Here is a 113,393-nt window from a genome sequence, read left to right on the forward strand (position 1 = left end):
ATTATCAGACAGGCCTTAGTCCGGTCGAGGGGACTTCTCCGGCGTACGGGTACGAACCGGCGCATCCGTGGTACGAGAGGCACATGCGTGTCTCGTGCTTCGTCCCGCGCGCGGTGCGCCAGGGCGCGCTTACGACGCTGCTGGTGCTCACCGCGGTCTTCGCCATGGTGCTGGGGGTGGGCGGCGGGTTCGGTGCGGTCTCGGCGCCCGAGGGACGCCCTGTCTCCGCCGCCGAGAGTGGCAACGGGGCAGGGGCGGAGGGCCAGCCGTCGGACGCCGCCGTCAGTGAGGTGCGGCCGGCCGGCGAGAGCGCCAGGGGGAGCGCCAAGGGGCGTAGCCGGAAGGGGCACGCGGCAGGCCCGGTGGTCCCGTACCGGAGTACGCGCACGCCAGACCCGTCCCCGCCCGAGCGGCCCGTGCCGCATCCGGCGACGGCACTCGGATCTTCGACCGTCCGGTGCGTGGTTCTGCGCTGCTGAGGGTGGCTTCGGCCAAGCGCTCAACCACCCTCCACCGTAAGGAAGTCCGGCATGCCCATCGACCCGTACGCCGCAGTGAACGCCATGATCCGCGCCGAGGTAGCCCGCTCCTCCGACGAGCACGACTACGACCACGAGCAGCACGACTGCCAGCAGAGCAAGGGCGGCGAATGCCGCACCACAGGCGATGACCAGGCGGCTGCTCAACGCCCCTGATAGCTTCTACATGGTTGTAGAGGTAGACCAGCCGGCACCGACACAGACGGAGTTGAAGTTCTCATGGCCCTGTGGGATCGCATCAAGGAATCCGCCCAGACGATGCAAACCCAGCTGGAGGCGAAGAAGAACGACCTGAAGAGCGGCTCGTTCCGCGACGCGAGCATGGCGATGTGCGCACTCGTCGCCGCCGCCGACGGCTCCATCGACCCGGCCGAGCGCCAGCGGGTGGCCCAGCTCATCGCCACCAACGAGGTATTGAAGAACTTCCCCGCCGACGACCTCCAGCGTCGCTTCGACGACTACCTGAACAAGCTCACCACCGACTTCGCCTTCGGCAAGGTGAGCGTGCTCCAGGAGGTCGCCAAGGCGAAGAAGAAGCCCGCCGAGGCCCGCGCCGTCATCCAGATCGGCATCGTCATCGGCGGCGCCGACGGCGATTTCGACAAGGACGAGCAGGCCCTCGTACGGGAGGCGTGCTTCACGCTCGACCTGCCGCCGCACGAGTTCGACCTTTAGCACCGAGGGCAGCGAGCGACGCATCACCGGAGGCGGCGGCACACGGCCGGAAGGCCGGGTGCCGCCGCCTCCGCATAGCCGCGCATACCTGCCGAATGGCCCCGGCCCGCGTACAGAGTGGGGTAATGACCAGGCAAAGAAGCCGGTCGTATTGTGCACTTTCGGCCTGCCGTGCCCGGGAGTCCGCGATGCCCACGGCGGCCGGGCGGACCGGGAGGCAGATCATGGGTACGCGTCGACCGGCTCGCGCGAGCACTCGATGCACCCGCGAGGGGCACGAAACCGGACACTCCACGACCAGCGAATGGTGTGGCTGGTGTCGGAGCCCCTTCGGTGACCTGACTCTCCAAGCCGCTGCGGAGAAGCCGGATGTTCCGAGTCGGCACGGCTCTGTACACATGGACTTCACGCCATGGAGAGCGCCTCGGGGTTATTCAACTCCCTTGATTCTGCGTAAAGTTGATACTGCAGGCCTCCGGTGCGGTACGCACATATCGAGAACCGGGGGTCTGCATCTATTGCAGGCCATGCACTGCGCGGCGACCTCAAAATCCTGTGGCATCAGCCTTACCGTGCCGAGATGTCACAAGACCTGGCCACCGACCGAACGGCTGACCCCGCACAGCCGTTGACCACGTCTTGGCAGGCTCGCGCACGTGTCGCTTTGAGGGCTGCCGCTCCTGCCCTGTGCTGGTACGCCGCGGTCCGATTATCCGGGGTGCTGATCCTGGTCGTAGCAGCGTCCATGGCCGGGAAAGACGCGCTTCATCTGCTGGGCAGCCGATGGGACTCCGTGTGGTATCAGCAGATCGCCGAAAGCTGGTACGGCTACGAAGTTCGCCTCCCCGACGGCAGCCTCCACGCCGACCTGGCATTCTTCCCGCTCCTGCCCGCACTTGAGCGTGGCCTGTCCGAAATCCTGCCCATCAGCCTCGGGACTGCCGGCCTGGCAGTTTCCTGGACAGCTTCTCTAGTCGCCGCATGGGGCATTTACGCCGTCGGCGCGCACCTGCACGATCGCCGGACCGGCGTGATCCTCTCAGTGCTGTGGGGGGTGTACCCGACCGCTTTCGTACAGTCGATGGCCTACACCGAAACACTGTTCACCGCCGCGGCGGCATGGCTGCTCTACAGCGTGCTCACCGACCGGTGGATCACCGCTGGAGTACTCGCCACAGCAGCCGGCCTCACACGGCCCTCAGCGGCGGCGCTGATCGCCTCCCTCGGCATCACAGCCGTGATGATCCTGGTACGAGACCTTCGTGGGCGAACGGCCCTCAGCGAGGTGGTGCGTAACCGGCGGCGCATGATCGGGGGCATCGCCGTGGCCCCCCTGGGGTGGCTCGGCTACGTGGTCTTCGTCGGCATCCGCAGGCGGGACCCGCTCGGCTACTTCACCGTCCAGGGCGAGTGGGGCAACCACATCGACGGCGGAGCGGCGCTGGCCCGCTTCATCTGGAAGAACCTCACCGGCCCGGTGCCGCTGGCCGGAGCGGCCCTGGTTGCTGCGCTGGTGCTCCTGGGATGGGTGGTCTGGCTGTGCGTACGGCAGCAACAGCCCGCGCCGGTCCTGGCGTACACCATCGCCCTGGTGGCCCTGTCCCTCATCGGCGCCGGCTACTTCGGATCCCGCCCCCGGCTGATGATGCCCGCCTTCCCCCTCCTGCTCCCCGCCGCCGTCGCCCTCGCCGGCCGGCCCACGGTGCGGGCGCGGTGGGTCCTGGGCACGCTCGCTCTCGCCTCGGGAGCGTACGGAGCGATCACTCTCCTCGGCTCGGGCCCGCCGTAGGGGCGCCCGAGCGCCCTGGTGGCGCCTCAAGGCAGCAGCACCACAGGTGATGTCCACTTCGGCCAGCCTGGTTGTGGCCTTGGCGATGGGCTGAACCTGGGGTTGGCGGTGGGAGGGCTGGGGCTGCAAGGGCCCCACTTCGACCTCCGGGCACACACCGGCCACGGCTCGAAGCGCCTGAAGGTGCGCTCGGTGGTCTTCCACGAAGCGCGCTGACGTGTCAATGCGTGGCAGCGACAGTCGCAACGAGGTCCCGCCACGGAACACGTCGGCGCGGCACTGACGCCGCGGCAGGATGGTCGCTACGGCACCGGGGGCAGTGGGTTTCGTCAGCCAGGGGGCGGAAGGCGTGGTCCGGGCCCGGACCGGCGCAGGTGACCAGCGGCGTCACGGTGCGGGACGGGGGCAGTGCGTCGTACGGGACGCGCGTCTTCAGGGGCGCCGGGGCCGGGAGCTTTGCGGTGAGGCGGTGGCGGAGGAAGCCCACCGCCGACTGGATGCCTCCGGCTGGCAGGCCTGCGGTGAGGGCGCGGCGCAGCTCCGCGGAGGTGATCCCTCGGCGCAGCCATTCCGCGGCGGTCGTGGCGAGGGTGCGGGCCTCGCGGGGGCCGAGGTAGAGGTCTCGGTGCTGGTGGCGCAGCCCGAGCAGTACGCGTTCCGCCTCGAAGAGTTCGGGGGTCGTGTCGGCGTCACCCATTTCGGCCACCTCGACCACCTCGGCGTCTTTGGGTGGAGGGTGGGGAGTGTTCTTTTCTCCCGTCTTACGTTCCGTAGGAGAGCCACCGACCATCGGACGCGTCGGTTCTCCGACGGTCGGAGACTGCGCACTCGGCGGGATCCCGTGCCGGATGCACGACGCCTCCTCGCTCGTGAGGGTGACGTTCGCGAGGAGCTGGTCGGTGAACCAGCGTCCGCCCGAGCCCTGTTCGCGCCAGTGGTGAAAGAACCCGCAGGCCAGAAGCAGCTCTTTGGCTCGCTGATAGGCACGGCCGGTGATGTTCAGCTTGGCCGCGTGCTCGCTGAGGGATTTGGACGCCTCGCTCTGCGGGAGGCCCTGCACGTAGATGAGCAGGAGTTTCGCTTCGGGGGTCAGGCGCGGGTGCCGGACGAGGTCGTTGGAAACCTTCGTGAAGCGGCTGGTGGGCGCGTTAGCATGACGAAGCATCCCAGGGGCTCCTTGTAAGCCTCGATGGTGAAGGCCCTCGGAATGGTGTTGGTAGCACCGCCGGGGGCCGCTCCGCGCGACAAGACGTACGCAGAGAGTGATTGCGCGATCACGGTACCGCACCAACTACGCTCCGTGCGCACAGCTTTGGGGATCGCGGCGATCAGCACCCCGCCGACCGCGGCACACGCCGCTACGCCCGACTCTCACACCGATCACCGCGTCTCGTGATCGGAACGAGACACCCCAAGGGTCCCCATGCCCAGGCATGCAAGTGTCCTCTTCCACACACAAGGCACGCTAAGAACTCCCCAGTCCCGCATGGGCTTCGGCCTGGCCGTTCCCCCGTTCCAGGTGTCCGTTCCGGCTTACCTGGTGAGGCCGCTGCGTCCGCAGGGCCTTGTGTGGCGAACCGGGTTGCGAGGGCGGCTCGGTGGACTTCCCGGGAGCGGAAAACCCCATGAACGATGACGGTGCGAGCAGCGCGCTGCTACTGGTTCTGCTGGTCCTGCTGATCGGCGGGATCACCACCTATGTGGCCTTCATCAACCCCCTGTTGGGGGTGGCGATCGTCGTCGGCGTAGTGGTCGCCGCGTTCGCGTACCAGCTGCTGAAGGGCGGTAAGTAACCCGGACCGAGCAGTCAATGGCCAACGCATTACGCAAAGTTCTTGCGGTCTCCTTCCCCCGATCACGCCCCCAGCGACGGCTTACCCGCTGAGGGCGACCGCCACCAATACGCCCTGAGAGGCGCGAGGGAAGGGATTACCCCCATGGCACAAGGACCCGTAGCGCGTGGCGTGGAGGGCGGCGAACCGTCGCTCCCCATCGCTCACGCGGCGGTGCCCAAGACGCGTGAGCCGGAAAGGGGCACGATCCCGCCCCCGCGCGCGACGGTCGTGAGCGAGGAGGTGAGAGCACAACTCGACGCCGAGCTTCGCGCGCTCAGCAGCCCGATCCGGCAGTGGATCGCGCAGGCCGGATTCGGGCCTCATATGGACGAGATCCATTCGGCCACCCTGGTGCGGATCTTCAAGGCGCGCATCAAGCCCGGTTTCATCTACTCCCAGGGCGACGAGGGGCGGGCGTTCGCCTGGCATGCCACGCGTCTGGAGATCCTGGAGTTCCTGCGACGCAAGGGCAAGGCCAGGGAGATCCCGGTCGACGAGCTTCCCGAACCGCCCGTCGGCCGCGGCGACGATCCGGACACCGAGGCGGTGCTGCTTCGGCGCAGCATCCGGGCGTTCCTCGCCAAGTACTTGCCGGACAAGGAGCGCGAGGTGTACGAGCTGCGCTATCTGCACGATCTCAAGGTCGGCGAGATCGCCGCTCACCTGCAGATCGACCGTAAGACGGTCTCCACGCGCCTGCGAAAGGCCCAGGAGCTCGTGGACGCCGCCAGAGGCGAGTTGGACCTGGAGGGCTAGGCCCCCTCTAGGGATCACGGTGCTGTCCGCCATCGGCGACAAGCACCGTGATCCCGGGAGGGGCCCTCGCCGGGCTCCTGAGAAGGGGAAGGAAGGAATCCGTGTCGGAAGATTACGTGACCCACGATGCCCTCCTCGCGCGTCTGCAGGAGAGCAACAACCGTCTCGCCGAGCAGTACAGGGACGAAACGGATGAGGAGTGGGCGGCCACGATGGACCTCGTCGCTGCGCGCGCCGAGCAGGAAATCGCGGATGAAGCGGATGCGGCGGATGAAGCCGTCCTCGGCGAGGCCGAGTCCGCAGTCGTCTCCACCATCGCCATCCCGAGGACCATGTGGTGCCTCGGACCGCTGCTGATCACCGTGGGAGCCACCATGACCGTGTACCTCATCGACTTCAATCCGGTGCAGACCATGACGGCCGTCGCGGTCATCGCTGTCGCCGCGGTCATCCTGCTCGTTCTCACGGGCTTGGGCACTCCCGCCGGCCGCTGGGGGCTGCATGGGCGGTTGTCCCATGCAGGCAGGGGCGCCGCGGCGACAACTGGAACAGATATCCGGCTGCACCGATGAACCGCCGGCCCCGGGGCGGAATCGGCCATGGAAGGAGAGCGATGGGCAGAACGGCGTAACGCCGCACCACGCGAGGGGCCCGGCATAGGGGGGCCGGGCCCTCCCGCCGTGCGTGCCTCATCGACGCTATTCCGGGGGATGTGCCGGGACGACTACCGGGAGCAACCTCCCTGGGCGTGATCCGTGCGGCGACGTCGTGCCGTTCGAGCGGCAGCTCGCGGATCTCGCGCTCGTCTGCGGCGGCAACTCGCTCATTACGATGGCCATATGGGTGAGGCGAACGCGTACGTACGTTTTCAGGGGACAGTGCGGAGCCCCCGCGGCCACTTCCCCGGGGTCTTCGCGCTCGTCAATAATCTCGCGCGCGAGGGGAAGCTGACCGCCGAGCAGGAGCGGTTCCGGCGGGCGGGCAATGACTGGTACGACGCGGCGTACACCGATCCCAGCACCGTCGATCCGAGCGTCTACGACGACCGCGTCAACCCGGGGGCCGTGGCCTGGTTCAAGCCGACGGCCGTTGGGCTGATCGCTCGCGTGGGCGGGTACCTGGAGATCCTCGCCGCCCACGGCGTCGACTGCCGCCTCCTGCGGTCGGCGGATCCTGGGCGCGTCGTGTACGAGGACGCGCACCAGGTCGTCGTCGTGCCGTACGAGCGGCTCGCTCACTTGCGGTTGTAGAGCCGCATCGTGACCGTACCGAAGGCCAGCAGGAGTGCTGCCGACCAGCCGAGTGACCAGGCGATGTCTGCCGTCGGCCAGTTTCCGGCCATCAATTCGCGGACCGCCGTGGACACATGGGATACCGGGCTGTTGTTGACGAACGCCTGGAGCCAGCCCGGCATCGTCTTCGGGTCGACAAAGACGTTGCTCAGGAAGGTCAGCGGGAAAATCACCATCATGCTGACGCCCATCACCGACTTCTCGGTGCGCAGCAGCAGTCCGAACATCGTCCAGATCCACGAGAACGAGAACGAGAAGACCATCAGCAGTGCCACTCCGGCGAGGATCCCGACCACTCCGCCGTCCGCGCGGTAGCCGATGATCATGCCGACCGACAGCATCACGGCGGACGCGATCAGATAGCGGATCACATCGCCGAGCAGGTAGCCGACCATTGGCGCCGGGCGCCAGATCGGCAGCGTGCGGAAGCGGTCGAAGACGCCTTTGGTGATGTCGTTGTTGACGGCGACGCCCGTGTACATCGTGATCATCACGATGCTCATGGTGAGGATGCCGGGCAGCAGGAACTGGATGTACTCGTCCACCGATCCGGCCAGCGCCCCTCCGAAGAGGTACGCGTACATCAGCACCATCATGATCGGGAACGCAGTCACGTCGAAGAGCTGCTCGGGCACGTGCTTGATCTTGAGCATGGCCCGCCAGCCGAAGGTGAGTGAGGCGGAGAGCGCGCTCGGGCGCGGCGGGCGGTCCTTGTTCAGGAGCAGCGCGGCCAGTTCCTCGGCCTTCGGGGCTTCCAGGGCCAGTTGGTCGAGGCCCTTGCCGTTGTCCCTGTCCTTGTCCGTTGTGGTTACCGTGCTCATGCCGTCACCCCCTCCATGTCCTTGTCGTCCTTGTCCTTCTGATCAGGCCTTTTGTCCGTCAGGGCCAGGAAGACCTCGTCCAGACTGGGCTGGCCCAGCGCGAAGTTGTCCACGGTGATCCCGGACCTGGCGAGCTCGGACAGTGCCCGCGCCGCCTGTTCCGCCGCACCCAGGTCGCTCGCGTGTCCGTTGACCGTGGCGGTCAGGGCCACCGGGTCGGGGTCCAGCTGGACAGTGGCGTTCAGGGAGCGCGTCAGCACCTTCTCGGCCTCCGGCCGCTGTGCGGCATCGCGCAGGCGCAGGTGTACGGAGCCTGAGCCGACCGACGCCTTGAGCTCGCCCTTCGTGCCCTCGGCGATGACCTTGCCGTGGTCGATCACCGCGATACGGGACGCCAAGTGGTCGGCCTCGTCCAGGTATTGCGTGGTCAGCAGCACCGTCGTGCCCTGCGCCACGACCGCCCTGATGATGTCCCACACCTGGTTGCGGCTGCGCGGGTCGAGGCCGGTCGTCGGTTCGTCAAGGAAGAGCAGGTCGGGCGTGTTGAGGATGCTCGCGGCGATGTCGATACGCCGCCTCATGCCGCCGGAGAAGTTCTTGACCTGGCGGTCGGCCGCGTCCGCGAGCCCGAAGGCCTCCAGGAGCTGGGCCGACCTGGCGCGGGCGGCCGGCTTGGAGTGGCCGAGCAGGCGGCCGAGGAGGACCAGGTTCTCCGTACCTGTGAGGTCCTCGTCGACGGACGCGTACTGGCCGGTGAGGCTGACCCTCGACCGTACGGCGTCGGCCTCGCGCACCACGTCCTTGCCGAAGACGTGGGCCTGCCCGCCGTCCGGCCGCAGCAGGGTGGCGAGCATCCGCACGGCGGTCGTCTTGCCCGCGCCGTTCGGTCCGAGCAGGCCGTAGACCGTGCCGGCGGGCACGGCCAGATCTATACCGCCCACGGCCCGGTTCCGGCCGAACACTTTCACCAGGCCCGACGTCTCGATGGCTAGGTCCGGGCCGCGCTGTGCACTCATTCTTCCGCCCCTCCGGGGTCGAGGTTGACCGTCCGAATGTCGGCCGTCCGAGTGTTGACCGTCCCGGACTCCGGAAGTCATCGGTGCTCGGCTGCCCGGTTGCTCAGCTGCCCGGCTGCCCTGCTGCTCGCGTGCCGTGCCCGGTTACTCGCGCGTGTAGAAGATGTAGAAGGTCACGAGCATCATCGCGGCGCCGAGCACAGCCCCCAGGGCCGAAGCCTTGAGGACGCTTGCGTGGCTCAGGCTGATGAGGAAACCCGTCGCGACACCGAAGAGGCTTCCGTAGGCGGCGGCCCGCAGCTCGCGCACCATCCGGGACTGGGTGCGTCCGAGAAGGAAGCACAGTCCCGCCAGGACCACGCCGCAGACCACTCCGAGCAGGATGTTCCCGCCGGTCAGGGGATCGTGGTCGCGGTCGGCGAAGGCCACGTAGATTCCGTACAGCAGACCGAGAGTCACCGGTACGACGCCCTGGACCCGGTGCGCCGACCGGACCGGGGGAGTCGGCTGGGCACGCCTGTGCCGCCGGAACCGCCCGGTCGGCATCGCAGCATGTGAAGACATGACGAGCTCCTTCCGCCGCACGCGCCCCGCCCACCCCACCAGGGCACACCCGTGGGTGGTGTTCGGCAAGTGGATCAAGTGGATCTGGCGCATGAAGTGGAGGAAATGGATCCAGCCGCTGCCCCGTACGGGCGTGCGGCTGAGCCAGGTGCAGCAGCTTCGCTGGCGCCCGCCCCACGCCCGCCGTTCCCTGGGGGGATGCGCAGCTACCTCTCGGCGGCACTGCTCGTCCTCGTGGCGGTCCTCGTCCCGTTGAGCGCGCTCGCCGTCTGGACCGGCCGCGAGGTCGGGAACACCGGCCGTTATGTGCCGACGGTGGCGCCGCTCGCCTCCCACGCGGACGTACGCAGCGCTGTCGCCGACCGGATCACCGCCGAGATCGCGAAGGAGATCGACCTCGGTCCGCTCCAGGACAGCGCCACCGAGCTCCTCGACGAAGCCGTCCTTTCCTTCACGGGTACGCCCGCCTTCCGGAACGCGTGGGACACCGTCAACCGGGCCGCCCACCGGGCCGTACTCCACTCGCTGGAGAACGGCAGCGGCAGCAGCGGCGCGGTGACGCTCGATCTCGCGCCCGTCGCCCAGCAGGTCAAGGGACAGCTGACCGACGACGGCGTCCCGCTCGCCGACCTGATCCCCGTACGGCACACGAAGGTCACGGTGCTGGAGTCCGACAACCTCGGTACCTGGCGCGACGCCTTCCAGCTGCTCCGGGCCGCCGGGACCTGGCTCCCGGCCGCGACCCTGGCGGCGGCGGCCGCCACGCTCCTGGTGGCCGTACGCCGGCTCCGCGCGCTCACCCTCCTCGGCGTGGCGCTGGCCGTCGGTGCGGTCCTGCTCGCCGTCACGGTCGTCGTCGCCCGCAGCCTGGCGCTCGGCGGCCTGCCCCCGGCCATGGACCGCGCGGCGGCCGGTGCGGTCTACGACGCGCTGACCGGCTCGCTGCGTACGACGGCGTGGGTGGTGCTGGCCGTTGGGCTCGGGCTGGTGCCGGTGGTGTCGGCGGGGCTCACGGGGGTGTTCCGGGCGACGACGACGCGACCTCGGCGAGCACCCCGAGGGCGTACGACAGCACCTCTGCCGGCGGGGACGCCAGGCCGACCCTGATCGCGTCCGGGGCAGTGTGCGGGGTTACGGCGAACGCCGAGCCGGGAGTGACCGCGACGCCCCGGGCCGCAGCCGCCGCGACGAAGGTGTCCGTACGCCAGCGGGCGGGCAGCTCCCACCAGCAGTAGTACGCACGGGGGTCGGTGCGGATGCGGAAGCCGCCGAGGTGGCGCCGGACGAGGCGGTGGCGGGCGGCGGCGTCGGCGCGCTTGGCGGCGGCGACCGTGGCGGCCGTGCCGTCGGTGATCCAGCGGGTGGCGGCCTCCAGGTTGAAGCGCCCCGCGGTCCACGCGCCGGAGCGAAGGGCGTCCGCGAGGGCATCGGTGTGCGCAGCCGGGGCGGCGAGGAAGCCGGCGGTCAGGCCGGGGGCCAGGCGCTTGGAGAGGCTGTCGACGAGGACCGTGCGGTGGGGCGCGTGGGCGGCGAGGGGGGCGGGCGCGTCGGGTGCGAGGAACGCCCAGGTGGTGTCCTCGACGGCGCCGATGCCCAAGTCGCCCAGGGCTGCGGCCAGTTCGGCCCTGCGTGCCTCGTCCATCGTCACCGACGTCGGATTGTGCAGGGTCGGCTGTACGTACACGGCGCCGAGCGGCGCGCTCCGGTGGGCGGCGTGCAGCGCGTCGGGGCACAGCCCACCACCGGCGGCGCCCGCGATCGGCACCAGGGTTACGCCGAGCCGCTCCGCCACAGCCTTGACCAGCGGATACGTGAGCGTGTCGACGCCGAGCCGCCCCCCGGGGCGTACGAACGAGGCGATGGCGGCGGCGATGGCCTGCCGCCCGTTGCCCGCGAAGAGCAACTGCCCGGCATCCGGCCGCCAGCCGCCCCGGGCCAGCAGCGATACGGCGGCTTCCCGCGCCTCGGGGGTGCCGTCTGCGGCGGCGGGGCGGGTGGCGGCGCCGAGGACATCGGGGCGCAGGAGGGCGCCGAGTGCGCGGGCCATGAGCTCCGACTGACCTTGCGAGACAGGGTAGTTGAGCTCCAGGTTCACGGAGGGGGCGTCCACCGAGGGGGTGCCGTCCCCGGAGGGGGCGCCGTTCAGGGAGGGGGCGTGCGTCCGTACCTCCTCCGCGAGCGCGTGGCCGGGCGACGGCGGGGCGGCCCGTACGAACGTTCCGCGACCGACCTCGCCCACCGCGAGGCCGCGCCGCACCAGTTCGCCGTACACCCGGATCGCGGTGGAGTTCGCGATCCGGCGACTGCGGGCGAAGGCGCGCTGGGTGGGGAGCCGGTCGCCGGGCCGGAGCCGTCCGGCGGCGATCTCGGCGGCCACTTGATCGGCCACCCGTCGGAAGTCGTCCACCACTGCGCGTGCCACCCCGCTTCCCCACATTGCACCGAGAGCAAAGAGCCTATTGCACCGAGCAGTTGTGCGCATCTAGCCTCCTGAGCATGGCTACGGCACACGTCAACGGCATCACCATCGGCTACACCGACGAGGGAACCGAAACCGGGACCGGAACCGGGACCGGAACCGGGACCGGGACCAGCTCCGGCACCCCCAACCCCCCTCTCGTCCTCATCCACGGCCACCCCTTCGACCGCACCATGTGGGCCCCGCAGATCGCCGCCTTCTCCCCCACCCACCGCGTAATCGCCCCCGACCTGCGCGGCTACGGCGAGACCGACGTGACCCCCGGCATCACCCCGCTCCCGGCCTTCGCCGCCGACATCGCCGCCCTGCTCGACCACCTGGGCATCGAGCGCGCCGTACTCGGCGGCCTCTCCATGGGCGGCCAGATCGTCATGGAGTGCTACAGCCGCTTCCCCGGCCGCATCGCGGGCCTGATCCTGGCCGACACCTTCCCCGCCGCCGAGACGGAAGCCGGAAAGCTGTCGCGCAACGCCGCCGCCGACCGCCTTATCCGGGAGGGCATGAATGGGTACGCCGACGAGGTGCTGGACAAGATGGTCGCCCCGTACAACACCCAGGCATCGGCCCACGTCCACCGCATGATGGCCGCCGCCTCCCCCGAGGGTGCGGCAGCCGCCCTGCGCGGCCGGGCCGAACGCCCCGACTACCGCGGCCTGCTCACCCGCATCACGGTGCCGACGCTGGTCGCGGTGGGCCGCGAGGACACGTACACACCGGTCGCGGACGCGGAAGCGATGCACGCCGCGATCCCCGGATCGACGCTCGCCGTCATCGAGTCGTCGGCCCACCTCCCCAACCTGGAGCGCCCGGCCGACTTCAACACGGCGCTGCGGGCCCACCTCGCCCGCGTCGCCCGCGTCCCCAACGGCACCTGATCACCGCACACACTGACTCGCCACGGCGACAACCAACCGCCGCCCCACGCCGTCTCTGAGGGAAGATGCGGTTCAAGCGCCATGCGCGTCATAGGCGCGTCATTGGCGCCGTGGTCGGCGCGTCATCGGCGCCAAACAGGCTGACGGGGAGGCCGTTCCTTGGGGAGTGCCAGAGTCACGACGGCAGCGACCGGCCCATCCGCGTCGCCCCCGCCCCCGTACGGCCGCCGCCCCGCCTGGCGGCGGTTCCTCGCGTGGGCGGACGGGATCGGCCTCGCCGGCGTCAGCGTCGTTGTCGGCTGCCGCGTCCTCGACGTCGACGGCCGTACGCCGGTCCCCCAGCTCCTCGCGTTTCTGCCCTGGCTGCTCGTCCCGGCCGTCCTGGGCCTCGTCCTCGCCCTCGTCGCCCGCTGGCGCATCGGCATGGCCTGGGCGGCCGTCCTGATCGCCACCACCGGCTGGTACGTCCAGCCGTACGGGCCGGGCACCGCCGAGGCCGAGGGGCACCTGATCGCCCCCGTCCGCGTCCTCACCGCCAACGTCGAATTCGGCGGCGGGACAGCGGACTTGATCGCCGCGATCCGGCGCGAGAAGCCCGATCTGGTCTTCGTCCAGGAGTGCGAGTACGACTGCTCGGCAGCCCTCGGCTCCGAGGTGCCGGACGCCACGTACCCGTACCGGAAAGTCGTCGAAGCGAGCGGCGCCGAGGGGTCCGCCATCCTCAGCAAGTACCCGCTGCGGTCCGCGCCCGGCATCGACGGCACGCTCGCCATGCCGGGCGCCGTCGCGCTGGTGCACGACCGTGCCGTACGCATCCAGCTCACGCACCCCATGCCGCCCGCCCCCGGCCATGTGCCCGACTGGCGCTCCGAGCTGGGCGCGATCCGCGACTACGCCGCCCGGGACAAGGACCGGCCGACGCTCGTCGCGGGCGACTTCAACGCCTCGCAGGACCATGCCGTTTTCCGGCGCATCCTCGACGCGGGCGGTCTGCGGGACACGGCGGCCCTCGGCGGGGCGTTCCGTACGCCGTCCTGGCCCGCCGACATCGACGGGATCGGCGCCCAGATCGACCATGTGCTGGCGTCCGACGACTTCGCCGTACGGTCGGCCCGCTTTCTCACGCTCAGGAACACCGACCACCGGGCGCTGCTCGTCGAGCTGGAGCTGCACAGCGGCTAGAGGTGTGTTGCGCTGGAGTGACGGTGACGGTGGCGGTGGCGACGACGGCGACGGTCCGAAGCGGTGGAGGCGGCCATGGAAGACGCCAACCAGGACATACTCGACAACATCACCGCTCTGGTCGGCGAGGAGCGGGACCTGCGCGAACGCTCCACCCGGCAGATGGGGCTCAGCGACAGCGAGCGCGCCCGGCTGAAGGCCGTGGAGGTCCGGCTGGACCAGTGCTGGGACCTGCTGCGTCAGCGGCGCGCGAAGACGGAGTACGGCGAGGACCCGGGCGAGGCGCGGGTGCGTCCCGCCGACGAGGTCGAGAACTACCAGAGCTGAGCCGACCACGCCTGATCGCAAAATCTTGTCCACAGGCTGTGGAAAACATTTCCCCGGGAGGAACCATGAGCGCCACAACGTGGGACGACACCCCTGTCGCGATGGAAGGCGGCGGCGTGGAACTGCGCTTGAAGGACATCGGCGGAGACATGGCCGTCTCATTCGTGCGGCTGCCCCGGGGCACGGACATGGCACCGGCCCTGCAGGGCCTCCCTGATGACAGCTGCCAGTGTCCTCACTGGGGTTACGTGCTCAAGGGGCGGCTGAGGATGCGAACGAAGGACGGGGAATCGTTCTACTCCGCCGGGGATGCCTACTACTGGTCGCCCGGTCATATCCCGGAAGCGCTCGAAGACGTCGAGTTCGTCGAGTTCTCGCCGATGGAGGAGCTCAATAAGGTCATCGACCACGTCAAGGCACAGATGAGCTGACGAAGCCCCCGGCCCCGGCCCGGCGAACGAGGAACTCCGTCAACAACAGGCCTGCTCACGCCGTCGCCCCCTCACCGATCGCCGACTTGCATTAGAGGTCCGGCTTCGCTCTGTTTAGGGCATGGCTGAGCAGCAGGACCGCAAGGACAGGGCAGGCGGCGGACGTCTGACGCCACCCGAGTGGCTGACGCAAGGGCTGCGCCCGCAGCGCGCGCCCGTGCCCTGGGCCGCCGTCGTACGGGCCGGGATCGCCATGGCCGCGCCGCTCGCCGTCGGATTCGCCGCCGACCGACCGACGTACGGCGCGCTGGTGTCGATGGGCGCCCTGTCCGGCGTCATCGGCGACACCGCCGACGCCTACCGGATGCGCATCTTCAACATCGCCGTCCCGCAGCTCTTCGGCGCGATCGGCGTCACCCTCGGCACGCTCGTGTACGGGCACGGGTGGCTCGCCGTCGGAGTGCTGACCTTCGTCGCGCTCGTGTCCGGGATGATCTCCACGATCGGCGCGGTGGCGTCCGTTTCCGGGCTGCTGCTCCTGCTCCAGGCCGTCGTCGGGGCCGGCCTGCCGATGCCGGACCCGTGGTGGACGGCCCCGCTGCTGTTCACCGTCGGAGGCCTCTTCGTCCTTCTCCTGTCGCTGGTCGCCTGGCCGCTGCGCGCCGGGGTGCCCGAACGGGACGCCGTCGCCGACACCTACCGGGCCGCCGCCGACCTGCTGGAGGCGGCGGGCACGGACGCGTACGACGAGAAGCGCCAGGCCGTGACCCAGGCGCTCAACACGGCGTACGACCTGGTCCTCGCCCGGCGTGCCCGCGAGCACGGCCGCACAAGTCCGCTCGTACGACTGCTCGCGCAGCTCAATGTCGTCATCCCGCTCGTCGAGTCGGCTCCGGCCGCGCATCTGCGCCAGCGTCCGCTGCCGCGCGAAATCCCGGCGGTGGTCAGGGACTTGGCGGATGCCGTCGCTCATGGCCGTACGGGTACGGGTACGGGTACAGCTACGGGTACGGCTGCCGGGCTCGATCTGCCCGAGCCGACGTCCCCATCCGGGCGCGCCGTCGACCACGCGCTGCGCCATGCGGCGGCCGTGGTGCTCGACCCGGACGCCGCGGCCAATGCTGCCGCCGACGCCGACGTCTCCCCACCGGCCTCAGCATCCGTATCCGCCTCTGCGGCCGACATCGACGACCGGCTCGGCCGCCCCGCCGCCCTCGGCGTCCGCGCCCGCCGCGCCACCCGCGCCGTCCTGGTCTCCCACGCCTCCTGGCGCTACGGCCTGCGCCTCGCCCTGTGCATCGGGCTCGCCCAGTCCCTCGTCTCCCTCATCTCCGTGCCCCGCTCCTACTGGGTCGCGCTGACCGTCGTGTTCGTACTGAAGCCGGACTTCGGGTCGGTCTTCTCTCGCGCCGTCCAGCGGGCCTTCGGCACGGCGCTCGGGCTCGTCGTCGCGGCGGCCGTACTGGCGGAGCTGGAGCGCGGCTGGTGGGACGTACCGGTGATGATGGTGCTCGCCGCGCTCATCCCGGCCTTCACGGCGAAGGGTTACGCGTTCCAGACGGCCGCCATCACCCCCGTCATCCTGCTGCTCTCCGACCTCCTGAACCACGAGGGCTTCGGTCTTGTCCTGCCGCGCCTGTACGACAGCCTCATCGGCTGCGGCATCGCGCTGGTCGCCGGGTACCTGCTGTGGCCGGAGAGCTGGAGCACGCGCGTCGGCGACCGGCTGGCGGACACGGTGGCCGATACGGCGGGCTACGTGGAGTGCGCGTTCGGTCCCCCCGACCCCCAGGGCGAACGCCGCCGGCAGCGCCTGCGCCGCCGCCTCTACCGGGACCTGTCGGTCGTACGCTCCGAATTCCAACGCGCCCTGACGGAACCGCCGCCGACGGGAGCGCGGGCGGCGGCGTGGTGGCCGCTGGTGGTCGCAACGGAGCGGATCGTCGACGCTACGACAGCGGCACGGGTGCGCATCAACCACGGCGCGGAGCCGCCGGCCGAGGCCGAGGTGGCTGCGGTGGCGGGGGAGTTGCGCGAACTGGCGGAAGCGGTACGAGCGAGCGCCCCCGCGCCGCCCCGTCCCCCCACCGCGCTGCCCGACCCACCAGAGGGCGTCCTGGCCCCGCTGCGGCAGGAGGTGGCGGCGGCGAGAGCGGTGGCGTCGTCGGCGGCTGTGCGGGTGTGAGGGGGCGGGTGGGGGTGCGGAGGCGGTGCGCGGCGAGGCACGTGCGGGTGCGTGGTGCGGCGGGCTCGCCCCGCGGGGCTGTTCCCCTACCCGCCTAAAACAGCGGCAACTGCCCAGGAAACAGCGCCACTTCATACCCGTCCAGCGTCCGCTGCGACGCCGCCCGCGGTGCCGCGCGCTTCGACCCGGCGCACAGGGTCAGCTCCGTAGACGCCCTGGTGCGCGGATCGTGGCGCACGAACTTGCCCGCCACGACCGCAACCTCACGGCCGCACATCGGGCAAGGACGGCGCGGCGAGATCGATGGCATGCGCTCACTCTGCCACCGTCTCAGCCCGCCCCCGGACCCGGACCCGGCCTCGGCCCCTGCAGCCGCTCCATCTCCCGCCGGTCCCGCTTCGTCGGACGCCCCGCCCCCCGGTCACGCACCGCGACCGGTGCGACGAACTCGCGCGGCGGAGGCGGCGGACTGTTGTCGACGTAGCATTCGGCCGCCGCCGGAGCCCCCACCCGCTTGCGGATGATCCGCGAGACGACCACGATCCGCTCGCGCCCCGCGTGGAACAGCCGCACCTCGTCGCCCGCCTTGAGCGCGTGCGCCGGCTTGACCCGTTCCCCGCCCACCCGCACATGCCCCGCCTTGCAGGCCGCCGCAGCCTGCGCGCGGGTCTTGGTGAGGCGTACGGACCAGATCCAGACGTCGATCCGTACGGTCCCGGACGTCGCCGTCCCCTCGTGTGCTGAAGCCATACCCCCGAGGGTAGAACGTGCCGCCGCTCCACGCCCGCCTTACTATGCGCACGTTCTCCCCGTACGGAGCCACCACCTCCGGGCCGGGAATCGTCTCTGATTGTCGCCAAATGTCGTGCCACACAAGGGGAGTCGGGGGCTCCAATTGTGTGCGGCACACCTCCGGAAGCAGTTGAGAAACAGGCATGAACAACAACTCCGGCAGAGGGCTCCAGCCCAATGTCCTCGGCACCTTCGAAACGATCGTGATGGCCGTGGCGGGCAGCGCCCCCGCCTACTCGCTCGCCGCCACCACCGCCGTTCTCGTCGGCGCCGTCGGCCTGGCCGGCCCGGCCGCCCTCCTCTACTGCGCGATACCCATGCTCGGCATCGTCCTGGCCTTCGGCCGCCTCGGCCGTATCGACGTCAATGCGGGCGCCACGTACTCCTGGGTCGGCCGCACCCTGCACCCCTTCCTCGGCTTCATCAGCGGCTGGGCCCTCGTCGTCGCCGCGACGATCTTCATGGTCGCCGGGTCGCTTCCCGCAGGTCAGATGACGCTTTCCCTCTTCGACCCGGACCTCGCGTCGAACACCGCGCTCGCCACCGCCGCCGGCGCCGGCTGGTTCCTGCTCATGCTCGGCGTCGTGCTCGGCGGCGCCCGGCTCTCCGCCCGCGCCCAGCTGGTCATCTCCGGCGTCGAGCTGGCGATCCTCGTCCTCTTCGCGTTCGGCGCGCTCCTCCACAAGGGCGCGGCGACCACCTTCGACTGGTCCTGGCTCGGCTTCAGCCACTTCGACGGCTTCTCCGGCTTCGCCGCCGGCACCCTGATCGCCGCGTTCTACTACTGGGGCTGGGACGTCACCAGCAACCTCAGCGAAGAGACCCGCAACAGCCGCAGGACCGCCGGACTCGCCTCGCTCGTCGGCGTCGGCATCGTCTTCCTGCTCTTCGTCGTCTTCACGATCGCCGTCAACGTCATCCTCACCAGCAAGCAGATCTCGGCGCACGACACGAACGTGCTGGCCCTCCTCGGCAGTGCGATCTGGCCCGGCGTCGGCGGCAAGCTCATGGTCCTGGCCGTGGTGCTCTCCACCATCGCCACCCTCGAAACCACCCTGCTCCAGGTCACACGCTCACTCTTCGCGATGGGCCGCGACCGCACGATGCCGGCCGCACTCGGCGTCGTACACCGCCGCTGGAACACCCCCTGGGTGGCGATCGCCGTCGTCGGTACGGTCGCGCTCCTCCTCTTCGTCGCCTCGAACGCGCTCGGCTCGACCGAGGAGATCATGGCCGACGCCCTCTCCGCGATCGGCCTCCAGACAACCCTCTATTACGGGCTGGCCGGCCTCGCCGCCGTCGTCGCGTACCGCAAGACGCTGCTGACCTCCGTCAAGGACTTCGTCCTCGGCGGCGCCTGGCCGCTGCTCGGCTCGCTCTTCATGTTCAGCGTCTTCGCCGCCTCCCTCACCGAACTCAACGCGGCGGCCCTCGCGATCGGCCTCGGCGGCCTGGCGGCCGGAATCGTCCCGATGCTCTGGTACTGGCGCCGCGGCAGCGCGTACTACAGCCCCGCCAGACTCGACGCCACCCAGGCCATCCACATCGACGACGCGCACGTCAACTCCAGCTCGGAGCGCAAGGATTACTCCGACGCGGGACTCCCCACCGACTTCTGAACCGACTCGTGAACCGACTCGTGAACCGACTTCTGACCGCACTCTGAGCAGGAGACGCTCCGATGGCCGTACGCCGCCGCTTCTCATCGTCCGGCTCCGAGCCCGACTTCGACCCGGACTTCGGCGACCGCCCGCTGACCGAGGCCCGCCATGACATCGTTATCGGCCGCTGGCAGGGCGTACGCGATCTGCTGCACGCGACGGGCGACAACTGGCCCCTGCGCACGCACCGCCTGCGCCTCCTCTCGCACGTGGCCGCGGGCAGCACGGTGGCGGAGGCCTGGCGGTCCGCCGAGCCGGACAATCCGGACGCGGCGGTGCTGCGGGCCGCGACCGAAGTCGTACGCGTCTTCAACCAGGCCATCGACGCGGGCCGCGGCGCCGGCGTCGACCGCGCCCGCATCGACGTCGCCGTCATGGCCTGCCTGAGTGCGGCGGACGCGCGCCCCGCCGACCCGATGCCGTGGGTGTCGCTGCTGACCGTGGCGCGGCTGTACGGGGACGGGGTGGGCCGGGCCGAACTGCGCGACTGGTGGGAGGAGTTGCGGCGCCGCGACCCGTACAACATCGAGGCCCATGTGCAGCTCCTGCGCTACCACTCGGCGCGCTGGCACGGCACCCACGGCCGTATGTACGACTTCGCCCGCGACGTGGCGGGCGCGGCCCCGGCCGGGTCGCCGCTGCCGGTGCTGGTGCAGATCGCCCGGGTGGAGGAGTACCGGTACGTCGCCGCGGCGGCGCCCGGCCGCCCGGTGCGCGGCTTCGACCAGCACTGGCACCACGAACTCGCGGTGACGGAGGTACGCCGGACGCGGGAGCGCTGGCTGGGCGGCCGCACACCGGGCAGCCCCGTCGCCCCCGAGGAGGTCGGAGAGCTCAACTACCTTGCCCATGCCGCCTGTTACGCGGGTCTGCCGGACGAGGCGCGGGAGGTCTTCACGCTGCTGGGCCGGCGCGCGGCGCGGGTTCCGTGGTCGTACACGGGGGATGCGGCGGAACAGTTCAAGAGGTGGCGCCGGCAGACGGGCGCCACCTCTTGATGACCTACTGAGCGTCAGCCGGGATCAGACGCCGATGTTGCGGCCGTCCTTGCGGTAGACCGCGACGACCGACGGGCGCACGAGCTTGCCCGGTCCGTCCGGCCACGCCGACGCCGGCTTCTCGACGGACGCGCCGTCGATCTCGCCCGGGTGCTGCACCGAGACCAGCACCCGGCGGTCCTGGATGACCGGCCCGCAGGTCTCCGCGCCCTTCGGCACCGTCAGGAACTGCTTCAGCTCACCGCGCCGCTCGCCCCGCGTCGCCACGCCGAACAGGCCGTCGTGCGAGCCGAGCTGGTTGCCGTCCGTCGAGATCCACAGGTTGCCGTGCGGGTCGAAGGCGACATTGTCCGGGCAGGAGATGGGGCTGACCTTCTCCTTGGGGAAGCCCGCGAAGTACGTCGCCGGGTCCTCCGGGTCGCCCGCGACCAGGAAGAGCCGCCAGGCGAAGCCGTCCGAGGCGGGGTCGTCCCAGTGCTCGGCGAGCTCCAGGATCTGGCCGTGCTTGTTGAGGTTGCGCGGATTGGCCTCGTCGACGCCCGCCTTGCCGGGCTTGCCCCGGTCGGTGTTGTTCGTCAGCGCGACGTACACCCGTCCCGTGCGGGGGCTCGGCTCGACGTCCTCGGGGCGGTCCATCTTGGTGGCGCCGACCTTGTCCCCGGCCAGGCGGGTGAAGACGTACACCTCTTCGGCACTCATGCCGGGGACGTGCGAGGTGGTGCCGGTGGCGAGCGGGATCCAGACGCCGCTGCCGTCGAACTCGCCGTCGTTCGGGAGCTTGCCGGTGCCGTCGATCTCGCCGGGGGAGTCGCCGGTGATCTTGGCGACGTACAGCGTGCCCTCGTCGAGGAGGGTCAGGTTGTGCTCGCGGGCGGCCCGCGAGCTGCCCTTCTTCATCCGCTTCGACGAGACGAACTTGTAGAAGTAGTCGAAGCGCTCGTCGTCGCCCATGTAGACGACCGGGCGGCCGTCGGCGGTCAGGCGGGGCTGCGCGGCCTCGTGCTTGAAGCGGCCGAGCCCGGTGTGCTTGCGCGGCACCGAGTCCGGGTCGTACGGGTCGAGCTCGACGACCCAGCCCTGGCGGTGCGGCTCGTTCGGCTCCTGCTTGACGTCGAAGCGCTTGTCGAACAGCTCCCACTTGCGCTCGGTGGCGCCGGTGGCGATGCCGTACCGCTTGTCGGTGGCGCTGGAGCCGTTGGCGAAGTACTGGTTGAAGTTCTCCTCGCCGTGGAGGGTCGTGCCCCACGGGGTGGTGCCGCCGGCGCAGTTGTTGAGCGTGCCGAGGACCTTGGTGCCGGTCGGGTCGGCGGACGTCTTGAGCAGCGCGCTGCCCGCGGCGGGGCCCGTCAGCTTGAACTCGGACGTCGCGGTGAGGCGGCGGTTCAGGTGGTGGCGGGTGACCGGCGTGAGCTTGCCGGACTTGCGCTCCTCCTGGACGACCACGACGGACAGGCCGTGCGCGGCCCAGGCGATCTCGACCTGCTCGCGGGTCGGCTTGGCCGGGTCGTATCCCTTGAACATCAGGATCTCGTCCGTGTACTCGTGGTTGGCGACGAGTACCTGGCGGCCGTGATCGCTGTGCAGCGGGAGCAGGGAGAGGAAGTCGTTGTTGTAGCCGAACTGGCCGGCCTGCGCCTTGGCGGTCTGGTTGTCCGCGTCGAAGGCGGGCGCCCCGCGCAGGATCGGTTCGCCCCAGCGGATGACGATGTTCTGCGCGTAGCCGTCGGGGACGGTCACGGCGTCGGTGGTGTTGGGCGCGACGGCGGCGAAGCGCAGCCCGCGGGCGGCGGTGGAGGTCGCGCCGGCCTGGGGCCTGCTGCGGACGTCGGCTGCGGCGGCCACGGCCTTCGGGGCGCCGGGGCCGGCGACGGCCGCGGTCCCGGCGGCAGCGGCGACGGTCACGACGGCGGCGGCGCGCATCATCGAGCGTCTTGACAGCGCGCCGGCTATGACGTCGCCGGCGTACTCGTTGTCGCTGGTGTTCGGGACCTCCTGGAAGCAGGCGTCTCCGCAGCGGTAACGACAGGTCAGCGCGGAGCGCCCACCCGAGTGCGGCGAGTTGAGCAGCGGCAGCAGATTGCGCACGGACCCCTCCAAAGGTGCTGTACGGGCTGTTTCTCGGCGCGCCCTGCGCCGACATCGTGTCGGAATGTGTACGGGCGAGACGTTAGGGGCGTACGCCCGCGATCCGGCGGACAGTGGGTTAACGCGGGGTGAATGCGCGAGGGCCGAGCGGGAGTTGACCGGCCGGTTAGGCTCCACACCCATGCGCGACGCTGCGAACGACGTGGACCCCCCGGACCCTCTCCCTCCCAACTCCCTCACAGTGGATTTGCGCGGCGTGCCGCTCGACTCACTGGACGACTTCTGGGACGCGGTGGCCGGACCGTGCGGGCTGCCGGAGTGGTTCGGCCGGAATCTGGATGCCTGGTGGGACGTGATCGAGTCGCGTGGCGTCTCGGAAGTGATCGACGCACATGCCATGTTGGTGGTACGCGCTGACGCGGCCGGTATCTTCGCGCCGGGGCGCCCGGAGGGGGCGCATCTGGCATCGGTGTTCGCCGACGCGAGCCGCGCGCGCCTGGAACTGGCGCGGCACGCCTGACCCTCCCGAAGATCAGCGGGAGCGGCCGCTAACCTTACGTGTCCGCCCTGGCCAGGGATCATCCCCCGGGTGCGGACGTGCATCGCACCCAACTCATGCGAAAGGCCTCGCCCATGGGCATTCGGAGCTTGCTGCGCAAGGTGTTCGGACGCGATCGAGCGGAGAGCAACGAGCAGCCGCCGGCACGGGAGACCTCGGCGGCAGCTTCCGTTCCGTCCCAGGCCGAACGTACGCCGGAACCGGCCTCCGCGCCGGAAGCGGAATCTGCGCCGGAACGGACCAAGGAGACGGTGGCTTCGGTCCCGGCTCCGGCCAAGAAGGACGAATCGGCGGCCGACAAGGACTCGCCGGCGCCCGAGAACCCGACTCCCACGGACAAGTCACCGGAGCGGGTGACGAACTCCTCGAAGCCAGGCATCGCATCGGACCTGGTGGCTGCGGCCTTCGACAACCCGACCCCGCCCCGCGCACAGACATCCCCCTCCACCCCGAACGTCCCAGCCCAGTCCACCCCGGCCACCCCACCGCCAACCCCGGTGGTCCCGGCCCAGGCAACCCCGACAAGGGACGACCCCCACCCGGAACCGACCGCGAAGGCAGAACTGGCCGCCGCCGAAGCCGCGCCCGAGACGGACCCGGCAGCCGCCCCAGAAACGGTCGCCGCCGCAGGCGAAGCCGAGCCGAAGGCGGACACCGAGCCCGCAGCAGCCGACAGCGAGCCGGAGGCCAAGGCGGAGCCGGTCGCAGAGGCCGAGCCCCAGCCGGTCGTCGAGACGAAGACCGAGGCGGAGCCGGTCGCCGCCGCAGAGACGGTTGCCACCACCGAGCCGATCGCCGCCGCAGGCGCGGCCGACGCGGAGCTCGTAGCCGCCTCCGTTGAGAAGCCGGAGGCCAAGGCGGAGCCGGTGGCCGAGCCGAAGACCGACACGGAGCCGGTGGCCACCGAGCCGATCGCCGCAGCTGGCGAGGGTGAGGCCGAGGCCGTAGCAACTGCCGACGGCGAGGCGGAGGCCAAGGCTGAGCCGGTCGCAGAGCCCGAGCCCCAGCCGGTCGTCGAGACCAAGGCGGAGGTGGCGCCGGTCGACGCCGCAGGCGAGACGGTCACCAGCGCAGACGACGCCGAGCCGAAGGCCGAGGCCGTAGCCGCCGCCGACAGCGAGTCGGAGGGGCAAGACGAGACCGAGCCGACCCCTGACGTAGAGCCCGAGCCGCTTGCTGCCGAGGCGCCCGCCTTGGCAAAGCCCGTCGCTGCGGCAGAGACCGAGGCCGCTGCCGAGCCGGTAGCCGCCGCAGTAGGCACCGCCGAGCCGGAGGCAGAGGCCGAGCCCGAGCCGGTCACCGCCGCTGCCGTCGCCGAGCCGGAGGCAGACGCCGAGCCCGGGGCCGCTGCCGCGCAAGGTGATGTCCTGGCGCGTGCGCCTCGGCTCGTTGCTCACTACGAGGCCGCCGGGGCCGCCCTCAAGGCCAAGGAGCTGGACGGCGTCCGGGCCGACGTCTACCTCGTGCTCGACCGCTCCGGATCCATGCGGTCGTTCTACAAGGACGGCAGCGCCCAGCACCTCGCCGACCAGACGGTCGCACTCGCCGCGCACCTCACCGAGGACGCCGCCGTGCACGTCGTGTTCTTCTCGACCGACATCGACGGCACCGCCGACGTGAGCCTCACCGACCACGAGGGCCGTATCGACGCCGTCCACGCCGAGCTCGGGCACATGGGGCGTACGAGCTACCACCGTGCCGTCGAGGAAGTCGTCACGCACTACGAGAAGTCCGGCAGCGACAGGCCCGCCCTGGTCGTCTTCCAGACGGACGGTCCTCCCGACGCCAAGCAGCCCGCCAAGCAGGCGCTCGCCGAGGTCGCCGACAAGCCGCTGTTCTGGCAGTTCGTCGCGTTCGGCGAGCACGACGCGAAGGGCTTCGACTTCCTCAGGAAGCTGGACGTCCCCAACGCCGCATTCTTCCACGCGGGACCGGCCCCCCGCGAGGTCGCGGACGACGAGCTGTACGCACAGCTCGTCACCGGTCTGACCAGCTAGCGCAAACGCGCAACGCGCAAACGCACATCAGCCGGTCGGCAGCTTTACAGTGACGGCGGTGCCCCCCTCCGGGCCGGGCACCGCCGTCACTGTCGTCTCGCCTCCCGCCACTCGCCCCTCAGCCCCGCTCACCGCAACGGCGGCCGAGCGCACGGACCCGCGAGACCAGCTCGGGGAACCCGAACGGCTTGCCCAGATAGTCGTCGGCGCCCAGGTCCAGCCCCGCCACCCGGTCCTCCATGGCACTGGCGGCGGTCAGCATCAGGATCCGCGTACGGGAGGACCCTGCGACCAGCTTGCGCGCCACGTCGTCCCCGTGGACGCGCGGCAGATCGCGGTCGAGGACGATCACCTCGTAGTCGTGCAGCGCCAGGTAGGCCAGGGCGGCGTCCCCGCTGTAGACGGTGTCGACAGTGAAACCGGCCCGCCGCAGTCCGGTGGCCACCGCCTCGGCCAGTACCTCTTCGTCCTCGGCAACCAGTACCCGCATCTTCACCGACTCCTCCCAGGATCTGTCCTTGCTACGCGATCACAGGTTTCGCAAAGGTCTCCTCGGGATTTATGCGTGTGAGTGGATCACCCGCGGGCCGTTAGGATTTCGCCCATGGCGGCCACTGGATCCGAGAAGCAGGGGACGAAGGCGTTCTACGTCACGACCCCGATTTACTACGTCAACGACGCTCCTCACCTGGGCCACGCCTACACGACCGTTGCAGGGGACGTGCTCACGCGCTGGCACCGTCAGCGCGGCGAGAAGGTGTGGTACCTCACCGGCACGGACGAGCACGGTCAGAAGATCATGCGCACTGCCGAAGCGAACGGCGTCAGCCCGCAGGAGTGGTGCGACAAGCTCGTCGAGGAGGCCTGGAAGCCCCTCTGGGAGCACCTCAACATCGCGAACGACGACTTCATCCGTACGACGGAGAAGCGGCACACGGACCGTGTGCAGGAGTTCGTGCAGGACCTGTACGACAAGGGCGAGATCTACAAGGGCGGGTACGAAGGCCCGTACTGCGTGGGCTGCGAGGAGTACAAGCTCCCCGGCGATCTGATCGAGGACGAGCAGGGCGTGAAGCTCTGCCCGGTCCACAAGAAGCCGGTGGAGATCCTCAAGGAGGAGAACTACTTCTTCAAGCTCAGCGAGTACGGCCCGAAGCTGCTGGAGTTCTACGAGCAGAACCCCGGCTTCATCCAGCCCGAGTCCGCCCGCAACGAGGTCGTGAACTTCGTCAAGCAGGGCATGCAGGACCTCTCGATCTCGCGCTCCACGTTCGACTGGGGCATCCCGATCCCGTGGGACGAGAAGCACGTCATCTACGTGTGGGTCGACGCGCTCCTCAATTACGCGACGGCCGTCGGCTACAACGAGAACCCGGCGAAGTTCGACGAGACATTCCCCGCCGACGTGCACCTCATCGGCAAGGACATCCTCCGCTTCCACGCGATCATCTGGCCCGCCATGCTGATGGCGCAGGGCCTGCCGGTCCCCGGCCGGGTCGCGGCCAACGGCTGGCTGATGGTCGGCGGCGAGAAGATGTCGAAGTCGAACCTGACCGGCATCAAGCCGCAGGACCTCACGTCCCACTTCGGCGTCGACGCGTACCGCTGGTACTTCCTGCGCGCCATCGCCTTCGGCCAGGACGGCTCCTTCTCGTGGGAGGACTTCACCGCCCGCTACACCTCCGAGCTCGCCAACGACTACGGCAACCTCGCCTCGCGCGTGGCCGCCATGGTCGGCAAGTACTTCGGCGGCGCGCTGCCGGCGGCGACGGCGGCCGGTGACGCGGAGAAGGCGGTCCACGACGGGCTCGCCAAGGCGGTCGCCGAGGCCGACCGGAAGATCGGCGAGGAGCTGGATTACCAGGGCGGCATCCTGGCGGTCTTCGACTTCGTGAAGCAGGTCAACGGCTACATCACGGAGCAGGAGCCGTGGAAGGTCGCCAAGGACGATTCGCCGGAGGGCCAGGCCCGCCTCGCGACGATCCTCTACACGGCCGCCGAGTCGCTGCGCGCCATGGCCGTCCTGCTCAACCCCGTCATGCCGGAGACCTCCCAGAAGCTGTGGGACTCCCTCGGTGCGGAGGCCCCGCTGGGCGCCCTCGCCGACCAGCGGGTCCAGGACGCGGGCACATGGGGGCAGCTCCCGGCGGGCGCGACGGTGACGAAGGGCGCGGTGCTGTTCCCGCGCCTGGAGGAGCCGAAAGCCTGACGTACGGACCTTGACCGTACGGACTACGAAGGGCCGGGACCTGGGCAGGTCCCGGCCCCTTCGTCGTCCGCCCTCGCTCAGATGTCACATACCCCCGTCATATGCGCTTTTTACAGAGTTTCTTGTCACGACCGATTGCGGCAGAGGCGGCTCACGTCATACGGTCAGCCGCCGAGCCTCTTCGCCATCGCACACCCCCCACGCGGATGCGAGGAGACCGGCGTCCCCAAGACGGCTTCCCCCGAGCCGATCGCCCCTCCCCGCCAGGAGCCCCGCAACCGTGCCCTTTGCCGGAAGCATTCCACGCCGCATCATGCAGCTGTCCGCGCTGCTCGCGATGTTCGCGGTATTCACAGCCCAGCTGGTCAGCGCGCTGCTGGCCTGGGTTCCGATGTTCGTCGTCGCCTCCGCCGCAGGCCTCGCACTCGATCTGTATCTGCAGCACAGACGTCCCCTGCTGCTCTCGATCCTGAGCAAGGTCCGCTTCGACGTCACCGTCCGGCAGCTGCTGCGCGACATGCTGATCGTGGTCGGCCTGCTGCGCATCGACGACGTCCACCCGTTGCGTGAGCAAGCCCCGCTGACGAGCGCGCTGCTCTGCGTCTACGGACTGCATTTCGCCTGCCAGGCGGTCGCCGTGCTGGTCCGGCGCACCCGCACGCTGCCTCTCGTCACCCGCAACATCGACGCCTCGGCGCTGCGGCCCTCCGCCGCTCCGCCGCGGATCCTGGCCCGCCGCCCCGGCCACCGGCTGCTGACCTTCTCGGTGCCCGCCACCACGGGCCTGCTGGTCACGGCGGTCACCGGTGAGGTGTACGGCGGCGCTGTCGGCGTCGGTGTCTCCATCGTGCTGATGGCCGCCGGCACCGGCCGTCTGGCCACCTGGCTGCTGCCGAAGAAGCGGCCCGCGAACCAAGAGCAGACCCTGGAGTGGCTGGACGGCTGGCTGGCGGAGTACCGGCCGACCGTGGCCATGTACTTCTCCGGCGGCACCACGTCCGCGTACCAGGCGATCATGTGGCTCTCCACACTGTCCGCGCTGGACGGCAAGCCGCTGATCGTGCTGCGTGAGCGCTTCATGGTGCAGAAGATCCAGGCCACGGACGTGCCGATCATCTGCATCCCCAAGGTCGCGCACATGTTCGCGCTCGAGGACTCGACGCTGCGGATGATGCTGCACCCGGCGAACTCCGGCAAGACGTCGCAGGTCCTGCGCATCCCCTCCATCAAGCACGCCTTCACCAACCACGGCGAGAGCGACAAACTGTCCAGCTGCAACCCGTACGCCAAGGCGTACGACGAGGTCTGGGTGGCCGGCCCGGCGGCGCGCGAGCGCTACCAGCTCGCCGAGATAGGCGTGGCGGACAAGGACGTGGTGGAGGTGGGCCGCCCCCAGCTGGCCCCGATCCGGCCCTGGACGGGCGCCCCCGAAGGCACGTACACGACGGTGCTGTACGCCCCCACCTGGGAGGGCTGGGACGGCAACCCCGGCAACACCTCGGTCGTCCTGGCCGGTGAGAACCTGGTCCGCGCGCTCCTCGACGACGACGGCGTACGGCTGCTCTACAAGCCGCACCCGATGACCGGCTCCGTCGACCCCGAGGCGGGCGCCGCCGACCGGCGCATCCGCGCGATGATCGCCGAGGCCGCCGCCAGGCGCTCGGGCCCCCGCCCCGACCTCGGGGCCACCGCCGAACTCGCCCGCCGCACGGCCGAGCTCGACCGGCTCACCAGCAGCGACTTCCGCACCGGCGCGGACGAGCTGGAGCGGATGATGCTGCAGGGCACGCCCGAGGAGGACCGCGCGGCGGTCGTCGCGGCGGCCACGGAGGCCTGGGAGGCGGCCTACTGGGCGTCGTTCCCCGAGTGGGAGCACCGGATCGTCGTCACCGCGCGCCCCGGCATCTACAGCTGCTTCAACCAGGCCGACCTGCTGATCAGCGATGTGTCGAGCGTCGTCTCGGACTACCTGCACAGCGAGAAGCCGTACGCCGTGGCCAACACCTCCGGCATGCCGGAGGAGGAGTTCCGTGCCGCCTTCCCGACCGTACGGGCCGCCGCCGTCCTCACCCCGGACGCGTCCGGCATCCCGGAGCTCCTGGAGTCCGTACGCCACCCGGAGAAGGACCCGTACAAGCAGGCCCGCGCCGAGCTGAAGGAGCACCTCCTCGGCCCGTCCGATCCGCCCTCCCTGGTCCGCTTCAACGCGGCCGCCCTCGCCCTGTGCGCCAAGGCCGACGACCGCCGCGACCACATGACGCGCCGCCTCCTCCCGGGCATCCCGGGCCAGCGCGCGACCGGGTTCGAGGCCGTCTCCGCGGAGGTGGAGTCGGATCCGAGCGGCTCCGAGGAGCCGGCCGACGCGTAACGGCGCAACGCCAAAGGCCCCCGTACCGCGCGCGGTACGGGGGCCTTCGTTCGAGCACTGCTCGTAACTACTCGCCGGACTTGGCGGCCGGCGGCTTGCGCAGCGAGATGTTCAGCTCCCGCAGACGCGCCTCTTCCAGCACGGTCGGCGCACCCATCATCAGGTCCTGCGCGTTGCCGTTGAGCGGGAAGGCGATCGTCTCGCGGATGTTCGGCTCGTCGGCCAGCAGCATCACGATGCGGTCGATGCCCGGGGCGATGCCGCCGTGCGGCGGGGCGCCGAACTGGAAGGCGCGGAGCATGCCCGCGAACTCGCGCTCGACGGTCTCCTTCGAGTAGCCCGCGATCTCGAACGCCTTGAACATGATCTCGGGCTCGTGGTTCCGGATGGCACCGGAGGACAGCTCGACACCGTTGCAGACGATGTCGTACTGCCAGCCCAGAATGTCCAGCGGGTCCTGGGTCTCAAGGGCCTCCAGGCCGCCCTGCGGCATGGAGAACGGGTTGTGCGAGAAGTCGATCTTCCCGGTGTCCTCGTCCGCCTCGTACATCGGGAAGTCGACGATCCAGCAGAACCGGAAGACGCCCTCCTCGAAGTGACCGGCGCGCTTGGCGGCCTCGACACGGACCGCCGACATGATCTTGGAGACCTCGTCGAACTCGCCCGCGCCGAAGAAGATCGCGTGGCCGGGGGCCAGCGACAGACGCTCGGTGAGGACCTTGACGTTCTCCTCGGTGAGGAACTTGGCGATCGGGCCGGTCAGTTCGCCCTTCTCGCCGACGCGCACCCAGGCCAGGCCCTTCGCGCCGTGCTCGACGGCGTAGTCGCCGAGGCCGTCGAAGAACTTCCGCGACTGGCCCGCCGTGTCCGGCACGGGCAGCGCGCGGACGTGCTTGCCCGCGAAGGCCTTGAACTCCGAGCCCTCGAACACGTCCGAGATGTCGACGAGTTCGAGCTGGGCGCGCAGGTCCGGCTTGTCGTTGCCGTACTTCATGATCGCCTCGCGGAACGGGATCCGCGGGAACGGCGATGTGACGTGGCGGCCGTTGCCGAACTCCTCGAAGAGCTGGGTCATCAGCTTCTCGATCGGCTGGAAGACGTCCTCCTGCTCGACGAAGCTCATCTCCACGTCGAGCTGGTAGAACTCGCCCGGCGAGCGGTCGGCGCGGGCGTCCTCGTCGCGGAAGCACGGCGCGATCTGGAAGTAGCGGTCGAAGCCCGAGATCATCAGCAGCTGCTTGAACTGCTGCGGCGCCTGCGGCAGCGCGTAGAACTTGCCCGGGTTCAGGCGGGACGGCACCACGAAGTCGCGGGCGCCCTCGGGGGACGTCGCCGTCAGGATCGGGGTCGCCATCTCGTTGAAGCCCAGCGCCGTCATCTTGTGCCGGATGGCCGAGATGACGGCCGTACGCAGCATGATGTTGCGGTGCATGCGCTCGCGGCGCAGGTCGAGGAAGCGGTACTCGAGACGCCGCTCCTCGCCCACCCCGTCGTCGGTGTTGATCTGGAACGGCAGCTGCTGCGCGGCTCCCAGCAGCTCGACCGCGGAGACCTCGACCTCGATCTCGCCGGTGGGCAGCTCGGGGTTCACGTTGTCGGCGCCGCGCGAGACGACCTTGCCGTCGACGCGGACGACCGACTCCTTGTTCACCTTGTCGAGGGCCTCGTACGCGGGAGTGCCGGGCCGGGCGACGAGCTGCGTGATGCCGTAGTGATCGCGCAGATCGATGAAGAGGATGCCACCCAGGTCTCGGCGATTGTGCAGCCAGCCGCTCAGCCGGACGTCTGCGGCGACGTCAGAGGCGCGGAGCTCGCCGCAGGTGTGGGACCTGTACCGATGCATCGTCGTTCATCCAGCCTTCGGGATTCGGGGTTGTCACAGCCACCCCAGGTTACCGCCCAGCCGCACACCCTTTTCTTTGCAAGGCCTTCGGAGGCCTTGCAAGTCCCTTCGGAGGCCGGACCGGCCGCGACCTGTAAAGATGAACCAATGCGTACCGAGGAGATCCTGGCCGCCGTCGCGACCGGCCTTTGGCGCTGGGACAACGCATCCGGGATCGTCACCCTCGACGCGGAGGCCGCCCGGCTGCTGGGGCTGCCCGCCGAGCAGACGTGCCTGCCCGAGGCGGCCGTACGCTCCCGTTTTCATCCCGTCGACTGGAACGAGATCAACGGGGTCGTGAATCTCGCGGTCGCGGAAGGCACCCTCGCCGAGGCCAGGCTCCGCATCATGGATGTGGAAGGCCGGCTGCTTAGGACCGTACGCAGCCGCTCCAAGCCGGTCGTCGACGGCAGCGACTACCAGCTGTTCGGCACCATCCAGGAAGTCGCCGAACCCCAGCCCGGCACCGCCGCCCACACACCCATTACCGGCGACTGGCGCCGCTCCCGCGAGGCGTTCCTGCTCGACGCGGGCCGCGCGCTGGCCGAGGCCCGGTCCACCGCCGAGGTACTGCGGGTCGCCGCGTCCCTGTCGATGCCCGGATTCTCGCCGGACAGCCTCGCGGTCTTCGGCTCGTCGGGCGGCCGGATCACGGTCATCGGGCAGCACGGTTACAGCCCCGGAGAAGACCCTCCGTTCGCCGACATGCTGCTGGGTACGGACCATCCGGCGGCCGAGGTCGTACGTACCGGGCGGGCCATCTACCTCCCGTCGCCCGAGGAGTACAGCCGCCGCTACCCCGCGGGCCGCCCCCTCGCCGCGGACACGGAACCCCGCACACCGCGCACCCCCCGCTCGTGGGCCTTCGTCCCGTTGACCGTGGCCGGCAGCACCCTGGGCGCCTGGATGGCGGGCTTCGCGCACCCCGTGGCCTTCACCCCCGACGAGCGCTCCGTCCTGACCACGGTCGCCAGGATGGTCGCGCAGGCCCTCGCGCGGGCCGGAGCCGCCGAGACCGAGCGCGAGCTGTCGCAGGGCCTCCAGCGGTCGATGATGCCGACGCTGGGCCCGGAGATCCCCGGCATGACGGTCGCCGCGCGGTACGTCCCGACCGGTGGCGGGCTCCAGGTCGGCGGCGACTGGTACGACATGATCCCGCTGCCCAGCGGGCGCATCGCGCTGGTCATCGGCGACGTACAGGGGCACGACGTACGGGCGGCCGGGCTGATGGGCCAGCTCCGGATCGCGCTGCGGGCGTACGCCTCCGAGGGGCACCGCCCCGACGCCGTCCTGTCCCGGGCCTCCCGCTTCCTGCACGGGCTGCACGATCTTCCCGGGGCGGACACCTACAGCCCCGGCGACCACTCCAGTCCGCGCTTCGCGACCTGCCTCTACATCGAGGCCGACCCCGCCACCGGCCTCCTCGACATCGCCCGCGCGGGCCACCCCGACCCGGCGGTCCGGATGAGCGACGGGACGGTGCTGGTGCGGCCCACCGCGGGCGGGCTGCCGCTGGGCATCGACCCGGACACGGACTATCCGACGACGCGGCTCATCCTCGAACCCGGCGAGACGATCATGATCTGTACGGACGGGCTCATAGAGACCGGCGGCCATGATCTCGACACCGGATGGGCCAGGCTCCGCAGGATCATGGAGGAGCACTCGGGCGACAACCTGGAGAAGCTCGCCGACGCCCTGGTCGCCGCCGTGCACGGCCCCTCCTCGCACCACACCACCGGCCCCCTCGTGGACCGCCGCGAGGACGACATCGCACTGCTGCTGCTCTGCCGCGAAGGCGCGGGTTGCGGCTGCGGGGCGGGCTCGTCGACGACGCTGCTCGCGCCCGCCCGGCGTACCGCGATGACCGTGGCTCAGGCCGAGCCGGAACGTGTCGCTGTGGCCCGGCAACAGCTGCGGGACCTGCTGCACGACTGGGCGGACGAGGAGCAGGTCGACGCGGGCGTGCTCATGGTCTCCGAGATGGTCACCAACGTCCTGGTCCACACCGACGGCGACGCGCTGCTGGTCGTCGAGGCGACGGGCGAGCCGGGCGAGCGCCTGCTCAGGGTCGAGGTGGCGGACGCCAGCGACGAGCTGCCGCACAGGCGGCGCCCCGGCGAGATGGCGTCCAGCGGGCGCGGCCTGGTGCTGATGGAGATGCTCGCGGACACGTGGGGGGTGGACCCCAGGGGCGACGGCAAGTGCATCTGGTTCGAGCTCTACGAGGCGGGCGCTTCCGGGGGTTTCGCAGACCCTGTGGGTTCCGTAGGCGGCTCCGCGGGCCCGGCTTCGTAGCGCGACCGGATCTCGGCGATCACCCCGAAGGCGGCCGCGGTGGCCGGTACGGCGAGCAGCATGCCGAGAATCCCGGCGACGGACGCCCCCGCCGTGATCGCCAGCATCACCACCGCCGGGTGCATCTGGACCGTACGGCTCTGGATCACAGGCTGGAGGACGTGCCCCTCCAGCACCTGTACGGCGAGGACCACCGCCAGCACCCACACCGCGATCGCGAATCCCCGGTCGGCGAACGCGACGAGGACGGCGACGGCGCCGGAGAGGAACGCGCCGAGGTAGGGGATGTACGCCCCCATGAAGACCAGCGCACCGAGCCCCACCGCGCCGGGCACGCGGAGCACGAGCAGCCCGACGGTGATGCAGACGGCGTCGATGAGCGCGATGAACGTGGTCCCGCGCATGAAGCCCTCGACCGCCCGGTACGCCCGCCGGGCCACCGCCTCGACGGTGTCACCGGCGGAGGGCGGCCCGAGCGAGCGCAGGGCGCCGGCGGCGCGGTCGGAGTCCCGCAAGAAGAAGAAGATCAGCAGCATCGCGAGAACGGCGGTGGCCATGATGCCGCCGACGATGCCGATCCCGGTGATCACGCCGGAGGCGGCGGTTCCGCCGAACTTGGAGACGAGTTCCTTGAGGCTGGACGACATGTCGTCCAGGGAGGTCCCCCGGGCGCCGAGGCGTTCGACGACGTCGGTGGCGGCCTGCTTGACGGAGGCGATGATCTGGTCGCCGCTGTCGATCAGCGCGCGGACGATGATGTATCCGGCCCCGCCGACGGCGGCGACCACGGCGACACAGGTCAGCCCGGCCGCGAGCGACCGCTGGACCTTCATCTTGATGAGGCGGCGGTGGAGGGGGCCGAGGAGCGCGGTGCCGAGGATGGCGATGAGTACGGGCGTTACGGCGGCCTGAAACGTGACGCACAGCGCGACCCCCACGGCGATGACCCCGCTGACGAGCAGCACGACGGCGCACCAGGCGGCGATGCGGCGGGCGAAGTCGGGTAGGAGGGGTGTTCGGGTCGGGGCCACGTCCCCACCCGACCACGCCCACCGGGGCGGGGCCCTTGGTGGGGACCCGCCCGAGTGAGAGTCCGGCCCGTGGGGCGCTTTGGGCGCTTTGAGGACCGCACCCGAAGGGTGTCCGGGGGCCCGGGGGCAGGTCGGGCCCCGCCAGTACGTACACGACGCCGTTGAAGTCCTCACGCCACGGCAGCGTGATCTCGCACCCGGCGCCGGCGTCGCGTGAACCATGGCGATCGGGGTGTGGGTGATGCCGGGACCCTGGTGGCCGTCCAGCTCGCCGGCGATGACACGCAGGAGCGCACCGCCGTCCGGAGACATCAGCAGCTGCATGCGTCGCGGATGTCCTGGCACTTCGGCGCCATCATCTTGCCCTTGGCCGGCAGGTTCACCCACACCTGCATCCGTCGGCATGGAATACCCCGGATGACTACTGCTAGTGTTCGTTCAGTCACGGTAGGCAATCAGCCTCAACGTACATGCAATGAAGGACCGAGGGTTCCATGCGTAAGTTTCAGCAGGCCATGATCGCAGCGGTGGCGGCCGGCGGTCTGACCGCCATCGGCGCCGCCGCCGGTACCGCCCACGCCCACGGCGGCGGCGGGCCGCAGGTGAACGACCTCTACCGCCCCTACCAGGAGTGCAGTCCGCAGACGGTGGCCGCGAGCGACCTCCCGATCGCCGCGCTCGGTCTCGCCGAGACCTTCGACACAACCTGCGGCCAGTACAACAAGGCCTTCACTCACTCTGACTGAGGTCGGCGGCGTAACTCGTGCAGGATGCTTTCCGCGAGCCCCTCGGGGTCACCCCCCGAAGGGGCCCGTTCATGTGTGGCCGCCCGGAGCGCGAGGCTGCTCCTCTGGCCCGCATGCGTTCGCGACGGCTCTGAAATCCGGCGCGTCGATGGCCGGTTGCCGGCATTTCGGATTGGCTTGCCGTAGCCATGAGGAGCCGGTCAATCGCAGATCGCATCCGTTCGTTCAAACCGCTGAAGACGATGCGCACATGCTTCGCACGGTGGACGTCGCAGCAGTCGCCCTCGGCAGCATCGCGTTCCTCGGCACCGGTACCGCCCACGCCGGCGGAGGGCTGGGGACTGCGCTCAGCAGCGAGGGCCCGGCGGGCGCCCGGGCCACATCGACCGGCTCGGGCATGTACTGCGGCAACAGCGCCTTCAGCAGGTCAGCCCTTCACTTCGTAAGCGAAACGGACCCGAACGTCCCGGACATGGGTCGGACGCCGGAGCCCGTCTCTCCGACATCCCCAGGGCCCGGCGCGGCCGGTTCGCAGCGCACGGCGCCCGGGGCACCCCCCACAAAGGAAACGCATCATATGTTCAGTAGGAAGAAGATCGCGGCCGTCTCGGGGCTTCTTGGCAGCCTCGCCGTGACCTGTACCTGCGGCATCCAGGCGTATGCCGCAGGCCCCCAGAGCAACTGCACTGTCGACAATCAGGGCAACACCACCTGCATCCAACGGACCCTCAGCACGCCCGAGGGTGACGGGTTCGTCGTCCGCCAGACGCAGAGCTGTGTGCCGCTGCAGCCCTTGTCGCTGCCCGTCATCGGCCTTGTGAACAAGGGGAAGAAGCGGATCGGGCCCGAGGTGACCTGTGCCCCCAACACGACGGCACCCGACAACAGTGACGACAGTCGGGAGCTGCCTGGCCTGCTGGGCTGAGCCCCGGGCGGAACCTTCCGACCCCTTCCTCACCTTTCAAGCAGCGGATGGCCGGACCGGGACGACCTGGGCCGGTCATCCGCTGCTTTCGCGTCTACGCGAGCGCACGGTCGCGCAGCTCATACGGCCAAAGTCGGGCGGAACGTCAGGCCATCGGTGCGGTCGGCCTGACACCATGTGCGGTCGCCCTGACACCGTGCATTCCGGGACCGCGCATGGCGCGCGTCGGCGGGCAAACGGGTGACGGCCCCTCACCGCCCGTGACTCGGCCCCGGGGAAGCGTCGTTTCAAGGAGAGAACGGTGAGCCCACGATCAGCCGCATTCACCAGCCCCCTCATCCCCCTTCAAGTCCGTGGAGGGGCGGACAGAGGGGTGCCTCGCCATAAGCCGACACGCGCATAGGAGGCCCAAGATCCCAAATGACTACGTTCCGTGTGTATATGCTCACATTAAGTAGTCAAGCCAGGGCGTCAAGCCCAGCTAAGAAAGGGTCAAACTATGCGCAAGTTTCAGCGGGCCGCGATTGTAGCCGCAGCGGTCGCGGGGCTGTCCACCCTCGGCGCCGGCGTCAGCTTCGCCAACGACGGCTACGACGGTGGGGTCACCGCGATTGCTTCCTCGCAGGCCAACGCCGTGGCCAACTCGGGCGGCCCGCACGGTCACCCGCACGGCGGCCCGCACGGGGCTCCGTGGTTCGCTCCGCAGAACGGTGTCAGCTTCACGCCGGAGGACGGTCACGGCGGGCCGCACGGTCACGGTGGTCCGGAAGGCCACTAAAGAAGCGCCGAGGGCTCGATGCGCACGTTTCAGCGGGCTGCGGTCGTAGCCGCAGCGGTCGCGGGGCGGGTGGCTCCGTACTTCACGCCACAGTGGGCCCCGTAGGCCGTTTCGCAGGTGGTCGCGCCGCAGCCCGCACCCTGGTCGGCCCAGCAATCGGTCGCCTCGCGGACCATCGCGTCGCACATCGCCTCGAAGCGCCACAACAGGCGCATCAACATCCGTCACCGTATACACCGTATGCAATTCGCACGATCTGAACCTCCATGTCCTGGATCAGCTCGGGCTGCTCAACGGTGTGCTGGACAACACCCTCAACGGCAAGGCAGCCCGGACGCGCAGCAAACCCACCAGGGTGCGCGCCCGGGCTGCATCAATTGCCGTCGCCGGACGCAGCTGAAGACGCGTCAGGCGCTGGGTCCCGTAGTTCGAACTTCTCCAAGGCTCGGGCGCACGCCGACCAACGGCACAGGCGCCCGGGCCTCGATTGCAAAGGAACGCAGCACATGTTCAGTCGGCAGAAGATCGCAACCGTCTCGGGGCTCCTCGGAAGTCTCGCCGTAATCTACGTCGGCGCCACGCCGGCGTTCGCCGGTGAACGCCCGGGCGATTGCAAGACCTCCGCCGTGGGTGAAACCACCTGCATCCGCAAGAGCGAGATCGTCCACACCGACAAGCACGGCAGGTATGTCGTCAAGCAGACGCAGGAATGCTCGACGACCTTCCGGCCGAACTTGCCGGGGCCCAAGGACAACGCGCTGAACACGGGGTCCAAGAAGGTCGGGCCGGTAATGGACTGCTCCAACAACGCGCCGCTGCCCAAGGGCTTCAAGCGGCCTCACTTCGAGTTCTGAGAAGCGATCGGCGAATGCCGGACCGGGATCCGCTCCCGGTCCGGCATTTCGACTTTCTGGGGTGCGTTCGACCGGAACTGTCCCGTACCTCGACGGTATGGGACAGTGCTTTCCGGCAACATAAAAGCCTCGGTGCCCCGGCCTGTGGCCGGGGCACCGAGGAAGGTTCTAACTCACTTACCGTCACGCGCCCTAGAAGGCGCTGTTGTTGCAGCCCATGGTCGAGCCCATGTGGGTCTGCTGTGCGCCGGCGTTGCCCTCGCCGTTCAGCAGGTTGCCGCCCAGGCCGTTGAGGATGCCGACCTGACCGAGGACGTCGAGGTTGGTGTCGTGCGACCTGCAGGTGCTGCTCTGCACGATGTTGAAACCATTGCCGCCTTTGCCCGAACCCCAGCCGCCGTCGGCGTGAGCAGTGCCGGCACTCAGGAGTCCGACGCTGCCGAGGGCAGCGACCAGGACGGCAGCCTTGCGGAGCTTGTGCATTTCATCTCCGGTGGAGTGAGGTGAATGCGATCTGCGATAGATCGACTTCGTACGATTACGGAGGCTAATAAGAAATATCCCCATAACTCCCTGCGGCGCGCCGAATTCAGGGAATCCTCACCACCTTGGCCGATGGTCGGGAAATACCGTGCCCCGTGAGCGAATCGCGACATCGGCACCTGGCCCCGTCGGCTCGGCCGCCGCCAACAATGCCGATCGGATGGCCATTTCGACACAAAAGAGGGTCCCGGCGCCGAGCCTGAGGCTCGGTGCCGGGACCAGTTTCCCGCTCTCGGCCGTCTATGCGACCGACACGCGCCTAGAAGGCGCTGTTGTTGCAGCCCATGGTCGAACCGAGGTGCGTGTCCTGTGCGCCCGGGTTGCCCTCGCCGTTGAGCGCGCTGCCCAGCAGGCCGTTGAGGATGCCGACCTGGCCGAGGACGTCGAGGTTCAGGTCGTGCGACTTGCAGTTGGAGCTCTGCTGGATGTTGAACTTGTCGCCGCCCTTGCCGCCGTGCCCACCCCCGCCGGCGTGGGCAGTGCCGGCGCTCAGGAGTCCGACGCTGGCGAGGGCGGCGACCAGGACGGCAGCCTTGCGAAGGTTGTACATGTCATCTCCGGTGGAGTGAGGTGGATTCGATCTGCAATAGATCGACTTCGTACAGTTATGGGAGGTTAGTACGAAATACCCTCAAAACACCCAGCGACGCGCCGGAATTTCGTGATCTTGTTGCGGAAGCATCCAGAAGCCGCATCGCATACGAGCGGGCCCTTCGGGGGGACGATCCTCGAAGGGCCCGTGCTGGGCGACGATGTCCGGCCGTCCGGTGGCCCTAGCGGGCGGTCGCGAGGGCGTTCGACTGACTGTTGGCCTGGGTGCAGTTGATGCCCCGGGTCTCGGCGCCGGCAAGCAGGGCAACCGGGGCATTGGCGTTGAGCAGGGACTGCGGGCTGCACTCCTGGTCCGGGTGGAAGAGGTTGTTCTGGTTCGCCGGGGTACCACCCTGCGCCGGGGCCGGGGCCGACTGAGGGGAGACCTGCGGGCTGATCTGCGGGCTCAGCTGGGGGTTGACCTGCGGGCTGACGTCGGCGCCCTGCTGTGGTGCCGCCTGCCGCTGCGGGGCCGGCGAGCCGTTGCTGTGCGCGGTGGCCTGCGAGCTGGTCCACGAGGCGGCCTGGGCGTCCTGCTGCCCAACGGGTGGCGGAACAGCACCGTTGTATGCAGCGGGAGCGGCGGCGAAACCGGGACCGGCGCCGATGGCGGACAGACCGCTGGCAGCTGCGACGACGAGCGCGACCTGCTGAAACTTGCGCATGGAATCCTCGGCCCTTCATTGACCTGTGCATGGAACGTACTGAAATGCTGATGAGCCAGTGCAGTTGTTGCTGTTTTTGCTTCCCTGTGCGGCTGTTATGGATCATCGTTCTAGCCCAGTGGGGAACGAGATAAGTACGGGCCCAGTCACGGGAGCCGGGGCGTGGTCACCCATTTGCCAAAGGGTGTGAATCATCAACGGAGGAGTGCGGGCCTCGCACTCGTTCTTGACGGGCCGACAATTCCTCACTCACCCGCGGCGCGACGGGCCCGGCGGTCAAGCAGGACACTACCGCGCAGCGGCGCCGACGCGGAATCGCCGGTCAGCCGGGGCCACATCGGACGGAAACAAAACCGGTAATCCGATCGATGGCAAACGGGTGACGGAATTTGGGATCCCGTGACCGAGCGAGAGGAAATGTCGTTGCCAACTGGGAGAGGGCAGCGATCATGAATTCAGAGAGGGGCTGTCGGCTCCGGCGTGAAGTCCACGTGACAGCCCAGGATTGCCCCTGTCAGGGCGCAGTACGAATATCAGGCCGGGCGCACGCAAGACTGCACTGAATACAACGGATTTCCCTGCACAGGTATTGAAGGGCCGAGGGTTCCATGCGAAAGCTTCATAAGGCCGCGCTCGTCGTAGCAGCGGCCGGCGGTCTGTCCGCCATCGGCGTCGGCGTCAGCCATGCCGACTCTCCCGTCGGGTACGGCGGCGCCAATCCGGCGCCTGCTCCTCAGTACCCAGCACCCCAGGCCGCAGCCCCAGCGCCTGCTCCCCAGTACCCGGCGCCCCAGTACCCGGCGCCGCAGTACCCGGCGCCCCAGTACCCAGCACCCGCACCCGCACCCGCCCCCCAGTACCCGGCACCCGCGCCTGCCCCCCAGTACCCGGCACCCCAGCAGAGTGCTCCGCAGGCCACGGCAGCGTCCGGTTCGGCGGGCACCGCACAGGCCGCCGGTCCGCAGTCCTACCCCCAGCCGGTGCAGCAGGCCGCTCCCCCGGCGCCCGCCCCGCAGCAGAGCGGTTACGCCTCCGCCTCGGCCTCGTCGGGGGGCTCCGCGCAGGCCTCCAACTCGCCGTACGCCCCACAGCACTCCGCCCCGCAGCAGGCCGCCCCGCAGCAGACCGCCCCCCAACAGCCGGCGCAGGTCATGCCGCAGGTAACCCCGCAGACGTCGCCGCAGGTCATGCCGCAGGTCGCCCCGCAGGTCTCCGCACCTCAGGTCTTCAACCCGGAGCCCGCGCCGCGTGTCGCCCCGCAGGTGAATCCGCAGGTGAACCCGCAGGTGAACCCGCTCGTCAACCCGCTGATCGCGCCGGCCGGCCCACCGCAGGTACCGGGGCTCGGCCTCGGACAGGTCGCGGCGCCTCCCGTGGGTCAACTCGGTCTGCCCCGACTCGGCTGATGGCCTCCCCGCAGTTGTCCACCGTCCCAACTCGATCTGCTGCAGATCAGATCCGCTCGATCAACGGAGAAAAAATGCGCAAGCTTCAGAAGGCCGTCATCGTGGGCGCCGTCCTCGGCAGTGTCGGCTCCCTCGGCGCCGGCACCGCCCTCGCACACGAGCGGGGGCACGACGGTTTCGGCGTCACGCAGGGCATCGAGTGCCGCTCGCACGACATGAACATCGACGTGCTCGGCAGCATCGGCGCCATCAACGGCCTGCTGGGCAACGCGCTCAACGGCGAGGGCCACCCGGGTGCGCAGCCCAACCACCTCGGTTCGGACATGGGCTGCAACAGTCAGGCGTTCTGAGCAGCCGCGCTGCACGCTCCTCCCCCAAGACCCTCCCCTCTTCATGTTGTTCGCGGTCCTGCAAGAGGCCCGCTGACCTCCGGGCCCGGCATGACTGCTCCCCCTGGCGATCGAGTGGCCCGGGGTGGTGTCACCGGGCCCGAGAGGTGCCGTGGAGACGTGATGAGAGGTCCGACTGCCGCCCGGCCCGGTCGCGGGCGGCAGGTCTACAACCGTGGACACGCATGACGACATCCACCGGAACAGCCCTGGCAGAACGACTCAGCCAGGGCGTTGTCGTAGCTCGAGCCGACACGTCCATGCCGCGGTGGATGCCGTGCCGGCGGCAGGCGCCGGCCATCTCGTTGGCATCGGTGACGAGTTCGGCGCGCATGTGGTCGGCAATTGACCAACTACGTGATGTCGCCGCACCACTTGGTGTTGAGCGCCGACGCGGTGCAGTCCCTGTTCATCAGGACCGGCGTGGGCGCCGCCCTCTTGTCTGCAATCGTGGTCCGCGTCCTGCGGCGCAGGTACCGACCGACGATGTGGTTGACACGCTTGCCTCCGCGTCACGCGCGGTGCGGAACTGTCGGCCCGACCACAGCCGGCGAACGGCTGCCCTTCCTCTGTGAGAGGTCGCGGGTTCACCATCCCGCCCCGACAGCCGAGGTGGCAGCCCCAGTCAGCCACTGCTCCGCGTGCGGAGCAGTGGCTGACTGGCCGAGAGCCCCTTGCCGGGAACGGGGTACGGTCCCCTAGGACTCGTCTGCGGGCACCTCCCCCAGCCGCCCCGCCTTGAAGTCATCAAACGCCTGGACCAGTTCGGCGTGGCTGTTCATCACGAACGGCCCGTAGTGCGCCATCGGCTCGCGGATCGGCTGCCCGCCCAGGATGACGACTTCCAGGGCCGGGGTGCTGGAGTCCTGCCGCTCGTCCGCGCGGACGGTCAGCGAGGAGCCCGCACCGAAGACGGCCGTCTGGCCGGTGTGCACGGGCCGGCGCTCCGCACCGACACTGCCGCGCCCGGCCAGCACGTACGCGAGACCGTTGAAGTCCTCGCGCCAGGGCAGGGTGACCTCGGCCCCGGGGGCCAGCGTCGCGTGGATCATCGTGATCGGCGTGTGGGTGATGCCGGGGCCCTGGTTGCCGTCCAGCTCACCGGCGATGACCCGGAGCAGCGCGCCGCCGTCCGGGGAGGTCAGCAGCTGCACGCTGCCACCGCGGATGTCCTGGTAGCGCGGCGCCATCATCTTGTCGCTGGCGGGAAGGTTCACCCACAGCTGGAGGCCGTGGAAGAGCCCGCCGGAGGTGACCAGCGCCTCCGGCGGCGCCTCGATGTGGAGGATGCCGGACCCGGCGGTCATCCACTGGGTGTCGCCGTTGGTGATGGTGCCGCCCCCACCGTTGGAGTCCTGGTGGTCGAAGATGCCGTCGATGATGTAGGTGACGGTCTCGAAGCCGCGGTGGGGGTGCCAGGGGGTGCCCTTGGGCTCCCCGGGGGCGTACTCCACCTCACCCATCTGGTCCATCATGATGAACGGATCGAGGTGCTGGTAGTTGATGCCGGCGAAGGCACGGCGTACCGGGAAGCCCTCCCCTTCGAGACCGCCCGGTGCGGTCGTGACAGCCAGCACGGGACGCGCCACGGCGTCACCGGGTGCGGCGACCCTGGGAAGGGTCAGCGGGTTCTCGACGGTCACTGCGGGCACGACAGCCTCCTCGGGTTGTTCATCATTCAACTTAGTTGAAGGGTGAACTTCCTGCAAGGCGGTCGATATTCCCCGACTGGTCCGAACGGCTTCTGTCAGCCGCCTGCGAAGCCGCGGCTAGCCATACATCCGGCGCATCGCGAAGTCGACCATCTGCTCCACCGCTTTCGCGTCGAAGACCATCCGGTGCTCGCCCTCCATGTCGAGGACGAAGCCGTACCCGGTGGGCAGCAGGTCGATCACCTCGGCGCCGGTGATCACGAAGTACTTGGACTCCTTGCCCGCGTACCTGCGCAGTTCCTTCAGCGAGGTGAACATCGGGATGACCGGCTGCTGGGTGTTGTGCAGCGCGAGGAATCCGGGGTTGTCGCCGCGCGGACAGTAGACCTTCGACGTGGCGAAGATCTGCTGGAAGTCCTCGGCGGACAGCGACCCGGTGGTGAAGGCGCGCACCGCGTCGGCGAGCGAGGGCGGCGACGGCTCGGGGTAGAGCGGCTGCTCCCCGTAGCCGCCCTGGGGCGGGGGCTGCGGCGGGGCGTACTGCTGCTGGGCGCCCTGGTTCTGCTCGTACCCGTACATGGCCAACAGCGTACTGAGTACGACCCCCCTCGTGGGCCGGCCGCCCGATCGCTCAGCCCGCGCTGCGCGGGAAGAACCTGATGGGCGTGTCTCCGGTGTACCGGAACTCGCCGCCGGGCAGGCAGTTCTCGATCCGTACCCTTCCCAGCCCGTCGCAGTGTTCCGCGCTCAGCGACATGAAGACCGTGGTCGTGTGCGGACCGACACTGAGCGGCGGCATCGGAGACGTGGCGAAGAAGGCGAACGGAATCCTGTCGGCGAAGGCGATACGCCGCACGATCTCCGGACCGAAGGTGAAGGCCTCCTCCCGGTCCGTGCCGATGTCGTTGACGACGCGGACACCTTCGAGTTTCGAAAGGAAGTCGTCCATGGGGTTGGGCTCGGAGGGGGTGTAGCCGGCCGGGTACCGCGCACCCCGGGAGCTTGCGGCCGTACCCCAGCTCGCGAAGCTCCGGACCCACTGCTCACCCGCGAACGCCTCCCGGCAGGCGGGAGGGCCCATGATCCGTTCACTGATCCCGGGGAACGTGTTGAGGTTGGTTCCGTCCGGAGACAGACAGTTGCGGTCCACGGGCGGCACCGCCGGCGCCTGGACAGTCCGAGCCTGCGCCACGCCGCCACACGCTGCGGCGAGCATCAGAACCAGCGCGGCGGACAGCACCGCGGAGCGGATCCGAGTGGGTCTCATCGGCCACCATCTTTCGGCTTCGTCGTCGAGTCCACGAGCATCCCCCTTATCAGAAAATGCCCATATCGGACACGCCGATCATCTGCCGATTGCCCGGCCCCGGTCACCCCTCGCAGTGCGTCCCGCCGGGGGAGGCCGCCGGAGCATTGCACGCGTCACAGATCGCCCGATAGGGGTTGCTCTTATTACCGACGGGTAGCATCATCGTAGCTACTTGCTAGTAGTAGATGTACGAGGAACCTGCCTCCCGATCCTTAACGGAGCCGTTGCCATGGGTCACTACAAGTCGAACCTCCGCGACATCGAGTTCAACCTCTTCGAGGTCCTCGGCCGCGACAAGCTGTACGGCACCGGCCCGTTCGCGGAGATGGACGTCGAGACCGCCAAGAGCATCCTCGACGAGCTCACCCGCCTCGCGGAGAACGACCTCGCCGCATCCTTCGCCGACATCGACCGCACCCCGCCGGTCTTCGACCCGGAGACCAACACCGCGCCGATCCCGGCCACGTTCAAGAAGAGCTACCAGGCCTTCATGGACTCCGAGTACTGGCACCTCGGCCTCCCCGAGGAGATCGGCGGCACCACCGCCCCCGCGACCCTGATCTGGTCGTACGCCGAGCTCATCCTCGGCTCGAACCCGGCCGTCTGGATGTACTCCTCCGGCCCGGCCTTCGCCGGCGTCCTCTTCAACGAGGGCAACGAGGCGCAGAAGAAGATCGCGCAGATAGCGGTCGACAAGCAGTGGGGCTCCACCATGGTCCTCACCGAGCCGGACGCCGGCTCGGACGTGGGCGCGGGCCGTGCGAAGGCCATCCAGCAGGAGGACGGCTCCTGGCACATCGAGGGCGTGAAGCGCTTCATCACGTCCGGCGAGCACGACATGTCGGAGAACATCCTTCACTACGTGCTGGCGCGGCCGGAGGGTGCGGGACCCGGCACCAAGGGCCTGTCCCTCTTCCTCGTCCCGAAGTACGAGTTCGACTGGGAGACCGGCGAGCTGGGCGCGCGCAACGGCGCCTACGCCACGAACGTCGAGCACAAGATGGGCCTCAAGGCCTCCAACACGTGCGAGATGACCTTCGGCGACCAGCACCCCGCCAAGGGCTGGCTGATCGGTGACAGGCACGACGGCATCCGCCAGATGTTCCGCATCATCGAGTTCGCCCGCATGATGGTCGGCACGAAGGCCATCGCGACGCTCTCGACGGGTTACCTGAACGCTCTTGAGTACGCCAAGGAGCGCGTCCAGGGCCCCGACCTGGCGAACTTCATGGACAAGACCGCGCCCAAGGTCACCATCACGCACCACCCCGACGTGCGCCGCTCCCTGATGACGCAGAAGTCGTACGCCGAGGGCATGCGCGCCCTCGTGCTGTACACCGCGTCCGTCCAGGACGAGATCGCCGTCAAGGAAGCGGCGGGCGAGGACGTCAAGGCGCTGCACGCCATGAACGACCTGCTGCTGCCGATCGTCAAGGGCTACGGCTCCGAGAAGTCGTACGAGCAGCTGGCGCAGTCGCTCCAGACGTTCGGCGGCTCCGGGTACCTCCAGGAGTACCCGATCGAGCAGTACATCCGCGACGCGAAGATCGACACCCTCTACGAGGGCACCACCGCCATCCAGGGCCAGGACTACTTCTTCCGGAAGATCGTCCGCAACCAGGGCGCGGCGCTGAACTCGCTGGCCGAGGACATCAAGAAGTTCCTCGCGGTCGGCACCGGCGGCGAGGACCTGGCCGAGGCCCGCGACACGCTCGCCAAGGCGGCCGTGGACCTGGAGGCGATCGTCGGCGCGATGCTGACCGACCTCGCGGCCACCGAGAAGGACGTCAAGTCGATCTACAAGGTCGGCCTGAACACCACCCGCCTGCTGATGGCCTCCGGTGACGTCGTCGTCGCGTACCTGCTGCTCAAGGGCGCGGCCGTGGCGGCCGAGAAGCTGCCGAACGCCTCCGCCAAGGACGTCCCCTTCTACACGGGCAAGATCGCGGCCGCGAAGTTCTTCGCCGCGAACGTGCTGCCGGGTGTGGGCGTGCAGCGTGCGCTGGCCGAGTCGGTCGACCAGTCGCTGATGGAGCTGGACGAGGCTGCTTTCTAGGCGGTCCGACCCACTTTCCACCTCTGGAAAACCCTCTGGCGACGGGCCGGGCACTTGGTGCCCGGCCCGTTGTCAGTGCACCGTGCGACTCTGGTTGGCATGAGCTCAATGGAACCCCGCAGGGGGGGCTACTCCGTCCCGGCCGGCCGGCCGTACGCGCTCAATGAGCTGCGCGGAAAGCTCGGCTCGCTGGGCGACCAGATCGGCGACCTGTACGACGGCTCGCACCCGCTGGAGTACGAACCGGTCGCCGACTCGCTGTACGTCGCCTTCAAGACGGCCGCCGACCTCGCCCCCGTCAAGAGCTACACCGGCTGCCCCCTGCACCCCAACGGCGCCATCGACCCCGAGGCCCCGACGGGCTGGGGCCGCTGCCTCCTGTGCAACGACCGCCGCCGCCGCGGCGAGCGCAGCGTGCCCGCACCGGCCGAGCAGCGGCGCCTGGGCTATCCCGTGCCGGACCCGCCGTACACGCTGGATGTGCTCAAGGGTTACCTCCAGGGGGTCAACGACCGCGCGTTCTCCGTCACCGTCTCCTCCCCCGCCGAGGAGTTCGTGGAGCTCGCCGACACCCTGCACCGCGCCTTCATCGTGGCCCGCGAGCTGTCCCGTCCGCGCAACGCATCGGGCTGCGCCGACCACCCCGGGTCGCCCATCGACCCGACCGCTCCGCCCGGCGAGGGCTGCCTGTTCTGTGTGGGCAGGCGCCGTCAGCAGCAGCGACCGCCGGGCGCCCCGCAGATGCTTCCGCAGGTGCGCCGGGGCGAGCGCCGGACGATACAGCGGCGCTTCGAACGGCCGCCCGGGCTGTAATGCCCGCATCCGGTCTGTAACCTCCGCAACTATGAGGCGCTCCGTACAAGCGCGTCGTTAGGGTGAACCCCATGAGCGCACCCCCCCGCTTCGACCGCGGCCACACCGACGACCTGATGTCCTTCCTGGCGGCCAGTCCGTCGCCGTATCACGCGGTGGCGAACGCCGCCGAGAGGCTGGAGAAGGCCGGCTTCCGGCAGGTCGCGGAGACCGACACCTGGGACGGCACAGCAGGCGGCAAGTTCGTGCTGCGCGGCGGTGCGATCGTCGCCTGGTACGTGCCGGAGGGCGCCGGGACGCACACCCCGTTCCGGATCGTCGGCGCGCACACCGACTCACCGCACCTGCATGTGAAGCCGCTGCCCGACATGGGCGCGGAGGGCTGGCGCCAGATCGCCATCGAGATCTACGGCGGGACGCTGCTCAACACCTGGCTCGACCGGGACCTGGGCATCGCCGGGCGGCTGACGCTGCGCGACGGCTCGTACCGGCTGGTCAACATCGACCGGGCGCTGCTGCGCGTGCCGCAGCTGGCCGTGCACCTGGACCGGTCGGTGAACACCGACGGCCTCAAGCTCGACCGGCAGCGGCACATGCAGCCCATCTGGGGCCTGGGCGACGTCAACGAAGGGGACCTGATCCGGTTCCTGGAGGAGGAAGAGGGGCTCGCGGAGGGCGAGGTCGCCGGCTGGGACCTGATGGCCCACAGCATCGAGCGCCCGTCCTACCTGGGCCGTGACCGCGAACTGCTGGCCGGTCCGCGCATGGACAACCTGCTGTCCGTGCACGCGGGCGTCGCGGCGCTGGCGGCCGTCAGCGCGGCGGACGACGCCTCCCTCCCGTACATCCCGGTGCTCGCCGCCTTCGACCACGAGGAGAACGGCTCGCAGTCCGACACGGGCGCCGACGGGCCGCTGCTCGGCACCGTCCTGGAGCGCTCGGTGTTCGCACGCGGCGGCAGTTACGAGGACAGGGCGCGCGCCTTCGCCGGGACGATCTGTCTGTCCTCCGACACCGGGCACGCGGTCCACCCCAACTACACGGAGCGCCACGACCCGACGCATCAGCCGCGCGCCAACGGCGGCCCGATCCTCAAGGTCAACGTCAACATGCGGTACGCGACGGACGGCAGCGGGCAGGCCGTGTTCGCGGCGGCGTGCGAGAAGGCGGACGTGCCGTGGCAGAACTTCGTGTCGAACAACTCGATGCCGTGCGGCACGACGATCGGGCCGATCACCTCGGCGAGGCACGGCATCCAGACCGTCGACATCGGCGTCGCGATCCTCTCCATGCACAGTGCGCGTGAGCTGTGCGGGGCGGACGATCCTCACATGCTGGCGAACGCGATGAAGGCGTTCCTGGAGAGCTGAGCGGTTCGGCCGAACCGCCAACTGCGCCTTGAAGCATGGCTGTTCCGGGTCCGGGTACTCGCGTACCTACCAGCCCGGAACAGCCAATACTCCGGAGGCGAGATCCATGGGCATGGGCGGCTGCATCGTCCTCGTCGCAGTGGGGGCGATCCTCACATTCGCCACCGACTGGGAGATGGAAAGCGTCAACCTCGACCTGGTCGGTCTCATCATGATGCTCGTCGGCATCATCGGCATCGCGGTGTACACGAGCGTCCTCAAGCGGCGCCGCACCACACATCTGCCACCTGCCGACGCGCCGCTGGTCGAAGAGCGCTACCGGCACTACGACTGATCGTCCATACCGGCAAGGACCAGACCCAGCCGGGCCGTTCCCTCCGCAGTGATGCGGACGGGGACGCCCCAGTCCTGCTGGTGCACATGGCAGGCCGGGTACTCGTTGGCCGGGTCGTCGTCGCACGACGCCGCCATGGCCGAGACATGCAGGACACCCTCGGTCACGCCGTCGGCCAGCACCAGCTCCCGGCTCAGGTCGGTCCCCGCGCCCTCACCCGAAACCAGCAGCTCCGGCGGGGTCGACGACACCAGCAGCCTGGTGGAGGGCCCGTACCTGAGGTCCAGCTTCTGCCCGGCCGGCGCCTGGAAGATGACGTCCAGCCGAAGCTCCCCGGGGGCCACGTCCGTCGCCGCCCGCTGGGTGCGGTGGGCCCGGGCCTCCACCCGTACCGCTTCGTCCGGCAGCCGCAGCCGGGTCAGCCGGTGGCGGCCGGATTCGACGACGACGATGTCCTCGCCGACGAGTACGGCGCCACTGGGCTCCCTCAAGTCCGTTGCCAGGGTGGTCACTTCGTCCGTAGCCGGATCGAATCGCCGCAGTGCGTGGTTGTACGTGTCGCTCACGGCCACCGACCCGTCCGGCAGCGCGGTCACACCGAGCGGGTGCTGGAGCAGCGCCTGTCCGGCGGCTCCGTCCCGGTGCCCGAAGTCGAAGAGACCGGTCCCGACGGCGGTGTGCACCACCATGTCCTTGTCGACGTACCGCAGCGCACTCGTCTCGGAGTCGGCCACCCACAGCCGGTCGCCGTCCGCCGCGAGCCCCGAGGGCTGGGCGAACCACGCCTCGGCCGCAGGACCGTCCACCAGCCCCTCGTTGGTCGTCCCGGCGGCGACCTCGACGGTGCCGCTGTCCGGGTCGTACGTCCACAGCTGGTGTACGCCGGCCATCGCGATCCACACCTTGCCCTGCCACCAGGCGACGTCCCACGGCGAGGAGAGCGACACCTCGCGGGCCGGTCCGGCGGTCGGCTCGCCCTGCATCCACTGGAAGCCTGTGCCGCCCAGGGTGCTCACCGTGCCGGTCTCCGGGTCGAAGCGCCGAATCAGGTGGTTCACCGTGTCCGCGACCGCCACGGTTCCGTCCGGCAACAGAGCGAGGCCCTGCGGCTCCTGGAACCGGGCTCGCTCCGCGGAACCGTCCGTCGTCCCACGGCTGCCCTGGCCGATCTGCCGTACGACCGTCTCCCCGTCCCCCTCCAACTCCACGAGCTGGTGCCGCGTCGTATCGCTGACCAGGAAGTTCCCGGAGGGCAGCACCACCGCCTTGCCGGGAAAGCGCAGATCGGTGGCGACCGGCTCGGGCGCGACATACGGCCCGTCACCGCGCCGCAGCGTGCCCTTGGCTTCGTGCGCCGTCTCCAGCTCCTCGACGAGCTTCTCGATGGCGTGCGCGTGCCCCTCGCCCGCGTGCTGGGCGACGACGTAACCCTCGGGGTCGATCACGACGAGCGTGGGCCAGGCCCGTACGGCGTACTGCTTCCAGGTGGCGAGCTCCGGGTCGTCGAGGACCGGGTGGTGCACCTCATAGCGCTCGACGGCGTCGACGACGGCCTGGTGCTCGGCCTCGTGCACGAACTTCGGGGAGTGGACGCCGATGATCACCACGGTGTCGCGGTGCTTCTCCTCCAGCTCGCGCAGCTCGTCGAGGACATGCAGGCAGTTGATGCAGCAGAAGGTCCAGAAATCCAGGATCACGATGCGTCCTCGCAGGTCAGCGAGGGTGTAGTCGGTGCCACCTGTATTCAGCCAGCCGCCCTTGCCGACGAGCTCGGGGGCGCGGACACGGGCATGACGCAGAGCGGGGGACGCATCGTTCATGGACCCAGGGTGCCACCCCTGTTCATGGCCGGGCTCCACCAGGGCGTGTCCGGCGGCCATCGTCACGGCAGGCGCAGGCGGCGGTCCTTCAGGGCCGGGAACTGTTCCCGCGTCTCCGTCACCTTCGCCGGGTCGAGTTCGACCGTCAGGACTTCCTCCGCCGCTCCCGCCTCGGCGAGCACCTCGCCCCACGGGTCCACGACGATGCTGTGCCCCGCCTGTTCCACCCCGGCGTGCGTGCCCGCGGTGCCGCAGGCCAGGACGTACGCCTGGTTCTCGACGGCGCGGGCCTGCGCCAGCAGCGTCCAGTGGGCGCGGCGGCGGGCGGGCCAGCCGGCCGGGATCACGAAGGCTTCCGCCCCGGCGTCGACGAGGCCGCGGAAGAGCTCCGGGAAGCGCAGGTCGTAGCACGTGCCGAGGCCGAAGGTCAGGCCCGCGGCCCTGACCGTGACCAGGTCCTCGCCCGCGCTCATCATCACGGCCTCGCCCTTGTCGAAGCCGAAGCGGTGGATCTTGCGGTACGTGCGGACGAGGTCGCCGGAGGGGGAGAAGACGAGGGAGGTGTTGTAGAGGGGACCGTCCGGGTCCAGGTCGTCCCGTTCGACGATCGACCCCGCGTGCAGCCACACCCCCGCGTCGCTCGCCGCCTTCGACATCGCGTCGTAGGTCGGGCCCTCGACGGGCTCAGCCTCGTCCGCGAAGGACTCGTAGGCGAAAGCCCCGACGGGCCACAGCTCGGGGAGGATCACCAGATCGGCGCCGACGTCGCGCTGGTCGCGTACGAGTGAAGCCACGCGTTGGCGGCGGGAATTGACCGGTTCGTCCGGGTCTACTGCGATCTGGATGAGGGAGGCGCGCACACTACCACCGTCCTGGCATTCGAGTCGTCAACACGGGCCTACGATCGTCACACCAAAGCACTGCCAGGGTGCCACGGGGCAGCGTAACTTAGCGTGCGAACCTCCCACGCAGCCCAGTAGTAAGTCCACGCAGCCAAGCCAAAGCCAGCCAAGCCCAGCTCCAGCTCCACCGCCACTGAACCGCACGAGGGGTCCCGTGACCGTCCATCCCAGCCTCCAGACCTACGCCGACGCCTGGACCCACTCCATCGAAGCCATATCCGAGCTGGTGACGCCGCTCGTCGAAGGCGAGTGGAACCGCCGTACGCCATGCCCCGGCTGGTCGGTGCGCGACATCGTCTCGCACATCATCGGCATGGAGTGCGAGATGCTCGGCGACCCGCGGCCGATCCACACGCTGCCGCGCGATCTCTACCACGTGACCTCGGAGTTCGCCCGGTACATGGAGATGCAGGTCGACGTACGGCGCCACCACACGGCGCCGGAGATGACCTCCGAGCTCGAGTACACGATCATCCGCCGCGCACGTCAGCTCCGTAACGAGAACCGCGCCCCCGACACCATGGTCCGCGCCCCGCTCGGCGCCGAGCAGACCCTGGAACTGGCGCTGCGGATGCGGGCGTTCGACACCTGGGTGCACGAGCAGGACCTGCGCGCCACCTTCGGCGTGCCCGGCAACCTGGACTCCCCGGGCGCGCACGTCGCCCGCGACGTCCTCGTCCACGGCCTGCCGAAGGTCGTCGCGAAGAACGCGGGCGCGCCGGTCAACTCCGCTGTCGTCTTCGACGTTCACGGCCCGCTCGAATTCATGCGTACGGTCCGGGTGGACGGGGAAGGCCGCGGCAGCGTCGACGGCACGCCCTCGCTGGGCCCGCTGGCGACGATCGCCCTGGACTGGGAGACGTATCTGCGCCTGGCCTGCGGGCGGGTGCGGTACGAGACGGTCGCCGACCGCGTCAAGGTCGAGGGCGACCGCGACCTGGCGGACGCGATCCTGCGCAACTTCGCCGTCACGCCCTAGCAGTTCGCATCACGCCGTAGTGGTTCAGCGCCGTCAGGCGGGGACGTGTACCGCCTCGACGCGGCTGGCGACCAGGTGGTCCCGCTCGCGGCGGGCCGTCCGCGTGCGCAGGCGCAGGATCTGTACGACGCCGAGCGTCTCCAGCACAAAGACGGAGGCGAACGCGATCCGGTAGTTGTCGCCGGTGGCGTCGAGCAGGACGCCCACCGCGAGCAGCGTCGTCATCGAGGCGGTGAAGCCGCCCATGTTGACGATCCCGGACGCCGTGCCCTGGCGCTCCGGCGGGTTCGCGGGGCGGGCGAAGTCGAAGCCGATCATGGACGCCGGGCCGCAGGTCCCCAGCACGGCGCACAGCGTGATCAGCAGCCACATAGGGGCGTGGTCGCCCGGGTACGCAATCGTCGTCGCCCACAGCAGGGCGGTCGCCCCGACCGTGCCGAGCGCGAGCGGCGCGCGGGCCGCGCCGTGGCGGGCGATGACCTGCCCGAAGACCAGGCCCAGCGCCATGTTCGACACAACGACCAGGGTCAGCAGCTCCCCCGCGGTCCCGCGCGACAGCCCCTGCGCCTCCACCAGGAACGGCATCCCCCACAGCAGCAGGAACACCATCGCCGGGAACTGTGTCGTGAAGTGGACCCACATCCCGAGCCGCGTCCCGGGCTCGCGCCACGAGGCGGCGATCTGCTTGCGGACGTACGACGCGCCGGCGTGCTCGGCGGGCGCGGGCTCGTGCCCTTCGGGGTGGTCCTTGAGGAAGAGCAGGAGCAGTACGAGGACCAGGACTCCGGCGGCCGCGCTGCCGCCGAAGGTCGCTGTCCAGCCGACGCCGTGCAGCAGCCGCGCGATGACCAGCGTCGACACGAGGTTGCCCGCCATCCCGCACAACGCCGCGACCTGCGCGATCAGCGGGCCCCGCCGGGCGGGGAACCAGCGGGCACCGAGCCGCAGTACGGCGATGAAGGTCATCGCGTCGCCGCAGCCGAGGAGGGCGCGGGCTGCGAGAGCCATGCCGTACGAGGGGGAGAAGGCGAAGCCGAGCTGCCCGAGCGTGAACAGCACGACGCCCAGCGTCAGGACCTTCTTCGTGCCCCAGCGGTCGACCATGAGGCCGACGGGTATCTGCATCCCGGCGTACACGAGGAGCTGAAGTATCGAGAACGTCGACAGTGCGGACGCGTTGACGTCGAACCGGTCGGCGGCGTCGAGGCCCGCCACACCCAGGCTCGTACGGAAGATGACGGCGACGAAGTAGACGGCGACACCGATGCCCCAGACGGCGGCGGCCCGGCGGCCGCCCGGTGGATCGCCGGGCAGGGAGGCGGCGGGCGCGGCGGGATCCCTCACCGCTCCTCACCCCTGACCAGCACCTTGACCCGGCTGACATGGCGGCGTACGCACTGCGCGGCGGCTTCCACGTCGCCCGCCCTGATGGCTTCGAGCATCTCGGCGTGCTCGGTGATGTTCTTGGCGATGCGGTCGGGGTGTGCCTCCATGATGGTCACGCCCATGCGCAGCTGGCGGTCGCGGAGCTGGTCGTACAGCCGGGAGAGGATCTGGTTGCCGGCGTTCCGGACGATCTCGGCGTGGAAGCACCGGTCGGTGACGGCGACTTCGGCGAGGTCGCCTTCCTCCGCGCGCTGTTTCTGCTCCTCCAGGAGCTCTTCGAGGCGGGCGATCAGGGCGGGGGATGCGGGTACGGCGCGGCGTACCGCGAACTCCTCGACCAGCAGCCGGGTCTCGACGACGTCGGCGATCTCCTGCGCGGAGACGGCGAGGACGAGGGCGCCCTTCTTCGGGTAGAGCTTGATGAGCCCCTCGACCTCCAGCCGCAGCAGCGCTTCGCGCACCGGAGTCCTGGACACGCCGACGGCCTCGGCGAGGTCGCCCTCGGTGAGGAGGGTGCCGCCTTCGTAACGGCGGTCGAGGACAGCCTTCTTGATGTGCGCGTAGACGCGCTCGGCGGCGGCGGGGATCTTCACAGGGGCGGCGGAGGCGGCGGGCGCGGCAGGCATGCGCACAGCTTAGATACAACAGGGGTGCAACAGAAAGCCGCGTCCGCATCGCGAAACAGCACTACGGCCGTACAACCGTTCGTCACGCTCATGAGTCTGGTATCGGGGCGCCCTTTCCTGGGTGGCCCCCTTTCAACGCATTCGCGAACTCGGAGCGTTTCCTTGATAACCAGCCTCTCGGGCGTGCGCAGAGCCACCGCGGTCCTCGTCACCACCGGCGCCCTGCTGACCGTCTCGCCCCTGGCCGCGCCCGCGCAGGCGGCCACCGCGCCGTCCGTCACCGCCAAGGGCGCGTTCATGCTGAACAACGCGACCGGCGCCACGGTCTACAGCAAGGGCGCTGACACCAAGCGCCAGATGGCCAGCACGACGAAGATCATGACGGCCGCCGTGGTCCTCAGCACGAGCGGCGTCGACCTCAACCGCAAGGTGACGGTCAAGCAGGCCTACCGCGACTACGTCACCGCGCAGGGCGCGAGCACCGCCGATCTGAAGACCGGCGACAAGGTGACCGTCCGTCAGCTGCTGTACGGGACGATGCTGCCGTCCGGCTGCGACGCGGCGTACGCCCTGGCCGACGCCTTCGGCACCGGCACCACCGTCTCGGCACGCAAGACGTCCTTCATCTCGAAGATGAACGCGAAGGCCAAGTCCCTCGGCCTGACGAACACCAAGTTCGACTCCTTCGACGGCATCTCGACGACGGGCAACAACTACACGACCCCGCGCGACCTGGCGAAGATCGCCCGCTACGCGATGAAGAACAGCAACTTCCGCGCCGTCGTCAAGGCCACGTCGTACAAGAGCACCGCGACGACCAGCACCGGCGGCACCCGCACGTACACCTGGTACAACACCAACAAGCTGCTGGGCTCCTACAGCGGCGCCATCGGCATCAAGACCGGCACCGGCACGTCGGCCGGCCCCTGCCTGGTCTTCGCCGCCACCCGCGGTACAAAGACCCTTGTCGGTGTCGTCCTGAACAGCACCACGGTCACCGAACGCTACAACGACGCCGGCAAGATGCTGAACTACGGCTTCGGCACCAGCACCACGACGACCATGAAGCTGCGCACCCTGCCCTCGGGCGCACAGCAGGACTGATGACGTAATGACAGTGCCCCGCCGGGGGATCCCGGCGGGGCACTGTCATACGTAAGGCCGGATCAGGCCCAGGTGATCAGGCGCCTCGGCTGTTCCAGTATGGCCGCCGTGTCCGCCAGGACCCTGGAGCCCAGTTCGCCGTCGACCAGCCGGTGGTCGAAGGAGAGGGCGAGGGTGGTGACCTGACGGGGCTTGACCTTGCCCTTGTGGACCCACGGCTGGAGCTTGATCGCGCCGACCGCGAGGATCGCGGACTCCCCCGGGTTGAGGATCGGCGTACCGGTGTCGACGCCGAAGACGCCGACATTGGTGATGGTCACCGTGCCGCCCTGCATCGCCGCGGGCGACGTCTTGCCCTCGCGGGCCGTCGCCACCAACTCGCCGAGCGCGGAGGCCAGTTCCGGCAGGGTCTTGGCCTGGGCGTCCTTGATGTTCGGGACGATCAGGCCGCGCGGGGTGGCGGCGGCGATGCCCAGGTTCACGTACTCCTTCTGCACGATCTCCTGGTTCGCCTCGTCCCAGGCGGCGTTGACGGCCGGGTTGCGCTTGATCGCCACGAGGAGCGCCTTGGCGATCAGGAGCAGCGGGTTGACCCGCAGGCCCGCCATGTCCTTGTCGGACTTCAGCTCTTCGACGAGCTTCATCGTGCGCGTGATGTCGAAGGTGATGAACTCCGTGACGTGCGGCGCGGTGAACGCGCTGTTCACCATGGCCGCCGCGATCGCCTTCCGTACGCCCTTGATGGGTGTACGGGTCTCCCGGGCGCCCGGGGTCACAGCGGCCGGCTCCGGCGCAGCAACCGCAGCAACGGGGGCGGGCTCCGGGGCGGGTGCCGCGACCGGCTCAGGCTGTACGGAGGCCGCCGCCGCGTGGACGTCCTCGCGGGTGATGATCCCGTCACGGCCGGTCGGCGTGACCGTGGCCAGGTCGATGCCCAGGTCCTTGGCGAGCTTGCGGACCGGGGGCTTGGCCAGCGGGCGGAACTCGGGTACGGCCGCCGCCTCGCCGTGGCCGTTGAGTTCCACCTGCACCGCGGCCGCCGCCTTGGCGGCCTCCGGGGACGCCGCCGCGCCCTTGCGCGCACGACGCTTCGTGCTCGCTTCGGACACGCCGTAGCCGACCAGCACGGGCTGGCGGGCCGCGGGCTTGGCTTCCTCAGCGGGGGCGGAGGGAGCAGGGGCGGGCTCCGGCGTCGCCGCCGGAGCGGGGGCAGGCGCCTCCGTGCCCGGCGCCACGTCCACCGTAATGATCACCTGGCCGACATCGACCGTCACGCCCTCGCCGAAGCGAAGCTCGTGCACGACACCGTCGAAGGGGATGGGGAGTTCGACGGCGGCCTTCGCCGTCTCGACCTCGCACACCACCTGGCCGTCGGTGACGGTGTCGCCCGGCTGGACGTACCACTTGAGGATCTCGGCCTCGGTGAGCCCCTCGCCCACATCGGGCATCTTGAACTCGCGAAAACGCTGGGAAGTCGCAGAATCAGTCATCGTCACGGCTCTCCTCAGTACGCAAGCGAGCGGTCGACGGCGTCGAGTACCCGGTCGAGTCCCGGCAAGTACTCCTCCTCCAGGCGCGCGGGCGGGTACGGCGCATGGAAGCCACCGACCCTCAGAACCGGCGCCTCGAGGTGGTAGAAGCACCGCTCCGTGATGCGAGCGGCGATCTCCGCGCCCGAACCGTAGAAGACCGGCGCTTCGTGGACGACGACCAGGCGGCCGGTCTTCTCGACCGACGTCTGGATCGTGTCGAAGTCGATCGGGGACATCGACCGCAGGTCGAGGACTTCGAGGGACTTGCCCTCCTCCTCCGCCGCCGCTGCCGCCTCCTGGCAGACCTTCACCATCGGACCGTACGCCGCAAGGGTCAGGTCGGACCCGGCCCGCGTGACGCGGGCCTTGTGGAGCGGGCCCGGGATGGCTTCCACGTCGACTTCGGCCTTGTCCCAGTAGCGCCTCTTCGGCTCGAAGAAGATCACCGGGTCGTCGCTCTGGATGGCCTGCTGCATCATCCAGTACGCATCGGACGAGTTGGACGGCGAGACCACCTTGAGGCCGGCGACGTGCGCGAACAGCGCCTCCGGGGACTCGCTGTGGTGCTCGACCGCGCCGATCCCGCCGCCGTACGGAATGCGGATGACGACGGGCAGCTTGATCTTGCCGAGCGAGCGGGCGTGCATCTTCGCGAGCTGCGTGACGATCTGGTCGTACGCGGGGAAGACGAAACCGTCGAACTGGATCTCCACGACCGGCCGGTAGCCGCGCAGCGCGAGACCGATAGCCGTGCCGACGATGCCGGACTCGGCGAGCGGGGTGTCGATGACCCGCTCCTCGCCGAAGTCCTTCTGGAGGCCGTCCGTCACACGGAAGACTCCGCCGAGCTTTCCGACGTCCTCGCCCATGATGAGGACCTTGGGGTCGGTTTCGAGGGCCTTGCGCAGCGACTCGTTGATCGCCTTCGCGAGCGGCAACTTCTGTACGGACATGACTAGTTGCCCTTCTCGGACGAAGCGGCTTCGGCGAAGGACGCCTGGTACTCGGCGAACTGTGCGCGCTCCTCGTCGACGAGGGCATGGCCGTCCGCGTAGACGTTCTCGAAGATCGCCATCTGGTCCGGGTCGGGCATCGCGCGCACCGCCTCGCGGACCCGCTTGCCGAGGGTCTCGCTCTCGGCTTCGAGCTCGGTGAAGAACGCCTCGTCGGCGAAGCCCTCGTTCTCCAGGTACGTACGCAGGCGCAGGATCGGGTCCTTCGCCTCCCACGCCTCGCGCTCCTCGTCGGCCCGGTACTTGGTCGGGTCGTCGGAGGTGGTGTGCGCGCCCATCCGGTACGTGAAGGCCTCGACCAGCGTCGGACCCTCGCCCCGGCGGGCCCGCTCCAGTGCGGAACGGGTCACGGCCAGGCAGGCAAGGACGTCGTTGCCGTCGACGCGGACGCCGGGGAAGCCGTAGCCCTGTGCGCGCTGGTAGAGCGGGACGCGGGTCTGCCGCTCGGTGGGCTCGGAGATCGCCCACTGGTTGTTCTGGCAGAAGAAGACGACCGGGGCGTTGTAGACCGCGGAGAAGGTGAACGATTCAGCGACATCGCCCTGGCTGGAGGCACCGTCGCCGAAGTACGCGATGACCGCGGAGTCCGCGCCGTCCTTGGCGACACCCATCGCGTAACCGGTCGCATGCAGCGTCTGCGAGCCGATGACGATCGTGTACAGATGGAAATTGTTGGTGTTGGGGTCCCAGCCACCGTGGTTCACGCCACGGAACATTCCCAGCAAATTGGTCGGGTCGACGCCCCGGCACCAGGCGACACCGTGCTCGCGGTACGTCGGGAAGACGTAGTCGTCGTCACGGAGAGCGCGGCCGGAGCCGATCTGGGCCGCCTCCTGGCCGAGCAGCGAGGCCCACAGGCCCAGCTCGCCCTGGCGCTGGAGTGAGGTGGCCTCGGCGTCGAAGCGACGGGTCAGAACCATGTCCCGGTACAGACCGAGCATTTCGTCCGGGGTCAGGTCGATCGCGTAGTCCGGGTGCTCGACACGCTCGCCCTCGGGGGTGAGCAGCTGTACGAGCTCCGGCTCGGAACGCTGGGGTTTCTTGGCGCTGACGCGCTTGGTGCTGCTGCGTCGCGGCTTACGCGCGGCAGTGCTCTCCACGGTCACGTGCGTGCTCCTCCGTCTGTCCGGCCCCCGGGGTCTGCCGGTGGCCAGTGCGGCTCACCTGTTTGCGTCCTCGTGCACGGGGTGGGTGCGACTCGGCCTGGAACAGGCGTGACAGGTGCCCCGGCGAGCGCCCTGACAAAAGCACGTTACCCAGTGCTTCGCATAACTGCGAAACCCCATTTGACCTGCGATTTTGCTTGGATTTCCAAGTAAATCGAAGAATTCGGGAACAACCACTGGTCACAGCCTTGCAGGCCGCCGGAACAACGGCACGTTATCCCGGCGACCTACGGCACGGGAAGAGTTCTTGTGTGACGATAACGGCGTGCACGAAGACGGAAAAATCACTGTATTTCTCGTTGACGACCACGAGGTGGTCCGACGCGGTGTCCATGAGCTCCTCTCCGTCGAGGACGACATCGAGGTGGTCGGCGAAGCCGGTACGGCCGAAGATGCGCAGGTCAGGATCGTTGCGACGCGTCCCGACGTCGCCGTGCTCGACGTACGGCTGCCGGACGGAAGCGGCGTGGAGGTGTGCCGCGAGGTCAGATCACAGAATGAGGACATCAAATGCCTCATGCTGACCTCGTTCGCCGACGACGAGGCCCTTTTCGACGCGATCATGGCCGGTGCCTCGGGTTACGTACTCAAAGCGATCCGCGGAAATGAGCTGCTGGCGGCCGTACGCGACGTAGCCGCGGGCAAGTCGCTGCTCGACCCGGTGGCGACGGCGAGCGTCCTGGAGCGGCTGCGCTCGGGCGACAGCTCCAAGGGCGGCGACAGCAGGCTCGCGAACCTCACCGACCAGGAGCGCAAGATCCTCGACCTGATCGGCGAGGGCCTGACGAACCGGGTGATCGGCGAGCGGCTGCACCTCGCGGAGAAGACGATCAAGAATTACGTCTCCAGTCTGCTGTCCAAGCTGGGCATGGAGCGCCGCTCGCAGGCCGCGGCGTACGTCGCGCGAAAGCAGGCGGAGGAGCGTCGCTGACGCACGGCACCGACGACCGCCGCGCCGCGGACCCGCCATTGCCGATCCACGGCCCGCCTTGACCGAACCGGGACCTTATTCGGGACTTCCGTCCCTTTTCCGCCCGCCTGCCGGTGGCCGAGGGTTAGACGTATGTCCTCCGAGGAACTCCGCGCCATCGAACTCCTGCGCCGCGTCCCGTACGGCCGAGTCGCGACGAGCATGCGGGCCCTGCCCTTCCTGGCCGTCGCCCGGCACATCGTCGTGAACGGCCGTGTGCTGCTGCGTACGCACGCCGGCTTCAACCACCACCAGGCCTGCAACGGCAGCGTGGTGGCGTACGGGGCGGACAACTTCAACTCCGGTGCCGCCGACATGTGGTCCGTGCAGTTCACCGGCACCGCCGAGGTCTTCGAGCCCTCCCATGCCGAGCTGGAGCTGTTCGGCCGGGGCCCGCATTCTGTCGACGGCGAGCTCTTCGAGCCCGTCCATATGCGCATCGAGCCGCAGTTCGTCACCGTGCACACACTGAATGGCGCCCCCGAGCGACGGTTCGAGTACGCCCTGTGATCTAACATCTGGCGGGTGCCACGCTCATCTGCGGCCTCCGCCCCCGCACCCCCGCCGCCCGTCGGCGCCCTTCTGCGCCGCTATGCGAACAAGGGCGAACCGCTCTCCTGCGAGCCCGTGACCCAGGGCCTGCTCAACCACGGCTACCGCCTCGTCACGACCCGCGGCGATTTCTTCCTCAAGCACCACCTCGACAGCGACCGCGAAACGATCAGACGCCAGCACCGCGCCACCCGCCACCTCCAGGCCTTCGGCGTCCCCGTCGCCCCGCCCGTCGAGGACGCGGACGGCGGCACGGTCACGGTCATCGGCGGCCGCTGCTACGCCCTGCACCCCTGGATCGAGGGCCGGCACCGGGACGGCGCGCAGCTCACGACGGCGGAATCCCGGCGGCTCGGGGCACTGCTGGGACGCGTGCACACCTGCCTCGACCGCGTGATGGTCGACCGCGCGACGGACCCCACCGACCCCGCCGACGCGGGCGGCCCCACCGATTCGGCCAACCCCGCGGACACGTACGCGCTGATCGACGAGCTGCTGACGCTGGCGCGCGGACGGCGGCCCCGGGACACCTTCGACGTACTGGCGGAACACCGGCTCCTGGAGCGCCGCACCCTGCTGGAGCGGCACGCCCACCGGCGGCCCCCGCCGGTCGACGAGCCCGCCACGGGGTGGGTGCACGGCGACTTCCACCCGCTGAATCTGCTGTACCGGGGCGCCGAGCCCGCCGCGATCGTCGACTGGGACCGGCTCGCCGTACAGCCGCGCGCGGAGGAGGCGGTACGGGCCGCGGCGATCTTTTTCGTACGGCCGGACGGGGAGCTGGAGCTGGCGAAGGTACGGGCGTACGCGGGCGCCTACCGGCGCGCGGCCGGGGCGGGGGCGGAGGAGCTGGCCGCCGCGGTGCACCGGGTGTGGTGGGAGCGGCTCAACGACTTCTGGATACTGCGCTGGCGCTACCAGCTGCACGACCAAAGGGCCGACCCGCAGTTTCCTGCGGCGTCGGCCCTGGCGGTCTGGTGGACGAGGGAGTACGAGGCGGTGTGCGAGGCGTTCGCGGCGTAGCCGCCTCCCGTCGGCGCTCCCGGCGTCCCGCCCGGTGTCAGGGCGCGGTGCCGCCCGCGTCCGTGCCGCCCGCGTCCGTACCACCGGTGTCCGTGCCGCCGGTGTCCGTACCACCGGTGTCCGTACCACCGGTGTCCGTGCCGCCCGTGTCCGTGCCGCCGTCGTCCGTGCCACCGACGTCCGTGCCACCGTCGTCCGTACCGCCCTCGGTGGTGCTGCCACCGTCGGTGGTGCCCGGGTCGGTCTCCGTCGGCGTCGACGGTGTGTCGCTGGGCGTGCCGGACGGCGTACTGCTGGGCGTGTACGACGGGGTGTACGAGGGGGTGTAGCTCGGCTGCTGATGGCCGCCGGTCGACGTGCCCGGGTCGGTGTCCGCGGAGGTCTCGTCGTCCGAGGGCGTCGGGGACTTCTTGTCCGACTTGGTCGGGCTGGGGGAGACCGTCTGGGTGTCGTCCTTGTCGTTCTTCGTTCCGGTGCTGCCCGCCCGGTCCAGTGCGAAAGCGACACCGGCGGCGATCGCGATGATCGCGAGCACCGCGAAGATCCACATCTTGCCGCGGCCGCCCCTGCCGCCGCCGTGCCCGCCGTCGTACGCCCCGTCGTCCGGGTTCATCGGCGGCAGCATCGCGCCGCCCGCCCGCATCTGGGAGGTCTCGCCGTGGTTCGGGTGGCCGAGGGCCGTGGTCGCGTACGTGCCGCCGGCGGGGGTGGCACCGCCCTCGTGCATCTCCACGGGGCCGGTGTTCCACACGCCGGTGTGGCTGCCCTGCTCCTGGAGCATCGACAGGCCGTACTGGACCAGGCCGCGCATCTCCTCGGCGCTCTGGAACCGGTCGTCCGGGTCCTTCGCGAGGGAGCGCATGACGAGCCCGTCGAGCTCGGGCGGCGCCACGTCCGACATTTCGGACGGCGGAACGGGGATGTCCTGGACGTGCTGGTAGACCACCGACAACGGTGTCTCACCAGTGAAAGGCGGCCGCAGAGCAAGCAGCTCGTACAGCAGACAGCCGGTCGCGTACAGGTCGGAACGGTGGTCGACGGCCTTGCCCAGCGCCTGCTCCGGGGAGAGGTACTGAGGCGTTCCCATGACCATGCCGGTCTGCGTCATCGTCGACTGCGCGCCGTGCAGGGCACGGGCGATGCCGAAGTCCATGACCTTGACGGCGCCGCTGTGCGTGATGATCACGTTCGCGGGCTTGATGTCGCGGTGCACGATGCCGTGCTGGTGGCTGTACGCGAGCGCTTCGAGGACGCCGGAGACGATGATCAGCGCCTGCTCGGGGCCGGGGGCCTCCGCGTTCTGCAGCAGCTCGCGGATCGTGCGGCCCTCGACGAGCTCCATCACGATGTAGGGGACAACGCTCGGGCCGACCTGGTCCTCGCCGGAGTCGTACACGGCGACGACGGAGTGGTGGTTGAGCCCGGCGACCGACTGTGCCTCACGCGTGAAGCGGGCCTTGGAGACCGGGTCCTCGGCGAGGTCGGAGCGCAGCAACTTCACGGCGACGGTGCGGCCGAGCCGTACGTCTTCGGCGGCGAAGACCTCCGCCATGCCGCCGCGGCCGAGGCGGTGCGTCAGCCGGTAGCGGCCATCACCGACCAATCCGCCCATACCCCACGCTTCAGGCGCGTCCGACACACCGCCGCCGTTTCCCTCGGGTTCGGGTTCGGGTGCCATCAGTCCTCGCCGTCGTTTCTGTCCGCGTCTGCGGTGGTCCTGGGGGCCCCAGTCGGTCCTGTTGGGCCAATTGGTGGGCCTAGGTGCTCCGCCACGCCACGCTACAGCCTCCGCGCGACGCTCCGGTTCGAGATGGACCGGCCATCAAACCCGTTGCCGATGTACCCATGCAAATTCCGGACCCGTGCTGTAACGCTTCCGCGACGCTTCTTGCGCGTACGGTCACGGAACGGGCACCGCGCTTGACGTGTCAGTGCCCTCGGGCAGACTTGGCCCGTAAATCTTGCGCTGAGGGGGAAGCACAGTAATGAGCCAGGACGGCGGACAGGGCCGCTACGCGGGCGGCTCGGTCGCGGGCGGGCGGTACCAACTGCGCGACCTGCTCGGTGAAGGCGGAATGGCGTCGGTGTACCTCGCGTACGACTCCGCGCTGGACCGCCAGGTGGCCATCAAGACGCTGCACACGGAGCTGGGGCGGGAGCAGTCGTTCCGCGAACGGTTCCGGCGCGAGGCGCAGGCGGTCGCCAAGCTCTCCCACACCAACATCGTCTCCGTCTTCGACACGGGCGAGGACGAGCTCGACGGCGCGCTGATGCCGTACATCGTCATGGAGTACGTCGAGGGGCAGCCGCTCGGCTCCGTACTCCAGGCGGACATCGCGCAGTACGGCGCGATGCCGGCCGACAAGGCACTGAAGATCACGGCGGACGTGCTGGCGGCGCTGGAGACCAGCCACGAAATGGGCCTGGTCCACCGCGACATCAAGCCCGGCAACGTCATGATGAACAAGCGCAACGTCGTCAAGGTCATGGACTTCGGCATCGCGCGCGCCATGCAGTCCGGTGTCACGTCGATGACGCAGACCGGCATGGTCGTCGGTACGCCGCAGTACCTCTCCCCCGAGCAGGCGCTGGGGCGCGGCGTCGACGCGCGCTCCGACCTCTACTCGGTCGGCATCATGCTCTTCCAACTGGTCACGGGGCGGCTGCCGTTCGACGCGGATTCGCCGCTCGCCATCGCATATGCGCACGTCCAGGAGGAGCCGGTGGCTCCTTCCTCGATCAACCGGTCGATTCCGCCGGCGGTCGACGCGCTGGTCGCGCGGGCGCTGAAGAAGAACCCGAACGAGCGTTTTCCGAGCGCTGCGGCGATGCGCGACGAGTGCGCGCGGGTGTCCGGGTCGGGCCAGACGGGCGCGGCGCCGATGATCGTCGCCGGGGGCCCTGCGCAGAGCGGCTCCGGGGTCGGTTCGGCGGTCTTCCCGCCGGTCGACCAGACGGGCCACCCCCAGCCGGGCGCCGTCCAGAGCCCGTACCAGCCGACGCCGGGCCCGTACGGTCCGCCGACGCCGGCGCCGACTCCCGCTCCTTCGCAGGGGTACGGCTACCCGACTCCGGCGCCGATGCCGTACGCGACGCACGGGATGCAGGGCGGCGGCGTGCAGGGCGGCATGCAGGGCTCTGGCATGCAGGGTGCGCAGACTCCGCCGCCGTACACCATGTCGCCCACTTCGGCCGGTCACGGCGGGGGCGGCGGTGGCAGCCGTAACAACATGCCGGTGATCGTGGGCGCGATCGCGGTCGTGCTGCTGGCGCTCGGCGGTCTGATCGCGGCGATCTCGATGGACAAGGACCCTGACGACAACAACACCGAGGCCAACGGCACCGGTGAGACGAGTCAGACCGAGACGGACACCGATTCCGAGGACCACAAGGGCCCGGACCGCACCAGGACGATGAAGACCACCGAATGCTCCCCGGGTCGCGAGTCCGCCACGGACCCGGAGAAGGTCGTGGTGCCGAGCTTCCTCTACAAGGACATCCTTTCCGTCAAGGCCTGTCTCCAGGCGGCGGGCTGGCAGATCAAGGAGACCAAGGTCGACGACCCCACCTGGGGCGAGGACCTTGTGGTCAACCAGTACCCGAAGAGCGGCTCGGACGTCGACCCGGACGACTTCACGGTCGAGGTGGAGATCTCCACGGGCGACGCGCCGCAGGACTAGAACACGTTTGAGCCCGAGGATCGGGGCCCACTGCGCATATCGCGCGGCGGGCCCCCTTTCGTGTGACTCAGCGTGCCGGAAATATGCCGTTATGTGAACCTGATCCTGGTATCTCGGCGAGTACGGGAGGCGGCATCCCATGGCTCCTAGGCTCCGCCCACGGCGTGGGACGGTCCAGGTGGTGGCAGTGGGGGTGATGGGCGTGCTGATGTTGCCGCCGTGTGCGGCGTACGCCGCCGAGCCCACGCCCGGCGGGACCCACGGCATCGAGCCCCTGCCCGGCGGGGCGTACGCCGTCGAACCCACACCCGGCGGGGAGTACGCCGTCGAGCCCAGGCCCAGCTTCCAGCCGCAGCCGGGGTTCAGCGCCCCTGAGCGCCCCTTCGCGTCCGTACCGGCTCCTTCCGGCAGCCTGGCGGGGCGGCCTGCCGGAGAGGGGCGTACGCGGCCGGGGAGGGACCCGGGGGACAGTGCGCCCGGGTCGGCGACACCCGGCGGGAGTGCGCCGGCCACTGAGGAGCCGGAATCGCCCAGTGCGAGCGCGAGCCCTTCGGGCAGCCCGGGCGATACGTCCGGTCCCTCCGCATCCGCGTCCTCGTCCGCTTCTGCCTCCGCGTCGGCGTCGGCGTCCGGGAGCGCCTCTGGCACCCCCCGTAAGTCGTACGCGCCCAAGCCTCCGCCCGTACACGAAGAGGCCGGGGAGGAGCACGTACAGGGGCCGGTCGCCTCGCCCTCCCCACCCTCGGACGACGCCGCGCCCAAGGCCTCCGACCAGGCCATGGAGGAGACCGAACCGCTGGGCATCCATGTGCTGCCGCTGGGCGCGGGGGTGGTGCTGGTGGGGCTCGGAGTGGGGTTTCTGGGGCTGAGGTTGCGGCGTAACTGAGGCGCACGTCCCCCTCAAGGCCTATGCGCGACGTCCGTCTCAGGTCGGTTGCCCTCGGCGGCATACCCGGTATACATACTCAGTATGTCGATCCGTCACGGGCTACTCGCCCTTCTTGAGCACGGCCCCCGTTACGGCTCCCAGCTCCGTACCGAGTTCGAGTCGCGCACCGGCGCGACGTGGCCGCTCAACGTCGGCCAGGTCTATACGACCCTCAGCCGCCTGGAACGCGACGGCATGGTCGCCCAGGACGGCGAGGACGACGCGGGACACGCGCTGTACGCGATCACCGAGGTGGGCCGGGGCGAGCTGAGGAGCTGGTTCGAGAGGCCCGTCGACCGCACCAGTCCGCCCCGCGACGAGCTGGCCATCAAGCTCGCCATGGCCGTCGGTGCCCCCGGCGTCGACATCCGGGCCGTCATCCAGGCGCAGCGCCACGCCACCCTCAAGGCGATGCAGGACTACACGCGCCTGAAGGCCCAGGCCCTGGTCGCCGTCGAAAGCGGTGACGGCGGCGGCGATGAGGGGCGCGACGACGTCGCCTGGCTGCTCGTACTGGAACAGCTGATCTTCCAGACGGAGGCCGAGGCACGCTGGCTCGACCACTCCGAATCCCGGCTGGCCCGGCTCTCCGCGGCGGCCGCGCGCAGGGCCGCGAACGCTCCGGCCGCACCTGCTGCACCTGCTGTATCTCCCGCACCTCCCGCATCTGGTGCACCCACAGACCCGGCAGACCCTGTCGGCGGTACCGAATCACGTACCGCCCGTACTGCCTCAACCGCTCGCAGCGCACGGCGATAAGCGCGGCGCACGACCACCCATCCCAGGGGGACTTTCTCCATGCCCGACCAGTCACAGCAGCCTGTGCTGCAACTTGAGCAGCTGACCCGCGTCCACGGCAGCGGCGCCACCGAAGTGCACGCCCTGCGCGGCGTCAACCTCTCCGTGTTCCCCGGTGAACTCGTTGCCGTCATGGGCCCGTCGGGCTCCGGCAAGTCCACGCTGCTCACCATCGCGGGCGGCCTCGACAGCCCCACCTCCGGGCGGGTCGTCGTCGAAGGTACGGACATCACGACCGCCGGCCGCAAGGAGCTCGCCACGCTGCGCCGCCGCAGCATCGGCTACGTCTTCCAGGACTACAACCTCATCCCGGCCCTGACCGCCGCCGAGAACGTCGCCCTGCCGCGCGAGCTGGACGGCATATCCGCGCGCAAGGCCCGCGTCACGGCCGTCGCAGCGCTGGAGGAGATGGGCCTCGGCGAGCTCGCCGACCGCTTCCCGGACGAGATGTCCGGCGGCCAGCAGCAACGCGTCGCCATCGCCCGCGCCCTGGTCGGCGACCGCCGCCTCGTCCTCGCCGACGAACCGACCGGCGCCCTGGACTCCGAGACGGGCGAGTCCGTACTCGCCCTGCTGCGCGCCCGTTGCAACGCGGGCGCGGCGGGCATCCTCGTCACCCACGAACCGCGCTTCGCGGCCTGGGCCGACCGGGTCGTCTTCCTGCGTGACGGCTCCGTCGTCGACGAGACCCTGCGCAGCCAGGCCGACTCGCTGCTCTCGAGGCAGGCGGCCGCACAGTGAACCGTTGGTACAACTCATGGGTGGCGGCGGTGCGCATCGCCCGCCGCGACGCCTGGCGCTTCAAGGGACGCAGTTCCCTCGTACTCGCCATGATCGCTCTGCCGATCCTCGGTGTGAGCGCCGTCGATCTGACGCTGCGCAGCGCCGAGCTCTCCACCGAGCAGCAGCTGGAGCGCCAACTGGGCGCGGCCGATGCCCGGATGACCGACCCCGGCATGGGCGGCGAGCCGATCTACCAGGCCCCCGACGGCATCAGCAACGCGCCGGTGAAGGACTTCGAGGACCAGGTCTGGCCGAGCGGGAGCGGTGACATCCCGGCGGCAATCCCCGCCGGCGCGAAGACGCTCAAGGACTCCAACGGCAGCGGAAAGCTCCGTACCGAGCACGGCCTGCTCAACACCACGATCCGTGAGCTGGACGCGAACAACCCCATGGCCAGGGGCATCATGACCCTCGACCAGGGCCGCTTCCCCGAGAAGGCCGGCGAAGTCGCGGCGACCACCCACTTCCTGGAATCCAGCGGCCTGAAGGTCGGCTCCACGCTCGCCGCTCGCGGGCTCGACACCGAATTCCGGATCGTCGGCGCGTACGAACTCCCCGACTCGCTGAAGGCCGACGAGGTCAACGCACCACCCGGCACATTCCTGGCACCGCTCGACAAGGCGCTGAAGGCCGACGGCCTCAACGGCACGGAGACCAGCACCACATACCTGGTCTCGGTCGGCGGCGACGGTTTCACGTGGAACATGGTCAAGAAGGCCAACACCCGCGGTATCGCCGTGGTTTCGCGGACCGTGGCCCTCAACCCGCCTGCCGACTCCGAGGTGCCGCTCTACAAGCTGGAGGGCTGGGGTGACTACGAGGAGAGCGCGGCCTCCAAGGCCGCGGCGCTCGCCGCAGTCGGCACCGTCGTGGGCCTCGCCATGCTGGAGATCTGCCTGCTGGCCGGACCCGCGTTCGCGGTCGGCGCCCGGCGCTCCCGCCGTCAGCTCGGCCTGGTCGGCGCCAACGGCGGCGACCGGCGCCACATCCGCGCCATCGTGCTCTCCGGCGGCCTGGTCATCGGCGTCGCCGCGGCCGTCGTCGGAACGCTGCTCGGCGTGCTCCTCACCTTCGCGCTGCGGCCGCTGCTCGAGGGCTACATGGGCAAGCGGTTCGGCAGCTTCGACATCCGCCCGCTGGAACTGTTCGGCATCGGCCTGCTCGCCGTTCTCACCGGCCTGCTCGCCGCGATCGTCCCGGCCATCACCTCGTCCCGGCAGACCGTGCTGGCCTCGCTGACCGGCCGTCGCGGTGTACGCCGGTCCAGCCGCGTCCTGCCCGTCATCGGCCTGATCGCCACCGGCCTGGGCGTCGCCATCGTCCTGTACGGAGCCACGGCGACCGACAGCGTCACCATCGTCGCGGGCGGCAGCGCCCTTGCCGAGCTGGGCGTCGTCGCGCTCACCCCCGCGCTGGTCGGCCTCTTCGGCCGGCTGGGCGGCCATCTGCCGCTGTCCCCGCGCCTCGCCCTGCGCGACGCCGTACGCAACCGGGGCCGTACGGCCCCCGCCGTCGCCGCGGTGCTGGCCGCTGTCGCGGGCACGGTCGCGGTGGCGACGTACGCCGCGAGCGACGACCTCCAGCGGCGCACCGAGTACCAGGCGGCGCTGCCGCACGGGGCGGTGACCATCCTGAACACCGAGGGCGGCGGCCGCGATGTCCCGGCCGTACGCGCGGCCGTCCAGAAACACTTCCCCGTCGACGTACGCGCCGATGTGGACAGGATCGTCGTGGGCGACGCCAACTGCGAGCCGTACAGCAGCCGAAAGAGCTGCGGGCGGTACGAGATCTTCACGCCCAAGGCCAACCGCTGCCCCCTGTGGACGTCGACCGACATGGACGACTTCTCGGCGGCGGAGCGCCGCAAGCTGGCCAAGGACTGGCGCTGCGAGGAGAACGGGCACTACGCCGAGCAGGACACCCTCATCGCCGACGAGAAGCTGCTCGCGGTCCTCGCCATCGACGATCCGGGGGCCGTCAATGCCCTCAAGAGCGGCAAGGCCGTCTCCTTCGACCGGCGCAATGTCGTGAAGGGGAAGATCGGCATCAAGGTGATCACCGACGTCGAGAAGGCGGATCTCCTCGCCCAGGACGGCAAGGACGCACCCGGCGCGGTCAAGTCGTTCGCCGTCCACCAGACCGCCGCATCGGTCAAGGCGTACGGCGTGAAGGTCATCCTGCCGCGCGAGGCCGCGAAGGCCGCCGGGCTCACCACCGCCCCGTACGGTGCGTACTTCTCGACGGACAAGCTGCCGAGCGACACGCAGCGCCAGGAGCTCGACGGGGCGCTCGACGCGCTGGGCGCCGATGGCGGTCTGTACCTCGAAAAGGGCTACACCAGCGAAAACAGCATCGTCCTGCTGGCCCTCACCGTCTTCGCCGGACTGGTCACCATCGGCGCGGCCGGCATCGCGACGGGCCTCGCCCAGACCGACGCCGAGCCCGATCTGAAGACCCTCGCGGCGGTCGGCGCACCTCCGCGGGTGCGCAGGACGCTGAGCGGTTTCCAGTGCGGAGTAGTTGCCGCGATGGGCGTGGTCCTCGGCTCGGCGGCGGGCGTACTGCCCGCGGTCGGACTGCGGCTGACCGAGGAACGGGCACAGCTGAAGTGGTACGAGGAGGCACTGGACCAGGGCATGGGCGGCGTGCGCGACCTGCCGTACGTCCCGATCGTCGTCCCCTGGGAGACCCTCGCGGCCCTGCTCGTCGCCGTACCCGTGGGCGCGGCGCTGCTGGCGGCGCTGGTCACCAGGTCCCGTACCGCGGTGGCGCGGCGCGCGGCGGGATAGCGCTCATCTGAGCGAATGCTTTCCCGTGCCCCCGTACAGGGTGGATCACCTCTGTACGGGGGCACACCGTGTTGTGACGCCGGTGTACGAGAGAATGGCGGCATGGAGATGCCGAGGAGTGAACGGTCGCAGGAGAACCCCCAGATTCTTGTCGTGGGACAGGACGGAATGGCTCTCGGCGGCGGTGACGACGAGTCGCGCGAGGTGCCAGTGACGGACATGGTCGAACAGCCCGCAAAGGTCATGCGCATCGGCAGCATGATCAAGCAGCTCCTGGAGGAGGTCCGGGCGGCTCCTCTGGACGAGGCGAGCCGGGTACGGCTCAAGGACATCCACGCCAGCTCGGTGAAGGAGCTGGAAGACGGGCTTGCGCCCGAGCTGGTCGAGGAGTTGGAGCGGCTCTCCCTGCCCTTCACCGACGAGGCGATCCCGTCCGAGGCGGAACTGCGCATCGCGCAGGCCCAGCTGGTCGGCTGGCTCGAAGGTCTCTTCCACGGCATCCAGACCGCGCTGTTCGCCCAGCAGATGGCTGCACGGGCGCAGTTGGAGCAGATGCGCCGGGCGCTTCCGCCTGGCGTGAGCCACGAGGACGACGGCCATGACGACGGGCACGGTCCGGTGCGCTCGGGTCCGTACCTTTAAGCGCCCTGCCCTCCACGCATAGAGACACACGTACGACGAGAGGCCCTCCCCGCTGTCCGGCGGGGAGGGCCTCTCGCTTGCTCGCTTGCTTACTTGCTCGCCGGCTCAGCTTGTGGCCAGCAGGATTTTGCCGACGTGCTCGCCTGCGGCCAGCGCCCTGTGGGCCTCCGCGGCCTCGGACATCGGCAGGATCCGGTCCACCACGGGGTGTACGCGGCCCGTGCCGATCAGCGGCCACACATGCTCCCGGACCGCGGCGACGATCGCCGCCTTCTCGCCCAGCGGGCGTGCCCGCAGCGTCGTCGCCGTGATCGCGGCGCGCTTCTTCAGCAGCGCGCTCAGGTTCAGCTCGCCCTTCACCCCGCCCTGGAGGCCGATGATCGTGAGGCGCCCGTTGACGGCGAGCGCCTTCACGTTCCCGTCCAGGTACTTCGCGCCGATGATGTCGAGGATGACGTCCGCGCCGTAGCCGTCCGTGGCCTTGCGGAGTTCCTGTACGAAGTCCTGCTCGCGGTAGTCGATGAGGATGTCCGCGCCCAGCTCCGCGCAGCGGGCCAGCTTGTCCTGACCGCCTGCGGTGACCGCGACCCGCGCCCCGACCGCCTTGGCGAGCTGGATGGCCATCGTGCCGATGCCGCTCGCCCCGCCGTGCACCAGCAGCGTCTCACCGGGCCGCAGGTGGGCGATCATGAAGACGTTCGACCAGACCGTCGACGTCACCTCGGGCAGGGACGCCGCCGTGACGAGGTCTATGCCGTCGGGGAGGGGCAGCAGCTGCCCCACCGGTACGGCGACCTTCTCGGCGTACCCTCCGCCGCTCAGCAGCGCGCACACCTCGTCGCCGACCGCCCAGCCGGAAACCCCGGGGCCCAGCGCCGCGATACGGCCGGAGCATTCGAGGCCGGGGTACGGGGACGCGCCGGGCGGCGCGTCGTAGAAGCCCTGGCGTTGCAGCAGGTCGGCGCGGTTGACGGCGCTCGCGGCGACCTCGACGAGGACTTCTCCCTCGCCGGGCAACGGGTCAGGGACCTCCGCCCACACGAGTGCCTCGGGGCCACCGGGTTCAGGGATCGTGATCGCATGCATGGCCGCGAGGCTACTCCGCGCCCTGCCGCTCTAGTCCTTCACCGTCATCCGAAGATCGCCACCGATCGCCGTGCCGGGCGATACACGCACGATGGAGATCACCCGGTCCGTCAGCTGGAGCGGGCTGGCCTCCGGGTCGTCGTAACCGAGCAGCCGGTGTCCGCGCAGGACGCTCACCACCAGGTCATCGGTCTCCCGCACGCTGCGTCCGACCTCGGCCTTTATGACCGGCCGCTCGATGAGGTCGAGGCCGCTGCCCTGCTGGATCAGGTCCTCCATCACGGTGCCGGCGCTGGGGCTGAGCACGGACAGGCCGAGGAGCCGGCCGGCCGCGCTGGCGCTGGTGATGACGGCGTCGGCGCCGGACTGGCGGAGCAGCGGCGCGTTCTCCTCCTCGCGGACGGCGGCGACGATCTTCGCGCCCCTGTTGAGCTGGCGTGCGGTGAGCGTGACGAGGACCGCCGTGTCGTCGCGCTGCGTGGCGATGACGATCTGGCGGGCCCGCTGGAGTTCGGCACGGAGCAGTACGTCGCTGCGCGTCGCGTCGCCGACGACCCCCACGTAACCCTCTGCGTTGGCCGCTTCGACGACCTTCGCACTCGGGTCGACGATCACGATCTGGTCTTTGCGCAGCCCCACTGCCGAGAGGGTCTGGATCGCGGAACGGCCCTTCGTACCAAAGCCGACGACGACGGTGTGATCGCGCAACTGGCCCCTCCAGCGGTTGAGTCGCCACTCCTCCCGGGTGCGTTCGGTGAGAACTTCGAGAGTGGTGCCGACCAGGATGATCAGAAAAAGTACGCGCAGCGGCGTCACCAGCAGCACATTGGTGAGCCTGGCGGAATCGCTGTGCGGGACGATGTCGCCGTAACCCGTCGTGGAGAGGGTCACGGTGGCGTAGTAGACGGCGTCGAGGAGGTCGACCCGCTCGTCGGCGTTGTCGTGATAGCCCTCGCTGTCGATGTAGACGATGAGGACCGTCAGGGCCAGGACCCCTATCGCCATCAGCAGCCGCTTGCCGACCTGCCGCAGAGGGGTGTCGATGACGCGGCGCGGAAGCCGGATCCGGCTGGTGACGAGTTGCTCGTCGGCCTGCCTGGCCATCGCGTCGTGACCGGGAAGTTTCACGTGAAACGTCCTTCTGCCCAAGGCAGGTCGAGGATTTCCAGCTGCTGTCCGGCGGGTGCCCCGCCGGGCGGGATGACGGCCAGGCCGTCGGCTGCGGCGATTCCACGGAGCATGGCAGGCCCATTGAAATGCAACGGCACGGCCACCGTCTCCTGCCCATTGGTGGATCGGTGCACGACGGGCACGAGGCGGGTGTCGTGCGGGTGGCCGTTCACGTCGTCGCGTACGGGCGAGTGGTACGGCGCCGGGGCGGGCCGCTGGGCACGGGCCCGTAGGAAGGGCTCGGCGAGGGTGACGAGACCGGACACGGCGGCCAGCGGGTTGCCTGGCAGACCGACCAGGTAGCGGTCCTGTGCCAGCCGCGCCAGCAGCATTGGGTGGCCCGGGCGCACGGCGACACCGTCGACCAGCAGCTCGGCGCCCGCCTTGCGCAGGACCGGGTGGACGTGGTCGACGGGGCCCGAGGCCGTACCGCCCGTCGTGACGACGAGGTCGGCGTCGGATCCGGTGACAGCCCGGTGGAGTGCGTCGGCGTCGTCGCCGAGACGACGGGTGCCGATGACGTCGGCGCCGAGGGCATGCAGCCAGGGGGCGAGGAGGGGGCCCAGGGCATCGCGGACCATCCCGTCGTGCGGAAGCCCTGCGCTGAGCAACTCATCGCCCAGTACGAGCACTTCGACGCGGGGCCGGGGGACAGTGAGGAGCTCGTCGTAGCCCGCGGCCGCGGCAAGCCCGAGCACGGCGGGGGTCACAAGGGCCCCGGCAGGCAGGAGCCGGTCGCCGGTGCGGCACTCCTGGCCGCGGGGCCGGATGTCCTGCCCGTGCACCACCTCGCGCTGCGCGTAAAGCTGCCCCTTGGCTTCCTCCACGCGGGCGTGCTCGCTGCGGATCACCGCGGTGGCACCGACCGGGATGCGGGCGCCGGTGGCGATCCGTACGGCTTCGCCGTCGGCGAGCGGCTCGGGCGCGGCGTGGCCCGCGAGCACCCCGCTCCCTGCCTTGACGCGCCAAGGTCCCGGCCCGGCGACCGCCCAGCCATCCATGGCCGACGTATCGAAGGACGGCAGATCGGTAAGGGCACCGAGTGGCTCGGCGAGGACCTCGCCAAGAGCCGCACCCAGGGGCACGCGCCGCGCCCGGAGGGCGGCGCCACCACCGGCCCGGCCGGCAACGACGCGGGCTTCGGCCCAGGCAGTGACGCCGACGCGCGCCTGGGGCGAAGGAACGGCGTCCCGACCCGATGCGGCCACGGGCTGCTCCCTGACCAGCGCAAGCGCCTCGTCGACGTCAGCGTCTTCGTCAGCAGCCCCGGACCCGCCAGGGGCCGCGGAACGGGCTCCGGCGTCGGAGGTATCGGCGGCGGCTCCGGTTTCGGCGGCAGGGTCTCCGGCATGGGCGACGGCTCCAGCTCCCACTCCCGTGGCGGCGTCGGCTCCGGCGACGGAGGCAGGGGCGTGGAGACCGGGGGCGCGGGCGTCGGCTCCCGCCCCGGTGGCCTCCGCGACGGCTTCCGCACGGGTGGCGGGTGCGTCGGCGGCGGCGCCGAAACCGGTGGCGGAGGCTTCGGCTCGGGCTCCGGCCTCAGCCCCGGCCACCTCGCCGGCCCGGGTCTCTGCCGCCTCCGCGTCGCGGTCCCGGGCGATCACCCTCGGCCGGCTTCCTTGTCGTCCTGCCCGGGCTCGTCCTTGCCCTCTTCCGCCCAGCGGGCCGCCAGAGCGGCAGCCTTGCGAGCCGCTTCCGCAACGGCCTGCGGCTCGTCCCCGCCCGCCTTCGCCGCCGCGTAACCGACCAGGAACGTGGTGAGCGGCGCGGCGGGCCGGGCGACGCCGTGCGCGGCGTCGCGGGCGAGGTCGAGCAGGAGGCCGGTGTCGACATCGAGCTCGATGCCGAGTTCGTCCTTTACCGCGGTCATCCATTCATCCAGCACGTGTCCATGCTCCCTGATCCTGGCGCGGGCTGCCGCAATGTCTTCCCAGGTGTCGCAGTCGAAAGAGTCCAGAGGGCCGGCGTCGACGCGCACCATGTCCAGCTCGCGTGTGAGCAGCCGAAGCGGCAGCCCGGAGAGGTTCCCGTGCTCGGTGGCGAGAAGGGCGAGCTCGCGGCGCAGCGGCTCAGCGCGGTACGCGGCGACCAGCGGCTGATCGCGCCCGTCCGCATCCACCAGCAGGGCCGCTTCCTTCCCGCTCGCCTCCAGCGCGTCGAGCAGGCGCCCGACCGTCTCAGCCCCGATGAACGGCAGGTCGGCGGAGAGTACGAGCAGGCTCTCGGCGGCGGTACGCCGTACACCCGCGTCGAGCGCGGCCAGCGGTCCGCCACCGGCCGGCGCCTCCCGGGCCCATTCGACGGCCCGCACCGTTGCGCGCCGCCCGCCGACGACGACGGTCACCCCGGCCCCGCGGCACACCCCCAACACCCGGTCGAGCAGCGTCCGTCCGCCCACACGCACTCCGGGTTTGTCGGCTCCGCCCAGCCGCTTGGCGGCCCCTCCGGCAAGCACGATGGCGTCATACGCGGTCATCCCCCGAGTATGCGGTCCCCACGCCGATCTGCTCCCACCGGCCTCATAAGTCCCAACAGCACCGGGGCAAACGAACGCGTCCGCCTCCCTCCCGGGAGACGGACGCGCAAAAGAAGGGCCGTCGAGCGTTACAGCGTGCGCAGCAGCGTCGTCGGGTGCTCGACGCAGTCCGCCACGTAGCGCAGGAAGCCCCCCGCCGTGCCGCCGTCGCACACCCGGTGGTCGAAGGTCAGGGAAAGCTGAACGACCTTGCGGACCGCGAGTTCGCCCTCGTGGACCCACGGCTTGGGGACGATGCGGCCGACTCCGAGCATCGCCGCCTCCGGGTGGTTGATGATCGGCGTGGAGCCGTCGACCCCGAAGACCCCGTAGTTGTTCAGCGTGAACGTGCCGCCCGTCAGCTCCGCCGGAGTCAGCGTGCCCTTCCGTGCGGACTCCGTCAGCCTGGCGAATTCCGCGCTCAGCTCGTCGACGTTACGCGCATGGGCGTCCCGTACGACGGGGACGACCAGGCCCCGCTCCGTCTGCGCGGCGAAACCGAGGTGCACGCCGGGCAGGCGCACGATCTCGCGGGAGGCCATGTCCACCGTGGAGTTGAGCTCCGGGAAGCGGGCCAGGGCAGCCGTACAGATCCGGGCGAGGAGGGCGATCACCGAGACCGGCGGGCCGGCCGACATGTTCATGGCCGTACGGGCCGCCATGAGCTCGGTCGCGTCCGCGTCCACCCAGCAGGTGGCGTCCGGAATCTCCCGCCGGCTGCGCGACAGCTTGTCGGCCACGGCGCCGCGCATGCCCCGCAGCGGGACACGTTCACCGGCGAGGGCAGTCGCCGAAGAAGCAGAAGCCGCAGCAGAAGCAGGCACCGGCTCGGCCTCGCGCATCGCGCGCTCGACGTCGGACCGCAGGATCAGGCCGTCGGGCCCCGATCCCTTCAACTCCCGCAGATCCAGCCCGTTCTCCCGGGCCAGCCGTCGCACCAGCGGCGAAATCACCGGCACCGGCCCGGCCACCTCGTCCGTAACCACGGGCCTCGGCACGGTGGTTACGGGAGTGGCTGCGGCGCTCGCGGCAGCGGTCGCCGGCGCGGTCGGCCGTATACGCCGCCGCCGAGCCACCGCCGCCCCCGTGCCATACCCCACCAAGACGTTCCCCGAGCCCTCCGCCTCGCTGGAAGCGGCGCCCGCATCGGCACCCGCAGGCGCCGCCGAAGCCCCGACAGCGACCGTCAACAGGGGGGACCCGACCGGCAGTTCCGTGCCTTCCTCGCCGAAGCGGGCCGTCACCACGCCGCCGTACGGGCACGGCACCTCGACCATGGCCTTGGCCGTCTCGACCTCGACCACCGGCTGGTCGACGGCGACGACGTCGCCCACAGCCACCAGCCAGCGCACGATCTCCGCCTCGGTGAGCCCCTCGCCGAGGTCCGGCAGCTTGAATTCCAGGACCTGGGCCATCAGTTGTCCGCCTCCCACTGGAGCCGCGCGACCGCGTCCAGCACCCGGTCCACGCCGGGCAGATGGTGGCGCTCCAGCATCGGCGGCGGATACGGAATGTCGAACCCGGCGACCCGCAGCACCGGCGCCTCCAGGTGATGGAAGCACCGCTCGGTGACCCGGGCGGCGATCTCCCCGCCGGGCCCGCCGAAGCCGGTCGACTCGTGGACGACGACCGCGCGCCCGGTACGGCGTACCGACGCGGCCACCGTCTCGTCGTCGAAGGGCACCAGCGAGCGCAGGTCGACGACTTCGAGGTCCCAGCCCTCGGCCTCGGCGGCCTCCGCCGCCTCCATGCACACCGGCACGGAGGGCCCGTACGTGATGAGCGTCGCGCTGCGCCCGGAGCGCCGCACCACGGCCCGTCCGATGGGCTCGACGGCGGTGGGCGCGTCCGGCGACCACGCCGCCTTCGACCAGTAGAGCCGCTTCGGTTCCAGGAAGACCACGGGATCGTCCGACGCGATCGCCGCCCGCATCAGCCCGTACGCGTCCTCGACCGTCGACGGCGTCACGACATGGAGCCCCGGAGTCGCCATGTAGTAAGCCTCGGAGGAGTCGCTGTGGTGCTCGACCCCGCCGATCCCGCCGCCGTACGGAACGCGGATCACGAGCGGCATCGGCATGCCGCCGCGCGTGCGGTTGCGCATCCGTGCGACGTGGCTGATGAGCTGCTCGAACGCCGGGTAGGCGAACGCGTCGAACTGCATCTCGACGACCGGCCGCAGCCCGTACATCGCCATGCCGACCGCCGTGCCCAGGATCCCCGCCTCCGCGAGCGGCGTGTCCGTGCACCGGTCCTCGCCGAACTCCTTGACGAGGCCGTCGGTGACCCGGAAGACCCCGCCCAGCGCGCCGACGTCCTCGCCCATCACATGGACGGACGGGTCCTCGGCCATCGCGTCACGCAGTGCGCGCCCGAGTGCCTGGGCCATCGTCGCGGGCTTCGCGGCGAGAGCGGTGCCCGCCGCCGACGCACTCGCTGCCGTGGTCATCGTTCACCTTCCGCTTCGAGCTCGGCCCGCAGCAGGGCCTCCTGCTCCCTCAGCTGGGAGGTCTTCTCGGCGTAGACGTGCGCGAAGAGGTCCATCGGGTCGAGCACCGGGTCCGCGTTCATCCGCTCGCGCAGGTCCGCGGCCATGGTCTCGGCCGCCTCGCGCGCCTCCCGGATACCGTCGTCGTCAAGCATTCCGCGCTCCGTGAGCTCCCGCTCCAGCAGCTGAATCGGGTCGTGGGCCCGCCACGTCTCGACCTCGGCGTCACCCCGGTAGCGGGTCGCGTCGTCGGCGTTCGTGTGGGCCTCTATGCGGTACGTCACGGCCTCGACCAGCGTCGGACCGCCGCCGCGCCTGGCACGCTCCACGGCCTCGCCGAGGACCTCGTGCACGGCGGCGGCGTCGTTGCCGTCGACGAGCCGGCCGGGCATGCCGTACCCGACGGCCTTGTGGGCCAGGGAGGGCGCTGCGGTCTGCTTGGCCAGCGGCACGGAGATCGCGAAGCCGTTGTTCTGCACGAGGAAGACGACCGGTGCCTGCCATACGGCGGCGAAGTTCAGCGCTTCGTGGAAGTCGCCCTCGCTCGTACCCCCGTCGCCGACCATCGCGAGCGCGACCACGTCGTCGCCCTTGAGGCGCGCGGCGTGGGCCAGGCCCACCGCGTGCGGCAGCTGGGTCGCGAGCGGGGTGCAGAGCGGCGCTATGCGCTGCTCACGCGGGTCGTACCCGGTGTGCCAGTCGCCGCGCAGCAGCGTCAGCGCCTGTACGGGGTCGAGCCCGCGCGCCACGGCGGCGAGGGTGTCCCGGTAGCTCGGGAAGAGCCAGTCCCGGTCCTCCAGGACGAGGGCGGCCGCGACCTCGCAGGCCTCCTGCCCTGTGCTGGACGGGTAGACGGCGAGGCGGCCCTGCTTGGTGAGGGCCGTTGCCTGCGCGTTGTACCGGCGGCCCCGGACCAGCTCCGCGTACAGCCGCCGCATCAGCCCGGCGTCGAGCCGACCGGCGGCGTCGGTGCCGAGCACGCGGTACGGCTCGGTGTCAGGGAGCAGCGGTGCGGGGTCCGTGCGGGGCTTCCATGCCGGGGGAGGGGTAGGCATGTAGGCACCGGCGTCAGGCAGCTCCTGGACCGCCGTATTGCTCTTCTTCATCGCGTGCACCTCCTCGTGGGAGCGGTGGAAGAGGGCACGGCAATGTGGTGCGCCTCACCTACCGATTGTTCGGTCGAGGACGCATTTTGGCTACAGGCACCTTCAGCCTGTGGACAAACGGTTCTGCAGAGCCTGGGATAGGGGCAGGTCGTCCATCACACCGAGGCGGGGGGACATGGCAGCTGAACAAATGGCCGACGCGGGCGAGGGAACTCCCGCGCGCCCACTGGACTCCATCGACCGCGACATCCTGCGCATGCTCCAAACGGACGGCCGCGCCTCGATACGTTCCGTGGCCGAGCGCGTACATGTGTCGCGGGCCAACGCCTACGCGCGGATCAACCGCCTCATCGACGACGGCGTGATCCGCGGTTTCAGCGCCCGGGTGAACCATGAACGCGCTGGTCAGGGAGCTTCGGCGTACGTCACGCTCAAGATCGTGCAGAACTCGTGGCGCACGGTGCGCGAGCAGCTGCAGGCACTGGCGGGCGCGGCGCACATCGCGCTGGTCAGCGGCGATTTCGACGTACTGCTGCTGGTGCATACGGCGGACAACAGGGCACTGCGGGAGCTCGTGCTGACGAAGATCCAGTCGATACCTGAGGTGCTCAGTACGCGCACCCTGCTGGTCTTCGAGGAGACGGACCTGGACACCCGGCTCCCCCAGGAGCCGTAAAGGGTGTGGTGGGTGGGCTCAGCGGCTGGATGCCTCAGCGGCTGGTGCGGAGCCCGTCGAAGGCGAGCCGTACGACGGTGTCGGCGAGCTGATCGCCCTCGGGACTGCCGGAAACCGCCCCGCCTTCGGCTGCCTGCGGCCGGTACCACTCCACCAGGGAGTTGATCATTCCGAAGAGCAGCCGGGTGGCCAGCCGTATGTCCACGTCGGCGCGCAGATCGCCCTCCGCGACCGCCGCCTTGAGCAGATCGGCGACCCGGTGGTCGAACTCGCGGCGCCGCTCCAGCGCCCAGCGCTCGGCCTTCGTGTTGCCTCTTACGCGCAGGAGAAGCGTGACGTAGGGCAGCTCGGCGGTCAGGACCTCGACGGTACGGCGGGTCACGTACTCCACTCGCTCGATCGCGCGCCCACGCACCGCACCCGGCTCGTCGAGGACGCCGAAGAGCCCGTCGAGCGCGCGGCTGACTGCACGCCGCAGCAGCTCTTCTTTGCCCGAGACATGGTGGTAGATCGAGGACTTGGAGATGCCGGCGGCCTTGGAGAGGTGCTCCATGGAGGTGCCGTCGTAGCCGCGCTCGTTGAAGACCCGGACGGCCACGCTCAGGAGCGTCTCGGGGGTGTACGTGTCGCGCTTGGCGGTGGTCACGAGGCGGTCTCCTCCTTGGCGGCGAACGCCTGCCGGTAGAGCGCCAGGGACGGGGCGTAGCGCCCGGTCGGGCAGCACTCGTGCAGGTTCTTCAGCAGGTCGTACGCCCAGTCCGTGCCGAGGAGGCGGTTCCATTCGACGGGGCCAAGCGGATAGTTCACACCGAGGCGCATCGCTGTGTCGATGTCCTCGGGCGACGCGACGCCCCTGGCGACGGCGTCGGCGGCGAGGTCGATCAGCATGGCGACCGTACGGGCGACGATCATGCCGGGGACGTCGCCGATGACGCTGACGTCCTTGCCGAGCTTCTGGAAGAGGCCGGTGGCCTCCTCGACGGCCTGCGCGGAGGTGTCCTCGGAGGCGGAGAGCGCGATACGGGTGGCGCCCCGGTAGTCGAGGGCGAGGTCGAAGTAGACGACGTCCGCGTACTCGACGGAGGTCCGCCCGTCCGCCGGGACGAGCTGTCCTTCGCCGGGCAGCTCGATGTACGGGCCGCCCGTCCCGACCCTCTCCACGGCGATTCCGGCCTCCTCCATCATCGCGACGAGGGCGTCGGCGTGGCCGAGGTCTCCGACGACAGTGACGGCTTCCGGAGCGGCGGTGGGGGCGGCAGTGTGCGGCGCGGTTTTCGGGGCACTGTCGGATCCGGCGTACGGGAACCAGCCGTGGCCCGATTTCCGGCCCAGACGGCCGGACTCGACAAGGCGGCGCTGGGCGAGGGAGGGGGCGAATTTGGGGCTCTGGAAGAAGGAGTCCCAGACGGAGCGGGTGACGGCCTCGTTGACGTCCTGTCCGATCAGATCGGTCAGCTCGAAGGGGCCCATCCTGAAACCGCCCGACTCGCGCAGTACGGCGTCGATGGTGGCCGGGTCGGCGCCCTGCTCCTCGTACACCGCGAAGGCTTCGGCGTAGAAGGGGCGGGCGATCCGGTTGACGATGAAACCGGGGGTGTCCGCGCAGCGCACCGGGGTCTTGCCCCAGGCGGCGGCCGTCGCCCACGCGCGCGTGGCGCTCGTTTCGTCGGTCGCGAAGCCGCTGACGACCTCGACGAGGGGGAGGAGAGGCGCCGGGTTGAAGAAGTGCAGCCCTACGAAGCGGCCGGGGTTCTTCAGGGGCCCTGCGATGGCCGTGACGGAGAGGGAGGAGGTGTTGGTGGCGAGGAGGCAGTCCTCAGCAACGATCGCTTCGAGCGCGGCGAAGAGCTCCTGCTTGACCGGCAGTTGTTCGACGATCGCCTCGACGACGAGCGCGGCGTCGGAGAGCTCGGAGAGGTCGTCGGCGGCATGCAGCCGGGCGCGGGCCTCGTCCGCGTCCCCGCGCTCCAGCCTGCCCTTCTCGACGAGCCGGTCCAGGCGCGCGCCGACGGCCCCGGCGGCCTCCGCCGCACGTCCGGCAGCGGCGTCGTACAGGCGCACCGGGTGACCGGCGAGGAGTGCCACCTGGGCGATGCCCTGGCCCATGGTGCCGGTGCCTACGACGGCGACAGTGCGGGCTCGATCGATTGCTGTCATGACCCGATCCTCCCGTACGAGTTGTCCACAGGTTTTATCGGGCCCTCTTGTCCCGACCGATCGTTCGGTTACTGTAGCTCGTGTCCGCCTGCCCCTGCCCGGCTCGACGAGGAGTTGGTCCGCCATGGCCGCCGAACTCACCACACCCCAGTTGTCCGAGAAGCACCGGACGACGCTCGACAAGGCGCTGGACGTGATCCGTACGCGCGAGTACTGGTCCCCGCACCACGAGCACCCCAAGGCATACGGCGAGAACGGCAGCCTGAGCGCCGCCGAAGGGCTCGCGGCCTTCCAGGCCCTGCACGGCAGCCGCTTCGAGCTCGACCAGCCCGGCACGGACGGCTGGACGGGCGGCGAAGTGTCGCCGTACGGCCCGGAGTTGGGCATCGAATACCCGCACGCCGACATCGACGTTCTGCTGCCCGCCATGCGCGCGGGCATGGCCGCGTGGCGAGAGGCAGGGCCCGAGACCCGCGCCCTGGTCTGCCTGGAGATCCTTTCCCGGATCAGTGCCCGTACGCACGAATTCGCGCACGCGGTCATGCACACCAGCGGCCAGGCGTTCATGATGGCGTTCCAGGCCGGCGGCCCGCACGCCCAGGACCGCGGCCTGGAGGCCGTGGCGTACGCGTACGCCGAGCAGGCCCGCACCCCCGGGTTCGCGGACTGGTCCAAGCCGCAGGGCAAGCGCGATCCGCTCGACCTCAAGAAGTCCTTCACCGCCGTCCCGCGCGGCATCTCGCTGCTGATCGGCTGCAACACCTTCCCGACGTGGAACGGCTACCCGGGCCTCTTCGCCTCTCTGGCCACCGGCAACCCCGTCCTGGTCAAGCCGCACCCCCGCGCGGTCCTCCCCCTGGCCCTGACGGTCCAGGCCGCTCGCGAGGTGCTGGCGGAGACGGGCTTCGACCCGAACCTGGTCGCACTGGCCGCCGATAGCCCCGGCGAGGGCATCGCCAAGTCCCTCGCGGTCCACCCCGAGATCAAGATCATCGACTACACGGGGTCGACGGCGTTCGGCGACTGGCTGGAGGCCAACGCCCGCCAGGCGCAGGTCTACACGGAGAAGGCCGGCGTCAACACGGTCGTCATCGACTCGACGGACAACTACAAGGGGATGCTGTCCAACCTGGCGTTCTCCCTGTCCCTCTACAGCGGCCAGATGTGCACCACACCGCAGAACCTTCTGATCCCGAGGGACGGGATCATGACGGACGCGGGCGCGAAGTCCTACGACGAGGTGGTCGCCGACCTCGCAGCCTCGGTCGCCGGCCTGCTGGGCGACGACGCCCGCGCGAACGCACTGCTGGGCGCACTCGTGAACCCCGACGTCAAGGCTCGCCTGGAGGCGGCTGCGGGACTCGGCGAAGTGGCTCTCCCGTCGCGGGAGGTCACGAACCCGGACTTCCCGGAAGCGGTGGTCCGTACGCCGGTCATGGTCAAGCTCGACGGCACCAAGCCGGACGCTGATGCGCCGTACATGTCCGAGTGCTTCGGTCCGGTCTCCTTCGCGGTAGCCGTCGACTCGACGGAGGGCGGCCTGGACCTGCTGCGCCGTACGGTCCGCGAGAAGGGCGCGATGACGGTGGGCGCGTACACGACGTCGCAGGTCACGGAGGCCGCAATCGAGGAGGTCTGCCTGGAGGAATCAGCACAGCTGTCGCTGAACCTGACGGGCGGGGTGTACGTCAACCAGACGGCCGCGTTCTCCGACTTCCACGGCACAGGCGGCAACCCGGCAGCAAACGCGGCCCTGTGCGACGGAGCATTCGTAGCAAACCGCTTCCGAGTGGTGGAGGTACGCAGGCAGGCGTAACGGACACGCCGACGCCAACGCGGGCCGACATACGTGGCCGGCCCGCGGGCCCGGCACGACGTCGGCCCGGCCACACACCCGGACGGCGGGCGTGGCGCCTTGCGCCGCGAAGCCGGCGTCCGGGGGTGTGGGGCGTCAGCCCCCTACGCTTCCCCACCCTCGTGGGGGGCCTGGGGGCGGAGCCCCCAGTTCGGGAAGGGGCGGGTAGGGGAACAGGCCCGCCGCAGGCGCCCCGCCCGCACCGCACCCCGTCCCATCGCACGCACAGACAGCCGCGCCCCCACCTACAGCCACCCGCGCCTCACACGCCCGGCTCCGCAATCGCCGCGTACCGCTGCACCCACGCATGCATGGCGATCGCCGCCGCAGCCCCCGCGTTGATCGACCGCGTCGAGCCGAACTGCGCGATCGAGCACACCATCGCCGCGTGCTTACGCGCCTCCTCCGTAAGCCCGGGCCCCTCCTGCCCGAAGAGCAGCACGCACCGCCGCGGCAGCTCGGTCCGCTCCAGCGGCACAGCGCCCGGCAGGTTGTCGATCCCGATGATCGGCAGCCCCTCCGCCGCGGCCCAAGCCGTCAGTTCCGCCGTGTCCGGGTGATGGCGCACATGCTGGTACCGGTCGGTGACCATCGCACCGCGCCGGTTCCAGCGCCGCCGCCCCACGATGTGGATCTCCTTGGCCATGAAAGCGTTCGCAGTGCGCACGACGGACCCGATATTGAAGTCGTGGCCCCAGTTCTCCACGGCCACGTGGAAGTCGTGGCGCCGCATGTCCAGGTCGGCGACGATCGCCTCGCGCCGCCAGTAGCGGTACGGATCGACGACATTGCGCCGGTCGCCGTTCGCGAGCAGCTCCGGGTCGTACCGCTCCCCCTCCGGCCACGGCCGAGGGTGCGGGCCCACGCCGATCTCGGGCGCCGCGAACCCCTCGTCGTACTGAAGGGGAACCTCGGGGCCGGAAATATCAAAGTCAGGGTCAGAGATTTCGCTGCTCACCCAACGAGCGTACGGTCCGTCTCCGCGCCCACAGAACTCCGCTCGGACTCGGCACGCACCTTGCCCGCGGCGCCAAGCCCCAGCATCCCCATCCCCAGCCGCTCCCTCCCCCGAGCCGCCCAGCCGCCGATCCACCGCAGGAAGCCCGTCGGCAGGAAGACCGCGTCGGCGGCGATCATCGCGAGCGAGAAGAAGGGCAGTCCGAGCAGCACGGCAATGGCCGCATGCTCGGCGATCATGACCGCGAGCAGGACGTTCTTGACCCGCCGGTTGAACAGCGTGAAGGGGAAGGCGACCTGCACGGCCACCGTCCCGTACGTCAGCAGCATCACAATCACGCCGCTGGAGGCGAGCAGCCCGGACAGCACCGGCCAGGGCGAGAAGTAGTCGAGATGAAGCGGGTAGTAGAGCGCGGTGCCGTCCTGCCAGCGCGAGCCCTGGATTTTGTACCAGCCGGCGGTCGCGTAGACGAGGCAGACCTCCGCCATGATCACGAAGAGGGCGGCGTTGTGCGCGAGGTTGGCGAAGACATCCAGCAGGATGCGCGGCTCACCTGGCGCGTAACGGCCCGCGGCCCACCACAGGGCGTGCGCCGCCCACAGCCCCCAGAGGATGAGCAACCAGCCCCAGCTGAGAACGCCCATGAACGAAACGGCAGCGAGGAAGGCGCCAAGGACGGACCAGAGAAGGACCCCGACCCGGTCGGCACCGTCCATAAGGTCCCGACTGCCCGCGTCCCAGTCCCCGCTCCCGCCCCCGCGCCGCGCATCCAGCGACCACACCTGCCCGCAGCGCGTCAGCACCAGGTAGATCGCCATCAGGTGGATGACGTTGTCGCCGCCGTCCCCTACGAAGATGCTGCGGTTCTGCAGGGACAGCACACCGATCATGAACAGAACGGACATCGTGCGGGTGCGCCAGCCGATCATCAGCAGCACGGCTGACACGACCGCGAGCCCGTACACGATCTCGAACCAGACGCCGCTTTCCGACCACATGAGCGCGGTGAAGGCGTGGTTGTTCGCTATCAGTTGCTGGGCCATGTCCCAGCTCCAGGGCCCGTCGGGCCCGTACAACTCACGGCGGTGCGGGAATTCGCGGAGCAGGAAGAGCAGCCAGGTCAGGGAGAACCCGATCCGGACGACGGCGCTCTGATACGGGCCGAGGGCGGTGGAAGTGACGCGCTGGACGGCGCGCGCGAGAGTGCGGTCGACGACGCTCACCGAACCGCCTCCGTACCCTCTGCACGGGCACCGTCGGCCAGATCCGCCGCGGTGACCGACCACCACGGGAGAACCCGGTGGGCGGGCCGGTTGTTGGTCTTCTCGTCGCTCCACGGCGGGGCCTTCACCCACGTCGTCTCCGACCGGACCTGTATCCGCTCGACTTGGCCACCCATGTCCTGACCTGCGAAGCGCAGCAGCACGATGCGGCGGATGTAGCGCTCGGAGAGCGCCCCGCGCAGGCCGTTCGGCTTGTTGGTGCTGTCGTGCGAGGCGGTGTAGAAGTCCCAGCCGCGGCGCAATTCGTTCTGGTCGGTGTGGCTGGGCAGCAGATTGCCGCGGATCGCATCGCCGTCCTGGGCGGAGAGGTCTGTCCAGCCGGTGGTTTCCCACTGCCCCTCTGCCGTACGGACCTGGGCCCGCGCCTGTACGGCGATGTTCTGCTGCAGCGGATTGGGTGCGAAGAGCTTCCAGTTCTGCTCGAACTCGGGGTAGACCCACTCGTCGACCGCCTCACCGTGCTGCTTGCTCAGGGTGTTGGAGGGGGCGACGTGCAGGAAGACCATCCCGAGATGCACACAGGCGAGGACGCCGACGACGGCGAGCGCGACGGCGGCCACGACCTGATGTGGGAGGGAAAGCGCGGCGATACCGCGCTGCGCACCAGGGCGGCCAGAGGCATCCGAGGCGTCCGAGGCATCAGGGGCAGATGCACTCTCCGCACTCTCCTGAGACTCCGGACTCTCCGTGATCTCCGGGGTCTCTGTGACGCCTGTGATGCCCGCGGCGGGGCCCGGATCCTGCCCGGTGGTCATGCCCCTGTCGTCGTACGAATCCATCCCGCCCCGATCAGCGTCGGTCCACAGCAGTTATCCACAGGGTTGACACCCTACGGGCCGTCGACTCACCATTGAAGTCATCGAACCGAACGATCGGTCGGTCGGTCGGTAGTGTCGGTTGCCAGCAGGCAAGGACGGCAAAGGGACGGCAGGGGGCTCGGATGGCGACAGCAGCCGCAGCTGCGCACCGGACGACGGCTGAAGATCAGGCCGGGCGGACGGGGCAGGCGGACCAGGCAGAGCAGGCAGCCGCGTACGAGGCGGCATTCAACGCCTCCGTGGCAGCGGACGAGCGCATCGAGCCGCGCGACTGGATGCCGGACTCCTACCGGGCCTCGCTGGTCCGCCAGATGGCCCAGCACGCCCACTCGGAAATCATCGGCATGCAGCCGGAGGCCAACTGGATCACCCGCGCGCCCTCGCTGCGGCGCAAGGCGATCCTGATGGCCAAGGTGCAGGACGAGGCGGGACACGGCCTGTATCTCTACAGCGCCGCCGAGACCCTGGGCACCGGCCGCGAGGAGCTGCTCGACAAGCTGCACTCCGGCCGCCAGAAGTACTCGTCGATCTTCAACTACCCCACGCTGACCTGGGCCGACGTCGGCGCGATCGGCTGGCTCGTGGATGGCGCCGCGATCACCAACCAGGTGCCGCTGTGCCGCTGCTCCTACGGTCCGTACGCCCGCGCCATGGTCCGTATCTGCAAGGAGGAGTCCTTCCACCAGCGCCAGGGGTACGAGCTGCTGCTCCACCTCAGCAAGGGGACGCCGGAGCAGCACGCGATGGCGCAGGACGCGGTGGACCGCTGGTGGTGGCCGTCGCTGATGATGTTCGGCCCGCCGGACGACGAGTCGGCGCACTCGGCGCAGTCCATGGCCTGGAAGATCAAGCGCCATTCGAACGACGAGCTGCGTCAGCGCTTCGTCGACATAGCCGTCCCGCAGGCCGAGGCGCTCGGCCTCACCCTCCCCGACCCGGACATCCGGTGGAACGAGGAGCGCGGCCAGCACGACTTCGGCGCGATCGACTGGGACGAGTTCTGGGACGTCCTGAAGGGCAACGGTCCGTGCAACGAGCAGCGGATCACGCAGCGGCGCCGGGCGCACGAAGAGGGTGCCTGGGTCCGGGAGGCGGCGACGGCATACGCCGCGAAGCATGGGAAGGCAGCAGCATGACGAACACCGACTGGCCGTTGTGGGAGGTGTTCGTGCGCTCGCGCCGCGGACTGTCCCACACCCACGCGGGAAGCCTGCACGCCCCGGACGCGGAGATGGCCCTGCGCAATGCCCGCGACCTGTACACCCGCAGGTCGGAAGGCGTCTCGCTGTGGGTCGTGCCGTCATCGGCGATCACCGCATCGTCTCCCGACGAGAAGGACCCCTTCTTCGAGCCGGCCGCCGACAAGCCCTACCGGCACCCGACGTTCTACGAGATCCCTGAGGGAGTGCGGCATCTGTGAACCAAGTACCTGTGAGCGCCGCACCGGCACCCGTATCCGCACCCGCGGCTCTCGCCCTCGGTGACGACGCGCTGGTGCTCTCGCACCGGCTGGGGGAGTGGGCCGGCCACGCACCCGTGCTGGAAGAGGAAGTGGCCCTCGCCAACATCGCGCTGGACCTGCTGGGTCAGGCGCGGGTCCTGCTCTCCCTCGTCGGTGACGAGGACGAGCTGGCCTACCTCCGCGAGGAGCGGGCCTTCCGCAACCTCCAGCTCGTCGAGCAGCCGAACGGCGACTTCGCGCACACCATCGCCCGCCAGCTCTACTTCTCCACCTACCAGATGCTGCTGTACGGGCAGTTGGCCGCCGGCGACGGCCCGTTCGCGCCGCTCGCGGCGAAGGCAGTCAAGGAGGTCGCGTACCACCAGGACCATGCCGAGCACTGGACGGTGCGCCTCGGCGACGGCACGGACGAGAGCCATGAGCGGATGCAGCGCGGCTGCGACGCGCTGTGGCGCTTCACCGGCGAGATGTTCCAGCCGGTCGAGGGCGTCGACGTCGACTGGCAGGCCATGGCTGCCGCCTGGCACGAGTCCATCACTTCCGTGCTGGAACGGGCGACGCTGACGGTGCCGGAGGGGCCGCAGCGCGGCGCCTGGGCCGCGGGCGCGGGGCGCCAGGGGCTGCACACCGAGCCGTTCGGGCGGATGCTCGCCGAGATGCAGCATCTGCACCGCAGCCACCCGGGGGCGACATGGTGACCGAGACAGTCCTGGAAGCCGAACTGCGCCGGCTCGCGGGTTCGGTCCCCGACCCGGAGCTGCCGGTGCTCACCCTGGAGGAGCTGGGCGTGCTGCGCGCCGTCCATGTCTTCGGCCCGGGCAGCGTCGAGGTCGAGCTGACCCCGACGTACACCGGCTGCCCGGCGATCGAGGCGATGTCCTCGGACATCGAGCGCGTGCTACACGACCACGGCATACCGGAGGTATCGGTACGCACGGTCCTGTCCCCCGCCTGGTCGACGGACGACATCAGCGCCGAGGGGCGGCGCAAGCTGGCGGAGTTCGGCATAGCTCCCCCGCGCCCGCAGCCCGCCGACGGCGGCCCTGTGCCCCTCACGCTGTCGGTGCGCTGCCCGCACTGCGGCTCGACGGACACGGAGCTGCTCAGCCGGTTCTCCTCCACCGCGTGCAAAGCACTGCGCCGCTGCGTGTCCTGCCGCGAACCGTTCGACCACTTCAAGGAGTTGTAGATGTTCCATCCGCTCCGGGTCCGCGAGGTCGAGCGGCTCACGGACGACTCGGTGGCAGTCACCCTCACCGTGCCGGCCGACCTCCGCGAGACCTTCCGCCACACACCAGGCCAGCACATCGCGCTGCGCCGCATCGTGGACGGCGAGGAGATCCGCCGTACGTACTCGATCTGCGCACCGGCCACGCAAGATCCGCTGGACCCGGAGCTGCGCGTGGGCATCCGGCTGGTCGACGGCGGCGAGTACTCGACGTACGCACTCAAGGAACTGGCCGTCGGCGACACCATCGAGGTCATGGCCCCGACGGGCCGCTTCGTCCTGGAACCGCGCCCGGGGCACTTCGCGGCGATCGTCGGCGGCAGCGGCATCACGCCGGTGCTGTCGATCGCGGCGACGCTGATGGCAAAGGAGCCGGGCGCAAGGTTCTGCCTGATACGCAGCGACCGCACGGCGGCGTCGACGATGTTCCTGGAGGAGGTCGCCGACCTCAAAGACCGTTACCCGGACCGTTTTCAGCTCGTCACGGTGCTCTCCCGGGAGGAACAGCAGGCGGGGCTTCCGTCGGGACGCCTCGACGAGGAGCGGCTGACGGAACTGCTGCCGGCGCTGCTGCCGGTGGCTGACGTGGACGGCTGGTTCCTGTGCGGGCCCTTCGGTCTCGTCCAGGGTGCCGAGCGCGCGCTGCGCGGTCTCGGAGTGGCCAGGAACCGTATCCACGAGGAGATCTTCCACGTGGACCAGGGCACGGGCACGGGCACGGCCGGCGTCGCGGCGGTCGCGGCACCCGCCCACAGCACCCTCACCGCCACCCTCGACGGCCGCTCGGGCAAATGGCCGGTACAGGACGGCGAATCGCTGCTTGAAACGGTGCTGCGCAGCCGCGCGGACGCGCCGTACGCCTGCAAGGGCGGGGTGTGCGGAACGTGCCGGGCCTTCCTCGTATCCGGCGAGGTGCGGATGGACCGCAACTACGCGCTGGAGCAGGAGGAAACCGACGCGGGCTATGTCCTGGCCTGCCAGTCCCACCCGGCCACACCGGAAGTGGAGCTGGACTTCGACCGCTGACTTTCCCGCTGCCTGTGTCCTTTTTCAAGAACGTGTTCTATCTTGACGCCCCGTCAGGTGAATGCGGAACCGGGGCACGGGAGGGCAAGGAAGTGGACTTCACCTTCACCGAGGAGCAGCAGGCGGCCGTCGAGGCGGCGAAGGCGGTCTTCTCGGGCGTCGCGCCCGACGGAGTGCCGAGCCCCGCGCTCACGCCGGGCCCGGTGGCCGAGGACTTCGACCGCCCGCTGTGGGCCAGGCTTGCGGGGTCCGACCTGCTGAGCCTGGTCCTCGCCCCGGAGCACGGCGGGGCGGGCCTCGACCCCATCGCACTGTGCCTGGTGCTGCGCGAGTCCGCGAAGGTGCTCGCCCGCGTACCGCTGCTGGAGACCAGCGCGGTCGCGATGGCTGTACAGGCCTACGCCGCACCCGAGTTGAGCGCCGAAATCCTTCCCCGGGTCGGCCGCGGCGAGCTGGTGCTCACGGTCGGCTCCAACGGCCGCACCGGCCACGACCCGGCCGAGCTGGCCGTCACGGCAGAGCGGGACGGCGACAGCTGGGTCCTCGACGGGGTCCAGACGGGCGTGCCCTGGGCGCAGACAGCGGATCGTATCGCCGTGCCCGCGCACACCGGCGCGGGCCGCGCCGTGGTCGCCCTGGTCCCCCGCACCCACGCAGGCGTCACTCTCGCCGACCAGGTCTCCACCAGCGGCGAGCGTTTCGCCGAGGTCCGCCTCGATGCAGTACGGGTCACGGCCCACGAGGTGATCGATGCCGACGGCGCCTGGGAGTGGCTGCGTGATCTCCTCACCACCGGAATGTGCGCACTGGCGCTGGGGCTCGGCGAGGGCGTACTGGCCATGACGAGCGAATACACGGGCAAGCGGGAGCAGTTCGGCTTCCCTGTCGCTACTTTCCAGGCCGTCGCCGTCCAGGCCGCCGACCGCTACATCGACCTGCGCGCCATGGAAGTAACCCTCTGGCAGGCGGCCTGGCGGCTGACCACGGCATCGAACGGCGCCCTGCCCGTTACGGGCGATGTGGCGGTGGCAAAGATCTGGGCCTCCGACGGAGTACGCCGCGTCGTCCAGACCGCGCAGCATCTGCACGGCGGCTTCGGCGCGGACACCGACTACCCCCTGCACCGCTACCACGCGTGGGCCAAGCAGATCGAGCTCTCGCTCGGCCCGGCCGCCGCGCACGAGGAGGCGCTGGGCGATCTCCTGGCCGCCCACCTACTCGGCTGAGCGCAACCAGCTCAGCGGAGTGACCAGTGTGAGCAGCGTGACGAGTGTGTGAACAGCGTCAGAGGACGAAGGCCGGACTGCCGGTGTCGGTGACCATCGGGCGGTCGGCACCTTCCCACGCGAGCATGCCGCCGTCGATGTTCACCGCATCCACGCCCTGCTGCACGAGGTACTGCGTGACCTGTGCGGAACGGCCGCCGACCCGGCACATCACATGCACCCGCCGGCCGTCCTCCGCCGCCTCGGTCAGCTCACCGAAGCGGGCCACGAAGTCGCTCATCGGGATGTGCAGCGCGCCCTCGACGTGACCGGCTGCCCACTCGTCGTTCTCCCGTACGTCCAGCACGAGGCCGTCGGCCGGCACCGCCGCCACGTCGACGGTGGGGAGCGGGGCGAAGTTCATGGGTCATGCCTTCTCTCGTACGTACACAGTATTCCCGGCGCACCGGGGCTCGTCCGGCTCCGGCAACCGAAACCTACTGCACCAGTTTTGCCAGATCCGTCTCACGCTCGGAGACCCGCGCGAGCAACTGCTCGGCGATCTCCTCCAGCAGCCGGTCCGGATCCTCGGGCGCCATCCGCAGCATCGAGCCGATGGCGCTCTCCTCCAGATCCTGAGCGATCAGCGACAGCAGCTCCTTGCGCCGCGAGAGCCACTCCAGCCGGGCGTAGAGCTCCTCGCTCTCGCTCGGCGGCTGCTCCTGGGGCGCCGGACCTGCGGCCCATTCCTCGGCGAGCGCCTGCAGCTGGGCCACGTCACCGCGCCCGTACGCGGCGTTGACCCGCGTGATGAACGCGTCCCGGCGGGCACGCTCGTCCTCGTCCTGCGCCAGGTCCGGGTGCGCCTTGCGCGCCAGCTCGCGGTAGACCTTGCGCGCCTCCTCGCTGGGCCGGACCCGCTTCGGCGGTTGCACGGTCTGGTCGGTGAGCATCGACGAGGCCTCCGGCGAAAGACCGTCCGAGTCCATCCAGTCGTGGAACAGCTCCTCGACCCCGGGCATCGGCATGACCATGGCCCGCGCCTCGTCCGCCCTGCGCCGGTCCTCAGGATCACCGGTGCGGGCAGCCGTGGCTTCCGCGATCTGCGCGTCCAGCTCGTCGAGACGTGCGTACATCGGGCCGAGCTTCTGGTGGTGGAGCCGGGAGAAGTTCTCCACCTCGACCCGGAAGGTCTCCACCGCGATCTCGAACTCGATCAGCGCCTGCTCGGCAGCGCGCACGGCCCGCTCAAGCCGGGCCTCGGGCCGCTCAGCCTCAGCAGCCGCCTGAGCCTCAGCCGCCGCCTGTCCACCGGCCGACTGCCCTGTGGCTGCCTGCCCCCCGGCCGCCTGCCCACCGGGTTCACCAGCTTCCGCACTGCTGGCCCGCTCAGCGGTTTCCCGCCCAGCGTTCTGCTGCCCGGCGGCCTCGTTCCCGGCCGCCTGCCGGTCCTGCGCGTCGTCGTTCCGGGTCGTCGGCTCCCCGGGAGCTTCCTGAGTCACCCGTCCAGCGTACGGGCGACCGCGCCCGCCGCCGTAACACCCCCGCCGTCAGACCCCCACCTCGGCGGCTATCCGCCCGTCCTTGACCGCCGCCACCAGATCGCCGTGATCCGCTTCCGTACGGTCCGCGTACGTCACCGCGAAGGCCGCCACCGCCTCGTCGAACTCCTCGTTCTTGCCGCAGTACCCGGCGATCAGCCGCGGGTCCACGCTGTGCGCATGAGCCCGCGCCAGCAGCGCCCCGGTCATCCGCCCGTAGTCGTCCAACTGTCCCGGCTCCAGCGCCGCCGGATCCACGCTGCCCTTGCGGTTCCTGAACTGCCGTACCTGGAACGGCCGGCCGTCCACTTCTGCCCAGCCCAGCAGGTTGTCACTGACCACCTGCATCCGCTTCTGCCCCAGCACGACCCGGCGTCCCTCATGCCCGACCGGCGGCACATCGAAGCCGACCGCAGGCAGATACGGCGCCAGCGCCGACGCACGCGCCTCCTTCACCTGGAGCACCAACGGCTCGCTCCGGTGATCAAGCAGCAGCACCACATACGACCGCGTCCCCACGCTTCCCGTTCCGACCAGCCGGAAGGCCACGTCGTGGATCGCGTACCGCGCGAGCAGCGGCAGCCTGTCCTCCGGAAGCGTCCCCAAATACCCGCCGAGCGCCGAAGCCACTGCGGCCGCCTCCACGTCCGCGACCCTCCGCAGCACCGGCGGTGCGTCCACGAAGCGCCGTATCCCGCCGGGGCCCTCCTCCGTCGCCTTGGCGGCGAAGCGTGCACTGGTGTTGTTCCGGGCCTTTTCCGCGACGCGCTCAAGCGTGCCGATCAAATCCCGCGCATCCGTGTGGGAGACGAGTTCCTCGTCGGCGATCGCGTTCCACGCGTCGAGCACCGGCAGCCTCGCCAGCAGCCGCATCGTCCGCCGGTACGCGCCGACCGTGTCGAACGCCGCCTCCCGGCAGGTCTCCTCGTCCGCCCCGGCCTGACGGCCCGCCAGCACCAGCGAGGTCGCGAGCCGCTTGACGTCCCACTCCCACGGGCCGACCACGGTCTCGTCGAAGTCGTTCAGGTCGATGACGAGACGCCCGCGCGCATCGCCGTACAGACCGAAGTTCGCCGCATGCGCGTCCCCGCAGATCTGCGCGCCCACGCCGGTAACCGGCGTGCCCATCAGGTCGTGCGCCATCAGCCCGGCCGCGCCCCGCAGGAAAGCGAAGGGCGAAGCGGCCATACGTCCGACCCGTATTGGTGTCAGCTCCGGCACCCGGCCGCGGCTGGACTCCTCGACCGCCCGCACCGCGTCGGGCCGCTCCACCGAGAGCACCAGCGAATCGTGCGAGGCCCTGGGCACCCGCATCCGCAGCGCCTTGCCGTCCTCCTTGGGCGAGCCGTCCGCCGTACGCCGCGCGAACCCCGGAACCGCAGGAATCCGCCCACCGCCGCCTTGCCCCGACATCACCGTCTCGTTCTCGGCCATGGCGCCGCCTCCCCCGATCTCGTACAAACACCAGCCGGACACCGGCCGCGAAGAACACCGGCCGCCAACATCAACTGCCCAAGACCGTACCGCCGCCCGCCGACGGGCGTCTCCCCCTGTGGATAACCCTCAATCCACCAAGCGCTACCGCAGCGTGACGACCGTCGCCGTCCCCACCGACCCGTCCGTCCCGATCTTCCGTACGTCCGTATCCCGCCCGCCGATCAGCCGCTCCAGCCCCGCCGCATCCGGCTGCAGCCGGCCGCGCTCGAAGACCACCAGGCTGACCCGCGTGCCCTTTGGCACGCGCATCTTCCGGTACTGGCTGTACGTCACCGCATCGCACCTGGAATACCAGCCGAACTCCGGCTCGTACCCCGTCACCACCAGGCACGGCACCCCATGCGCCGCGGCCCCGATCTCCAGCGCCACCGGCACCGTCGACCAGCTCAGCCGCTTGGGCCCAGGCATCGCGCCGTGCGCCACGACCTGTGCGGTGCCCAGCACCGTAAGACCGGCCAGCGCGGCCACGGCGGCCAGCACGGGCGCACGCCACGCGCCCCCCGACCAGTGCCCCGCCAGTTCGGCGACCGCCTGCACACCGAGCACCGTGAGGAGAACAACAGCGAGATAGACGAAGCGTGGTTCGCCGTCCGTCGCGAAGCCAAGGATCACAAAGACGAGCAGTGCGGCCGTCCCCAGAAAGACGCGCCTCCGGTCGTCCCCCCGCACCACACCGACCCGACCACCACTGCGGCCCCACACCCGCCGCACAGCGGACCCGGCCGCCCACAGCCCCGCGAACATCACCACGGCCCCCAGGTCCCCGGCCAGCCGGTACGGGAAGACGGCGAGGTAATAGACGAGCCCGTCGCCCACGTACGCACGGTTGGCCTGCGACGTCGCCGACAGGATCATGCCGAGCGGCCGCCCGGTCTCCAGCACGGCATGCACGAAGTGCGGTACGAGCCCCAGGGCCAGCACCGCGCCCGCCCCCGCCAGCCGCCGCCCCTGCGCAAGCCACGCGCGCGGCCCGTACGCGAAGACCGCCGCAAGCCCGATGGCCAGCAGGTTCCCCACCACTCCGTACCGCAGATAGAAGGCAGCCAGCGCCACGGCCGGCACGCCCCACAGGGCCCTCGACCCCTCCTTCTCCTGGGCACGGACCAGCAGAAAGACAACAACGAGGAGCAGACCCGTCGTTCCTATGTCATTGAGGTACTCCGGCACCCTGCGCAGGAACCCCAGCCCGCTCAGCAGCACCAGCACCACCACCACTGCCCGCCGCCGCGTGGTCCAGGCGGCGGCGACGAAATACGTCACTGTGAGCATCCCGAGCACCAGCAAGAGCGCCACCGCCCGCAGCGCCCCGACCCCACCCACCCCACCGACATCGCCGTACAGCCACAGAGCCAGCGCGCCGAGCGCGGGAAGCCCGACCGGACGGTAGACGCCCCAGCCCGCATCGGGCGTCCCCTCCACCCAGGAGCGCGCCTTGTTCGCGTAGACCGCTTCCTCATGACCGAGGTACGGCTCGAAGTCCTGAAGCACCGCCCACGCCCCGGCAGCCATCGCCAGGACCCCCGCGACGTACGCCCAGGAAGGCACCCGCCGCAGCGCGCCCACAGCCCGCTCCCAGACCGGCGGCACCCGCTCCCCCCACAGCGGCCGCGACAACAGCCACGCGGGGGCCGCCACCAGCAGATACGGCCACGGCTGCCACCCCGGCAGCCATCCCCCGAACCCGGCAACCAGCAGCACCTGCTGCGCACATGCCAACACCGTCAGCACCACGGCAACGACACCGGCTGTCCGGGTCGTCCGGGTTATTCGGGCCACCACTAAATTCCCCCTGCAGCAACAGCACACGGAAACAGAAACGGGCCTCGTCGCGGTCAACAACGAGGCCCGGATCATGTCATGCGACGCGCAGCGGGCTACGCGGTGAAGATGAAGTACTTCCAGGCGCCACGGGTGTGATCGGCGTGCCTGAATCCAGGCGCAGTACCGTCTCCCAGGACGGGGCGATGTGGACCACAGGAGCACCGATGCACGAGGACCGGGAGCTGGCGGAGGCACAGCGCGCGCACTGGCAGCAGACCTATGCCGCCCACCCTGGCATGTACGGCGACGAACCCTCCGCCCCCGCTGTCCACGCCGCCGAGGTCTTCCGTACGGCAGGTGCGCAAGATGTTGTGGAACTGGGCGCCGGACACGGCCGTGACGCCCTGCATTTCGCGCGCTGCGGCTTCACCGTCCAGGCCACCGACTTCAGCCCCACCGGCCTGGAACAGCTGAGGTCCGCCGCCGACGGCCTCGGGCTCAGCTCGTCGGTGACCACCACCGTCCACGACGTACGCGATCCTCTGCCGCTGCCCGATGCCTCGGTGGACGCGGTCTTCGCACACATGCTGCTGTGCATGGCGCTGTCCACCAGGGAGATCCAGCAGCTCGTCGCCGAGGTCCGCCGCGTACTGCGACCCGGCGGCACCTTCATCTACACCGTCCGCCACACCGGCGACGCGCACTACGGCGCCGGCATCGCGCACGGGGACGACATCTTCGAGCACGGCGGCTTCGCGGTGCACTTCTTCGACCGCGCCCTGGTCGAGGCCCTGGCGGAGGGGTGGGAGCTGAAAGCGGTGTACGCGTTCGAGGAGGGCGAACTGCCGCGCCGACTGTGGCGGATCACCCAGACTGTGCCCCGGTAACGCCGGAGACGGAGACAAAGCAGCGGGGCCCTGACGGGACCTCAGCCGTTGCGGGCAACGCAAAACGGGCCCCTGCGAGCGACTTTCGTCACTCACCGAGACCCGTTTCGTCGGTTTCTCTAAGTGCGCGAGGGGGGATTTGAACCCCCACGTCCCTAAGGACACTGGCACCTGAAGCCAGCGCGTCTGCCGTTCCGCCACTCGCGCATGAGTGGTGCCGTTCGAATCTCTCACTGGTTTGTGCGAGCGCCTGACGACATGCAGAAGATTAGCACGGTGGCGAGGAGGGATTCACACCCGTTGTTTCGGGGGAGCCGGGCAGGGAACGAGGCTGCCCGTCACCCACTCCTCCAGAGTGCTCCCCGGGTGCGGGACACTGTCAGGAGGCCACCTCTACGATCCCTGTGAGAGGTGACACTCATCCACTGTGCAGACAAGGGGAACCAGCCGATTTCCCGACGCGTGGATACGATCAGTAAGCAGTACCAGGCCGACAACGACGGAGGAGGTGCCCCATGGGAGTCATGAAGCGTTTCGAGCAGCGTCTCGAAGGTCTGGTCAACGGCACCTTCGCCAAGGTCTTCAAGTCCGAGGTCCAGCCCGTCGAAATCGCCGGCGCCCTTCAGCGCGAGTGCGACAACAACGCCACGATCTGGAACCGCGAGCGGACCGTCGTCCCCAATGACTTCATCGTCGAGCTCTCCACCCCGGACTACGAGCGCCTCAGCCCGTACTCCGGCCAGCTCGGCGACGAGCTCTCCGGCCTGGTCCGCGACTACGCCAAGCAGCAGCGCTACACCTTCATGGGCCCCATCAAGGTCCACCTGGAGAAAGCGGAAGACCTCGACACCGGTCTCTACCGTGTGCGCAGCCGTACCCTCGCGTCGAGTACGTCACAGGCCCCCGGCCAGCAGAGCCCGGCCGTCGGCCAGCCCGGCCCGGGCCAGCAGAGCCCGGCACCGGCCGCACCCCGGGGCGGCGGCTACGGCTACCCGCCGTCGGCCCCGCCTCCCATGCCGGCGGCACCGCCGCCTTCGCACGGCGCCAGGCCGGGCCCCGCAGCGGCCCCGGACCGGCGCCCGGCAGGACCGGGCCCCGGCCCGATGCCGGGTGCTCAGACACGGCGCTGGATCGAGATCAATGGCACACGCCACCAGATCTCCCGCCCGACGCTGGTGCTCGGACGCAGCACCGAAGCCGACGTGCGGATCGACGACCCCGGCGTATCGCGCCGGCACTGTGAGATCCGGACCGGAACGCCCTCGACGATCCAGGATCTCGGTTCCACCAACGGCATCGTGGTAGACGGACAGCACACCACCCGCGCTACGCTCCGCGACGGCTCGCGGATCGTCGTGGGCAGCACGACCATCGTTTATCGGCAAGCCGAAGGGTGAAGCGGGGGCAATGTCAGAGCTGACCCTGACGGTCATGCGGCTAGGTTTCCTGGCTGTTCTGTGGCTGTTTGTGATTGTGGCCGTCCAGGTCATCCGCAGCGATCTGTTCGGTACGCGGGTCACGCAGCGCGGCTCACGCCGTACTGCGTCCGCCGACGCCAGACCGCCGCAGACCGGACGCCAGCAGCAGGCCGCGGCACCGCCGCAGCAGCGCCAGCGCCGTGGCGCCCCGACCAAGCTGGTGGTGTCCGAGGGCACCCTCACCGGCACCACGGTCGCCCTCCAGGGGCAGACCATCACGCTGGGGCGGGCGCACGACTCGACCATCGTGCTGGACGACGACTACGCGTCCAGCCGCCATGCCAGGATCTACCCGGACCGGGACGGCCAGTGGATCGTCGAGGATCTGGGTTCCACCAACGGCACCTACCTCGACCGGACCCGGCTCACCACCCCGACACCCATTCCGCTGGGTGCGCCGATCCGCATCGGCAAGACCGTCATCGAGCTGCGGAAGTAGTACGACAATGAGCGAGCGGAGCGAGCGAGCCGCGGCGGTCCCGACAGCGGATCTCCGAAGGCTCCCGACCGGAGGGTGGGCAGTGTGGCTCGAGACCGGTTGTACCCGGAGCCGACGGGCGAGGTGCGCATGAGTCTGTCTCTGCGCTTCGCCGCCGGATCGCACAAAGGCATGATCCGGGAGGGCAACGAGGACTCCGGCTACGCCGGCCCCCGCCTTCTCGCCATTGCCGACGGCATGGGAGGCCAGGCCGCGGGCGAGGTGGCGAGCTCCGAGGTCATCTCGACCCTGGTCACGCTCGACGACGACGTACCGGGCTCCGACATCCTCACCTCGCTCGGCACGGCCGTACAGCGTGCCAACGACCAGCTGCGCATGATGGTCGAGGAGGACCCCCAGCTTGAGGGCATGGGCACCACGCTCACCGCCCTCCTGTGGACCGGGCAGCGCCTCGGCCTCGTACACGTCGGCGACTCGCGGGCGTACCTGCTGCGCGACGGCGTGCTGACGCAGATCACCCAGGACCACACCTGGGTGCAGCGTCTCGTCGACGAGGGGCGCATCACCGAAGAGGAAGCCACCACCCACCCGCAGCGCTCCCTGCTGATGCGCGCACTGGGCAGCGGCGACCATGTCGAGCCCGACCTCTCCATCCGTGAAGTCCGGGCCGGCGACCGCTACTTGATCTGCTCGGACGGCCTGTCGGGCGTCGTCTCCCACCAGACGATGGAAGAGACCCTCGCGAGCTACCAGGGCCCGCAGGAGACCGTGCAGGACCTGATTCAGCTCGCTCTGCGCGGCGGCGGTCCCGACAACATCACCGTCATCGTCGCGGACGTCCTCGACGTCGACGGCAACGACACCCTGGCCGTCCAGCTCAACGACACCCCCGTCATCGTCGGCGCGGTGGCCGAGAACCAGATCCAGCAGGCCGCCGCCGACAGTGCAGCAGCCATGCAGACCCCCGCGGGCCGCGCGGCGGGCCTCGGCCGGCCCGTGCCCCCGCAGTCCTCTCCCGGCGGCGCATTCGGCCCGCCAGGGAGCGGTGACAACGACGGATACGGTGGGGCGCCTCCCGGCGCCTTCGGGGCGTACAGCGACGAGGACTTCATCAAGCCCCGTAGCGGCCGTAAATGGTTCAAGAGATCGCTCTACATCGTGCTCGCGCTCGCCGTAGTGGGCGGCGGTCTGTACGGCGGCTACCGCTGGACACAGACCCAGTACTACGTCGGCGCCAGCGACGAGCACGTCGCGCTCTACCGGGGCATCAGTCAGGACCTCGCCTGGGTCTCCCTCTCGGAGGTCGAGAAGGACCACCCCGAGATCGAACTCAAGTACCTCCCGCCCTACCAGCGCAAGCAGGTGGAGGCGACCATCACCGAGGGCAGCCTCGACGACGCTCGCGAGAAGGTGGCGGAACTCGGCACTCAGGCGTCCGCGTGCAAGAAGGACGAGGAGCGCCGTAAGGCAGAGCGCGAGAACAACGCGCGTACGGGCGAGGGCGAGGCGGGCGGCACGACCGGCTCCGGCGCCACGACCCAGTCCACCAAGACCAAAATTCCGACGGCGACAGCAACGCCCACTCCTGGCCCCAGCCTCTCCGAGGAAGAGCAGAAGCTGGTCTCGCAGTGCGGTAAGCCGTAAAGCCGTAGGGGGCCTTACCACCATGAGCGTTGTCACCAACACGACCACCATCGGCGCGATCGAAGCGCCGAGCCGCCGCAACACCGAGCTCGCGATGCTCGCGTTCGCGGTCATCATCCCGGTCTTCGCGTACGCCAACGTCGGCCTCGCCAAGGACGGCAGCCTGCCCGCCGGCATGCTCGGTTACGGCGTGGGGCTCAGCCTCCTCGCGGGCGTCGCGCACCTGATGGTGCGTAAGTTCGCGCCGTACGCCGACCCGTTGATGCTGCCGCTGGCCACCCTGCTCAACGGGCTCGGCCTGGTGCTGATCTGGCGGCTCGACCTGGAGCCGTCCATCACCACCGCCGCGGTCGGCGGCGCGATGGCGCCCAAGCAAATGATGTGGTCGGCGGTCGGCGTCGCCCTGTTCCTGTGCGTCCTGCTGTTCCTCAAGGACCACCGCGTACTCCAGCGCTACACGTACATCTCGATGGTCGTGGCCCTCGTGCTGCTGATCCTGCCGATGTTCTTCCCCGGCGTGAACGGCGCGAAGATCTGGATCACCATCCCCGGCCTCGGATCGCTCCAGCCCGGCGAATTCGCGAAGATCATCATCGCGATCTTCTTCGCCGGCTACCTGATGGTGAAGCGCGACGCGCTCGCCCTGGCCAGCCGCCGCTTCATGGGCATGTACCTGCCCCGCGGCCGTGACCTCGGACCGATCCTCGCGATCTGGGCCCTCAGCCTGATGATCCTCGTCTTCGAGACCGACCTGGGCACCTCGCTGCTCTTCTTCGGCCTCTTCGTGATCATGCTGTACGTCGCCACCGAGCGCACCAGCTGGGTCGTCTTCGGCCTCACCCTCAGCGCCGCGGGCGCCGTCGGCGTCGCCTCCTTCGCCACCCACGTACAGTCCCGCGTCGACAACTGGCTCAACCCCCTCGCCCTCGACAACGGCGGCGTCACCGAGACCGCCCAGGCCGTGTACGCCTTCGGCTCCGGCGGCCTCTTCGGCTCCGGACTCGGCCAGGGCTACTCCCGCCTGATCGGCGGCATCGCTCCCAAGAGCGACTACATCCTCGCCACCGTCGGCGAGGAGCTCGGCCTGACCGGCCTCATGGCGATCATCCTGCTGTACGGCCTCCTCATCGAGCGCGGCGTACGCACGGCACTCGCCGCCCGCGACCCCTTCGGCAAGCTCCTCGCGATCGGCCTCTCCGGCGCCTTCGCCCTCCAGGTCTTCGTCGTCGCGGGCGGCGTCACCGGTGTCATCCCGCTGACCGGCATGACGATGCCGTTCCTCGCGCAGGGTGGCTCCTCCGTGATCGCCAACTGGGCGCTCATCGCCATCCTGCTGCGCATCAGCGACACCGCCCGCAGGCCCGCGCCCGCCCCCGCCCCGTCCCCCGACGTCGAGATGACCCAGGTGGTCCGACCGTGAACAAGCCCCTGCGCCGGGTCGCGATCTTCTGCGGCCTGCTCGTCCTCGCCCTGCTCGTACGCGTCAACTGGGTCCAGTACGTCAAGGCCGACGAGCTCTCCAAGGACCCCAACAACCGCCGCGTCCTGATCGACCGCTACGCCCACAAGCGCGGCGACATCATCGTCCAGGGCAAGGCGATCACCGGGTCCAAGGAGTCCAAGAGCGGCGACTTCAAGTTCCAGCGGACGTACAAGGACGGCCCGATGTGGGCGCCCGTCACCGGCTTCACGTCGCAGCGGATGGGCTCCAACCAGATCGAGTCGATCGAGGACGGGATCCTCACCGGCACGGACGACCGGCTCTTCTTCGACCGCACCCTGTCGATGTTCACCGGTGACAAGAAGCAGGGCGGTCACGTCGTGACCACCCTCAACGCCGACGCACAGAGGGCCGCTTTCCAGGGCCTCGGCTCCCGCAAGGGTGCCGTCGCGGCGCTCGACCCGAAGACCGGGGCGATCCTCGCCCTGGCCAGCACCCCTTCGTACGACCCGTCCCTTGTCGCAGGCAACACCGACAAGGACGTCGAGAACTGGCAGAAGTACGAGAAGGACCCGGACAAGCCGACGGTGAACCGGGCGCTGCGCGAGACGTACCCGCCCGGCTCCACCTTCAAGGTCGTCACCGCGGCCGCCGCTCTTGAGCACGGCCTGTACGACGACGTCGACGAGAAGACCAGCACGCCGCTGCCGTGGAAGCTGCCCCTCTCCACCAAGAACCTGGAGAACGAGGGCAACCTCCCCTGCAAGGACGCCACCCTGCGGGTCTCCCTGAAGGTGTCCTGCAACACCGTCTTCGGCAAGGTCGGCGCCGACCTCGGCAACGACAAGATGCTGGAGACGGCGGAGAAGTTCGGCTTCAACAAGCAGCAGTTCGTGCCGGTCCGGTCGAACGCCAGCGTCTTCTCCAAGGACATGGACAAGGCCCAGACCGCCCTCTCCTCCATCGGCCAGTTCAACACCGCCGCCACCCCGCTCCAGATGGCCATGGTGGCCTCGGCGATCGCCAACGACGGCTCGCTGATGAAGCCGTACATGATCGACCGGCTCACCGACCCGCACCTGGATCTCCTGGAGAAGACGAGCCCGGAGGAGATGAGCCGCCCGCTCTCCGCCGACAACGCCCAGAAGCTCCAGGAAATGATGGAGACGGTCGTCAAGGAGGGCACCGGCACCAGGGCTCAGATCGCCGGCGCCACCGTCGGCGGCAAGACGGGCACCGCCCAGCACGGCGTCGACAACAGTGAGAAGCCTTACGCCTGGTTCATCTCGTACGCCAAGACCGACCAGGGATCGCCCGTCGCCGTGGCCGTCGTCGTCGAGGACGACGACGCCAACCGCGAGGACATCTCCGGTGGCGGTTTGGCCGCCCCCATCGCCAAGAGCGTGATGAAGGCGGTACTCGACAGCAAGTAGTGACGCCGGTCACGCTTCGGCCGCGTACGCCCATGTCGCGGTACCGGTCGGGTATCAGCTGACAGTCACGGGCGGATCAGGTACGGCGTGCCCGGTACCGTATGCGCGAACAGCACACCGCCGGACCACGCACAGGTGCGGTCGGGACAGACGGAGAGGGCTGGATTAGCTATGGAAGAGCCGCGTCGCCTCGGCGGCCGGTACGAGCTGGGCTCGGTGCTCGGCCGTGGTGGCATGGCCGAGGTCTACCTCGGACACGACACCCGGCTCGGCCGCACCGTCGCCGTGAAGACGCTGCGGGCAGATCTTGCCCGCGATCCGTCCTTCCAGGCCCGGTTCCGCCGTGAGGCCCAGTCGGCCGCCTCGCTCAACCACCCGGCAATCGTCGCGGTCTACGACACCGGCGAGGACTACGTCGACAACGTCTCCATCCCGTACATCGTGATGGAGTACGTCGACGGATCGACCCTGCGCGAACTGCTGCACTCCGGCCGCAAGCTGCTGCCCGAGCGCACCCTGGAGATGACCGTAGGCATCCTCCAGGCGCTCGAGTACTCGCACCGCGCCCAGATCGTCCACCGCGACATCAAGCCGGCGAACGTCATGCTGACGCGCACCGGCCAAGTCAAGGTCATGGACTTCGGCATCGCCCGCGCCATGGGCGACTCCGGCATGACGATGACGCAGACCGCCGCGGTCATCGGCACCGCCCAGTACCTCTCGCCCGAGCAGGCGAAGGGCGAGCAGGTCGACGCACGATCCGACCTGTACTCGACCGGCTGCCTGCTCTACGAGCTGCTGACCGTACGGCCGCCCTTCATCGGGGATTCCCCGGTCGCGGTCGCCTACCAGCACGTACGGGAAGAGCCTCAGCCGCCGAGCAACTTCGACCCCGAGATCACGCCCGAAATGGACGCCATTGTCCTGAAGGCGCTGGTCAAGGACCCCGACTACCGCTACCAGTCGGCCGACGAGATGCGCGCCGACATCGAGGCCTGCCTCGACGGCCGGCCCGTCGCCGCCACGTCGGCCCTGGGCACGGTCGGCTACGGCGGCTACCCGGACGACCAGCCGACCACGGCCCTGCGCCCGACGGACGCCGGAGCGGGCGCCACGTCGATGATGCCGCCGGTGAACCCGGGGGACGACGGCTACGGCTACGACGACCCCCGGGACCGCCGCAGGCAGAAGAAGAGCAACACCTCGACGATCCTCCTCGTCCTCGCAGGCATCCTGGTCCTCGTCGGCGCGATCCTCATCGGCAGGTCCCTCTTCGCCGGTGAGAACAGCACCAGCGATGTGACAGTGCCGCCCCTGGTGGGCGAGACACTCACCAAGGCGAAGGATCTCGGCACGAACTCCGACCTCACGGTCGAGGTCGGCGAGCGCAAGAGGTGCGAGGAGCAGCCCAAGGGCAAGATCTGCAGCCAGAGCCCGGCGAGCGGCACGGAGGTCGAGGAGGGCTCGACCGTCACGGTCGTCGTCTCCACGGGTGCCCCTCTGGTCAAGGTCCCCGACGTCACGGAACAGTCGAAGGCCAGGGCAACCGAGAACCTCAGGGCCGAGGGCTTCAAGGTCGACACCGAGTCGGTCGAGTCCGAGAAGCCGGCAGGCACGGTCATCAAGCAGAACCCTGAGGGCGGCACGAAGGCGGAGACGGGCGCGACGGTCACCATCTCTGTCGCCAAGACCTCCAAGGCCGATGTCCCGACCGTGGTCGGCCAGGACTTCGAGGCGGCCAAGAAGCAGCTCACGGATCTCGGCTTCGTCGTCGCCCGCGTCGACGAGGAGTCGGACCAGACGCCGAACTCGGTCATCAAGCAGGACCCGGTGGGCAACAGCCGGACCGACAAGGGCGGCACCATCACCCTGACCGTCGCAAAGGCCCCCGCCCAGGAGCAGGTCGCTGTACCGCCTGTGGCCGGCCAGACGCTCAAGGACGCCCGCAAGGCGATCGAGGACACCGGACTCACCGTCGGCACCATCGTCGGCCCGCAGGACGACAACGCCATCGTCGCCCTTGTCCAGCCCGCGGCCGGTACGCAGGTCCCCAAGGGCACGGCGGTCAACCTCACCACCGCCGGTGGTGGTGACGGCGGCGACAACGGCGGGAACGACGGCGGCAATGACGGCGGCAATGACGGCTTCATCGGCGGCAACTTCGGGCGCAGCCAGGGCGACTAGCCCGTAGGGCGCGCAGTAATACAGCGCGCCCAGCAATACACAGCCAATACACAGGGGCCGTGGACTTCACCGAAGTCCACGGCCCCTGTGCTGTTCCAAGCTGTCGGCCCGGTCTGCCGCCGTCAGCGCAGCTCGGCCGGCGGCGTGCGGTGCCTGTCGACCTTCTCCGTACGCTCCAGCTCGCCCCACACGACGTACCGGTGCTTCGACGTATAGACCGGCGTGCACGTCGTCAGCGTGATGTAGCGCCCCGGCTTCTTCTTCCCCGACTCCTTCGGGACCGGCTTCAGCACGTCCACGTTGTACTTCGAGGTCTCGGGCAGCTTCGCGTACACCTTGTAGACGAACCAGGTGTCCTTCGTCTCGAAGACGATCGCGTCGCCGTCCTTGAGCTTGTCGATGTTGTGGAACTTCGCGCCGTGCCCGTCCCGGTGGGCCGCCAGGGAGAAGTTGCCCTCCTTGTCGGCCGGCAGCGCGGACTTGACCGGGTCCGTGTAGTACCCGGCGACACCGCGGTTGAGGCCCTTGGAGTCGGTGCCCTTCCTGACCAGCACCTCGCCGTTCTTCATCGCAGGTACGTGCAGGAAGCCGATGCCGTCCTTGGTGTCGAGAGCGCCCGGGCCACCGGCCCAGCGGTCGCGCACCTCGTTGCCCTGCTCGTGGGCGTCGCGATCGGCGAGCACGTTCGTCCACCACAGTGAGTAGACGACGAAAAGGCCGAGGATCAGGCCTGCCGTGATCAGCAGTTCGCCGAGGACGCTGACGGCGCCCGCGATACGTCCACGAGGCCGCCGCCCCGCCGCCGGAGCGGCCGCGGGCGTGCCGGTCTGCTCGTCCTGCTCCTGCTCGGTCTTCGATGCCACCGCACTCGTCCCCGTCCTGATGTCTTCCGTCCGACCGGCTCGGTCTCAGCCGACAAGCGCGTCGGGCAGGCCCTTGCTGCGCGGCCGTTCGTCGACCATCTTGCCCCACACGATCATTCGGTACGTACTCGTGAATTCCGGCGTACAGGTAGTCAGCGTGATGTAGCGGCCGGGCTTTGTGAAACCCGAACCCGGCGGCACAGGAGCGATCACTCCGACGTTGGACGGCGAGGTCTGCGGAAGGATGCTCGCCATCTCGTACGTGTAGTACCTGTCCTGCGTCTCCACGATGATCGCGTCGCCCGGCTCGAGCCTGTTGATGTACCGGAACGGCTCGCCGTGCGTGTTGCGGTGGCCCGCGACCGCGAAGTTCCCCTGTTTGTCCGACGGCATCGCCGTCTTGAGCTTGCCCTCGGCGTAGTGGCCGACCATGCCGTTGTCGAGGACCTTGGGCTTGTTGATGCCCTCGGCGATCGGGACGACGACGTCCAGCTTGGGGATGTGCATGATGGCGAAGCCCTGGCCCGGCTCGAAGGCGCCCGGTTTGCGCTCGCCCTTCGCCCAGCCGTCCTGGATCTTGTCCGTCTCCTGGCCCGCGAACAGATCGGCACGGACATTCGTCCACCACAGCTGGTACGTCACGAACAGCAGCATCAGGACGCCGAGCGAGATGAAGAGCTCGCCGACGACGCGGCTGGCGACGACGGCGGGGCTGTCCTTGGCGGCGCGGGCTGCACGCCTGGCCTCCATGCGGGAGAGCGGCGCCGCCGTCTCGTCCGCCTTGGCCTGTGTATCCGGCCTGTCCGGCTTGCCCTTCGGCTCCTTGGTGCCGCGGCCTTTGGCAGCCCTGCGGCGCTCCGCACGGCCCCCTGTGGGCGGCGGCGGGGCCTTCTGCTCGGCTATTCGCCGGGTGTCGGCGGTACGCAGCCCCACGGTCTCGTCGTCGTAGACAGGGGCCGCCGGCTCCGGGACCGGCTCGTACGCCGGTACCGGTATCGGCTCGGGCGTCTCTACCGGCTGCTGCACGGGCCGCTGTGTCGGCTGCTGTACGGGCCGCGGCTGTACGGGCGTCTGAGGCTCCTGTACGGGCGCCTGCTGGCCGTACCACTCCTGCTGGTAGCCCTCGGGGTCGTACCACTCCCGAGGCTGCTGCACGGGCTCCTGCGGCTGCGCCTGCGGCGCCTCGTTCTGCGGCCGCACCGTCGCCGACCGGAACCACGGCGAGCCCTCCTGCCCCGGCAGCGGATCGTTCAGCGGATCAGCGAGCTGGTCCACCGCCGCCTCGAACGCGCCCGCCGCCTCGTACGCACCTTGCTCGTACGAGGCAACGCGGTCGGCGTCGTGTTCGGGGCGGAGGGCCGTCACGCGGCGGCCTTGCCCACCACCGGCGCGAGCCCGGCCGATCGCTCCACCGCTCCCGGATCGCCGCACTGGGCAAGCCAGTTGGCCAGCATCAGATGCCCGTGCTCCGTGAGCACCGACTCGGGGTGGAACTGCACGCCCTCGACCGGCAGGTCACGGTGCCGCAGCCCCATGATGATCCCGTCGGCCGTCCGCGCGGTGACCTCCAGCTCGGCCGGGATCGTGTCCGGTTCGGCTGCCAGCGAGTGGTAGCGCGTCGCCGTGAAGGGCGAGGGCAGACCGGCGAAGACGCCGGCGCCCTCGTGCGTCACGGGAGACGTCTTGCCGTGCAGCAGCTCGGGAGCCCGGTCCACCACACCGCCGTACGCCACCGCCATCGACTGCATGCCCAGACAGACGCCGAAAACGGGCACCCCTGTCGCGGCGCAGTGCCGCACCATGTCGACGCACACGCCCGCCTGTTCGGGGGCGCCGGGACCGGGCGAAAGGAGTACCCCGTCGAAGCCGTCCTGGGCGTGGCTCAGTTCCACCTCGTCGTTGCGCAGCACCTCGCACTCGGCACCGAGCTGGTACAGGTACTGGACCAGGTTGAAGACGAAGCTGTCGTAGTTGTCGACGACGAGGATGCGGGCGCTCACTGGTCCGACCCCCCGTCGACCGTCACGTCGTTGAACGGAAGCAACGGCTCCGCCCACGGGAAGACGTACTGGAACAGTGCGTAGACAACCGCGAGGATCAGTACGAGCGAGATGACCGCCCGCACCCATGCGTTGCCCGGCAGATGCCGCCAGATCCAGCCGTACATGCTGTCCCTTCCGTTCGGTCCGGGACCCAGGGTAAAGGGCAGCGGCCGGGGCACGTGGGTCAGCTGCGCAATGCGGACGGCTTGCCGTCCTCCACGGGCTGGGTCTCATCCAGGTGTGCCCACACAATCAGCCGGTGGCTGCTGCCCCACTCCGGCTCGCAGGTGGTGAGCGTCAGATAGCGCCCGGAGCCTCTGAAACCCGACTTGCGGGGCACTTCGTCGATCACACCGGTGTCGCTCGGGACCGTCCGGTACGGCTTGTTCGCGATGCGGTACGTGAACCAGGTCGTCCCGTCCGTCAGCACGACAGCGTCACCCGGCCGCAGCGTCGGGAAGTCCTTGAAGGGGTCTCCGTACGTACGCCGGTGGCCGGCGACGGAGAAGTTCCCCGTCTCCCCGAGCTGCGTCGTCCTCGCGTAATGCCCGAGCCCCTTCTTGAGGGTGTTCGTCTTCGTACCCTCAAGGACCGGCCAGTCCCAGCTCCTGCCGAGGCGCGGCACGTACATCACGGCGAAGGGCTTGCCCGGCTCGTACGCCTCAGGGGCGGGCGGCGGTCCCTTCGGAGGCGTCGTACGCACAGGGGCCGGGCTCTGCGCCCACTTGTCCTGGAGGGCTTCGATCTGGCCGTCGCTCGCGTCGTAGGCCTTGATCCCGGTCCAGAACATCACATACAGCACGAAGAGGACGATCAGGGCGCCGATGGTGATGCAGAGTTCGCTGAAGGTCCTGACGATCAGTCGCACCGACACCGGCCGGCCTCCCCAAGGGGCTACTCAACAGGCTTCGCGTAGTGGAGATCCACTGTGCCCGAGTAGCCGGGAAGAGTCATCGCCTCGTGTTCGTCGACTTTCCAGCCGAGGCCGTACGCCTTGACGTACAGCTGGTAGTTCTGGAGCTCGGGGGAGGCCGTGAGCGCGCGCTGGAGCTTCTCCCGGTTGCCGACGGCCGTGACCCTGTACGGCGGCGAGTAGACGCGGCCCTGGAGGATCAGGGTGTTGCCGACGCAGCGCACCGCGCTGGTCGAGATCAGGCGCTGGTCCATGACCCTGATGCCCATGGCGCCGCCCTGCCAGAGGGCGTTGACGACGGCCTGGAGGTCCTGCTGGTGGATGACCAGGTCGTTCGGCTGGGGCTCGGGGTAGCCGGGGTTCGCCGTGGCATTCGGCGGGGCGTCGTTGAGCGTGACGGTGAGGGCGTCGCCGGAGAGCTTCTTGGTGCCTGCGGACTGCTCCAGCGCGCTGAGCCTGGCGTCCTCGGCCTCGGTGCTGCTGTCGCCGCGCTGCGCGAGTGCGTCGACGTCTTCCCGTACGGACGCCGTGGAGTCGCCCAGCTCCTTGTTCTTGTGGCTGCGCTGCTTGATGAGGTCGGAGAGCTTCAGCAGCGAGGCATCCGTACGGATGTTGGTGCCCTTGGCAGTATTGAAGCTGGTGACGAAGATGAGGCCTGCGAGCGCGAAAACGGCAGCCGTCAGGAGCCTGACCGGCCGGAGGGCGGGGCGCCGGGCCGGCTCGGTGGGGGAGTCGGCAGAATTGCTCAACGTACCCTTATCTCCTTCCACGCCGCGGAAGCACTACGCTAACGGACGCCCGGGGGAGGCAGTGTTCCCCGTTGCGCCCCAGGCCCAGCCACAGATCCCTGCGCGGTAACGCAGCGCATCGACAGGAGAGTCCCTCGTGCCGAAGTCACGTATCCGCAAGAAGGCAGACTTCACGCCGCCGCCCGCCTCTAAGCAGGCAACGAGTATCAAGCTGACGAACCGCAGCTGGGTGGCTCCGGTGATGTTGGCGTTCTTCCTCATCGGGCTCGCCTGGATCGTGGTCTTCTACGTGACCGAGGGCGACCTGCCGATCGACAGCTTCGGCAACTGGAACATCGTGGTCGGCTTCGGCTTCATCGCCGCCGGCTTCGGCGTCTCCACGCAGTGGAAGTAGCGCGGCACACGCAGCACGCCCGAGTGCAGCGCTCCTGAGGAAACTGGGAAAAGCAAGCCTTGCCCAGGGTTATCCACAGCGTTGTCCACACTGGGGAAAAGGTCAGACGATCTGTGGATAACTCACAGCGTGTTGACGCCGGTGTGACTGCCGCCGCTTCTTGAGACATACGGCCCGCCCCTTGTCCTGACTGGGAAAACCCAGGTCAGAGCCAAGGGGCACAGCTGTTCCCCACGGGATGCGGAAGATCCGCCACTCGCTGTGGACAACGAACGCCTACGCGCTCAAGTGAGCGCGGCCGTTCTCGCCAGCACCAGGCCGACGGTTACGAGCAGGACGAGCCCACAGGTGCCGTACTGCACCAGCGCCCGGCGCTCGCGCGGGGCGTGCACCATGCCGACCGCGATGGCGGTGCCGGCGACCAGGCCACCGACGTGCGCCTCCCAGGCGATGTTGCTCATGGTGAAGGTGAAGAGCAGGTTCAGCGCCAGGAGCACCAGGACCGGCTTCATGTCGTAATTCATCCGGCGCATCAGCACGGCCGTGGCGCCGAGGAGCCCGAAGATCGCGCCGGACGCGCCGAGCGAGGGCTCGTTCGCGTCGGCGATGAGATAGGTGAGCGCGCTGCCCGCCAGGCCCGAGAGCAGGTAGAGCGCCAGGAAGCGTGCGCGGCCGAGCGCCGCCTCCAGCGGAGCACCGAGCCACCACAGGCCCAGCATGTTGAACCCGATGTGCCAGACCTCCTGGTGCAGGAACATCGCGGTGACCAGGCGGTACCACTGACCGTCCGCGACACCGACGATCTCGTTGTCCACAGGGTTGTAGGCGAGGCCGATGAGGTCCAGGTCGCGGACGAGCTGGTCGGCGGCCCGCCCGGCGATGAACACCGCCACATTGATGGCCAGCAGGACCTTGGTGATCAGGCGCGGATCGGCCGCGATCGTGCCACCCGCGAGGGTGCGCGGCCGGCTCGCGGCCGGAGCGTGGCCCGTACCGGATCCGTTGCGGACGCAGTCCGGGCACTGGAAGCCGACCGACGCGCTGACCATGCAGTCCGTGCAGATCGGCCGCTCGCAGCGGGTACAGCGGATGCCCGTCTCACGGCCCGGGTGCCGGTAACAGCTCGGCAGGCCGTTGCCGACGGCGGGCTGGTCCGGGCTTCCTGGCGGCTGGTCCATCGGTCCCCTTGGGTGCCTCTTGGCGGTACATCTCAGCGCACCGCCCCGCTATCCAGTACGGATGAGCGGGGCGGGTTGTTCCCGCAGCGGGGTGCGGGGGAAACCGGACGTACTCAGCGAGTCTCGACGACGACCGACTCGATGAC

The 113,393-nt window shown here is 69.7% G+C and carries 105 protein-coding genes, 1 tRNA gene and 4 pseudogenes (1 of these 110 running past the window's edge); 58 read left to right on the forward strand and 52 right to left on the reverse strand.

Annotated features, from left to right (window positions below):
• From J7I98_RS11730 to J7I98_RS11745, 4 genes and pseudogenes are all read left to right on the forward strand, one after another.
• Positions 1-479 (forward strand): annotated as a pseudogene (locus tag J7I98_RS11730) (hypothetical protein); the annotation flags it as partial.
• 51 nt (positions 480-530) lie between these two features.
• Positions 531-695 (forward strand): hypothetical protein, encoded by a 165-nt coding sequence (locus J7I98_RS11735; protein ID WP_214920586.1) that lies wholly within the window; start codon positions 531-533, stop codon positions 693-695.
• Between the two features lie 63 nt (positions 696-758).
• A complete protein-coding gene (locus tag J7I98_RS11740; protein ID WP_214920587.1) occupies positions 759-1,214 on the forward strand; it encodes a tellurite resistance TerB family protein in 456 nt (151 codons plus the stop codon).
• Positions 1,215-1,794: 580 nt separating this feature from the next.
• Positions 1,795-3,003 (forward strand): hypothetical protein, encoded by a 1,209-nt coding sequence (locus tag J7I98_RS11745; RefSeq protein WP_374225110.1) that lies wholly within the window; start codon positions 1,795-1,797, stop codon positions 3,001-3,003.
• Between the two features lie 220 nt (positions 3,004-3,223).
• Here the strand turns inward: J7I98_RS11745 and J7I98_RS11750 are convergent, their stop codons facing one another.
• The gene (locus J7I98_RS11750; protein ID WP_214920589.1) at positions 3,224-4,168 is read right to left on the reverse strand and encodes a hypothetical protein; all 945 of its coding nucleotides are present in this window, start codon (positions 4,166-4,168) and stop codon (positions 3,224-3,226) included.
• Positions 4,169-4,628: 460 nt separating this feature from the next.
• On the opposite strand from J7I98_RS11750, the gene J7I98_RS11755 reads away from it, so the two are divergent.
• From J7I98_RS11755 to J7I98_RS11770, 4 genes are all read left to right on the forward strand, one after another.
• The gene (locus J7I98_RS11755) at positions 4,629-4,796 is read left to right on the forward strand and encodes a hypothetical protein (protein WP_214920590.1); all 168 of its coding nucleotides are present in this window, start codon (positions 4,629-4,631) and stop codon (positions 4,794-4,796) included.
• A gap of 144 nt (positions 4,797-4,940) precedes the next feature.
• The gene (locus tag J7I98_RS11760; protein ID WP_214920591.1) at positions 4,941-5,594 is read left to right on the forward strand and encodes a sigma-70 family RNA polymerase sigma factor; all 654 of its coding nucleotides are present in this window, start codon (positions 4,941-4,943) and stop codon (positions 5,592-5,594) included.
• Between the two features lie 101 nt (positions 5,595-5,695).
• The gene (locus J7I98_RS11765) at positions 5,696-6,166 is read left to right on the forward strand and encodes a hypothetical protein (RefSeq protein ID WP_214920592.1); all 471 of its coding nucleotides are present in this window, start codon (positions 5,696-5,698) and stop codon (positions 6,164-6,166) included.
• Positions 6,167-6,433: 267 nt separating this feature from the next.
• Positions 6,434-6,844, forward strand: a complete 411-nt coding sequence (locus J7I98_RS11770) for a hypothetical protein (protein ID WP_214920593.1) — start codon at positions 6,434-6,436, stop codon at positions 6,842-6,844.
• Here J7I98_RS11770 and J7I98_RS11775 read toward each other — a convergent pair.
• The 3 genes from J7I98_RS11775 to J7I98_RS11785 form a co-directional block, all read right to left on the reverse strand.
• Positions 6,829-7,707, reverse strand: a complete 879-nt coding sequence (locus J7I98_RS11775) for an ABC transporter permease (protein ID WP_214920594.1) — start codon at positions 7,705-7,707, stop codon at positions 6,829-6,831. The genes J7I98_RS11770 and J7I98_RS11775 overlap by 16 nt on opposite strands.
• Positions 7,704-8,723, reverse strand: a complete 1,020-nt coding sequence (locus J7I98_RS11780) for an ATP-binding cassette domain-containing protein (protein WP_214920595.1) — start codon at positions 8,721-8,723, stop codon at positions 7,704-7,706. Before J7I98_RS11780 ends, J7I98_RS11775 begins: the two co-directional genes overlap by 4 nt.
• Before the next feature lie 144 nt (positions 8,724-8,867).
• A complete protein-coding gene (locus J7I98_RS11785; protein WP_214920596.1) occupies positions 8,868-9,287 on the reverse strand; it encodes a hypothetical protein in 420 nt (139 codons plus the stop codon).
• Between the two features lie 198 nt (positions 9,288-9,485).
• On the opposite strand from J7I98_RS11785, the gene J7I98_RS11790 reads away from it, so the two are divergent.
• Entirely contained in the window at positions 9,486-10,394 is a 909-nt protein-coding gene (locus J7I98_RS11790) for a hypothetical protein (RefSeq protein WP_214920597.1), read from the forward strand.
• Here J7I98_RS11790 and J7I98_RS11795 read toward each other — a convergent pair.
• Positions 10,297-11,724, reverse strand: a complete 1,428-nt coding sequence (locus tag J7I98_RS11795; protein WP_374225111.1) for a PLP-dependent aminotransferase family protein — start codon at positions 11,722-11,724, stop codon at positions 10,297-10,299. The two genes, J7I98_RS11790 and J7I98_RS11795, sit on opposite strands and share 98 nt — an antisense overlap.
• 59 nt (positions 11,725-11,783) lie before the next feature.
• Between J7I98_RS11795 and J7I98_RS11800 the strand changes: the two genes are divergently transcribed.
• The 5 genes from J7I98_RS11800 to J7I98_RS11820 all read left to right on the forward strand — a co-directional run bounded on the left by J7I98_RS11800 (position 11,784) and on the right by J7I98_RS11820 (position 16,766).
• Complete coding sequence (locus J7I98_RS11800; protein ID WP_214920598.1) at positions 11,784-12,641, forward strand: alpha/beta fold hydrolase; 858 nt, start codon at positions 11,784-11,786, stop codon at positions 12,639-12,641.
• Positions 12,642-12,800: 159 nt separating this feature from the next.
• Positions 12,801-13,823: an endonuclease/exonuclease/phosphatase family protein gene (locus J7I98_RS11805; RefSeq protein ID WP_214920599.1), complete on the forward strand. Its 1,023-nt coding sequence runs from the start codon at positions 12,801-12,803 to the stop codon at positions 13,821-13,823.
• A 75-nt stretch (positions 13,824-13,898) separates the two neighbouring features.
• Positions 13,899-14,150, forward strand: coding sequence for a DUF2630 family protein (locus J7I98_RS11810; protein WP_214920600.1), 252 nt, complete (start codon positions 13,899-13,901; stop codon positions 14,148-14,150).
• Between the two features lie 65 nt (positions 14,151-14,215).
• Positions 14,216-14,581, forward strand: a complete 366-nt coding sequence (locus J7I98_RS11815; protein ID WP_214920601.1) for a hypothetical protein — start codon at positions 14,216-14,218, stop codon at positions 14,579-14,581.
• Between the two features lie 121 nt (positions 14,582-14,702).
• Positions 14,703-16,766, forward strand: a complete 2,064-nt coding sequence (locus J7I98_RS11820; RefSeq protein ID WP_214920602.1) for an FUSC family protein — start codon at positions 14,703-14,705, stop codon at positions 16,764-16,766.
• Positions 16,767-17,096: 330 nt separating this feature from the next.
• Here the strand turns inward: J7I98_RS11820 and J7I98_RS11825 are convergent, their stop codons facing one another.
• Positions 17,097-17,516 (reverse strand): RNA-binding S4 domain-containing protein, encoded by a 420-nt coding sequence (locus J7I98_RS11825; RefSeq protein ID WP_214920603.1) that lies wholly within the window; start codon positions 17,514-17,516, stop codon positions 17,097-17,099.
• A 185-nt stretch (positions 17,517-17,701) separates the two neighbouring features.
• Between J7I98_RS11825 and J7I98_RS11830 the strand changes: the two genes are divergently transcribed.
• Both J7I98_RS11830 and J7I98_RS11835 read left to right on the forward strand, forming a co-directional pair.
• Positions 17,702-19,177 carry an APC family permease gene (locus tag J7I98_RS11830; protein ID WP_214920604.1) on the forward strand — a complete coding sequence of 492 codons (1,476 nt, stop codon included), beginning with the start codon at positions 17,702-17,704 and terminating at the stop codon, positions 19,175-19,177.
• 62 nt (positions 19,178-19,239) lie between these two features.
• Complete coding sequence (locus J7I98_RS11835; protein WP_214920605.1) at positions 19,240-20,217, forward strand: hypothetical protein; 978 nt, start codon at positions 19,240-19,242, stop codon at positions 20,215-20,217.
• 24 nt (positions 20,218-20,241) lie between these two features.
• Here J7I98_RS11835 and J7I98_RS11840 read toward each other — a convergent pair whose 3' ends face one another.
• Positions 20,242-22,302, reverse strand: a complete 2,061-nt coding sequence (locus J7I98_RS11840) for a PhoX family phosphatase (protein ID WP_214920606.1) — start codon at positions 22,300-22,302, stop codon at positions 20,242-20,244.
• A gap of 181 nt (positions 22,303-22,483) precedes the next feature.
• Here J7I98_RS11840 and J7I98_RS11845 point away from each other — a divergent pair, with 181 nt between their 5' ends.
• Both J7I98_RS11845 and J7I98_RS11850 read left to right on the forward strand, forming a co-directional pair.
• Positions 22,484-22,822 carry a barstar family protein gene (locus J7I98_RS11845; protein WP_214920607.1) on the forward strand — a complete coding sequence of 113 codons (339 nt, stop codon included), beginning with the start codon at positions 22,484-22,486 and terminating at the stop codon, positions 22,820-22,822.
• A 113-nt stretch (positions 22,823-22,935) separates the two neighbouring features.
• The gene (locus tag J7I98_RS11850; protein WP_214920608.1) at positions 22,936-24,858 is read left to right on the forward strand and encodes a VWA domain-containing protein; all 1,923 of its coding nucleotides are present in this window, start codon (positions 22,936-22,938) and stop codon (positions 24,856-24,858) included.
• A 136-nt stretch (positions 24,859-24,994) separates the two neighbouring features.
• Here J7I98_RS11850 and J7I98_RS11855 read toward each other — a convergent pair.
• A pseudogene (locus J7I98_RS11855) lies at positions 24,995-25,348 on the reverse strand (response regulator transcription factor); the annotation flags it as partial.
• A gap of 114 nt (positions 25,349-25,462) precedes the next feature.
• On the opposite strand from J7I98_RS11855, the gene metG reads away from it, so the two are divergent.
• Positions 25,463-27,067, forward strand: a complete 1,605-nt coding sequence (metG, locus tag J7I98_RS11860) for a methionine--tRNA ligase (protein ID WP_214920609.1) — start codon at positions 25,463-25,465, stop codon at positions 27,065-27,067.
• A gap of 280 nt (positions 27,068-27,347) precedes the next feature.
• Positions 27,348-29,435: a hypothetical protein gene (locus tag J7I98_RS11865; protein WP_308377729.1), complete on the forward strand. Its 2,088-nt coding sequence runs from the start codon at positions 27,348-27,350 to the stop codon at positions 29,433-29,435.
• Between the two features lie 67 nt (positions 29,436-29,502).
• Here J7I98_RS11865 and aspS read toward each other — a convergent pair whose 3' ends face one another.
• Positions 29,503-31,278 carry an aspartate--tRNA ligase gene (gene aspS, locus J7I98_RS11870; RefSeq protein ID WP_214920610.1) on the reverse strand — a complete coding sequence of 592 codons (1,776 nt, stop codon included), beginning with the start codon at positions 31,276-31,278 and terminating at the stop codon, positions 29,503-29,505.
• A 147-nt stretch (positions 31,279-31,425) separates the two neighbouring features.
• Here aspS and J7I98_RS11875 point away from each other — a divergent pair, with 147 nt between their 5' ends.
• Complete coding sequence (locus J7I98_RS11875; protein WP_214920611.1) at positions 31,426-33,615, forward strand: SpoIIE family protein phosphatase; 2,190 nt, start codon at positions 31,426-31,428, stop codon at positions 33,613-33,615.
• Here the strand turns inward: J7I98_RS11875 and J7I98_RS11880 are convergent.
• Both J7I98_RS11880 and J7I98_RS40955 read right to left on the reverse strand, forming a co-directional pair.
• Positions 33,540-34,646 carry an AI-2E family transporter gene (locus tag J7I98_RS11880; RefSeq protein WP_308377730.1) on the reverse strand — a complete coding sequence of 369 codons (1,107 nt, stop codon included), beginning with the start codon at positions 34,644-34,646 and terminating at the stop codon, positions 33,540-33,542. The genes J7I98_RS11875 and J7I98_RS11880 overlap by 76 nt on opposite strands.
• Before the next feature lie 94 nt (positions 34,647-34,740).
• Positions 34,741-35,041: pseudogene (locus J7I98_RS40955) on the reverse strand (pirin family protein); the annotation flags it as partial.
• 99 nt (positions 35,042-35,140) lie between these two features.
• Between J7I98_RS40955 and J7I98_RS11885 the strand changes: the two are divergent.
• The 3 genes from J7I98_RS11885 (at position 35,141) to J7I98_RS11895 (ending at position 37,095) form a co-directional block, all read left to right on the forward strand.
• A complete protein-coding gene (locus tag J7I98_RS11885) occupies positions 35,141-35,392 on the forward strand; it encodes a hypothetical protein (RefSeq protein WP_214920612.1) in 252 nt (83 codons plus the stop codon).
• A gap of 577 nt (positions 35,393-35,969) precedes the next feature.
• Entirely contained in the window at positions 35,970-36,317 is a 348-nt protein-coding gene (locus J7I98_RS11890) for a hypothetical protein (protein WP_214920613.1), read from the forward strand.
• Between the two features lie 499 nt (positions 36,318-36,816).
• Complete coding sequence (locus J7I98_RS11895; RefSeq protein WP_214920614.1) at positions 36,817-37,095, forward strand: hypothetical protein; 279 nt, start codon at positions 36,817-36,819, stop codon at positions 37,093-37,095.
• 29 nt (positions 37,096-37,124) lie between these two features.
• Here the strand turns inward: J7I98_RS11895 and J7I98_RS11900 are convergent, their stop codons facing one another.
• A complete protein-coding gene (locus J7I98_RS11900) occupies positions 37,125-37,316 on the reverse strand; it encodes a hypothetical protein (protein WP_214920615.1) in 192 nt (63 codons plus the stop codon).
• A 285-nt stretch (positions 37,317-37,601) separates the two neighbouring features.
• On the opposite strand from J7I98_RS11900, the gene J7I98_RS11905 reads away from it, so the two are divergent.
• Complete coding sequence (locus tag J7I98_RS11905; RefSeq protein WP_214920616.1) at positions 37,602-37,949, forward strand: hypothetical protein; 348 nt, start codon at positions 37,602-37,604, stop codon at positions 37,947-37,949.
• A 192-nt stretch (positions 37,950-38,141) separates the two neighbouring features.
• Here the strand turns inward: J7I98_RS11905 and J7I98_RS11910 are convergent, their stop codons facing one another.
• The 3 genes from J7I98_RS11910 to J7I98_RS11920 all read right to left on the reverse strand — a co-directional run bounded on the left by J7I98_RS11910 (position 38,142) and on the right by J7I98_RS11920 (position 39,748).
• Entirely contained in the window at positions 38,142-38,432 is a 291-nt protein-coding gene (locus tag J7I98_RS11910) for a hypothetical protein (protein WP_214920617.1), read from the reverse strand.
• Between the two features lie 319 nt (positions 38,433-38,751).
• Positions 38,752-39,042, reverse strand: coding sequence for a hypothetical protein (locus J7I98_RS11915; RefSeq protein WP_214920618.1), 291 nt, complete (start codon positions 39,040-39,042; stop codon positions 38,752-38,754).
• Between the two features lie 223 nt (positions 39,043-39,265).
• Complete coding sequence (locus tag J7I98_RS11920; protein WP_214920619.1) at positions 39,266-39,748, reverse strand: hypothetical protein; 483 nt, start codon at positions 39,746-39,748, stop codon at positions 39,266-39,268.
• Between the two features lie 608 nt (positions 39,749-40,356).
• Here J7I98_RS11920 and J7I98_RS11925 point away from each other — a divergent pair.
• Both J7I98_RS11925 and J7I98_RS11930 read left to right on the forward strand, forming a co-directional pair.
• Positions 40,357-41,154, forward strand: coding sequence for a hypothetical protein (locus J7I98_RS11925; protein ID WP_214920620.1), 798 nt, complete (start codon positions 40,357-40,359; stop codon positions 41,152-41,154).
• Between the two features lie 74 nt (positions 41,155-41,228).
• Positions 41,229-41,504 (forward strand): hypothetical protein, encoded by a 276-nt coding sequence (locus tag J7I98_RS11930; protein ID WP_214920621.1) that lies wholly within the window; start codon positions 41,229-41,231, stop codon positions 41,502-41,504.
• Between the two features lie 245 nt (positions 41,505-41,749).
• On the opposite strand, the pseudogene J7I98_RS11935 reads toward J7I98_RS11930, so the two are convergent.
• From J7I98_RS11935 to J7I98_RS11950, 4 genes and pseudogenes are all read right to left on the reverse strand, one after another.
• Positions 41,750-42,043: pseudogene (locus J7I98_RS11935) on the reverse strand (IS3 family transposase); the annotation flags it as partial.
• Positions 42,044-42,241: 198 nt separating this feature from the next.
• A complete protein-coding gene (locus J7I98_RS11940; protein WP_214920622.1) occupies positions 42,242-43,195 on the reverse strand; it encodes a pirin family protein in 954 nt (317 codons plus the stop codon).
• Between the two features lie 117 nt (positions 43,196-43,312).
• Positions 43,313-43,774 carry an SseB family protein gene (locus J7I98_RS11945; protein WP_214920623.1) on the reverse strand — a complete coding sequence of 154 codons (462 nt, stop codon included), beginning with the start codon at positions 43,772-43,774 and terminating at the stop codon, positions 43,313-43,315.
• Between the two features lie 52 nt (positions 43,775-43,826).
• Positions 43,827-44,462, reverse strand: coding sequence for a hypothetical protein (locus J7I98_RS11950; protein WP_214920624.1), 636 nt, complete (start codon positions 44,460-44,462; stop codon positions 43,827-43,829).
• Between the two features lie 271 nt (positions 44,463-44,733).
• On the opposite strand from J7I98_RS11950, the gene J7I98_RS11955 reads away from it, so the two are divergent.
• The 4 genes from J7I98_RS11955 to J7I98_RS11970 all read left to right on the forward strand — a co-directional run bounded on the left by J7I98_RS11955 (position 44,734) and on the right by J7I98_RS11970 (position 49,077).
• Positions 44,734-46,560, forward strand: a complete 1,827-nt coding sequence (locus J7I98_RS11955; RefSeq protein ID WP_214920625.1) for an acyl-CoA dehydrogenase — start codon at positions 44,734-44,736, stop codon at positions 46,558-46,560.
• A 99-nt stretch (positions 46,561-46,659) separates the two neighbouring features.
• Positions 46,660-47,373: a hypothetical protein gene (locus tag J7I98_RS11960; RefSeq protein WP_214920626.1), complete on the forward strand. Its 714-nt coding sequence runs from the start codon at positions 46,660-46,662 to the stop codon at positions 47,371-47,373.
• A 71-nt stretch (positions 47,374-47,444) separates the two neighbouring features.
• Entirely contained in the window at positions 47,445-48,743 is a 1,299-nt protein-coding gene (locus tag J7I98_RS11965; protein WP_214920627.1) for a M18 family aminopeptidase, read from the forward strand.
• 106 nt (positions 48,744-48,849) lie between these two features.
• A complete protein-coding gene (locus J7I98_RS11970) occupies positions 48,850-49,077 on the forward strand; it encodes a DUF6458 family protein (protein ID WP_214920628.1) in 228 nt (75 codons plus the stop codon).
• Here the strand turns inward: J7I98_RS11970 and J7I98_RS11975 are convergent.
• A complete protein-coding gene (locus J7I98_RS11975) occupies positions 49,068-50,897 on the reverse strand; it encodes an NHL domain-containing thioredoxin family protein (protein ID WP_214920629.1) in 1,830 nt (609 codons plus the stop codon). The genes J7I98_RS11970 and J7I98_RS11975 overlap by 10 nt on opposite strands.
• Positions 50,898-50,959: 62 nt before the next feature.
• On the reverse strand, positions 50,960-51,757 hold the full coding sequence (locus J7I98_RS11980) for a carbon-nitrogen family hydrolase (protein WP_214920630.1): 798 nt from the start codon (positions 51,755-51,757) through the stop codon (positions 50,960-50,962).
• Between the two features lie 196 nt (positions 51,758-51,953).
• Between J7I98_RS11980 and J7I98_RS11985 the strand changes: the two genes are divergently transcribed.
• Positions 51,954-52,778 carry a maleylpyruvate isomerase family mycothiol-dependent enzyme gene (locus J7I98_RS11985; protein WP_214920631.1) on the forward strand — a complete coding sequence of 275 codons (825 nt, stop codon included), beginning with the start codon at positions 51,954-51,956 and terminating at the stop codon, positions 52,776-52,778.
• A gap of 33 nt (positions 52,779-52,811) precedes the next feature.
• Here the strand turns inward: J7I98_RS11985 and J7I98_RS11990 are convergent, their stop codons facing one another.
• Complete coding sequence (locus J7I98_RS11990) at positions 52,812-54,122, reverse strand: nitrate/nitrite transporter (protein ID WP_214920632.1); 1,311 nt, start codon at positions 54,120-54,122, stop codon at positions 52,812-52,814.
• Positions 54,119-54,790: a GntR family transcriptional regulator gene (locus J7I98_RS11995; RefSeq protein ID WP_214920633.1), complete on the reverse strand. Its 672-nt coding sequence runs from the start codon at positions 54,788-54,790 to the stop codon at positions 54,119-54,121. Before J7I98_RS11995 ends, J7I98_RS11990 begins: the two co-directional genes overlap by 4 nt.
• A gap of 183 nt (positions 54,791-54,973) precedes the next feature.
• Between J7I98_RS11995 and J7I98_RS12000 the strand changes: the two genes are divergently transcribed.
• Positions 54,974-55,894: a D-alanyl-D-alanine carboxypeptidase family protein gene (locus J7I98_RS12000; RefSeq protein ID WP_374225112.1), complete on the forward strand. Its 921-nt coding sequence runs from the start codon at positions 54,974-54,976 to the stop codon at positions 55,892-55,894.
• A 62-nt stretch (positions 55,895-55,956) separates the two neighbouring features.
• Here J7I98_RS12000 and J7I98_RS12005 read toward each other — a convergent pair whose 3' ends face one another.
• From J7I98_RS12005 to pdhA (J7I98_RS12015), 3 genes are read right to left on the reverse strand one after another with little or no spacing between them, the layout of a single operon-like run.
• Positions 55,957-57,384 carry a dihydrolipoamide acetyltransferase family protein gene (locus J7I98_RS12005; RefSeq protein WP_214920635.1) on the reverse strand — a complete coding sequence of 476 codons (1,428 nt, stop codon included), beginning with the start codon at positions 57,382-57,384 and terminating at the stop codon, positions 55,957-55,959.
• A gap of 14 nt (positions 57,385-57,398) precedes the next feature.
• Positions 57,399-58,379, reverse strand: coding sequence for an alpha-ketoacid dehydrogenase subunit beta (locus J7I98_RS12010; protein WP_214920636.1), 981 nt, complete (start codon positions 58,377-58,379; stop codon positions 57,399-57,401).
• A 2-nt stretch (positions 58,380-58,381) separates the two neighbouring features.
• The gene (gene pdhA, locus J7I98_RS12015) at positions 58,382-59,545 is read right to left on the reverse strand and encodes a pyruvate dehydrogenase (acetyl-transferring) E1 component subunit alpha (RefSeq protein ID WP_214920637.1); all 1,164 of its coding nucleotides are present in this window, start codon (positions 59,543-59,545) and stop codon (positions 58,382-58,384) included.
• Positions 59,546-59,870: 325 nt separating this feature from the next.
• On the opposite strand from pdhA (J7I98_RS12015), the gene J7I98_RS12020 reads away from it, so the two are divergent.
• From J7I98_RS12020 to J7I98_RS12030, 3 genes are all read left to right on the forward strand, one after another.
• Complete coding sequence (locus J7I98_RS12020) at positions 59,871-60,536, forward strand: response regulator transcription factor (protein WP_214920638.1); 666 nt, start codon at positions 59,871-59,873, stop codon at positions 60,534-60,536.
• A 132-nt stretch (positions 60,537-60,668) separates the two neighbouring features.
• Complete coding sequence (locus J7I98_RS12025) at positions 60,669-61,085, forward strand: pyridoxamine 5'-phosphate oxidase family protein (RefSeq protein ID WP_214920639.1); 417 nt, start codon at positions 60,669-60,671, stop codon at positions 61,083-61,085.
• Between the two features lie 15 nt (positions 61,086-61,100).
• Entirely contained in the window at positions 61,101-62,150 is a 1,050-nt protein-coding gene (locus J7I98_RS12030) for a phosphotransferase (protein WP_214920640.1), read from the forward strand.
• Between the two features lie 37 nt (positions 62,151-62,187).
• Here the strand turns inward: J7I98_RS12030 and J7I98_RS12035 are convergent, their stop codons facing one another.
• Complete coding sequence (locus J7I98_RS12035) at positions 62,188-63,828, reverse strand: protein kinase (RefSeq protein ID WP_214920641.1); 1,641 nt, start codon at positions 63,826-63,828, stop codon at positions 62,188-62,190.
• Positions 63,829-64,135: 307 nt separating this feature from the next.
• On the opposite strand from J7I98_RS12035, the gene J7I98_RS12040 reads away from it, so the two are divergent.
• The 6 genes from J7I98_RS12040 (at position 64,136) to J7I98_RS12065 (ending at position 71,770) form a co-directional block, all read left to right on the forward strand.
• Positions 64,136-65,830 carry a protein kinase gene (locus J7I98_RS12040; RefSeq protein ID WP_214920642.1) on the forward strand — a complete coding sequence of 565 codons (1,695 nt, stop codon included), beginning with the start codon at positions 64,136-64,138 and terminating at the stop codon, positions 65,828-65,830.
• A gap of 181 nt (positions 65,831-66,011) precedes the next feature.
• Entirely contained in the window at positions 66,012-66,716 is a 705-nt protein-coding gene (locus tag J7I98_RS12045) for a hypothetical protein (protein WP_214920643.1), read from the forward strand.
• A gap of 84 nt (positions 66,717-66,800) precedes the next feature.
• Positions 66,801-67,517 (forward strand): PadR family transcriptional regulator, encoded by a 717-nt coding sequence (locus J7I98_RS12050; protein WP_214920644.1) that lies wholly within the window; start codon positions 66,801-66,803, stop codon positions 67,515-67,517.
• Positions 67,518-67,556: 39 nt separating this feature from the next.
• Positions 67,557-68,297 (forward strand): ABC transporter ATP-binding protein, encoded by a 741-nt coding sequence (locus J7I98_RS12055; RefSeq protein WP_214920645.1) that lies wholly within the window; start codon positions 67,557-67,559, stop codon positions 68,295-68,297.
• Entirely contained in the window at positions 68,294-71,128 is a 2,835-nt protein-coding gene (locus J7I98_RS12060) for an ABC transporter permease (protein ID WP_214920646.1), read from the forward strand. Before J7I98_RS12055 ends, J7I98_RS12060 begins: the two co-directional genes overlap by 4 nt.
• Positions 71,129-71,230: 102 nt before the next feature.
• Complete coding sequence (locus J7I98_RS12065; RefSeq protein ID WP_214920647.1) at positions 71,231-71,770, forward strand: bacterial proteasome activator family protein; 540 nt, start codon at positions 71,231-71,233, stop codon at positions 71,768-71,770.
• Between the two features lie 105 nt (positions 71,771-71,875).
• Here the strand turns inward: J7I98_RS12065 and J7I98_RS12070 are convergent, their stop codons facing one another.
• The 7 genes from J7I98_RS12070 to pdhA (J7I98_RS12100) all read right to left on the reverse strand — a co-directional run bounded on the left by J7I98_RS12070 (position 71,876) and on the right by pdhA (J7I98_RS12100) (position 80,135).
• Positions 71,876-72,856, reverse strand: coding sequence for an NAD(P)H-quinone oxidoreductase (locus J7I98_RS12070; protein WP_214920648.1), 981 nt, complete (start codon positions 72,854-72,856; stop codon positions 71,876-71,878).
• A gap of 30 nt (positions 72,857-72,886) precedes the next feature.
• Positions 72,887-73,960 carry a TrkA family potassium uptake protein gene (locus tag J7I98_RS12075; RefSeq protein ID WP_214920731.1) on the reverse strand — a complete coding sequence of 358 codons (1,074 nt, stop codon included), beginning with the start codon at positions 73,958-73,960 and terminating at the stop codon, positions 72,887-72,889.
• Between the two features lie 20 nt (positions 73,961-73,980).
• Positions 73,981-75,399, reverse strand: a complete 1,419-nt coding sequence (locus tag J7I98_RS12080) for a molybdopterin molybdotransferase MoeA (RefSeq protein ID WP_214920732.1) — start codon at positions 75,397-75,399, stop codon at positions 73,981-73,983.
• A 227-nt stretch (positions 75,400-75,626) separates the two neighbouring features.
• Positions 75,627-76,502 carry an NTP transferase domain-containing protein gene (locus J7I98_RS12085; protein ID WP_214920649.1) on the reverse strand — a complete coding sequence of 292 codons (876 nt, stop codon included), beginning with the start codon at positions 76,500-76,502 and terminating at the stop codon, positions 75,627-75,629.
• Positions 76,503-76,630: 128 nt separating this feature from the next.
• A complete protein-coding gene (locus J7I98_RS12090; protein ID WP_214920650.1) occupies positions 76,631-77,956 on the reverse strand; it encodes a dihydrolipoamide acetyltransferase family protein in 1,326 nt (441 codons plus the stop codon).
• Positions 77,956-78,990 carry an alpha-ketoacid dehydrogenase subunit beta gene (locus J7I98_RS12095; protein WP_214920651.1) on the reverse strand — a complete coding sequence of 345 codons (1,035 nt, stop codon included), beginning with the start codon at positions 78,988-78,990 and terminating at the stop codon, positions 77,956-77,958. The genes J7I98_RS12090 and J7I98_RS12095 overlap by 1 nt, the downstream gene beginning before the upstream one ends.
• On the reverse strand, positions 78,987-80,135 hold the full coding sequence (pdhA, locus tag J7I98_RS12100) for a pyruvate dehydrogenase (acetyl-transferring) E1 component subunit alpha (protein WP_214920652.1): 1,149 nt from the start codon (positions 80,133-80,135) through the stop codon (positions 78,987-78,989). The genes J7I98_RS12095 and pdhA (J7I98_RS12100) overlap by 4 nt, the downstream gene beginning before the upstream one ends.
• A gap of 175 nt (positions 80,136-80,310) precedes the next feature.
• On the opposite strand from pdhA (J7I98_RS12100), the gene J7I98_RS12105 reads away from it, so the two are divergent.
• The gene (locus J7I98_RS12105) at positions 80,311-80,811 is read left to right on the forward strand and encodes an Lrp/AsnC family transcriptional regulator (RefSeq protein WP_214920653.1); all 501 of its coding nucleotides are present in this window, start codon (positions 80,311-80,313) and stop codon (positions 80,809-80,811) included.
• A 34-nt stretch (positions 80,812-80,845) separates the two neighbouring features.
• Here J7I98_RS12105 and J7I98_RS12110 read toward each other — a convergent pair whose 3' ends face one another.
• Together J7I98_RS12110 and J7I98_RS12115 are read right to left on the reverse strand one after the other, a co-directional pair.
• Positions 80,846-81,457 carry a TetR/AcrR family transcriptional regulator gene (locus tag J7I98_RS12110; protein WP_214920654.1) on the reverse strand — a complete coding sequence of 204 codons (612 nt, stop codon included), beginning with the start codon at positions 81,455-81,457 and terminating at the stop codon, positions 80,846-80,848.
• Positions 81,454-82,968, reverse strand: a complete 1,515-nt coding sequence (locus tag J7I98_RS12115; RefSeq protein WP_214920655.1) for a 3-hydroxyacyl-CoA dehydrogenase — start codon at positions 82,966-82,968, stop codon at positions 81,454-81,456. The genes J7I98_RS12110 and J7I98_RS12115 overlap by 4 nt, the downstream gene beginning before the upstream one ends.
• A gap of 124 nt (positions 82,969-83,092) precedes the next feature.
• Between J7I98_RS12115 and paaN the strand changes: the two genes are divergently transcribed.
• Positions 83,093-84,784 (forward strand): phenylacetic acid degradation protein PaaN, encoded by a 1,692-nt coding sequence (paaN, locus tag J7I98_RS12120; protein ID WP_214920656.1) that lies wholly within the window; start codon positions 83,093-83,095, stop codon positions 84,782-84,784.
• A 301-nt stretch (positions 84,785-85,085) separates the two neighbouring features.
• On the opposite strand, the gene J7I98_RS12125 is transcribed toward paaN, so the two are convergent.
• The 3 genes from J7I98_RS12125 to J7I98_RS12135 are packed head-to-tail and all read right to left on the reverse strand — an operon-like array spanning position 85,086 to position 87,819.
• Positions 85,086-85,781 carry a TrmH family RNA methyltransferase gene (locus tag J7I98_RS12125; RefSeq protein WP_274560622.1) on the reverse strand — a complete coding sequence of 232 codons (696 nt, stop codon included), beginning with the start codon at positions 85,779-85,781 and terminating at the stop codon, positions 85,086-85,088.
• Positions 85,778-87,004 carry an HTTM domain-containing protein gene (locus J7I98_RS12130; protein WP_214920657.1) on the reverse strand — a complete coding sequence of 409 codons (1,227 nt, stop codon included), beginning with the start codon at positions 87,002-87,004 and terminating at the stop codon, positions 85,778-85,780. The genes J7I98_RS12125 and J7I98_RS12130 overlap by 4 nt, the downstream gene beginning before the upstream one ends.
• Positions 87,001-87,819: a DUF5819 family protein gene (locus tag J7I98_RS12135; RefSeq protein WP_251020498.1), complete on the reverse strand. Its 819-nt coding sequence runs from the start codon at positions 87,817-87,819 to the stop codon at positions 87,001-87,003. The genes J7I98_RS12130 and J7I98_RS12135 overlap by 4 nt, the downstream gene beginning before the upstream one ends.
• A 185-nt stretch (positions 87,820-88,004) precedes the next feature.
• On the opposite strand from J7I98_RS12135, the gene paaA reads away from it, so the two are divergent.
• The 6 genes from paaA to J7I98_RS12165 all read left to right on the forward strand — a co-directional run bounded on the left by paaA (position 88,005) and on the right by J7I98_RS12165 (position 92,824).
• Positions 88,005-89,018 carry a 1,2-phenylacetyl-CoA epoxidase subunit PaaA gene (gene paaA / locus J7I98_RS12140; RefSeq protein ID WP_214920658.1) on the forward strand — a complete coding sequence of 338 codons (1,014 nt, stop codon included), beginning with the start codon at positions 88,005-88,007 and terminating at the stop codon, positions 89,016-89,018.
• On the forward strand, positions 89,015-89,302 hold the full coding sequence (gene paaB / locus J7I98_RS12145; protein ID WP_214920659.1) for a 1,2-phenylacetyl-CoA epoxidase subunit PaaB: 288 nt from the start codon (positions 89,015-89,017) through the stop codon (positions 89,300-89,302). Before paaA ends, paaB begins: the two co-directional genes overlap by 4 nt.
• Positions 89,299-90,042, forward strand: coding sequence for a 1,2-phenylacetyl-CoA epoxidase subunit PaaC (gene paaC / locus J7I98_RS12150; protein WP_308377732.1), 744 nt, complete (start codon positions 89,299-89,301; stop codon positions 90,040-90,042). Before paaB ends, paaC begins: the two co-directional genes overlap by 4 nt.
• The gene (gene paaD, locus J7I98_RS12155) at positions 90,036-90,533 is read left to right on the forward strand and encodes a 1,2-phenylacetyl-CoA epoxidase subunit PaaD (protein ID WP_214920660.1); all 498 of its coding nucleotides are present in this window, start codon (positions 90,036-90,038) and stop codon (positions 90,531-90,533) included. Before paaC ends, paaD begins: the two co-directional genes overlap by 7 nt.
• Complete coding sequence (locus J7I98_RS12160) at positions 90,534-91,598, forward strand: 2Fe-2S iron-sulfur cluster-binding protein (RefSeq protein ID WP_214920661.1); 1,065 nt, start codon at positions 90,534-90,536, stop codon at positions 91,596-91,598. It abuts the gene before it with no gap.
• A gap of 92 nt (positions 91,599-91,690) precedes the next feature.
• Positions 91,691-92,824, forward strand: coding sequence for an acyl-CoA dehydrogenase family protein (locus tag J7I98_RS12165; RefSeq protein WP_214920662.1), 1,134 nt, complete (start codon positions 91,691-91,693; stop codon positions 92,822-92,824).
• Positions 92,825-92,882: 58 nt separating this feature from the next.
• Here J7I98_RS12165 and J7I98_RS12170 read toward each other — a convergent pair whose 3' ends face one another.
• From J7I98_RS12170 to J7I98_RS12185, 4 genes are all read right to left on the reverse strand, one after another.
• Positions 92,883-93,227 carry a rhodanese-like domain-containing protein gene (locus J7I98_RS12170; RefSeq protein WP_214920663.1) on the reverse strand — a complete coding sequence of 115 codons (345 nt, stop codon included), beginning with the start codon at positions 93,225-93,227 and terminating at the stop codon, positions 92,883-92,885.
• Between the two features lie 73 nt (positions 93,228-93,300).
• Entirely contained in the window at positions 93,301-94,305 is a 1,005-nt protein-coding gene (locus tag J7I98_RS12175) for a J domain-containing protein (protein WP_214920664.1), read from the reverse strand.
• Positions 94,306-94,353: 48 nt separating this feature from the next.
• Complete coding sequence (locus J7I98_RS12180) at positions 94,354-95,778, reverse strand: DUF2252 domain-containing protein (protein ID WP_214920665.1); 1,425 nt, start codon at positions 95,776-95,778, stop codon at positions 94,354-94,356.
• A gap of 144 nt (positions 95,779-95,922) precedes the next feature.
• Positions 95,923-97,617, reverse strand: a complete 1,695-nt coding sequence (locus J7I98_RS12185) for a glycosyltransferase (RefSeq protein ID WP_214920666.1) — start codon at positions 97,615-97,617, stop codon at positions 95,923-95,925.
• A gap of 209 nt (positions 97,618-97,826) precedes the next feature.
• Here J7I98_RS12185 and J7I98_RS12190 point away from each other — a divergent pair, with 209 nt between their 5' ends.
• Complete coding sequence (locus tag J7I98_RS12190; protein WP_214920667.1) at positions 97,827-98,489, forward strand: class I SAM-dependent methyltransferase; 663 nt, start codon at positions 97,827-97,829, stop codon at positions 98,487-98,489.
• A gap of 124 nt (positions 98,490-98,613) precedes the next feature.
• On the opposite strand, the gene J7I98_RS12195 is transcribed toward J7I98_RS12190, so the two are convergent.
• Positions 98,614-98,696: transfer RNA gene (locus J7I98_RS12195), tRNA-Leu, on the reverse strand.
• Between the two features lie 308 nt (positions 98,697-99,004).
• Here J7I98_RS12195 and J7I98_RS12200 point away from each other — a divergent pair.
• From J7I98_RS12200 to pknB, 6 genes are all read left to right on the forward strand, one after another.
• Positions 99,005-99,886, forward strand: a complete 882-nt coding sequence (locus J7I98_RS12200; protein WP_214920668.1) for a DUF3662 and FHA domain-containing protein — start codon at positions 99,005-99,007, stop codon at positions 99,884-99,886.
• A gap of 10 nt (positions 99,887-99,896) precedes the next feature.
• Complete coding sequence (locus J7I98_RS12205; protein WP_214920669.1) at positions 99,897-100,406, forward strand: FHA domain-containing protein; 510 nt, start codon at positions 99,897-99,899, stop codon at positions 100,404-100,406.
• 129 nt (positions 100,407-100,535) lie between these two features.
• On the forward strand, positions 100,536-102,050 hold the full coding sequence (locus tag J7I98_RS12210) for a Stp1/IreP family PP2C-type Ser/Thr phosphatase (RefSeq protein WP_214920670.1): 1,515 nt from the start codon (positions 100,536-100,538) through the stop codon (positions 102,048-102,050).
• Positions 102,051-102,072: 22 nt separating this feature from the next.
• Positions 102,073-103,470, forward strand: a complete 1,398-nt coding sequence (locus J7I98_RS12215) for an FtsW/RodA/SpoVE family cell cycle protein (RefSeq protein ID WP_214920671.1) — start codon at positions 102,073-102,075, stop codon at positions 103,468-103,470.
• Positions 103,467-104,924: a penicillin-binding protein 2 gene (locus J7I98_RS12220; protein WP_214920672.1), complete on the forward strand. Its 1,458-nt coding sequence runs from the start codon at positions 103,467-103,469 to the stop codon at positions 104,922-104,924. The genes J7I98_RS12215 and J7I98_RS12220 overlap by 4 nt, the downstream gene beginning before the upstream one ends.
• Before the next feature lie 171 nt (positions 104,925-105,095).
• Positions 105,096-107,108 (forward strand): Stk1 family PASTA domain-containing Ser/Thr kinase, encoded by a 2,013-nt coding sequence (gene pknB / locus J7I98_RS12225; protein ID WP_214920673.1) that lies wholly within the window; start codon positions 105,096-105,098, stop codon positions 107,106-107,108.
• Between the two features lie 122 nt (positions 107,109-107,230).
• Here pknB and J7I98_RS12230 read toward each other — a convergent pair whose 3' ends face one another.
• The 6 genes from J7I98_RS12230 to J7I98_RS12255 are packed head-to-tail and all read right to left on the reverse strand — an operon-like array spanning position 107,231 to position 111,675.
• Entirely contained in the window at positions 107,231-107,971 is a 741-nt protein-coding gene (locus J7I98_RS12230; protein WP_214920674.1) for a class E sortase, read from the reverse strand.
• A 45-nt stretch (positions 107,972-108,016) separates the two neighbouring features.
• On the reverse strand, positions 108,017-109,336 hold the full coding sequence (locus J7I98_RS12235; RefSeq protein ID WP_214920675.1) for a class E sortase: 1,320 nt from the start codon (positions 109,334-109,336) through the stop codon (positions 108,017-108,019).
• Positions 109,333-109,971 (reverse strand): aminodeoxychorismate/anthranilate synthase component II, encoded by a 639-nt coding sequence (locus tag J7I98_RS12240; RefSeq protein ID WP_214920676.1) that lies wholly within the window; start codon positions 109,969-109,971, stop codon positions 109,333-109,335. The genes J7I98_RS12235 and J7I98_RS12240 overlap by 4 nt, the downstream gene beginning before the upstream one ends.
• Positions 109,968-110,138 (reverse strand): hypothetical protein, encoded by a 171-nt coding sequence (locus tag J7I98_RS12245; protein ID WP_214920677.1) that lies wholly within the window; start codon positions 110,136-110,138, stop codon positions 109,968-109,970. Before J7I98_RS12245 ends, J7I98_RS12240 begins: the two co-directional genes overlap by 4 nt.
• A gap of 59 nt (positions 110,139-110,197) precedes the next feature.
• Positions 110,198-110,887 carry a class E sortase gene (locus J7I98_RS12250; RefSeq protein WP_214920678.1) on the reverse strand — a complete coding sequence of 230 codons (690 nt, stop codon included), beginning with the start codon at positions 110,885-110,887 and terminating at the stop codon, positions 110,198-110,200.
• A gap of 20 nt (positions 110,888-110,907) precedes the next feature.
• Positions 110,908-111,675, reverse strand: a complete 768-nt coding sequence (locus J7I98_RS12255) for a DUF881 domain-containing protein (RefSeq protein WP_214920679.1) — start codon at positions 111,673-111,675, stop codon at positions 110,908-110,910.
• Positions 111,676-111,811: 136 nt separating this feature from the next.
• On the opposite strand from J7I98_RS12255, the gene crgA reads away from it, so the two are divergent.
• Entirely contained in the window at positions 111,812-112,069 is a 258-nt protein-coding gene (crgA, locus tag J7I98_RS12260; RefSeq protein WP_214920680.1) for a cell division protein CrgA, read from the forward strand.
• 284 nt (positions 112,070-112,353) lie between these two features.
• On the opposite strand, the gene J7I98_RS12265 is transcribed toward crgA, so the two are convergent.
• Both J7I98_RS12265 and J7I98_RS12270 read right to left on the reverse strand, forming a co-directional pair.
• A complete protein-coding gene (locus J7I98_RS12265; RefSeq protein ID WP_214920681.1) occupies positions 112,354-113,247 on the reverse strand; it encodes a rhomboid family intramembrane serine protease in 894 nt (297 codons plus the stop codon).
• Positions 113,248-113,360: 113 nt separating this feature from the next.
• Positions 113,361-113,393: the 3' portion of a peptidylprolyl isomerase gene (locus tag J7I98_RS12270; RefSeq protein WP_214920682.1), read on the reverse strand. The gene runs 495 nt beyond the window's last position; only the last 33 of its 528 coding nucleotides appear in the window; its start codon lies beyond the right edge, outside the window; its stop codon occupies positions 113,361-113,363.

It is taken from the genome of Streptomyces sp. ISL-98 (genome assembly GCF_018614055.1).
Taxonomy (GTDB): domain Bacteria; phylum Actinomycetota; class Actinomycetes; order Streptomycetales; family Streptomycetaceae; genus Streptomyces; species Streptomyces spiramyceticus.

Excerpts from the sequence above, each read along its gene's own strand:
- J7I98_RS11735 (WP_214920586.1), top strand. The coding sequence starts at position 531 with ATGCCCATCGACCCGTACGCCGCAGTGAACGCCATGATCCGCGCCGAG.
- J7I98_RS11740 (WP_214920587.1), top strand. The coding sequence starts at position 759 with ATGGCCCTGTGGGATCGCATCAAGGAATCCGCCCAGACGATGCAAACC.
- J7I98_RS11745 (WP_374225110.1), top strand. The coding sequence starts at position 1,795 with ATGTCACAAGACCTGGCCACCGACCGAACGGCTGACCCCGCACAGCCG.
- J7I98_RS11750 (WP_214920589.1), bottom strand. The coding sequence starts at position 4,168 with ATGCTTCGTCATGCTAACGCGCCCACCAGCCGCTTCACGAAGGTTTCC.
- J7I98_RS11755 (WP_214920590.1), top strand. The coding sequence starts at position 4,629 with ATGAACGATGACGGTGCGAGCAGCGCGCTGCTACTGGTTCTGCTGGTC.
- J7I98_RS11760 (WP_214920591.1), top strand. The coding sequence starts at position 4,941 with ATGGCACAAGGACCCGTAGCGCGTGGCGTGGAGGGCGGCGAACCGTCG.
- J7I98_RS11770 (WP_214920593.1), top strand. The coding sequence starts at position 6,434 with ATGGGTGAGGCGAACGCGTACGTACGTTTTCAGGGGACAGTGCGGAGC.
- J7I98_RS11775 (WP_214920594.1), bottom strand. The coding sequence starts at position 7,707 with ATGAGCACGGTAACCACAACGGACAAGGACAGGGACAACGGCAAGGGC.
- J7I98_RS11780 (WP_214920595.1), bottom strand. The coding sequence starts at position 8,723 with ATGAGTGCACAGCGCGGCCCGGACCTAGCCATCGAGACGTCGGGCCTG.
- J7I98_RS11785 (WP_214920596.1), bottom strand. The coding sequence starts at position 9,287 with ATGTCTTCACATGCTGCGATGCCGACCGGGCGGTTCCGGCGGCACAGG.
- J7I98_RS11790 (WP_214920597.1), top strand. The coding sequence starts at position 9,486 with ATGCGCAGCTACCTCTCGGCGGCACTGCTCGTCCTCGTGGCGGTCCTC.
- J7I98_RS11795 (WP_374225111.1), bottom strand. The coding sequence starts at position 11,724 with ATGTGGGGAAGCGGGGTGGCACGCGCAGTGGTGGACGACTTCCGACGG.
- J7I98_RS11800 (WP_214920598.1), top strand. The coding sequence starts at position 11,784 with ATGGCTACGGCACACGTCAACGGCATCACCATCGGCTACACCGACGAG.
- J7I98_RS11810 (WP_214920600.1), top strand. The coding sequence starts at position 13,899 with ATGGAAGACGCCAACCAGGACATACTCGACAACATCACCGCTCTGGTC.
- J7I98_RS11815 (WP_214920601.1), top strand. The coding sequence starts at position 14,216 with ATGAGCGCCACAACGTGGGACGACACCCCTGTCGCGATGGAAGGCGGC.
- J7I98_RS11820 (WP_214920602.1), top strand. The coding sequence starts at position 14,703 with ATGGCTGAGCAGCAGGACCGCAAGGACAGGGCAGGCGGCGGACGTCTG.
- J7I98_RS11825 (WP_214920603.1), bottom strand. The coding sequence starts at position 17,516 with ATGGCTTCAGCACACGAGGGGACGGCGACGTCCGGGACCGTACGGATC.
- J7I98_RS11830 (WP_214920604.1), top strand. The coding sequence starts at position 17,702 with ATGAACAACAACTCCGGCAGAGGGCTCCAGCCCAATGTCCTCGGCACC.
- J7I98_RS11835 (WP_214920605.1), top strand. The coding sequence starts at position 19,240 with ATGGCCGTACGCCGCCGCTTCTCATCGTCCGGCTCCGAGCCCGACTTC.
- J7I98_RS11845 (WP_214920607.1), top strand. The coding sequence starts at position 22,484 with ATGCGCGACGCTGCGAACGACGTGGACCCCCCGGACCCTCTCCCTCCC.
- J7I98_RS11850 (WP_214920608.1), top strand. The coding sequence starts at position 22,936 with ATGGGCATTCGGAGCTTGCTGCGCAAGGTGTTCGGACGCGATCGAGCG.
- metG (WP_214920609.1), top strand. The coding sequence starts at position 25,463 with ATGGCGGCCACTGGATCCGAGAAGCAGGGGACGAAGGCGTTCTACGTC.
- aspS (WP_214920610.1), bottom strand. The coding sequence starts at position 31,278 with ATGCATCGGTACAGGTCCCACACCTGCGGCGAGCTCCGCGCCTCTGAC.
- J7I98_RS11875 (WP_214920611.1), top strand. The coding sequence starts at position 31,426 with ATGCGTACCGAGGAGATCCTGGCCGCCGTCGCGACCGGCCTTTGGCGC.
- J7I98_RS11885 (WP_214920612.1), top strand. The coding sequence starts at position 35,141 with ATGCGTAAGTTTCAGCAGGCCATGATCGCAGCGGTGGCGGCCGGCGGT.
- J7I98_RS11890 (WP_214920613.1), top strand. The coding sequence starts at position 35,970 with ATGTTCAGTAGGAAGAAGATCGCGGCCGTCTCGGGGCTTCTTGGCAGC.
- J7I98_RS11895 (WP_214920614.1), top strand. The coding sequence starts at position 36,817 with ATGCGCAAGTTTCAGCGGGCCGCGATTGTAGCCGCAGCGGTCGCGGGG.
- J7I98_RS11900 (WP_214920615.1), bottom strand. The coding sequence starts at position 37,316 with ATGTTGATGCGCCTGTTGTGGCGCTTCGAGGCGATGTGCGACGCGATG.
- J7I98_RS11905 (WP_214920616.1), top strand. The coding sequence starts at position 37,602 with ATGTTCAGTCGGCAGAAGATCGCAACCGTCTCGGGGCTCCTCGGAAGT.
- J7I98_RS11910 (WP_214920617.1), bottom strand. The coding sequence starts at position 38,432 with ATGCACAAGCTCCGCAAGGCTGCCGTCCTGGTCGCTGCCCTCGGCAGC.
- J7I98_RS11915 (WP_214920618.1), bottom strand. The coding sequence starts at position 39,042 with ATGTACAACCTTCGCAAGGCTGCCGTCCTGGTCGCCGCCCTCGCCAGC.
- J7I98_RS11920 (WP_214920619.1), bottom strand. The coding sequence starts at position 39,748 with ATGCGCAAGTTTCAGCAGGTCGCGCTCGTCGTCGCAGCTGCCAGCGGT.
- J7I98_RS11925 (WP_214920620.1), top strand. The coding sequence starts at position 40,357 with ATGCGAAAGCTTCATAAGGCCGCGCTCGTCGTAGCAGCGGCCGGCGGT.
- J7I98_RS11930 (WP_214920621.1), top strand. The coding sequence starts at position 41,229 with ATGCGCAAGCTTCAGAAGGCCGTCATCGTGGGCGCCGTCCTCGGCAGT.
- J7I98_RS11945 (WP_214920623.1), bottom strand. The coding sequence starts at position 43,774 with ATGTACGGGTACGAGCAGAACCAGGGCGCCCAGCAGCAGTACGCCCCG.
- J7I98_RS11950 (WP_214920624.1), bottom strand. The coding sequence starts at position 44,462 with ATGAGACCCACTCGGATCCGCTCCGCGGTGCTGTCCGCCGCGCTGGTT.
- J7I98_RS11955 (WP_214920625.1), top strand. The coding sequence starts at position 44,734 with ATGGGTCACTACAAGTCGAACCTCCGCGACATCGAGTTCAACCTCTTC.
- J7I98_RS11960 (WP_214920626.1), top strand. The coding sequence starts at position 46,660 with ATGAGCTCAATGGAACCCCGCAGGGGGGGCTACTCCGTCCCGGCCGGC.
- J7I98_RS11965 (WP_214920627.1), top strand. The coding sequence starts at position 47,445 with ATGAGCGCACCCCCCCGCTTCGACCGCGGCCACACCGACGACCTGATG.
- J7I98_RS11970 (WP_214920628.1), top strand. The coding sequence starts at position 48,850 with ATGGGCATGGGCGGCTGCATCGTCCTCGTCGCAGTGGGGGCGATCCTC.
- J7I98_RS11975 (WP_214920629.1), bottom strand. The coding sequence starts at position 50,897 with ATGAACGATGCGTCCCCCGCTCTGCGTCATGCCCGTGTCCGCGCCCCC.
- J7I98_RS11995 (WP_214920633.1), bottom strand. The coding sequence starts at position 54,790 with ATGCCTGCCGCGCCCGCCGCCTCCGCCGCCCCTGTGAAGATCCCCGCC.
- J7I98_RS12005 (WP_214920635.1), bottom strand. The coding sequence starts at position 57,384 with ATGACTGATTCTGCGACTTCCCAGCGTTTTCGCGAGTTCAAGATGCCC.
- J7I98_RS12010 (WP_214920636.1), bottom strand. The coding sequence starts at position 58,379 with ATGTCCGTACAGAAGTTGCCGCTCGCGAAGGCGATCAACGAGTCGCTG.
- J7I98_RS12025 (WP_214920639.1), top strand. The coding sequence starts at position 60,669 with ATGTCCTCCGAGGAACTCCGCGCCATCGAACTCCTGCGCCGCGTCCCG.
- J7I98_RS12035 (WP_214920641.1), bottom strand. The coding sequence starts at position 63,828 with ATGGCACCCGAACCCGAACCCGAGGGAAACGGCGGCGGTGTGTCGGAC.
- J7I98_RS12040 (WP_214920642.1), top strand. The coding sequence starts at position 64,136 with ATGAGCCAGGACGGCGGACAGGGCCGCTACGCGGGCGGCTCGGTCGCG.
- J7I98_RS12050 (WP_214920644.1), top strand. The coding sequence starts at position 66,801 with ATGTCGATCCGTCACGGGCTACTCGCCCTTCTTGAGCACGGCCCCCGT.
- J7I98_RS12055 (WP_214920645.1), top strand. The coding sequence starts at position 67,557 with ATGCCCGACCAGTCACAGCAGCCTGTGCTGCAACTTGAGCAGCTGACC.
- J7I98_RS12065 (WP_214920647.1), top strand. The coding sequence starts at position 71,231 with ATGGAGATGCCGAGGAGTGAACGGTCGCAGGAGAACCCCCAGATTCTT.
- J7I98_RS12070 (WP_214920648.1), bottom strand. The coding sequence starts at position 72,856 with ATGCATGCGATCACGATCCCTGAACCCGGTGGCCCCGAGGCACTCGTG.
- J7I98_RS12075 (WP_214920731.1), bottom strand. The coding sequence starts at position 73,960 with ATGGCCAGGCAGGCCGACGAGCAACTCGTCACCAGCCGGATCCGGCTT.
- J7I98_RS12085 (WP_214920649.1), bottom strand. The coding sequence starts at position 76,502 with ATGACCGCGTATGACGCCATCGTGCTTGCCGGAGGGGCCGCCAAGCGG.
- J7I98_RS12090 (WP_214920650.1), bottom strand. The coding sequence starts at position 77,956 with ATGGCCCAGGTCCTGGAATTCAAGCTGCCGGACCTCGGCGAGGGGCTC.
- J7I98_RS12095 (WP_214920651.1), bottom strand. The coding sequence starts at position 78,990 with ATGACCACGGCAGCGAGTGCGTCGGCGGCGGGCACCGCTCTCGCCGCG.
- pdhA (WP_214920652.1), bottom strand. The coding sequence starts at position 80,135 with ATGAAGAAGAGCAATACGGCGGTCCAGGAGCTGCCTGACGCCGGTGCC.
- J7I98_RS12105 (WP_214920653.1), top strand. The coding sequence starts at position 80,311 with ATGGCAGCTGAACAAATGGCCGACGCGGGCGAGGGAACTCCCGCGCGC.
- J7I98_RS12115 (WP_214920655.1), bottom strand. The coding sequence starts at position 82,968 with ATGACAGCAATCGATCGAGCCCGCACTGTCGCCGTCGTAGGCACCGGC.
- paaN (WP_214920656.1), top strand. The coding sequence starts at position 83,093 with ATGGCCGCCGAACTCACCACACCCCAGTTGTCCGAGAAGCACCGGACG.
- J7I98_RS12135 (WP_251020498.1), bottom strand. The coding sequence starts at position 87,819 with ATGACCACCGGGCAGGATCCGGGCCCCGCCGCGGGCATCACAGGCGTC.
- paaA (WP_214920658.1), top strand. The coding sequence starts at position 88,005 with ATGGCGACAGCAGCCGCAGCTGCGCACCGGACGACGGCTGAAGATCAG.
- paaB (WP_214920659.1), top strand. The coding sequence starts at position 89,015 with ATGACGAACACCGACTGGCCGTTGTGGGAGGTGTTCGTGCGCTCGCGC.
- paaD (WP_214920660.1), top strand. The coding sequence starts at position 90,036 with ATGGTGACCGAGACAGTCCTGGAAGCCGAACTGCGCCGGCTCGCGGGT.
- J7I98_RS12160 (WP_214920661.1), top strand. The coding sequence starts at position 90,534 with ATGTTCCATCCGCTCCGGGTCCGCGAGGTCGAGCGGCTCACGGACGAC.
- J7I98_RS12170 (WP_214920663.1), bottom strand. The coding sequence starts at position 93,227 with ATGAACTTCGCCCCGCTCCCCACCGTCGACGTGGCGGCGGTGCCGGCC.
- J7I98_RS12180 (WP_214920665.1), bottom strand. The coding sequence starts at position 95,778 with ATGGCCGAGAACGAGACGGTGATGTCGGGGCAAGGCGGCGGTGGGCGG.
- J7I98_RS12190 (WP_214920667.1), top strand. The coding sequence starts at position 97,827 with ATGCACGAGGACCGGGAGCTGGCGGAGGCACAGCGCGCGCACTGGCAG.
- J7I98_RS12200 (WP_214920668.1), top strand. The coding sequence starts at position 99,005 with ATGGGAGTCATGAAGCGTTTCGAGCAGCGTCTCGAAGGTCTGGTCAAC.
- J7I98_RS12205 (WP_214920669.1), top strand. The coding sequence starts at position 99,897 with ATGTCAGAGCTGACCCTGACGGTCATGCGGCTAGGTTTCCTGGCTGTT.
- J7I98_RS12210 (WP_214920670.1), top strand. The coding sequence starts at position 100,536 with ATGAGTCTGTCTCTGCGCTTCGCCGCCGGATCGCACAAAGGCATGATC.
- J7I98_RS12215 (WP_214920671.1), top strand. The coding sequence starts at position 102,073 with ATGAGCGTTGTCACCAACACGACCACCATCGGCGCGATCGAAGCGCCG.
- pknB (WP_214920673.1), top strand. The coding sequence starts at position 105,096 with ATGGAAGAGCCGCGTCGCCTCGGCGGCCGGTACGAGCTGGGCTCGGTG.
- J7I98_RS12245 (WP_214920677.1), bottom strand. The coding sequence starts at position 110,138 with ATGTACGGCTGGATCTGGCGGCATCTGCCGGGCAACGCATGGGTGCGG.
- J7I98_RS12265 (WP_214920681.1), bottom strand. The coding sequence starts at position 113,247 with ATGGACCAGCCGCCAGGAAGCCCGGACCAGCCCGCCGTCGGCAACGGC.